We start from the raw sequence: 115,343 nt of genomic DNA, 5'->3' as shown, positions 1-115,343 counted from the left end.
TCGCTTCCGGCTTGATCTCCTTCTTTTTCACCAGCGCATTTGCCTCCAGATCCCATCCAGAGCCCTCTTTCAGGAATACAACTTCCACCGGCGCTCCTTTTTTCTTCTCCGTAATCCCACGATAACCAAAGGAAATCCCGATTGGATATTCCCCTTGCGCCGCCATTTTCGCTGGCTTGGAACCGGAATGCGTATATAGCGCAATATTTTCATGCAGCTTATCCATGTACTCCCATGCCTTTTGCTCCCCAAGCAATTGATGTAAACCTGAAACCGTCAGAAACCCTGTGCCGGAAGAAGACGGGTTCGGCATGACGATTAACCCTTTGTATTCTGGCTTAATTAAATCAGCATACGTTTGCGGAATCGGAAGCTTACGCTTTTCTAACTCTTTTGTATTTACAATTATCGCTGTTTCCCAAGCGTCAATTCCCACCCAATGCGCAGGCTCTGCTTTATCTTTAAACTGTGGAACAATACGTTCAATTCCTTTTGGTGAATAACCTTCCAGCATTTGATTTTGATCTAACACCAGCAGGCTTGTCGCTGCTGTCCCCCACACAACATCCGCTTGCGGATTTTCTTTTTCCGCGAGAAGCTTAGCAGTAATGACACCAGTCGAGTCGCGCACAATATTCAGTTTAATATCAGGATATTTTTTCTTGAATGATTCCAAATACGTTTGAATTTGGTCATCTTCTAGTGCCGTATAGATCGTTAACTCTTTTGCTTTTCCTTCCCCATTTCCCTGCGTTTTTTCTCCCGTCGTTGCCTTTCCACCGCCGCATCCTGTCAAGATAGCTAACAGCAATAGCGTCATCACCAGCAACAGCTTGCTCCATCGCTTCATCTTTTTCTCCCTCGCTTCGTTTTATCAAATTTGTAATTGCTTGACACCTCTCACTATAAAGAAGAAATGTTAATCTAATATTAATTCCACATTAATTTTTGTTTGTTTCGTTGTTTTTACCTGTTTTTAATTTGTTTTTCTCTTTTCCTTTCACCTTGGTGTGTTACCATTCGTGTTAATTAAATGTAAAAAAACTCGCAGACATGCAAAAAAAGTTTTTGGCACGCACTGCGAGTTTTTGTCTGATGTGAAAATATTCATAGAAAAAAGAGTGTCTCTTTGCAGCTTGTAGACCTGTCTGAAAGTTAGACTTTGTCTACAATCAAAGAGTGACTTCTTTAATTGTTTACCTTTATTTCCTGTTATCGTAACCTCAGTTTTGGAACAGGAAGTTGAATGATAAAGCCTTCTGGAGCCATGTTAATAGCGTTTTGAATAGCAGCGGTATCATCTTGTACTCCATCAAAATTCGCCTCATAATCAGAACCATTAATTACGGTTTTAGCTTGGACTTTCTCTTGAAAAAGACATGCATTCAACACAAAAATCATTAGCCCAAGAGTGATAAAAAAGTATTTATTCATCATTGAGCCATCGCAAAAGAAACGGGGCATTGCTTCCAGACTGTACGAAAGTACGCAAACAAAGTGAGAGATGAATTTCGGAAGAATGTTAAAAGCTGTGCTATCGATCAGCTAAAGCCAGTGTGCTTTCAAACGGCATTTTCTGTCATGAAAAAGCGCAGAAATCATGAGCCGGTTTGTACGGGAACGTCCGGATGATCTATAACTGTCAGCAAATTCTCGGCCGCCGTTCTTGGATGTGCAGGCGGAATTTGCTCCGGATAACCGATTTGTAGCAAACCGACGATGCGCTCGTCCCTTCCTACACCCAGCTTTTCTTTCACATCCTCTTCCTGCAAAAATGGATTCGTTCGCCATAAAACGCCAATCCCTATTTCCCATGCCGCTAACTGCAAATTTTGAATCAAAGCACTGGCAGCGGCAAAGTCCTCGTCTCTCTCATGTTCGTTCGGATGAAGAGGCATGACGACAAGCAGAAGCAACGGAATACTTTTAAAATAATCCATTCGCTTATTAACGGTCTCCACATCCATCTTCAAAGGACCATGAATTAAAAACTCGCTGATCGCATTTGTTAATACAGTCTTTCCACTATCCTTAAAAACAATGAAGCGCCACGGTTCCCGTAGTCCATGATTGGGCGCCCATACCGCCACATTAAGCAGCTCATTCAGAATCTCAAGGGACACCGAATCAGATTTGAATTTTTTTATCGTTCTTCGCTCCTGAATGACAGTTGCTACTTTTCCTTTCGCTATTGAATGATTCATACATCCACACCTCTAATCAATAATAATTATCATTATCATATAAAACATTAGTCTCTCAGTCAAGCTTAGAGTGTATAGCACACGTTCTAATATCCGGAGACAGTCGTTTTTGGGCTTCTGACAGAAAACGATCATAACGAGCGAGCCAGTATTTTGCTTCTCCTCAGCTGTCACATGGTCACCGTTAAAGGATTGTTATTCTCGTCAACGGTATACAAATCTTTTATCAAGATATAGATGTCAATGCAAACCGTACACCGCGGCTGATCAAGACCGGCAGCACCGATATATGGCCCTCCTCCTCGAACTCTTTGAACTCTACGTGCACTCCACAGTCTGCGAAGGCAGATAGACGTTCTGAAAGCTCCTTCGCGTTTTCGTTCATGCGACTCTTATGTGATTTTTCTAGCTCTCCCGCCGCGATCATGAGGCTAACATTTATACTTTCCTGCTCCAGAAAGGAAACGAATTGCCGCTCCGCTTCAAAAATGAACGACTTGTTCCAATGAATGGAGGGGCTGCCCGCGACATACGTTTGAAAAGCATGCGGATGAGTAAAAAGCACTTGCAACACAAAGAGACCACCAAGTGAATGGCCAAAGATAGTTTGTCTACTTTTATCAATTTTGAACGTGCGCTCGATCTCGGGTTTCAGATCCTCTTCGATGAATCGCAAAAATAATTCTGCTCCTCCGAGCTCCGGCCATGCTCTTCCGTCAGGGCTTTTGGGCAGATCTTCAGCTGGAGTCGGCAGAGTAAAATCGTAATAACGTGCGGAATCAAACGGGGCTTCGGTCTGATAGCCAATCCCAACGATAACTGCCGGAACAACTCCGGTCTTCTCGTGCGCACGCGCCTGTACGCGCACAGTCTCTACCATCGTTCCAAATACAGAGTTGGCATCCAGCAAATAGATCACCGGATATCCCGAGGGTGGCGGAGCCTCATTGGGCTTAGCGACAAAGATTCGATATTTACGGTTGTGGACGCTAGAATGCAGCTCCCACTGTTCTGTATGCGGTATTGTAACCTCACTGCCTGCAGTATGTTTGACCGGCGTTTCAATCTGCTTGATTATCTTGCGAGCCATTGTTAGCATTTCCTCCCCTAATCCTAATAGAATCCTTTAAACTTTTCTCAATTAGCTCCGCCCCTTTTTCCTGTAAAGCAAAAAAATAAAATACGGAACGCCAATGATTGCAGTGACGATACCTACGGGCAATTCTGCCGGGGCAAAGACCGTCTTGCTGATATAATCAGAGATCATCACTAACAGTGCCCCGACAACTCCGCATACTGGAATGATTCGTCTATGTGCATTGCCGACAAGATACTTCGCGATGTGAGGGGCCATCAGACCAATAAATCCGATCCCCCCCGATACGGATACACATGCGCTCACAATGCCGATACTGCTTAATAAGAGCACCGCTTTTTCTTTTTGCGAGGCTACACCCACGCTTATGACGCTGTCTTCATCCAATTGAAATAAATCCAGAATATATGACTTGCTCACAATGACAGGAACAAGAAGTACAAACCATGGAAGAATAGAAATGATATATTTCCAATTGGCATTGTAAATGCTGCCCGAATTCCATACCACTGCCATCTCAAAGTCGTTAGGATTCATTTTCAATGTCAGATAAAGCGAAACAGCCCCTAAGCCTGATGCTATTGCAATACCGGTCAGCAAGAGACGTTGCGATTCCAGCTTTCCATTCTTCCAAGAAAACAGGTAGATAAGGAACGCTGCGAGAAGCCCGCCTATCAAGCCAAATAGCGGCATCGCCAGAATAGACGTCCATTCGTCTCCTTTACTTTGTCCTTGATAAAAAAACAAAAAAATGACCATAGCTGCACCTGCGCCCGAGTTAATTCCCAGAATCCCCGGATCAGCCAATCCGTTTCTCGTAATGCTCTGAATGACAGCCCCTGCGATGGCCAACCCCATTCCAACCAGCATGGCGATGATGATTCTTGGCAGACGAAATTCAAAAATGACCAAGTCCTGATCAGGCTGCGAATCCATTCGCAATAATGTCCGAATAATATCCATGACCTTAATATCAAAAGCGCCGCTCGTCAAACTCATATACATAGTAACTAACATCATGGCAATACCGATAACTAACGCGATGACATAGCGACTTCTAGAAACATTATTCACGCGTCCCGCCTCCCCTCGTTCTGATTAAATAAAGAAAAAAAGGAACGCCAAGGAGAGACGTGACCACACCAATCGGCATCTCGAACGGATAATTAAGGAATCGGCTGAGCACATCACACAGTGCAAGAAAGAGTCCTCCAAGCACCCCGGAGCATGGAATTATCCATTTATAATCGGCACCTGTCAAAAAACGGGCGATATGAGGTACGATAAGCCCTACAAATCCAATCTTCCCTACAAGCGCCACCGAGATGCCCGTCAAAATGACAACGCTGAATGTAGCAGCAAACTTGATCAGCGTCGTTTTTTGCCCCAAGCTAACGGCAATCTCTTCACCAAGAGATAGAACAGAAATGGATTTGGAAAGCTGGATTGCCATCACAATGCCGACCACGGCAAAAGGGATCGCGAGCTTAATCAGTTCTGGATCCATCTGGTGCAGCCGCGCATTGTACCAAAAGCTGATGTTTTGCGAGACTTGGAAATAGGTCGATAACGCTGCGGAAATGCTGCTTAGAAACGTACCGATGATCGTACCTAAAATCGCCATCCGAACCGGCGAGAGCCCTCCGGGAAGCAGAATTGCCATCCCGAACACGAGGACGATGCTAAGCGCCGATCCCATAAAAGAGTACAGAATCATTTCTATAGACGAAGAATTCGGCATAAAGATCATACAGATCGTAATCGCAAAAACCGAGCCGTCAGAAACCCCCATAATAGAGGGAGATGCAAGATAATTTCTTGTCATACCCTGCATAAGCGCTCCTGAAATGGCCAGAAAAGCTCCAATTAACAGAGCCCCGACCACCCTTGGGAATCTGGAATGCATAATAATCTGGTGATTCACATTTCCTGGATCAAAAGAGAACAACGCATCACGAATCGTGCTTATCTCTATGTTCTTGGCTCCATATAGAATCGACAAAAGAATCGTAAGTACAATGAGAAATGGTGAACTCCATAGGATCAGGGCAGATGGAGAAATCCTTGATCGCATAGCGCTCTACTCACTTTGTTTGAACTAATTTGCTGCTTTTAATGGCTTCCAAGAAGGCAATTTTACTGTAAACCGTACCGCCCTGAAGAGTCGGATCGACCAAATTGACAAACACGTTGTCATTTTTTACTGCATTGATGCTTTTCCAAATCGGATTTTTTTGCAAATCTTCAAGCACCTTAGGTGTGTCTTTATTCTCAGCTTCCGAGAATTGAACAAAAAGGTAATCCGGGTTCATCTCAGACAGCTTTTCAAGAGAAATCACTTGTTGAGCCTTCGCTTGCTTCACTTCTTTCGGAACCATAGCCCCCAGATCGGAATATACTGATGGATTAAAGAACACATTTTCAGGATAGATCATGATGCTGCCTGCCCGCACCCTCATAACCAGAACGTTCTTGTCTTTAAAAACAACTCCGATCTTTTCTTTAAGCCCATGAACCTCCTCATTGTACTTTTGCAATGCCTGTCTGGCTTGCTCCTGCTTCCCTGTAAGCTCAGCCAACAAGTTTAGGTTAGATTCCCAATTAGTGGAAATGTGTGAGACGGGGATCGTTGTGGCTATCTTGTTCAGTTTTTCCACTGTTTCGGCAGGAAACTTAGTGCTGGCCAGAATAACATCCGGCTTAAGCTTCAGGATGGTTTCCATATTGGGCTGAGTCTTCTCCCCGACCCCTTCCGCACCTTCGATAATCTTGGCAAACAGTGGCGCGAACCTGCCGCCGGTTGTCATAGCTCCCACAGGTTTAACGTCAAGTACCAGCGCATCTTCCATTGATTCCACCGACCCGGTAATGACAATTTTTTCTGCTTTCACTGGAACGCTGTACTCTTTGCCTAAGTAATGAATGGTTCTCATTTCGTTTGTAGCGTTCACCGTATTCTTGGAAGAATTGTTTTCAGACATGCCTTTGCTTTGCGAACTCGTCGTTGCAGCGGTTGCTGGCTTGGCCTCCTCTTTCGCTCCGCAAGCTGCCACCCCAAACATCATCATACCTGCCAAACCTAATGCCCATACTTTCTTATTCATTCTACTGCTCCCTCTCTACTGTCATATCATTAGAAGCATCCCTGTAGGAGCTTCCGTAAATTATGTGTTAAAACCTTGTCATTTGCATGCTGCACTGTACTCTCCGTAATGAAGACATTCCACCTCCAGACGGACAATCCTGAAAGCCTATGTACTCTTTCTTAATAAGCAAACAGGTGTTATGACATTCCTCCTAAATAATGAACTCCGACTCTTTTTTAAGAATCATTATCATTTCAATGATAATGATTCTCATTAAAATTATAAACTACGACTTTCACAATCGAACATGGACAATATCCAGAATTAATTTGGACAATCTCCATAAAACGCGGCATCAGAAAAGGGCTCTCTAAACGGCCTGAAATAGTTGCTTCAACAGGTCATCCACTATTCGTTCACAGGCATACGCAGAATATTCCCGCCATGGATCGGAGGAAATTAAATATACATGGTTCCTGCGGACGGCTTTCAAGTCTTGCCACAGCCGGGAAGTTTGCAGCAATTGCCATTGGTTCAATGATTGCGGTTCCTGGCATATATTCAGTAGAATCCGATCAGCATCCATTTCCGCTAATTGCTCCAAGGTGACAGCTTGTTTGTATTCAGCATCATTGAATCGAGGCACCATATTCAGCTGTAAATCATCGTATAACACATCTTTCATCCCGCGGGCGGGGCAAAGATAATAACTTTTCTTATGAATACTCATAATGAGCATGGTGTCGTTTCCTAATTCCCGATTCAGTCGTTCTCTGGCAGACTTCACCTTATGCTCATAGTTATCCAGCCAGTAATCTGCTTCTCGCGCAGCTCCAAGGAATTGCGCCGTCAGCTGAAATTGCTCCCGCCAATTCTTTTCTTTCCAGGGAATGTAAAATACTGGTGCAATTTTTTCCAGCTGTTTCTTCTCATTGGGATGCAGATTGTCCTTGTCGCATATCACAACATCCGGTTGAGCAACGTTCAGCGCCTCAATATTGGATTCCCAGTCTTGATTGAACCGGTATGCGCTGAGATGCAGCGGAATATCTGTCCGATACATTTTGTGGTAGTAAGCCGTCCATTTCGGGTGAAGCGGAGCGGCATAGGGAATGATGTTGAGCGCAAGCATTTGGCCGAGAATCGCAGACGTATAAGCTACGATTTTGCGACGACGATTCTTCATATAGACTGTAGGAGATACCCCTACCTCTTTTTTAAATTTGCGGCTAAAATAAAATTCATCATTATAGCCCACTTGATGAGCGATATCGCGCAGCCGGGCATCCGATTGTATCATCATCTTCTTGGCATTGTTGAGCCTCACTTCCGTTATATAATCGATCGCGCTTTTACCGTACGTTTTTTTAAATAAGTCGACGTAATATTTAGGGCTAATATCCGCCATGCGAGCCAAGAACTCAATCGTCAGGCTTTCGTTGTAATGGCTGTCGATATAGGCCTTGGTGCGATCCAGCGCTGTTCGCTGGTCTGACTCAGGAAAAAGCCGAATATTTTTCAGCAGCCAATACAGCAATTCCTGAAATGCGGACTGCCCACGAAACCGTTCCAATGAGTGTTCACTGCGGCAACTCCTGTACATCAACTCGCATAACATAACCATCTGGGTATCTTGATAAATCGGAAGCTCTCTTTGCAGTGGGAACGCTTCTCTCGAATCCGAATCCCAAGATACATCAAATCTGATGACATATAGCTCCCCCCTCTCCCCTTCCTCTGTAGATATTCCAATGGTTTGTCCGGGTAAAGCGAAATGAACGGCATCCTGTCTCAATCGGTAATCCGTATAATCGATCGTCAAACGTCCCTCGCCGTTCTTTACTATAATCAAGACATGCGACTCAATGAGCTGTTGCTCTATCTGTCCGACACGCACTAATTCGATGCTTCGCAATTTACACCAAAGATCGTCCAAAAAAATAGACGTATGTTCTTTATCAATACGTGGATTTAGCAATATGGACACCTCTATCCAATACGAAAATGATAATCATTATCATATTGATAAATTAACATAGAGTACGAACAACGATCAAACAGATTCAAGATACAAAAATAGATCTGTCTCTCTGCGAGACCGATCTATTATGCTCAGTGGCTTAATCTGTGTCCTTTTCTCCTATCTTGGCCTCCCCTGCAACAGCAGATTATTGGCTTGCATCGCGAGGTGGAGGCTTCTCCAACGAGAGTCATTTTACCAAGCTATCAAGCTTGTTCTATGCTCTATATCGGAAGCATGTTAAAATTCTTCTCGCCATAGTTTTCGAGGTATGATGTGGAGAAGGTAACTCATTTGTGACTGAGTAGCCCTCTCCAAAAAAGAAACCTTGAAAGGCATAAAGCCTATCAAGGCTGAAAATAGTAATCATCTAATCAACTAATATAGATATGAATGTCGAAATTAATACGTTCATTAATAGGATGACCCACAATCGGAAACAAATCCGACAATGCGGCGCGGTAGAAAGCTAATGATTGCCGTCCCTTTGAAATAAAATCGTTACAAGGTAAATGATAATATGTAACGAAGCAACGCCATTACCACGATCCCTGTCATGACCGTGGCAAGCAAACTTCGAGTAAAATAAGCGACAGCAAACGCTGGCAGGGCGGCAATGAGCCCAGTGGGCGACGGCGAGAAAGATCCGTTCGAAATAAGCAGCTCTTGGGCCAGCAAGGCGGACATAACGGCAATCGGAATATGATTAAGCCAGCGAAGCACCCAATCCGGCAAACGAATCCGGCTCAGCACAACGAGCGGTAAAACCCTTGGTATGAAAGTAACAAGTGAGGCTCCCAGAAGCATCCATAGAAAACTCCATCTCACTTCCATTTCTCGATCCACACCCCTATATTTGCAGCGATAATGATAGCGATCAATACTCCAGCGTTTTCGGATACGAAAACAGTTCCAGCGATCGCTATAACGACTGCACTGATCGCAACGACCAGATCAACGCCAAACTTTGAACGTTCTATCAATTGTAGCATGAATAAGCCGACAAACATGGCAGGTAAAGCGAAATCCAGACCGAACTTCTCCGGCGAAGTGAGCCATTGGCCAAAAATCCCTCCAGCCATATTGGCTAGCAACCAGTTGAGATAACCGGTAAAATTTAAACCGAACATCCATCGGTCACTTCCCCTTGCCTTTCCAGACAGCCGAGTAGCGGCAACGCCAAACGTTTCGTCCGTTAATTGAGATCCGATCAAGACGTTTTTCCATACAGGCAGATGACGATAATAAGGGGCGATCGCCGCACTCATTAGAAGATGGCGCAAATTGACAAAAAACACGGTGAAAATAATAGCTGTAGCCGGGTTACCTGCTGCCATCATCCCGGCAGCGATGAACTGAGCCGAACCAGCATACAACAGTAAAGACATTAGAGCAATTTCAGCCAAGGACATACCGGCCGTTTTCTCCACCACGCCAGCAGCAAATCCGATGCTCAAATAACCTAATACCGTGGGCAAGCAATCCTTCACACCTTGAATAAAACTTTCGTCGTTACTTGTCGGGTAATCCAAGTAAACTTCTTTCTCGCTCATGATTCCTCCATTGAGAACTTTTCTATATAAGAAGTTATTGTTATAAACACTAACATGCATGTGTTAAAAAACGGTTCTCTGCTAGTCGAACCGTTTTCCCCTCACGACATAAACCAAATCGGGGTTATTTCGCCAAAGTGCATCCAACCTTTCTGAACCAAACTCAGCGGTAATTTCTTCGATCATAATGTCGTGTCGAATATATTCTGTCGCAACTAATACGAGCACCGGATCGTGTGTCTTAACTGCCCAAGAGGTGGATTCATCCGAAAAATTGGCGATTAACACTTCTTGGCCGTCTCGGGCTACAATCGTCAAATGGCCGTTCGTCCGCTCTTTTACGACTTCAGGCGTCATGTAATCATGGTGAAAGGTTGCCCCGATTTTTATGTCCGGCGCCCCGAAAAGAACGGAGAAGACATGAACCCCTTCCCGAAGATGTCGTTCTACCGCCTCTTGAATCATCGGAACTTGCGGTTCCCAGACGGAAAGCCATAACTCCTTTTCGGCCCTGCCGATCATCTCTGTCATTTCATTCAAGACCAGTTCGTCGCTGCGAATATGCCATATCACGTCCATTTCCCGTTCCTGCTGCAGCATGGTCAGTTTTTTCTCTAAATAGGAAAATGAGCGATCGAATTGTTTCCTCAACCGGTCGATTAACTTATCAGCGGGTACCGGGGAGTATTTTACCGGTTCGGAAGGGACAAGATGGACAGCGCCTTTGTCCATCAGTTTCCCCAACACCTCGTAAATCATTGATCGAGGCACGCCTGAACGCTTGCTGATTTCATATCCTGTTACCGGATGAACCTTGAGCAGACTAACGTAAGCTTTGCACTCATACAGCGAAAAACCAAACTTTTGCAGTTCCTTAAAGATTTCCTCCATATATCACACACCCAATCATTACGTTCGTGTTCATGACCGTACCTCCTGTGGAGCATGAATAATTCTCACTTCCAGGCGCTTGTTGTTTTTTCCTTTGCTTTTTACATTGGTAATCTCCATTTGACCAATTTCTCTGGTACGTTTCACATGCGTACCTCCGCATGCTTGTTCATCGACAGAATCAATAGAGACAAGACGGACATGGGTAACAGAGGGCGGAAGCAGGCTGACCATCGTCTTGATCATGCCGGGAATATTTTCTGCTTCCTCCCTGCTTACCGTGCGGTACGAAATCGGATAATCCGAATCAATTATGCGATTTGTTTCTTCCATGACGTCGTTAAGCTGCTCCGGTGTCAAATCGTGAAGCTGGTTAAAATCAATGCGGGCTCGGTCAGGATAAATTTGATTACCGGTACACAACGCGCCGTACTTTTTGTAAACGACCGCGCTGAGTACGTGCAAAAGTGTGTGGTGCCGCATCAGTCCGTAGCGGCGCTCCCAGTCAACTCGAGCAAAGACAGGGCCCTTTTCCAATTTCTCCGCATTTCTCACATAGTGAACAATTCGCCCCCCTTCCCGTTTCACCCGGTAGACCTCAAACATCTGCTCGCCTTGTACGAGCATGCCAGTGTCATGCTCCTGCCCTCCCCCTGTAGGATAAAAAACGGTTTGATCCAAAATTACCTTGTCCTCCGCGATTTCTAAAACGGAGGCTTCACATTCCCTTCGATAGCTGTCGGTCAAAAATAATTCCTTCGTCAAGGGTCATCTCCCTTTCTCTTTCGGAGTTATTATACTAACTACTTAAAATGAACGGAAGAAAAACGGCTCAACACGAAGTGAACCGTTTTTCGGGCGACTCTATGTATATCACATAGCTACACTTGTCAAATGCCACCCACTTATTTTTTTATTTCCTGTATCAAAAATAAACCGTCCAAATATAAGTAGTTATATTATTACCCACTATAATTCAGACACTTCCAAAATGTCAAGCATTTCAATCAAAGCGACGAGGGGAATCGAATCGTTCCCTATCCATGTTCTTTCACGATTCCTGGGATAAAAAGAACGATGTATTCACTTCTATCTTCTGAACTCCCATGGCAATTTTATCCCTCATTTTCTTAAAGAGGGAAGTACGCCGCGCCACGGGTGCGACCGTACGACGCAATCCGAGAAAGGTCGGATTTTTTATTGCAATCAAGCGGGCCTGCATCGCTTGAATTCTTTGAATTTCCGCCACCGCCGGTTTGCGGTATAGCTCGTAATTTTTTAAAAAGGATTCTTGCAAAACACCAGATCCTTGAGTAGTCATCGCTTTCATGATAGAGTCGTGAGCTATGACCGCATCTTGAATCGCCAAACTGTTTCCTTGTCCCGAAAACGGCGAAGCGATGTGAGCCGCATCTCCAAGCAATAGCAGTCCATCCCGCACCCATGTATCTGTCATCCCTACCTGAATGTCCAAGACAGAACACTGCTTGAAACTTTTAAGATGATAAGGCAACACGCCTTGCAAATCCGGCTCGATGACAATCAATGTGCGAATAAAATCATCGATTCCTTTTTTTACAAGCTCGGGATATGTTTTTTTCTTAATCACCCAACCGACCTGTACCTGATCCTCTCCTTTCGGAATATAGATCAGCATACCTTCGTCCTCAATCTTTATTTGCAACGGATAGTCTTTTCCCAAGGCTTTGGGCATATCGAACCAGACAAAGTCAAACTCAAATTTGTCCATCGTTTGGCTTATGTCCGCCAGTTTCCGAATCGTGGAATAGCGTCCGTCGGCGCCGACCACTAACCGGCTGTGCAGTTCGATCTCCTCCTCTTGGTTTATCGCCAAAATTCCATGTACGGAATCACCTTGTTTGATTAAATTCTTTGCTGTCGTTCCGCCAAAATAGGTGAAATTCGAGAATCGAGAAGATTGTTGTATGAAATATTCCAACAACGGAGGCTGCGAAATATTTAACCCGTAATTGTAAGGAGGCTCAAGTTCGTCAAAACGAACTTCAAACAACGTTTTTCCGTGATCCACAAACTTAAACATATCAACGCGCTCATGTGGGATGCGTAAAATGTCTTCCAGCAATCCAAGCTGATCAAATAGCTTTAACACTAAAGGTTGAAAAAAATAGCCTCGAAATTCACGGTCCAAACTATTGTGCCGTTCCAAAAGTGCGGTTTTCACCCCACTCCGGGCAAGCAAATAACTGAGCATGCAGCCACCCGGTCCAGCTCCGACGACGACTACATCAACATCAAATCTGTTCAGTGGGGTTGACTTACTCATCTCTGTACTTTTCATTTGGACAACCTCCATTTAATTAATTAAATACTTAGTAAATAAATATTGTAAAAAAATTATTGTAAAACTTTTAAAAACTGGCGAACGGATGTCTCAATATATTTATTACGATCCGTTTCATTATTGGCGAACCGATCGGTCATCAGAAAATAAAGAACCATGGCGGTCTGTATATTACGGATGGCGATCAGCAGATCATGCGTTGCCACTCGAACACGGGGTGCAAGATAAGCATGTAACAGTTCCACACCTTGTCGAATAACCCCCTCAAGCCGTTTGCGAACGTCAGAATTATGTTGTGCCTCGCCAAAACACATAACAATCAGATCTTGCTGCTCGTGCAAGCTGCGAAACAATGAGTGGAAATAAACCGTCAGATTATGCTCAAGCGATGCCTGATTGTCCATCTTATTCAACACTTCTTGCAAAGAATGAAGGAGCGTGTACTTATCTAAGATCGCCCAAAGCAGATCTTCCTTCGACTGAAAATAGTGATAAATTAAACCGTCAGTAACCCCCGCTTCTTTAGCAATATCTTTAGTCGTACTTTGACTGAAGCCCTTGCGTGAAAACGTTCTGAGTGCGGCATCGATCAGCCTGTTTTTCGTTTCTAAAGCCTTTAGTTGGCGGTTGGTTCTCATCTTCATTGCGATTCATCCTTTGCAGAAACTAAGATTCAATTAATTAAGCACTTACTTAATAATATTGTGTATTTTCTATTTTGTCAATTATATCCTCCATCCATGAATGAATTCACCAAACACTTGACAGGGTTCTGTTTAAGAAAAGCTTATATTCTGATCCCCGACCCGTTCTACACGATCAAATTATTGTTTTCTACATTTCACGAGCAAAAAAAGCGGTCTCCTTCCATGTTCGGCCAACTCCGGTCTTTCAACCACCGCTTCAGATATCGCCTCCGACTCTTCCACCAAGTTACTTTTGATTGGTAGGAAAAATGAAAATTGGCTTATCATCACGTTTATATAACCAGTGATTATCTATGTTACTATTACCTAAATAAATATCGAGAAAAAAGACACCAACGAATGTGTTGGTGTCAGATTGAAGACAGGGTTCTGCAAGGAACAGGATTTACAGGCTGAATCATTTTTCATTTTTCCGTTCGCCATTGCCTGTTTGAATTCATGTGAAGAATATCGTATAAATTCTTATCAGACAACGTTCAGAACAAGGATTACATCAAATTATTTGACAACCTTCTTTTCTGATAAAACCTCCAGCAAAGCCTGAACGAATTTTAGTCCATCCTGAACTGTAGGATCTTTTAACAATTTCAACAGGCCAAATATGGATATATTCGTTTGATTCTGTGCTGCCCTTTCCTTTGCTTCCTTCACGATCGATACGCCCTCTTGAACACGTTCCGTCACTGGCGTGGTGACCAGTTTAACCGTATCTGCCAGGTATGCCAAGGATTCCTTATCTGTGATGAGAGGTTCAATGGTCGAAAATAATCGGTCAAGCAACGTTACGCATTTTGCAATTCTCGGGAGACTTTCAATCATAACCGCAAGGGCTTCCATATTTTCCTTGTTAAGAGCAAGTTTTGAGAACCTATCCACGCGTTCAGCCAAATAATTAATAGAATCGGTATCACTGGCAAAAGCTGAAACCACTTCTACGCCTTGTTCCACTTTTACGATTGCTTCTTTCACTTGAGGGAGCTTCTGAATAAGCATAGCCAATGCTTCTTGAACTTCCGGGTTGGACAGCTCGTTTATCCATAGAGCTGAATCTTGCTTCAAATTTTGCTGTTTAATTTCTGTGTCCATTTATTCTCTTCCTTTCGTCAAAAACATTTTGCGTGAACCTTTTCACCATTCGATTCTGCTGCATAAGGAGTGTATCCTTAGTGATTAGTTTCACAATCTCTAAGATACATGCCGATACATGCCTGCTCATACGTAACAATCGCTCCCGCATATGGCGAAACGGAAAAGGCTCACAAGGAGACCGGTTACATAAAATCCAACTAGCCCAAGTTTATTATACTCCTGTTGCAAACAGCCAGAAAGTATAACTATACGCAAACCGTATTATGGAGGATTCCATTATGTGCCAAACAGCCCTTCTTAAATATGTAAGCTAATTACTACAATCCCCTATTTAAATAATATATTAGAATAATGCTTACATTGCAAATAGGAGCTTTGAAAAGGAGAAAGCATCATTCACACAATGTCAACATAACTTTTGAAAAGTTGCCATACCTTCCCCGCAATTTTTTCCCGTTTTTTCTGTACAATACAGGTAAACACCCCGGGGCATACAAGGAGGATACCTTATGATTAGAAAACAGGAAAGATATCTACTAATGGTTTCCATAACTGTGGCAATGGTTATGCTCCTGTCGATGCTTGGTCGACTGTTTCGCTAATAAGGGGGATTGTCATGTTTGCATACGATGCAACATTATACAGCCGAATTTTGACCGAGGTGACGTTGGCGTTTCATATTCTGTTTGCCACCATTGGTGTCGGCATTCCATTAATGATTGCGCTGGCCCAATGGATCGGCATTAAACAAAACGATCCGCATTTTATCCTGCTGGCGCGCCGCTGGACAAGGGGTTTCGTCATTACCGTAGCTGTCGGCGTCGTAACCGGAACGGCCATTGGTTTGCAATTGAGCCTGCTGTGGCCGAAATTTATGGAACTGGCAGGTCAGGTGATCAGTTTACCTTTGTTCATGGAAACATTCGCCTTCTTCTTTGAAGCGATTTTTCTTGGCATTTACTTATATACATGGGATCGCTTTAAAAAACCAATGAAGCATTTTCTTTTGCTGATCCCGGTCGCGATCGGCTCCTCGCTGTCTGCCTTTTTCATCACTGTTGTGAATGCATTTATGAACACGCCGCAAGGTTTTGAACTCAAAAACGGGGTCATTACGAATATTCAACCGCTCGTGGCCATGTTTAATCCAGCAATGCCTACGAAAGTGGCTCACGTACTGGCTTCGGCCTATATGACATCGGCCTTCGTGCTGGCGTCCATTGCGGCCTATCATCTGTTACGCAACAAAAAAACGCATGTGTACCATAAGAAGGCATTGCATTTGACGCTCGTTGCTGGTTTTGTGTTTTCCTTAGCTACAATCGTAGTCGGTGACTTCTCTGGAAAATTTCTGGCCGAATATCAGCCAGAAAAACTAGCGGCTGCCGAATGGCATTTTGAGACAAAACCAGAAGCTCCGCTGATCTTATTCGGTACATTGGATGAGAACAACGAAATCAAAAACGGGATCGAGATTCCGTACGGGTTAAGCATTTTGGCGCATAACCGCCCTTCCGCTGAAGTAACCGGCCTGAATGAATTTTCAGTGGATGAACGCCCCCCGCTCTATATACATTATTTGTTTGACCTAATGGTCGTCATCGGGATTTTGCTGACAATCGTTGCTTTCACCTATCTTGTACTGTGGAAACAAAAACAGAAACGTAGCAACATCAATCTGTATCATAAAGCGCTCATGTTTCTTGTGCTATTGTCGGGCCCGCTTGCGCTCCTGGCCATTGAACTCGGCTGGATTTTTGCTGAAGTAGGACGACAGCCGTGGATTTTGCGCGGGTACATGAAAACAGTAGCTGGCGCAACAACCGCCGATTATGTGGATGTGCTGCTCATCTTCTTTATTATCCTTTATGTTCTACTCGCCATTGCAAGTACATTCATTTTACGGAAAATATTTAAAAACAATCCGGTAGAACATGAACTCAAAACAATGAACGCCTCACAGGAGGTGAACGTATGACGCTCGAATTGGTTGGAATTTCGGTTCTTTGGCTGTTCTTGTTCGGCTATGTCATCATCGGCTCGATCGACTTTGGTGCCGGGTTTTTCAGCACATACAGCGACTGGTCTGGCAAAAAGCATATTATTCACAAAGTCATTCAACGCTACCTATCGCCAGTATGGGAAGTAACAAATGTATTCCTTGTGTTTTTCTTTGTTGGAATCGTGGGCTTTTTCCCGAAAACCGCCTACTATTATGGCACGGCACTGCTGGTTCCGGCCAGCATTTCAATTATGTTGCTTGCCATTCGCGGCTCCTATTATGCGTTCGGCACATACGGGGCCAAAGACAATAAACTCTATACCTTTCTGTATGGTGTAACCGGTATTCTCATTCCCGCCTCATTTACAACCGTACTGACGATATCCGAAGGAGGTTTCATCGAAGTAACAGACCAAAGCGTACGCTTGCTATACAGCAAACTGTTTGCCAGTCCTTATTCGTGGAGTGTGGTATTGTTAGCCATTGTTAGCGTACTGTTTATCTCGGCCAGTTTTTTGACCTATTATGCTCATGCTGCCGGGGACGAAAAAGCAACAGCACTGCTCCGCATCTATACATTGCTCTGGAGTTTGCCATCAATTTTAGCCGCGTTTGTCGTACTATTTACACTCAAGCAGCACAATTCCATGCACTTTGCGCGGATGCTCGACATCGCCTGGGTATTTGTGTTATCCGTTCTGTGTTTCGCGGCCGCAGTGTATCTTTTCTATAAGAAAAAGCGGTACGGCACCGCGTTTGGTCTTGTGACATTACAATACGGGTTTGCTTTCTTCGGCTACGGATTCTCCCATTACCCGTACCTATTGTATCCTTACTTAACCATTTATGATGGATTTACGAATCAAACGATGGCTATCGCGCTCATCGTCGCCTTTATCGCCGGATTGTGCTTGCTTCTGCCTTCTTTATATTTGTTGTTGCGACTGTTTCTGTTCGATAAAAAATACGTCCAAGGTCAACGATAAGGAGGAAGATACGATGCAACAATTTCTGATTACGTATGCGCCCATTCTCGTAGTAGCCCTCTCTGTTATTGGCATGTTTATATGGGGAGCCAAAGGAAAGTTTTTAAAGCATATCAAATAAAACAAAAATCAACTGGCAATCGATCGAACATGATATCTGTTCCCAAATCGAGGGGCTACCCGCTGAACCAATGCAAATAAAGCAGTCCTCAGCAGGATATTCAAATCTGACTTATTTGATTCAGTTAAGCATTAGATTTAACGTAATAAGCCAAGACGACTCCCGCTTCAAGCGTTAGCTAAGCGGTGAGTCGTTCACTATCATCTGAACACAATGAATCCAGATACTAGTAATCCCGTACCTACAATTGCTGCTAATAATTGTGCGAAAATCATGTTTTTACGGGCTATCCAGACAATGGTAAGATTAAACAAGCTATGCACAATAAGAAGAATCAAGGTTAGCAAGGGGATTTTCGCTATAAGCAGGGTCGCTCCAATATGAAAGGCAGTAGCAAAGATCCGTTCAACCACACCCCACCATGGATTTAAATAAAGCGTTCCTTGTGATTCTAAAAACTCTTTTGCCTGAATCGCCTTTTCGTCATTTTGCTGAAGAACATAGATCAAAGCCAATCCATTGATAATGGTAAACAATACTTCAATCGCAGCCCATCCTTGCCCAACTGAGAGAGCCCAAGAAAAAGAAGATCCAGTCAGCAACAAAAGGATCAAACGAACCCCTTCCTCTAAAGGTCCAGAAGATAAACCAATGTAAAGCATGGCTCTCTCTTTAGGCAATCCTTTCATAAGTACAGTGACTGGTCCGCGCAACATAAGCGCAACCACCCAGCCAAGAGCACCCAAACCAAATGCTTTCCAATGAATGTAGCCAAACACATAGTGAAAAAAAATCCCGATTGATAGAGGAACAGCTAGATAAAAAGGGATAACAAAGAGAAACTTGCGAGCAATGTTTTGAAGTGATTGATCAGATAAAGCATTTTCATTTTTAGGCATAAATTAATCCCCTTCTCTATTATCATTTGAAGACGTTTGTTCCGGCTGAGGAATGATGATCGTTGAAAGTGTCCGGGGACGTCGACCCGGGGCAGGATGGTTTTTAAAAAATGGTTCAACAACGGAACGAAGCGCTTTTATCAATTGAGAAAACTCCTCATCATTTACGTACAATGTAGCCTTTCGATAGCTAACCCCATCTGCTTCCAAATCAAACTGTTCCTGCTGAAGATACCTTTGAAAATCAGATTGAAGAGAAGCTAAAAAAGTTAAAAAATATAACATATGCTCATCACGGCTACAGTCTGCTAAGTCATCCTTTGTCAAATTTGCTCCTTGTTCCATCAGTGCATAAACTTTCTCTGTTGTTCCACGCACTTGACGTTGATCGATTACATAAATAATATCTCCTTCAAAAAGCTTATTAAGGTGTCGATACAAGCTAGCCTGCGGGACATCTGGTAACAACTCTATTAATTGCTGAGCCGTTAGATGTCGACCACCGATGAGAGCTTGAACGATACGCAGTCGGATTGGATGAAGGAGTAAGTCTGCCTTTGACTGTTTCATTATTGTTCACCTCTTTTTTATTATTATTAATAATGATAATAAAAATTGACTAGTATTGTCAATCCTTAAAGTAAATCACAATCAGCAGCAACTTCTACACCAAAGCAAGAAAAACAGTCAGACCATTCACCATATAATACCGGATAAAAATCTGATCATTACAAAAAAACACCCAATAGCTATCAAAGATCCTCTTTCGCCTGTTTAACCTCCTACAAAAAAACAGGCGAACCCCCCACCGATATGAGAAAAAAACGATCTTTGATATATTGGGTGTTACTAGAGTTTAATGATTTATTGTATTTCAGACGAAGTCGGTGTTTGGAGCATTTGATAATAAATTCTTAGAATATCTTCTCCATACCCCTTTCCCGGAACAGCCCAGCGACCATTTAAATCTTGCCAGCTTGGCGCTATCCCTCTGGCTACATACTTAAAACGCGGATCTACCAACTTTTCACCTTGGGGAAGGTTTTGTTTTGTAGCATATGCATACAAATGCTGAATATGTGCCAGCACTCCTTGTTCCGGGCTTTGGAATGAGTTTCCCTTATTCGTTTTACTATTCCCAGTGGCACCGATTCCGGCATAATTATACTGGTTGGCCTCAACAATTCCTCCAAATCGATGATATCCCGTCTCTTTTATCATCTGACAAAAGGCGATATCGCCCCGTATACCGTATTTTTTACCAATTTCGAGATACAGCTTAGGCAATTCCGCAGGAAAGCTGGGGTTTACAGCACGAGCGAATGCAAGCATTTGTTCTTCTGTAGCTATTGATTCTCCGATAATCGGCTGTTTCTCTTCCAGTAATTGAGATAAAGGTACAGAAGTGACAGAGTACAAAGACCCTTTATTGCTCTGCGCATATGTAATATGTTTACTAGAAACCGGGAGCATTCCTCCTGTATATACCATACTCGTAGCAACCGCAACAAATACGACTTTTCTTACCATATATTTATTGTACAATCCCTTTCTCTTAACGTATAAAACAGTACGAAAGGTTTGCACTCACATCCTCCTTTTCATTTTTTGCTGAAAATATATGTAACCTATGTAAGAGAATAGAGTCTATTAAATACTCCTATCATTTTTTATTAGACTTCATTTCTTCCATTTAGTTTTGCTTTTTCATTTTTTATTTTTCATTTTTTCGACTCAAAACCAAAGAATAGAGTTAAATGAGAAAAACTCGCGGGCATTGCCGCTCGTCTTCGCCTTTTTCCTATACGTTAAAAAACCTCCTGCTTTGGCGCAGGAGGAAACAGAAACAATGCAACCTAAACTTATTTCTTTAAAGGTTATACAACGTTTTAACGTCCTGAATTTGCAAGTACATTCCTTTTTCCACATCAAACTGCGGATCATACTGTAGCATATTTTTTGCTTTGGTAATATCTGCCCATGTATGTTTCGGATCGCCCGGCTGCTCCGGCAAATATTGTCGTTTGGCCTTCTGTCCCGTTTGCTTTTCAATAATATCAATGATTTCGTTGATCCGCAACCGCGAAATACCTCCAACATTAAATACCTCACCTATATAGGGCGATTGCATGGCTAAAATGTTGGCCGTCACCGCATCCTTAATAAAGGTAAAATCTCGTGACTGCTCTCCGTCGCCAAAAATCGTAACAGGCGCATCTTGCAAAATGGAATAAATCATTTTGTGAAAAGCCATGTCCGGACGTTGTCTTGGGCCAAATACGGTAAAGTACCGAAGCGAAATGACGGGGACGTGAAAATTGCGCGCATACAATTGGCACAAGTGTTCAGCCGCTAGTTTTGTCACGCCGTAAGGGGAAATTGGATGCGGAGTTCGCTGTTCATCCGTAGACCCCATCATCCCCCCGTATACGGAAGACGAAGAGGCGTATATCATTTTTTTAATCGAAGAATGTTTTACTGCTTCTAGCAACAGCTGCGTAGCTAAAACATTGTTCTTCGCATATTTTGCAAAGTGTTCCCCCCAACTCGTGCGCACGCCCGGAATCGCCGCCAAATGGAAAACGTAGTCCACCTTGTCAAGAAGCGATGCAAGCGGAAAGGCGGCAAGATCAACTTCCATAAAGCGAAAGCGGCTAAACTGTTTTAACGACTCCAGATTGCGTTCTTTTATCCAGCGTTCGTAATTAGATGTAAATATGTCGATACCTGTTACATAATATCCGTCCTGTAACAGCGCATAGCAAAGACTTGAGCCGATAAAGCCGCCGCATCCGGTAACCAGTACCTTTCCCATTAGTTTGCCTTCTTTCTAATGACAACTTTTGCTTCCCAAACATCAAGAATTTCATGTGCCACACGGTTCCAACTATAGCGTTCAAGAGCCAAGCGGCGATTTTTGCTTCCCATTTGTTCCATAAGTTTCGGATTGGAAAACAAAGTAGTAATTGCTTCGGCAAATGCTTTTGGGTTTTCCGGCTCGCTGATAATAAGCCCGGTCTCATTGTGAACAACGACTTCTGCGTTTCCGCCACGCGCTGTCGTGATAATCGGCAATCCGGCGGCCATCGCTTCGTAATGGACACGAGCCAGCGGCTCTTCCCACTGGGAAGGACAGACGAATATATCACCGGCCCAGAACCATTTATGAACTTGATCCGCTGGCACAAATCCTGTTGTAACAATCGGAATGGGAGAGCGTGCGGCAAGCGCACGAACGTACGCTACATAGTCGCTAATTTCATCGTCGCTATACCACTTGCTTCCTACCAAAACGAGGGCCACATCTTTGTACCTGTCGGCTACATCGGTCATGGCTCGCACAAGGATGTCCGCACCTTTCTTTGGTGACAGGCGACCCACAAAGAGAATGACTTTTTTGGAGCTGAGTTCATATAGGGTTCTTAGACCTTCCCGCTCTTTTTTTGCCGTACCAGGACTATCCGGAATGTATCGCTTAAGATCCACGCCGGAGTAGATCGTTCGTAATTTATCAGCTGCCTGCGGGTACAATCCGGCAATCGTTCGGCCCACATAGTCGCTGACAGTGATAATACGATCTACTTCCTCAATCGCTGTCTCTGCTTCGGAAGAACTAATTTTCTCCGGAAGAAACATGTCATTGTGCATGCTTAGCACAATACGTGCGTGCGGAGCCACTTTGCGCACAGGAGCGACCAAGCGAGGGCGATTGAAAATATGAATCAAATCAAAAGTATGCTGACTCAGGTAAGAAACGACTTCTTCCATATAAATATCAAATACTTTACCAGGAACCCGTACATAGTTTACATTCCCAATTTTCTGCTGTGTGGGAAGCTCCGGATCAGCAATACCAAGGATGGTAACATGATGATGTTCACCGAGTATGGGAGCAACCCCATCAATGTACGTTTGAATGGCTCCGCCGCGCACAGGCGGAACCGGAAGTTTTTCCGTACAAATCATCAAAATTCTGGCCGGTTTAGGCAATTCGTATATTTCAGGAGAAAGCAGTATGGTATCACCAGATTCGGTAACTTCTTGTGTCTCCAATATTTGTACTGTTTCATCACTTTCAGTGATTTCGATTTTCCCTACATCTTTTGGACGCGGCCGCTTCCATACCGTACCCTGTTTGACCCTCAATTGTTTTATGTTCGTATTGGCCTTTTTCAGCACAGGAAATGACCAGGATACTTTCTTTGGCGTATTCACAGAAACCACGAACTGTTTCACGCGTCTGTCCGATGCCTCATTTTTTCGGCTGTAGCTCAAAACGTTTTCCTCCTTTATGCTTTTTCTGCAATGCCTTTTCATAAACGGCAAGCGTACGCTTCATCATCATCTCCAGAGACCATTGTTTCTGTCCCCATTCTTTCGCGTTATCTGCAATTTGATGGCGCAACGTTTCTTCTTCCATCACTCTTTTTAAGTTAAGGTATAAAGGCTCTTCTTGGCCGGGAGGTGAAAGAAGGCCCGTTATTTCGTGCTGCACCATTTCCGTGATACCACCAACTGCGGATGCTACAATGGGCTTTCCTGCCACTTGTGCCTCCATGACAGAATAAGGGCAATTCTCTTGTAGAGAGGGAAGGGTGCAGATATCCACCTTTTTCAGCAAGGCGGCGACATCATTACGGGCACCTAAAAACATGACATGCTCTTCCAACTGCAAATCTTGACTCTGGCGCTCTAAGTCTTTCTGTAAACTGCCAGCTCCGATAATCCAACATACCCAATCCGTTCTTTCGTTTTTTAGTCTAGCAAGTGCCTCAAGTAGGTGATGGTGACCTTTTAGTTTATGAAGCCGGGCAACACAAGCGATTATTTTTTTATCCAAAGGCGACACAAATTCGTCAGCGCTTTCCATCTCTTTTAGGAACCGCTCAATGTCCATTCCATTTGGAATCACTTTCATATAATGGGAAGGTACGTTGAACTGTTGAACAAGGAGATTTTTCATCCATTGCGAAGGAACAATCGTCACGTCGCTTGCTGTAACTCCGTAATATTCAAGCAGTGAGCTATATGTCCAATGAGGGGAATCTTTCGATGAGATAACTCCATTCTCTAGTATCTCCACCGTATAGCATCCGTGAATGGTTGCAATCAAAGGGGTTTCCTTTCGCTTCACCCGTGCAATTGCCATAGTAGAAATAATGTCTTGTGTATGGATGATGTCATACTCTGTTACCCCAAGATGAAGCGCGGCTGCTTCGTAAATGCACCGCTGTAGTTCCATATCTGCAATCTTTGGATCAGATAGTGAATCAACCTGGTAATAAGCCGGTGAAAAAACAGGAGAAACCTGTGTTTTAGCTTTTTTAATGTCAAAGTCATTCGTCTGGTGGAACATATAGTAGCTTCGCTTTTCTGGATGATGAGCGAATACATCGACATCATGCCCCATTCGTTCCAAATATTGCTTTAGTTGCTGAACGTATGTCCATAATCCTCCTATACTAGGAAGGGCAAAAAATGAGGCTAATAAAATCTTCATTTTTTCCTCCTTTCCGGCCGGATTTCATTGTGTTCAAAGAAGTCGACTGCTGAACTCCATATAAGGAAATACGGCTTTAATTGCTCGATGGCCTCGCGCACGTGCGATTGCCGCTGGATTAAGTGTTCAATTAACACATGCAATTCATCCTGGGAAACTTCCCACTCCTCAGGTATATCGATGACTGCTTCTTCGATTTGTGTTCTGCTTAATGATTCAAGCAAGGCAAGCGCCTCATCAAACGGGCGGGGACCATCAATGAAGGGCACGAATCTTTCATACACTTCGCCCCAATATGCTTCAATATGACAGTTGTTTTGCCTTAGTATGTCACTGGTCCATCCAGCACCGTAGAAGCAACTTCCGTGATCAATCAGACGCAGGGTCCATACATCTTCCCGAGTAACAATGAAATTGGCGCTGCTCCCGGCCCGGTCATTGTTATTAATCCAATAATCAAATACAATGATTAATGGCACTTGACAAAGATTTGCACACTTAGAGATAGAGTCATTCGTAGCGTGTATTGCGTTTGGGTAAAAGACGCTGCCGAAGTGCGGTCCGGGCGTCAGGTGAAAAGGAGAAAGGTCAGGCGTTGTGACGATGAGTTGTTCCGGAATATAAATGATTTTTCCCTCAACAACAGGAAGATGTAAAAGCTTTCCCAAGCGATACGCGATCAGCTCATTCGGCAAAATCCGGATTCCTTGGGGATTGGACATGAACTTAATTACATACTGATTCCCGTCATCGCATTCAAATAACTGCGGCCGACAAAATCCGGTACGCATCGGCCTTATATAACGAGCCGCTGTTATTGTTGTCACAGTAGATGCCTCCTATATAGAACATCTCATATCTTCATCGCCTTTATATCCCCTTCTTTTGATGCTCGCGGCATGTAGGCTGTGATTCATCGTTGCTCTCAATCCATAAGGCGTGCCTGCCGGTTCACTTCATAAGGAAGAAGTAAATGTCCAATTGTTGCTTAGTTCTTGCAGGGCAGGCCATTTCGTTGCATCCGATGCTTCCAGCCGCTGCAGAAGGCTACTTAATTCATCATTTAGAAACGTTGTTGGACTGTATACCATTTCTTTAACATGCTTATAAAATTCATTCGGTAGTGACATATCAATAATCAGCACTTGATACAACTCAGGTTCAATAGGATTTGCTTCATGGTATGCTTCAATCATGCCCCGCATCCATGTCACATCCCAGTTCCCCATATCATCCATGGTACTTGTGATTAACTTGCGTAAATCGCGGATGGGTAAATCATATGCGACTCCATCCAAATCGATAATCCAGATGCCACCCGGCCCTTGCTGTCCGTTGGACCAACCGTAATCTTGATGGGCAATGCCCCAATACTCTTCACCTCTGGCTACTAGATCGGCATAAGGAGAACGATTTAATTTTTCAAACGCTTCGCGCGCCTGTTGCTCATACACATCGACCATAGAAAGGATATGCTTGCTGGCGGACATATCGGAATAAGTAGTAGCCAATACTCTAAACCACCCGATTTTCGTAATAATTTTTTGATACAATTTTGGATAGCGATAAAGACGAGTTGCACGCTGCGCACCTTTTGGCGGCACATAACCTCGCGAATGACGATGAAATTCACCAAGCCCGTAACAAAGTACTTTCGCCCCTTCCAAATCAATTTTGCTGGCTTGTGTTAATGGTTCGATCCATTCGGTGACAATCCAGAGCTTTCCGCCGCGTTCCACATAGTTCTGGCCTTCCTTCGTCTGAATTAGCTTTGGCACTCGTGCCCCCTGCCCTACTAGATATTCCTGTGCGCCAATGCTGAAAAGGCTGCGCTGCGGAGAACGATGTAACACTTTTAAGCTGCGCGGCCCTTTATCCGTTTCAATTCGCCAGATGGCTCCTCCTTTATCTGGCTTAGATGTAATAAGTGTCATGCCTGTTACTTCCATTTCATAATGTGTAGCCACTTGTTTTGCCATATCTTCGATTTCTGGAGGTACGGTGGCCAAGTCTTCCTCTACGGTTCCCCATGGCTGAATGAGATAATCCGTCATTTCTTTCCTCCTTCTTTGGCTTAAAATGTCTATGACAAGATATGCTAAGACAAGGATTATAGTATAGGCTGACGTCTTAAATTTCAAAAATTTATCTTGTGAATGCGAAAACTAGGCGCTGAAATATAGGTGTTTCACCGTTTCACTCGTCCTGCTTGCTTCGTAAACTGTATAAATCATAAAGAGATAAGGAGCGGGGTGAGCCTTATGAAAGTGGCGGTCATTGGATGTGGATATGTAGGGACTTCAACGAGCATTGCTTTTGCTATGTATGATCATACGGTTGTTGCTATCGATAATGATATGGGAAAAATAAAGAAGTTAAAGCAAGCGGTTCTGCCTTTTTATGAAGCAGGCATGGAAGAGACGCTACAAAAACTTGTAAAAGACGGAACCCTTTCTTTTACAACCGATATGAAAGAAGCAATCACACAATGCGATGTTTTATTCATTGCTGTGGGTACCCCCTCTTCGTCAGATGGCTCAGCAGATTTATCGCATGTGGAAGAAGTAGCACAGCAAATTGGAAAAACAATGGAAAGTTACAAAGTAGTTGTAATCAAAAGTACCGTACCGATAGGTACATGTGACAAAATAAAAAAAATCATTAAAAATGAGCTGGAAAAAAGGCGTCTGGCTCTCTCTTTCGATCTAGTTTCCAACCCTGAATTTCTGCGGGAGGGAAAAGCGTTATATGATGCGCTGCATCCGGAAAGAATTGTTATCGGTTGTGACACAAAGAAAGCGCAGAAAATCATGCAAGAATTGTATAAAGATATAAAGACGAACATACTCTTTGTTAGCAACAAAGATGCGGAAATGATTAAGTACGCCTCCAATGCATTTCTGGCAACTAAGATTTCATTTATCAATGAATTAGCGCGGATATGCGAAAAAATAGGCGCAAATATTATCCAAGTAGCAAAAGGCATGGGAATGGACAGTCGGATTGGGTCCCAATTTCTCCAGGCAGGAATCGGATATGGTGGCTCTTGCTTCCCGAAGGATATAAAGGCTTTGCTTACCTTAGCCTCCGAAAACGGAAATCCTCTGCATATTTTACAAGCTGTAGCTTCCGTTAATCAAACACAAACAGATTGGTTTATGGAGAAAGTACAAAAAGCAATAGGCCCACTCTCCGGAAAACGGATCGCTGTCCTGGGTCTTACGTTCAAACCAGAAACCGACGACATTCGTGAAGCGCCTTCTTTGAAAATCATTGATTATCTTATAAAGGAAAAAGCTTTCATTACGGCTTATGATCCAAAAGGTGTCGAACACGTCAAAAAATTGTATCCCGCGATTCACTACACGTTTACTCCACTGGAGGCGCTACAAAAAGCGGACGCTGCTTTGCTCGTAACGGAATGGAAAGAAATCGTGAATATAGATTGGCAAAACGCTAAACATATCATGTCTCAACCGTTTGTGTTCGATGGAAGAAATGCGCTTAATTCCTCGGAAATGTTAACATTCGGCTACCATTATGTAGGGGTAGGCACACCCCATGCTTAATTAAAAGGAGAAATATATGAAAGGCGTTATTTTATGTGCAGGCAAGGGGACGCGCATGCAGCCATTTTCTTCTACGGTTCCAAAAACTCTTTTGCCCATTTTAAATCAGCCTATTCTTTATCATTGTATAAATAAAATGAAAGAGGTAGGAATCCGGGAAATCGGAATCGTGATCCATCCTCGGCAAAAAATGATTATTGATTATGTTTCCGCATACAAAGGAGAGGTAACGATAAAGTACATGTACCAAGCGAAACCGTTGGGCATTGCGCATGCGCTTATTCAGGTGCAATCGTTTGTTGGTGATGATTCTTTCGTACTGATGTTAGGAGATAATTTAATTATGGAACCTCTGCACACATTAATACAAGCGTATCAAGGACATAAAGGCTCTATTCTTCTCTCCCAAGTAGAAAATGCGAGCGATTACGGAATTGCTGAGATTAAGAATGAACGTATTATAAAGGTAGAAGAAAAACCTGAGAAGCCAAAAAGCAATCTTGCGATTATCGGTACTTATATGCTTGATTCTTCTATTTTCGAAGCAATTCAACATATTACGCCTTCAAAAAGAGGAGAGTATGAAATTACTGATGCAATTCAGTGGATGATCGAGCAAGGGTACTCTATTTCTTATTCGATTACTGAAAAACCATATACAGATGTCGGCACAATTGAAAGATGGCTGGATGCCAATCAATGGACGTTAACAGAACAACTCGGGCACAAAGTACAAGTAGGAAAAAATACCACCCTGGAAAATTGTATTTTGCAAGGACCTGTTCTTATTGGAAATAATTGTACAATTAAAAATGCCGTTATTGGACCGTATGTTTCCATTCAAGATGACTCCATGCTCACAGATTGCATGGTAGAAAATAGCATCTGTCTTCAAAACACGAAAATTGCGAATGTACAGTCGCTAATTTGCCGCAGCATTTTTGGACAAAAAACCATCGTACAGGGAATCCCCAATGAAACAGAACATGTACATTCTATCATAGGAGATCATTCACAGATCTCCATTCTTACCAAACCAAATGAACGATAACTTGTGTTTGATCATATGCTGCTGAAACCGAGGCCATGTCGTAATATTGTTCACTGCATGGCCTGCTTCTGTGATCTATCCGTGTTCCTTCAAAAGCTCGGCCAATCTCGTCAGCTTTTTCTTTCTCTCGAGCCGCACCTGCATGGCCTGATCTACGGTAATAGCCAAAAAACGGCACTTCGACATTGGCCTGGATTGAGCAACAATGTCCAAATCCGTGCTGATTACGGTGCCGATTGTGACAAATCCCCCACCCGACGTGGCATCGTTGAGTAAAATAATCAACTCCTCTTCGTTTGGAACCATAAGCGCCCCGATCGGATAGGCAAAATCGACGACATTTGAGAAACCATCACCGGCTCCGAACGGGGGCTCATGCTCCTTGAAAGCGATTTTCGCTCCGGTATAGCGATATGCCACCTGATTCGATTCCGTCGATACTGTCCATTCCGAGTTCAAAAAGGCTTTGATTCCCTCATCGCTCACCCGGTGTCCGGACAACCCCATAACCACACGAAGGTCTTGAAAATTCTTGTATTCAGGAATAAATTCAGAAGGGGGCCGTTTTCCGACCTGTTTAAAGGCTCCTGGGAGCGGTTCGCCGATCTCCAATTCATCTCCAACATCCAATTTTCTCCCTTGAAAACCTCCAAGCCTGCTCAGGGTATAAGTAGAACGACTTCCAAGAACCTCTGGAACTTGAATCCCTCCAGAAACACAAAGATAGCTTTTTACCCCTTGTTTACAAAACTTGAAAGAAAGAATATCTCCCTCGTTTACTTGAACGGGTTCCCATAGGGGAATCGGCTGCTGGTTAAGATACGCCTCCATCGGAGCTCCCGTTATAGCAATGACCGTTTTTTTCAAAAACTCAACCTTTGGGCCAAGCAAGGTCATCTCCAGCCCGGCAAATTCCAACGGATTACCAAGCAGCAAGTTACCCACCATAAAAGAGTACTTGTCTGCGGCTCCTGAAGGAGGAAGCCCAAAATGATAATAACCTTGGCGTCCTATGTCCTGTACAGTGGTCCATAAACCGGGTTCCAATATGCGTAGCATTCAGAATCCCTCCATCAATTCCAGAATATATACCTTCCCCTTTGTCACATATTCCTGCGGCGAAAACTCGATGTATTTCATTCGATAGCGATACGTTCCCTGCTTCACTTCCTCTACGATCCGGCTATATTCCCGCTCATCAACGGAGCGATACTTCCAAATATCTCCCGGTCGCGCCAAAAAATAAGTATCCTCCAAATCTACCAGACGTTTTTCGTTATCGTAGACAGGAACTGCTGATATGCCGATTAACTGATAGCTCCCCGGGCCATTGACAGGATAAACTACAGTAAAAGCTCCGCCAACTCCTACAGCTTGTCTGGGAGTGTCCGTTCGAGGACTTAGATATTTCGGAACCTGAATAATTTCTTGCGGATGCAAACCCAGTGGAAACCCCCAAGCCGTCCCAGGCAGAAAGCCAACCATCGTAATTAAATAGGGCATGCGTGTATGCGCCTCGATAAACGCTTCTTTTTCTCTGAATCCGTTTACCTTCATAGCAAACTCGAAATTAGAAATATCAGGTTCTTGATGACGGCTTTTAAACCGCCTAGAATATTCCCGCGTAATCGGATCATCATACCAGACAGGGATTTCTACCATACGAACCGATAAATTCAACTCTGCCGGATTGCTTTTCGTAATATCGATGTCCTTCAAATAATCAAGCAAATCCCTAGCTGGTATAATCTCCGGATTATAACGGACCAAATACGAAGCGTTGGAAGGAACGATTTCGATAATACCCGGGATATTGCGCTTCCTTAATTCATTGACGATAGCCAATGCTTTAAAATTGCTTTCTGCGCTCATATCACGGGAAATTTCCGCGTAAATGTATTCATCTCCACCAAAATCAAACCGCGTTTCCGGCAATGTAAACAAATGGCTACCTCCCTTTATTTAAACAACTTATTCATTCGTCTGCTAATGGTGGCCGGACTTACTCCCAGCACTTCCGATACTTTAGCCGCTGTTCCATATTTCTTGAGCCCAAGCTGAATCAATTGACTTTCCAGTTCGGCTACGGCCTCCTTAAGCGGCATCAGCTCAAACACCATCGTTTTCTTGCGCTTCCCCCCTGCTTCACCGTACAGCACCCTCAGTACATCTTCACGCTGGATGAATTCCTCGCGGCTCGTTACAATCAACCGTTCAACAATATTCTGCAACTCCCTAACATTCCCCGGCCAATCATAGTTTTCCAACACTTCAAGCGCCCCCGGAGAAAATCCTTTTTCCATCTGGTACGTTCGGTTAAACTGTTGAGAGAAATAAAGAACCAGGGAAAAAATATCTTCCGTACGTTCCCTTAAGGGAGGAATATGAATCGGAATAACATTCAGCCGATAGTAAAGATCTTCTCGAAATTCCCCCTGCTCCATCATATCCTTTATATTTTTGTTGGTTGCCGCAATCACCCTGACATCCACAGGAATGGTCTGTACACCGCCTATCCGTGTCACTTCCTTCTCCTGCAGAACCCGAAGCAACTTGACCTGCATGTTTAATGATAACTCGCTGATTTCATCAAGGAAAATCGTCCCCCGATGGGCCATTTCGAAAAGACCTGGCTTTCCTTTCTGATCCGCGCCGGTAAAGGCTCCCTTCTCATAACCAAACAATTCGCTCTCGATCAGATTCTCAGGAATCGCCCCACAATTAACCCGAATGAGGGGATAATCCTTGCGGCGACTCGCTGCGTGAAGGGTACGGGCAAACACTTCTTTCCCCACCCCTGATTCTCCCTCGAGCAGAACGGTGGAGTCGACCTGAGCGATCCGCTTCACTTCCTCGACTAAGTCCTCCATAATACGAGAGCGATAAATTAAAGGTTTATCAGCACTGTATCGGTTCATCAGCTGGTCCAATTCCTGTTTGTATGTATTCGATTTCTTAGTAACTCGCTTCAATTCCTCTTGCAGTTGATTCGTTTTCGTAATATCGCGCGAAAGAACGACGACTTTTTCCAGTTTCCCTTCATGATAAACAGGAGTTGCGACAGACCAAACTTTCCGTCCATGAACAGTGTCCTGAATCATGGTTAGCTTCTTTTTTTTCTTTATGCATAGATCGACGATATTAGGCCGGAATACTCCCTTGCGTTCGAATTCAGCAACATTTCTACCAATGACCTTCTCAGGCTGATCCAAACCCCAAAACTCCTGCAAAAATGTACCTGCCAACCGAATCACTTCACCTTTTGGATTGACGACAAGAATTTGCTCATGGGAGGAAGAATAAACCGCCTGCAAATCAGAGTACAAATTACGCACAAATTCCAATTCTTGAACAGCTTCCTCAAACGCTTCACGAAGAAAAAAAACATGTACCAAACCTGTAATCCGACCGTCGATTCGGAGCGGAGAGAAATTCCCGCTGATTTGCTTGAAGTTAATTGAACTGTTCACGCTGATAAATGTCTCTCCTTGAATCACTCGATCCAAATCCTTATCCATAGTAAGTAGCGTTTTGTAATTACGAGACAAAAGAAACGAGCGAGACAGCCCCAGAATATTCTCTGCTGTTTCATTAATGAATTCAATTTCAAAACGAGTGTTTGTTCTGATGATTCCTACCCCGGCCCCGTCTAAAATTTGATTCATGTGTCTAAGTTGCAGTTCATTCATCTGGTGGCGCGCTTGCTGCACCAAACTGTAACCGATGATTTCTCCACCCGGATTTACCCCTAGTACAACAGAAATATTGTGATAGTACTCAACAGGGTGCATGTAAGGAACTTTGAGAATATCTTTTCGATACTGGATGGGTTGCTGAAGGTCTGGTGTATGTCGCAATTGTTCCAACAGAGAATCCGTATGGATGAAGCCAACAATATTTCCCTTATCCATGACAAAAGCAATATCGGCTCCCCGCTCGTGCATTTCACGCAGAACATCCTGAATCGTACTTTCCCGGTTCACCACCGCCGAAATCGGCCGCAGAATTTGTTTCCAGGTAATCACGTCATACACCTCCTATTAACAAACGAAATCATTTCCTCTAAATTATAACAAATAATCTTTCAAAATTGAAATTAATTTCATAAATGAAATTATATTAGAAATAAATAGGCTGTTGATCATCAACAGCCCACATTCAAAACTTCTCTAATAGGAGCAATCTGAACCCCGTTTTCACGAAGAGCCTCTACAATGGTTTTGGCCAGTTGTGAGGCTCCTGGCGTGTCCCCATGAATGCAGATCGTATCCGCTTGAATGGCTATCTCTTCACCATCATGTGTCATAACTTTTCCTTCTTTGACCATCCTAACCACACGCTGGGCCATCTCATGATAATCCTTAATCTGTGACCCTTTTCTCGTTAAAATAATCGAACCGGTCGTCGTATGCTCGCGATCTGCATAAGCTTCCCGTGCGACCGGAATCCCCATTTTTTTTGCTTCCTCTAGTACAGCGGAATTGTTCAAGGCAAAGATAACGGTTTGCGGATCAACTTCCGCAATCGCTTCTAGAATCGCCCGGGCCAGCGCCTTATCTTCCATAGCTTTCATATATAATGCGCCATGGGGTTTACAATGCTGAATTTTTATGTTTGCCGCCACGGCAAATTCGCGCAGGGCTCCTAATTGATAGGTAACATAATCCTTAACTTCTGCCGCTGTACATGTCATATAGCGGCGACCAAACCCTAGCAAATCCGGAAAAGCAGGATGCGCCCCGATGCCGACTCCGTATCGTTTGGCCAGCTCCACCGTTTTCCGCATTACATGCGGATCCCCTCCATGAAAGCCACAGGCAATATTGGCGGATGTAATGTACTGCATCATTTCTTCATCATTACCCAACTCATACAAACCGAAACTTTCTCCCATATCACAATTCAAATCCACTTTATGCAACTCGTACCACCTCTTTTCAGGAATAGTCAGACAAGCAATTTCTCAAGGAAACGTGTCGTATAATGTCCGTCCCGGAAATCTTTGTCCTGAACAATCTTTTGAAGCAGGGAAACGTTCGTCGTCAGACCTTCCACCGCGATTTGTTCCAGGGCCTTTTCCATCTTGTGGATGGCATCGGAACGATCGCGTCCATGCGTAATGATTTTCCCAATCATCGGGTCATAAAATGGTGTGACTGTACTGCCTTCGATCACGCCAAAGTCCAGGCGCACCTCCTCCTTCGGCAAAGCTAACCGCTTCAAAACGCCCGGCGAAGGAAAGAAAGTTTTCGGGTCCTCGGCATATAGTCTGCATTCGATAGCATGACCTGTTTTTCGGATTTCTTCTTGCTGAAATGGCAACTTTTCTTTGGCAGCAAGACGGATTTGCAATTCTACCAAATCAAGACCGGTGATTTCCTCCGTCACCGGATGCTCAACTTGCAGGCGTGTATTCATCTCCAAGAAGTAAAAATTTCGATTTTCATCGAAAATGAATTCCATCGTCCCCACATTGGAATATCCAATGTGTCTTGCTCCCCGCAAGGCGGTCTCTAACAGCTTAGCTCTGGTTTCTTCATCCAGAAAAGGAGACGGGCTTTCTTCAACGACTTTCTGGTTTCTTCGCTGTACCGAGCATTCCCGCTCAAATAAGTGTACCGCATGGCCATAGGCATCACAGGCCACCTGTACTTCAATATGACGTGGGCCAGAAATCCATTTCTCCAAAAATAAGGTCCCATCACCGAAATACGACTGAGCCCGTTGCATGGTAGACGCAAACGCTTTTTGCAGTTCATCGGGATTATGGATCACCTGCATCCCAATCCCTCCACCACCAGCGCTCGCTTTTAGCATAAGCGGGTACCCTAACTGGTCGGCGATAGACAACGCTTCTGTAACAGAATCAATTTTTCCATCCCATCCAGGAACCACTGGCACCCCCGCCTGCTGCATCTGACGGCGCGCCTCAATCTTACTGCCCATCAACTCGATCGTCCTAGCATCCGGACCGATGAACACAATTCCCTCTTCTTCACAGCGACGAACAAAACGCGGGTTTTCCGACAGAAACCCGTATCCGGGATGAATCGCGTTTGCCTCTGTTTCTTTGGCAACCTGGATCACCTTCTCAATGTCCAGATAGCTCTTTTTGACCTGAGCTGGACCGATGCAAACAGCCTCATCCGCCTCCTCGACAAAAGGCGCGTCCATATCCGCTTCTGAATAAACAGCTACAGTTCGAATCTTCAACCGCTTACAGGTTCGGATAATCCGTCTGGCAATCTCTCCTCTGTTGGCAATTAAAATTTTGTCAAAATAACTCATACTCTACCCCCATGTTACGTGTTGGAATAGGGATTCAAACAAACTTGAATCCCTATCAGCATCACTGTTACCTTTTGATCACGGCTATTTCCTGTCCGGCATCCACGATTTCTTCGTTTTCCACACAAAAACGTTCAAGGACGCCGTCTGATTCCGCTTTGATTTCATAAAAATTCTTCATAACTTCGATTAAGCCGATAGTATCCCCGACTTTCACGGTGTCTCCTTCCTTTACATATACATCCTGGTCCGGAGCGGGTCTGCGGTAAAACACGCCAGGAATCGGGGATAGGATGGATTTGCTTTCTGCCACAGTTCTTACCTCCCATTCTCTGAAATTACTTGTTTTATTTGCGCAATCTTGTCCTTCATTTCCCGCCTCGCCCGCAGAGCTTCTTCGAGGCTGACAGACACGAAACGCACCTTTTCATTCGTCTTAATTTGTGCCATCCGATTGAGATCGGCGCTAATAATCGTAGCAATAGTAGCATAGCCGCCGCCCGTTACCGCGTCATTCAACAAAGCGATTGGTTCCACTCCATCCGGAACTTGGATGGAGCCAATGGGATAGCCTAAATCAACAACATTCGAAGGATTGCTTCCGGCACCGAAAGGCTGCTCCCGGGGGACAAAATTCAAGCGTTCACCCTTGAAGCGGTACCCGACACGGTTCGCTTCCGGCGTTACAGTCCAATCCAGGGACAGGAAGCGCTCCTTGCTTTCCTCTGTTAAGCGGTAACTGCAAAGCCCCATAAGCACGCGGATTTCATAAGACTTGGAGAATCTTGGGATAAAAGTCTCCGGAATGCGGGTTCCCGCACTGATCTTCCGGCGGATGTCGCTGCCGATGCAGAGTCCATCCCCGGCTTGCAGGGCGCGCCCCTCAAAACCGCCAATTCCACACAGCGTATAGGTTGAACGAGAGTCCATAATAACTGGAACATTAATTCCACCAGCTACAGCAAGGTAAGCCCTCGCCCCCTGCCTGATAAAATCAAAAGATAGCTGGTCACCGGCTTTAACAGCGATTGTCTCCCACATCGGGGCCGGCTGTCCATTAATCTTCGGGGGGATTTCGCCGCCCGTCACCGCAATAACAGAATCGCGCTGGAATTCGAGCGTCGGACCCATATATGTAATCTCCAAAGCCGCCGCATTCTCGTCATTTCCTACAAGTAAATTGGCAATAACGTAAGAATATTTGTCCATCGCGCCAGAAGGCGGCATTCCAATTTCGTAGTAGCCGATTCGGCCCTGATCCTGAACCGTCGTTTGAAGCCCGGGGGTTATCACTTTAATCATACATATAACCTCCCTAACACGTTTTCAGAAAACTGTTTCGGATTCTCGATAACATCATGGGGCGTAAAAGTAATTTCCGTCGTTAAATAACGGAAAGTACCTGCTTCCACCTGTTCCCGGATCGATTCGAACTCTTCCTTTGTCACACTGCGATAACGGAAAATATCTCCCTGCCTGGGAAAAGTCATAGAATCTGCAAAATCCGGCAACCGCTGCTCCTTGTCGTAAATAGGAGCGGCCGCTATGCCAAACAACTGATATCCGCCTGCTCCCTGCACCGGGTAGATAACGGCAAAGGCTCCGCCAAAGCCAAAAGCTCTCTCCGGCGTATATGTACGCGGACGAACATATTTCGGCACCTCGATTTGCTGCTCCCGGGGCACCATCTGATAGCACCAAGGCAGTCCAGGGACAAACCCGACCATAGACACTAGATAGGGATAATCGGTGATAGCCTGGATCAACTCTTCCTTGGATGCGAACCCATTAATGCGAGCAGCATATTCCAGATCGGTAGAATTCGGGTCTTGGTGACGGTCTCTGAAGCGCATCAATGCTTCGTGTGTCCACGGATCTTCAAACAAGATCGGGACGTCAACAATGCGCGCGGATATTTCAAAGTCATCGATCGAAACAGAGTGTTCCAAGTCCTTCAATTCCTTAATAAGCACATCCGGATGCAACTGGTCGGGATCAACCCGAATCATATAGGAAGCATTGGAAGGACAAATATCCAGGATACCCGGAAGCTGTTTTTCTCTCAATTTTCGAGTGATGGCCATGGCTTGGAAATTCACTTCAAGGCTCATTTCTTCCGCCAGTTCCACAAAGACAAATTCATCTCCGCCATACTCATAACGTACCATCGTTCGTTTCACCTCACTCAAGAAATGGCATAGCTTCTTTTTGACTTACTCCATAAAAATTCAATAGCAAAAACGATACCAAATAGACAAAATATAATAAATAAATTTTATATACAGTTAATTCAAAGCATTGGCTGGCCTATCCTATTCGAAACGAACCAAACACCCAAGCATAATCTTTCAAAATTGAAAAATATCTTTCAAATTTGAAATTTATCATTTCACACCTTCACAACCAACTTTTAAATGTCGTTATAAAGTCATTACACATCAAAAGCCCGGAATTCGGTTGAATTCCGGGCTTTTGCCTTATTTGGTATTCAATGAAACGGTTACTTTGAATAAGTCACCATCTACTTCAATGTCTAAACTGCCTTCGTGAAGGTCTATAATCGATTTAGCAATAGCAAGCCCAAGTCCTGAGCCTTCTGTATGACGAGATGTATCACCGCGTTTAAATCGTTCAAACAGTTCGTCTATATCTTCACTAAGCTCGTATTTAGTAATATTTTTAAAAGCAATTACCGCTTTGTCATTTGCTTTTTTCACTGAAATATATACTCTCGTATTTTCTAATGAATATTTGAGGATGTTTCCAATTAAGTTGTCAAACACCCGCCACAGTTTTTGTCCATCGACAACAGCATAAACAGGTGTATCAGGGGTAGTGATCCGAAATTGCAATGTTGACTCTTCGATTGTTTCATTGTATTCAGCTAATGCCTGCTGTAAAAGCTGGACAAGATCTACTTTTTCTTTTTCAAGCTCAATGTTCCCGCTTGCCATTTTGGATGCTTCAAATAAGTCATCAATGAGCACTTTTAATCGTTTAGACTTACGGTCAATAATCTCAATGTATGCGTCACGCTCTTCATCTGTTACATCTGATGTCTTCAAAAGCTCTGTGTATGTAATGATAGAAGTTAACGGTGTTCGCAAGTCATGACTTACATTTGTAATTAGTTCCGTTTTTAATCGTTCACTTTTCGCCTGTTCCTTTTGTGATACTTTTATACCATGCTTTAATGCATTAATATTGGCTGCAAGAACGGCTAACGCCGATTTCCCTATCACAGGTATATCCTGCTCGAAATTTCCATGTACTAACTCGTCCGTGTTGGTAACAATACGATTAAAATAACCGCTACGCTTTATAATTATGATGAAAATTGGAACGCAGATCACAATAAATAAAGGGATATAAATCCATATATATATGGGCTCTATAAGAACAATTGCCGCACCAACGCCAAAAGCAAACACAACCGATAACAGAATAAATAGTTGCATACCAATACTTCGGATGAGAAACGCTTCCTTTATGCCTTGGTATGCTCTGTGTAGCAGGGCCTTTTGCCAATCTGCTTTTAGGTTCGCCGGGGCCTTTGCTCTCTCTAACAAAAATTTTCCTTGAATAAGTGTTAGTGCAACAAAAAGGGTTGTAACGATTAAACGAAAGAGTGTATCTCTAATATAGATATATAAATTTTGATGTAAGGATAGGGTATTATCCATTATGAATAGCAAAAGCGTGAGAAGTCCCGTAAATACTAAAGCCATTACTGTTACGTCTATCGGAATACAGTTGTAGTAAGGCTGCCATTTCCCTGTAGGAATGCATTGAATGACCCTTGTTTTTTTGTTTAAATAAAAACTCAGCAGAAAAGCGAGAATACCGCTAATGGTGTAGATAAAAAAGATTTTTTGTTTTTGTTGAAAATCATAATAATCTGCCAGAATAGGGTTTTCTGAAGACGCTGCTTTCGGTAACGCAATCTTCCCCTCAAACGTGCTCGTTTCCTTTTCTATTAACGGAGTGACCACATCATTATCACCAACAAAGCGATATTGTCCGCCAGTTGAAAGGTAAGCATATTTTGACGAAGGATAGCTTTGAATAAATATCATATTTTTATTGTTTATAAACGTATCTATTGAATCGCCACTGCTTATATTTACATTCGTATAAACTTCTCCCGTTGCGGTGTTCTTTAAATAATACGTAAAAAGCGCTTTGTATCTCATAAAATCCGAACGGTAATTTTCTATCTCACGAAAATATTCGTCAATCTTTTGTTCTTTTTCTTTAACGATTTTTGCCCGGACATGTTCGTCGCTTTTAAAATTGTTTGTAATATCCTCTATTTTCTTATCTCTTTCAGCAATATAGGCATCAGCTACTTCTTTGTTGCCTGCTAACAGTGCATCCTGAATTTTATGCTCATATTGACCTTTTATATTTGAGACTTGTGTCGATAAATCTCCATAGCGATAGCGGTGTTCTTCAATTTCCTCAGCTGTAACGGTAATCTTCTTTTTGAGTTCTTCTTTATTTATATTATTTAATTCAAACATCTTTAGATAATCAACAAATTGATTTAGTTCATCTTCAAACTGTTGAGTCTGAAAATAATCTTTTTTTATATAGTCTTTTCCGTTAAATAACCCTGAGATAATACCGCTTAATCCGAAAGTAAATAATAAAATCCAAATCACGAATATCATCTTACTTTTCGATTTTGTATCCAATTCCCCATACCACCTTTAAATATTTTGGTTGTTTTGGATTGATTTCGATTTTTTCACGAATCTTACGGATGTGAACGGCTACAGTATTTTCAGCATTAAAACCTGGTTCCTTCCATACCCGTTCATAAATTTCGTTAATAGAAAACACACGTCCGGCATTTGTCATAAGCAATTCAACGATTTTATATTCAGTCGGCGTTAATTTCACAACTTCACCGTCAACCGTTACTTCTTTTGCCGACTGATCTAATGTAAGACCATTGAGATGAATCACTTTTTCTATTCCTTCGTAAGTGCCCAGAGTCACGTATCTTCTTAGCTGTGACTTCACTCGAGCAATAAGCTCTAAGGGATTAAACGGCTTCGTGACATAGTCATCAGCACCAACCTGAAGACCTAGAATTTTATCCATATCCTCGCTTTTGGCACTAAGAATAATAATCGGAATGTTTTTTTCTTCACGTATTTTAAATGTAGTTGCGATACCGTCAAGGCGCGGCATCATGATGTCTAAAATAATGAGGTGAATAACATGCTCGTTCAATTTTTCAATCGCTTCGATGCCGTCTTTTGCTTTTATAACCGTCATCCCTTCATTTTTTAAATATATTTCGATACCATCCCTGATCTCTTTTTCATCATCGACAACTAATATGGAATAATGATTCATATTTTTTCACGCTCCCTTCAAAAGCATATCATGGTCAGTTCCCGGGACTTTCTATATTGTAAGATGTATTTCTTAACATTAAATTAAGGGAATCCTTAAGACTTTCTTAAGATTTACATTTATTTTACTGTATTTGTAGAGTTGAAATATAGATTTAACGCCTGTTTTAAATATCACACAAAAAATAACTTTATTTTTAATACGATATTTTAATTTGGTTTTGGTGGGGAATTTGGGGGAATTGTTTTTTTGAGTTGGGGTACAATGGGGTACTAATAATACATCGGGTGGGTGAATGTATATTAAAAATACCAGGTCAACTACAGACCTGGTGTTTATATTGCCTCACCAATTTGACGTAAAAATAAAGGTGATAGTTGTATAAGTACGTATCCTAGCCCTGCATTCATAATCATAGACCACTGCAATTGGTAGCAAACAAAAACCCGGCCACACCGGGTTATTTTTGTTCTAGCATCCATGTAAATACGTAGTCAAGTTTCCGGCTCTTTAGGACATGCTGGCTCATCCAGTTACTTCTTGGAATTCCTTCCCAAATTTATTTTAGATATTAAAGGATTCTCTTATACAAACAAAAAGCCGCTACTATAAGCAGCGACCTTCTTCCCACTACGTTCAGATAATTACTACAAAGTACAACTGTTAAAATTTATATCCCACTACGTTCAAATAAATCTAATGATGATTAATGATACCATTTAAGTCTCTATAAATCAGTTTCAATTCCTCATAGGTAAGCTACAAACCCGGCTTCGTCGGTGCTGTACCGCCTACTATTTCGGGTTTCAATTCCTCATAGGTAAGCTACAAACTATCTGTTTTTTCTGGCTCAGGTTGATAATTGCCAAGTTTCAATTCCTTATAGGTAAGCTACAAACATTATAATGTGGGCGGGAATATATTTCAAGTGGTATTCGTTTCAATTCCTTATAGGTAAGCTACAAACTGAAGAATATAGGATCTTCATTAGTGTATTGCCGCAGTTTCAATTCCTTATAGGTAAGCTACAAACGACATGCCCGCGACATTGTGGGGCAGTACGCTAAGTTTCAATTCCTTATAGGTAAGCTACAAACAGACCAAAGACCAAACTAAACCAGACCGGAAAAACTTGGTTTCAATTCCTTATAGGTAAGCTACAAACCAGCGACATGGGGAATTCGGAAGGCGATCCGCTTTTTGTTTCAATTCCTTATAGGTAAGCTACAAACTCAAGACCCCGCCCGCTCATTCAATCATGATTTAAGTTTCAATTCCTTATAGGTAAGCTACAAACTGCGTCCACTATGGCGTTCATTCACGCCAATCCTGAGTTTCAATTCCTTATAGGTAAGCTACAAACTCCCGACAATCACGATTGAAGACATTATCTACTTTGGTTTCAATTCCTTATAGGTAAGCTACAAACTTTTGTAGTGATTGAAAATACTGTTGTAGAACGCCTGTTTCAATTCCTTATAGGTAAGCTACAAACATGCCATGACGTTTTCCGCCAACGGCGTACATTCCGGTTTCAATTCCTTATAGGTAAGCTACAAACGGAGAAGGCAGCGATGGCGAAGATATTGCTATTTGGTTTCAATTCCTTATAGGTAAGCTACAAACCGATACCTATATCATAGACATAGACGCGGATTCGATGTTTCAATTCCTTATAGGTAAGCTACAAACACAAGAAGAGACTATTTTAAAACTTCAAACAGAAATGTTTCAATTCCTTATAGGTAAGCTACAAACGTGAAGCAAATCCCATCTTGTACATGTTTGTATTCCTGTTTCAATTCCTTATAGGTAAGCTACAAACAACTCTGGCTCCTTTTCGTAAGCATCTATAGCCGCAGTTTCAATTCCTTATAGGTAAGCTACAAACGGCAATGCCAACGCTTCAGCCTTTGCACTATTTGAGTTTCAATTCCTTATAGGTAAGCTACAAACTTCTTTCAATAGAGGGCACGTACAGCTTCCACGAATGAGTTTCAATTCCTTATAGGTAAGCTACAAACTCAAGACCCCGCCCGTTCATTCAGACATGATCTGAGTTTCAATTCCTTATAGGTAAGCTACAAACCCATTTTACATGAAAACATACATAATGAGAATCCTTGCGACATAACGTTTTTTTAGTTCTCACACCAAAATATAAACATACGCCATATGATAAGCTATTTTTTACGTCCTATCGCCAACCTCAATGTTTATACATATTTAAACCAAAATCAAATGTCGTCGATCCCCCGCCTTTTTTGCAGGATTAGAGGTCGACGACATCGACAACAATCGTTATTTATTTTGACCTATATAGTTAGTTATTCGCCGCTCGTCTACCTGACGCCTTTCTCACTTCGTCAGCCAGCTCACCAAGCTCTTTCTTATCCTTACGCAACGCTTCGGCTGCTCTGTGATACTCGTCCAACTTTTGCTGACACTTGTCCGGCTTCGCGTTTTCTTCTTGCCACATTTTCTGATACTGCTTAATTTGTTCGTCCTTCTCTTTCCACTCTGCTTGGATGAGTGCGATGATTTTGTCCGCTTTTGAAACGGGAATCATGTATTCTTCCTCCTTTTTGTCAGTAACCGATGCAACAACTTTCTTCAGCTCTGGAACCTGTACCACCATAGCTGGACGTGATGGACGTTTTCCCGCTTTTAATTGTGCAATAGAAAAACCGAAGGTCATTTGAACGTGTGGGTAGTCCTTGAAACTTCTCCAATCACCACCCCATTCAAATCCTCTGGCTTTGAACATTTGTACGACTTCCATCCAGTCTTTTTTGTGATTCTTATTAAAATCTGTGTTCATGTCCCAAACGACTTGTTTGCCATCCGGTGTATATAAAGCGAAGTCCAGCGCCAAACCGTAGTTATGGTAGCTGGTGCCGCCTTTGGCGTTCGTCACGATTTTTCCCGGTTTTGTTCGACCTTGTGCGTATAATTCATTCTGTTCCGCGATTGAACGATACCCTTGCGTAATCAGCACATAGATACCGCGTTGCCAGGCTTCAAATACAACTTCCCAGCCACGCTGGGCAACGACTGGATGTAAATTCGGGTCGTTCAACCGAAAGTTCTTTTGTTTCAACCAGTCCCATGCAATGGCCATGTCCATCCCTCCTGCTTTAGATCATGAAAAGGCATAGATGCCCGTTTGTTGACTCCGTTTCTCTTCAAAATTTTGCTTCCTTGTCGTTATCGTTTTTCATTTGTTCAAAACGTTGACGCAAAAACGCGGGGACTGGAACCCCAAGCCTCCCCATGTTTTCCACAAGTGAAATCCCCTCCACTGCGATTAAAAACATAATCATTGCATTTCGCATGAATTGCGAATCTGTACTGCCAGCTACTACATCCAACTGATGGGAAACAATGACCAGTAGAATCATGGCCCCTTTTTTAAGCAGTCCGTGAAATGCTCGTTCTGAGCTTATCTTTTTTTCTCTAAAAAACCCGACTAAAACGCCAGATAGATAGTCTGCTGCCATACAAATAGCAAGGGCAACCACTAAACGGTCAAATCCTCCAAGTAAAAAGGCAGCGCTCGCTGCGCCGCCCCCAACTACAAAAGTATAAAATGTATCTGTTTCCTGTCTCATCTACATCCTCCTCATCCCCTTTCCGGGGAAAAAATAAAAACGCCTCTTCCTTTATTGGAAAAGACGTTTGTTATGTTGTTGTTTGCTGTTCGACTGTATAACCATATTCGTTCTGTAAAACTGCAATTGTAGCTTCTTTTTTGCACGCTGGCACTTGTTCAATCGTCATTTTTCCGTAGTAAATTCGATAAGCGTAAATGTATTCCATATTATACTGTCCCTCCATTTTTCAAAGCTTCTATTTGTACATATAAATCTGCCATTCCTGCCATAAGCGTGTTCATCACTTGGGTTTGTTGTGCATACATTTCGGCAATACCTGCTATTATCGCGTCAGTTGCAGCTTCTTGAGGCTCGGGCTTCCTCATTTCCGGCTCATCCGTTTTTGAGGGTATTCTCTCAGCTAAAAAACTTTCCCATTCTGCTTGTGTTAATTCACTTTCGAATCTTTCTAACTCTTCGTTAGTAGATACAACCGCTGTTTCTCCATCATAAACAATACGGTTGATCTTCATAAAACTTACATCTGGTTTCCCCTCAATCAATGCTATTCTGTAATATCGCATAGATTGACCTCCTTTATGCCTGCTCGTAAACAATTATAGCTTCTTCAAAGCTAATACTGCCTGTAATGAGATACTTTATTTCGATTCGATTATTCCACGGTAAATGCAGGAGTATATTAGGATGGAAAGTACCACTAGCATATGAAAAGCTTTCAAGGCCTCCATGTGGTCCACCATAATGATGAAATGCATAACCGCCGCCACCACCTGTGTCATATCCAGCTGCTATAGTTAAGATTTCCGGTGTTGAGAAACCAATCGCATTCGGATAGTTGCTATCTCCTGATAGCTTAACATGAGAAATTAAATAACCATCCACCCATATTTGAAAATCGATACGGTCTGAGCTTTTAAATGATGATAAAAGGAATCTAAACGTTTGTAATTTCCCTTTTGTACCAACTCCAGAATCAAATAGCCATTGCCAAACCCCTGCCGTATCTGCCGGGTTAACATGTAACCTTTTTGTTGTTGGCCATTTTGCAACTGATGTATCCAGTACATTGCGGATATCGACAACTTTAGATTGCAGAGAGCCATTTCTATTTGCTAAATCAGTTATATTACCTAAATGATACTTTAAATCAGCTACTTTTGTTTCTAGTGTGTCCACGTAATCATTAATTTGTTTTAAGTAGGCAAACAATGTAGTGTTACCAGCAGCATCCGTATTCTTGCCGGTTCTTTTTAATTGCTCAAGTACCTGACTAAGCGTTACTGCATCCATTAAACCACGCTCCTTGTTACTGATTGTAAATTGCCGCTTTCATCATAATTAAGCGTCTGTGTAATCGTCTTACCCCCGACTGTTTCCACGACTTGTGTTAGCTTTCCGCTAGAATAAGTAAGATCAGTAGTTTTTACGACAGTTGTTCCATCTTTTTCTTCTACTTTTGTTAAGTCTCCATTTGTGTAAGTTAAAAAGACAGACCGCGTATCTGTCTGCTGGATAATTGATTTAGAAAAAGTAACATCTTGATTTGTAGAGCCAGCCTGTAAATATCGAGCATCTGCCGTATCCTGATTAATTGACCCTTCTTGCATATTAGCAAGCTTTTGTTTATCCGCATCTGTATAGTCATTAGTAGAAAGACCCTTGCCTTCTTCCTTCAGTACAACTTTTTCATCGATCTTACGCCAGTTTTCATTGAGCATGGTTTCGATGTTAAACGTGTGATTTCCGTCTGTAACAGGGTCTTTCATATAAAGACCAAGATTAGGTGTGTTACTAGCCAATGATTTCACCCCCTGCAAATTTATCTAAAGTTAACGTCTCCATCTCATTCAATGTCAGTACGTTGTGTATCTCCCTGATAAGTAAATATCTGAATTTGTACGTTATCCCTAAGTGTGCTGGTATTAATTCACGTAATGTTTTCTTGATGTCATCCAAGTTCTTTGGTACACCGATTTTTCCGATAAACGTGACGATGATTGCGAAGTTTTGATAATCCTCTTCAACATCTACTTCTCCACCAAGCCAAGCAGAGGCAACGTTCTTAATAGTGGCTACTGTTACCGTCTCAGAGAATCGCATTTTCGCAATTACCAGTTCCCGACGCTCCTGCAGCGGCTTATTCTCGTCAATAGGGATGCCGAAGATTTTCTCCCAGTTCGCAATGCCCCAGGTGGCCGTCTCGGGGTCAAACTGCGCAAACACATCCTGACGCTTTGCTGCAATCCGATCTAGCTCGATAGCCTCAGCATTCTTGATTTCATTCGTCAATGGATCTTTATGATATCGAGGTGGCATTCGAGCAAGCATTTGCTCTTTTCTACTCATAGAAGTTCACCGTCCCAAGCACCGCAACTGAACCATCCGGAATCTCGATATTTGCCGTACCACTGTTAATAGTCAGGTCAGAATAATCGATAACATCCGGAATGTCACCTAGAATGTTAGCGATGCGCGTCCAGCGCACCAACGGGTCCTTAAAAGAAAGTTGTTTAAGGTAATCGGCTGCCGCCGGAATAAACTGTTGCTTGATTGTATCCACATCAGAGTACGAGGTCGGCACAACTTTCGCAGAAATATCAATCGCAACCTCTGTCACGCCGACTACCGTAATAATTGGACCGGCTGGCTTCACTGTTTCGATGTACTGCGCTACATCATCGATAATATTTTGTGCTGGTGCCTTCCCATTCTCATCAAGCAGAACGACTTTCACGCTGTTATTCCCATCCCATACCGGATACACCTTCGCGTCTGCCACTCCTACCCTCGACATGGCCCACTGCCGGTAGTGTGCAGCATTACCGGAAATACCCGGATTTCTTGCCTTCTCAAGCGTCCGTTTTAGCAGCGATTCTTTTGATTCTTCATCCACTCCGTTTGTGAATGCTGTATGCTCAATACTAGTAATGCCTTCGATTCGCTCCGCTAATTGGAGTGAGTTTGCAGGTATATTCCCGACTACTCCTCCGACAGAGCATTTAACAAGAATATCAACCTGGCCGTCTGTTATCGTTCCATCTTCTAGCGAAACGAACTCAAGGACATCATCTTCAATGAATTGAAGAACAGTACCAGCAGGGATGAGTACGCCGTCCGCGCCTTTGAATGTTACGAGATTCTGTGACTCTACCGCTGGCTTCCAGTCTACACCGACTCTTCTTGCCCATAATTTCATGTAGAGAAGATCCATCGATGCATTGAGGAAGCCGTTATAATACATGTTTTGTGTTGCAATCTGCTCTTTTTGTATGTCGATTGCAGTTGCTCTTGTAACATCAAATGGGATATTTCCTTCTGTCTTGTCGTATCGATCGTTGATATTGCTCAGCATCCGATTGTGAATATCGTCAATCTCTTCGACTTCAAAATCCGGAATCAACACCAAATCATCCATTTCCACCGAGCGGCACCCCCATTTCAAACGATTGACCGTCCACCAAATTCACACGGAAATAGACTGTCAATTTGTCCTCATCTTTCTCAAACTTCCATTCTGATAAAAAAGCCACCCTGGGATGCCGGGTGGCTGAAGCTTCGATATTCTCCTGTAGTTGTACGCGCATATCATCAGTCAGTACCCGACCAATACAAAACTCCGTCAGTGTGCCGTATTCATATTCCGGGGTATCCGGATAATTCGCATAGATCTCGTATTGATACTTCTCAGTTCGTAAGATATGAATAATCCACATCTTTACAGCCTCAATATCCGTCAGTTCAACCAGGCGTCCATTCCGAATGACAAACTCTCCTTTTTCGTAGTCGAACAGGAATCCGACTCCTAAATCAATGTCCAATTGCTGCTCCTGCTCGACCTCTTGCAAAAAATCATCCGGATTCGGCATTTCAGGTATCATTCAAGTCTCACCGCCTTATCGAGTACATAATATAGTTGCTGGTCCTGTGCTGGCAAAAGAATGACCTCATCACCAGGTCTAAGTTCGTCAACAAACTCAATTTCTGATTCAGATATTGAAAACTGACCATTTGAGACGGAAATATCATGTGCATGTTTATATGCGCCGCTTAACTCTTGCGATGTCGCACCCTCATCTTTGCTAAGTGAAAGTGATGTCGTAGATGACTTTATGTTTATAGTTCGCTTATGCCGCAATACATCACGCCCAAAGATTAACTGGCTTTTGTCCAGTACAATCGCCTCGCCCAGCTTAATTTCAATGTCTGGAAACGGCTTGGAGACTATACCAATTTGAACACCAATGAAAACCGGATTATCCCTTTTCTTCACTTCATCAGCCATCCAAACCGCGAACCGTTCCGGTGTCATTCCTTGCATATCCTCACCTCTCTCAATACCGCTTGAGTGTAATGTTCATCTTGTGAATACCATTCGCCAGCGTATGATTGGTACTCGTGATGATAAACTGACCGATGATGCCTGTTTTTGGTTCGTTTACCTGTAGCACCCGGCCAGAACGAACGTAATCATGCCCGAGCAAATCAAAACTTGCTTCTTCGTTCACCCGATTCAGTTCCTGTAAAGCCGACAGCGCTTGACGCTTTGCATCAGCAAGCGTGTTTCCGTCAAAAGAAATTGTCTCTTGCAGCAAGCCGTATTTTCCAATACTTCCGGTGTCAGCAATATGCGTATATACCTGGTCGTCCTTCGTGATAACAATGCTGTTTCGAAGCTCTGTAATGGATACCCGGCGCTGTGGATTACTGATGAATTCAAGTAGGTCAAATTTGCCGCTACCCTGGAACAATTCAAGCGACGTATTGATAAGAAAGGCATATTGTCGGTCAATTAGCAACTTTCCATTTTCCATCTGAAAACGGTAGTCTTCTCCGATTTCTCGCTTTGCCTGGTAAAGAATGTCACGCAGGATCTCGCTGTACGTCTGCTCGTTGTATATTTTCTTAATTTTTGTCTTCATTTCAGCGATGTGCTGAGTCGGTATCTTGAATGGGGCCAGCAGCTCCTTAATACACGCTGTAGCTGTTTTGTCCCCTTTGAATTGTTTAGTTGTTTTCGACTTGTTCAAATAAAAAAGAGGATCGTAACAGGTCACGCTCCTCGTCTTTTCGGTGTATACAATATCTGTTATGGTGCCTTGCACAATGATTTTCCCGTTGTTCACCAGCGTAATCGTATCGGCAAGTGTCATGTCAAACCTCGGCATATACGGCGTGCTGGCCGTTGACGGAAGAACGAAGTCCAGCTTCTGGCCGAGTTCTTCGAGCGAATCTGACCAGGTTATCTGCCCGACAATTGGTGTGAGTTCAGTTCGTTTGCCGTTGTTCGTCAAGAATAGCTGATGCGGCACGCCGATCACCTCTTCTTCCAATCAATGTGAAGGTGGTCCGTATGCCCCTTCACACGCCATAGCACGTAATAGCCATTTGCCCGGCCCCACGTCGCCAGCTCGTCCAGCTTTTTCGGGTTCCCTACCACGTCATAGGCTTCATTTGTGAGATGGGCTGACGTTTTTGAACCACCAACCTCAGCATTATGCCGTGCCGACCGCCCAGCCGAGCTGATACGTAAACCAAGTTTCTTCACTTTATCGCGCACAGCTTTTGCCTGGGGCGAGTCATACCCTTTGCCTGGTCTTGATTTGTTTGAAGATGCTTTGCTTTTGCTGTCATCTTTTGGTGGAGGCACATACTTTTCAAATTTAGGGACGGTTGGTTTCACGCGCCCGGTGGCTTTCTGCACCTTCAACTGCGGAAACACGAACTCGGTCATTTCTAACGTATAATAGATGTCTCTGCTACCGTCTTTTACTTTTGGGGTGAAAGAATCAATTGTTACAGCCATGTTGATGTCGTAGTACGGAACCCGCAATCGAATTGGAACCCGGCGCTCAATCCATTGCTCCAGCTCTTTTACGCGTTTTCGAGCGGCTTGCCCGGTACCTCCCCATGCTTCAAAGCCAGCCAAACCAGTTTTATCAAACGAATATGGATTGTCTGGAAAAAAGGCTGTCAATGTAATTTTGCGAAGTGTTCGCGTACCAATCAGCCGTATCTCTCCGTTCACCGTCTGAAAAGTCTCGTTTGCCATTGTCGCCTGTGGGATTTCCAGTTCACTCGGCAGGACCGGAAGCTGCATGGTCTTCTCACCGTTATTGATAGACAAGAATATTGAAATCGGATTCTCCAATGTTTCACCTCCAAACTAAAAGAGGATAGCAGTCATGCTATCCCTTCAAAATCTTACTTTATGCCAACAGATTGTTTGACTTCTTTTAGATCACTCTTAACAAGTCCTATCTCTTCCTCGAATTTTTTGGAATTTAACTCCATTGTTTTTAGTTCCTTGCTATCACCATTTTCTAGGTATGTAGCTAGATGCCCAGCTACTTTTGCTTTTTGAAAATACGCATACGCCATCCTGTCTTTAATGTCGCTTAATTTATCTTTAATATCAGAAGGCAAAGTATCATCGACTTTCGTGGCGTGCATTTTATCTGTTATACGACTCATATCCTTTTTTAAGTCTTTTAGGCGATTAACAGCTTCTTCTTTGCTGATCTTTTGGTTTTTAATATTGTCAGCTATAACAGAGAACTCGGTAGCCGTCTCATCCGCTTGTTTCACAGCCTTCATCAACTCTTGTTCAAAAGCTAAAACTTGCGCTTGATGCTTTTTGTTATCTTCACCACAACCTATCAAAAATAAAAAAATACTCAAAACAACAAATGCTATTTTTCTTCTAGTATTTTTCATATTCCCCCTCCTTTTTACCACATTTTATCATATATTCTGCATCGCTGATTGAAAACGTGTCATGAAGCGCTGGAACTCGCTGTCTCCACCTGCAACAGCATGGTAATGAACAACAACGCTCGCTTGTTTTGTCGTTGTAGTCGTATTTGACACATTGTTTGTTGTTACAATGCCACGCGAGTATTCCCTGTTTTCTTCTGCTGTCAGAATACGTTCTCCTTTATGGATTACAGCTATCCCATCCTCCGGAACATAATCAAGACCTTTTGAGAACCAACCGAGAAAAGGTAAGTCCCCACTATCTTTGCTCTCTGATGATTTTTCTTCCCCTCCACCACTTATCCAATCAGGCAACTTAAATTCTGGAAGCTTAAAATTTTCAATTGATTTTTTGAAGTTCTCCCATTTCTCGGATATTTTTTCAATCAACTTTATAATCGGATCAAGGAACTTTTTAGCTTTCTTCTTAGCATTATCCCATGCGTCCACAATGGATGTTTTTATCTTTTCGAAAGTAGTTGATGTATTAGTTTTAAGTTTATCCCACGCATCGGTGATCTTCTTCCATAACTCAGCAGTCTTTTCTTTGATTTTGTCCCAGTTTTCATAGACAGCGAATCCTACTGCAACGACTGCGGAAATTATTAGCCCCCAAGGCCCTGCCAATCGACCGATCCATGGGCCTAGATTTTTGATATAACCACCAATGTTCTTCAATGAAGACATGATTTTTCCTAATCCGCCAGCACCTACAAAAGCACCAATTGCCGGTAGGGCTGCGCCAACCATTTCGCCTAATCCGCTAACGATTCCATTTGTGCCACTATCAATATCGCCTATAACTTCTTTCCATTTTGTTTTCAGTTTATTTAGAAAGCCTTCGTTTCTTTGCTCAAGCGGTTGAATTTTTTCTCCAAGTTGATCATATCCATTTAACATTTTTTCAAGTATAGGGAGCATCGCTTCGCCTTGTTCCTCGAAAAGAGTTGCCATTAAACCGGCTCCTATTTCAGCTTTTGCTGTTTCATCATCCAAATTTGTAAGAGTGCTAAGAATTTCACTAATGGCTTTTTCCCCGTCTTTGCCACCTTTAACTATTGCTTCGCGCCATGCTTCTGATTTTTTGGTTAACTCATCATATTCTTTTAGTGCTTTACGATCTATTCCGAATTTCTCCATTTCTTTTTGTGCCTGCTTCGCGGCTTTTCCGCCTTCTTTAAGCGCTTTTTCCCAATCACCTGATTTATCATGGAGTTTTTCTATCATTTCGGAGTCAAATCCTTTTTTCGTTTGTATACTCCACAAATAATCAAGTGCATTCATAACACCTTTATCGCCTTTTTTGATGTTTGCAATGAGTTCATTAGAAATCGCGTCACCAAGACGATCCATGACATGGTGCCCTTTTTGTCCACCTTCTATCATTGCTCCCAAGAAGTTATTTCCTGATATACCTGCTTTTGCAAAGTTTGTGCTATATTCGTCTATCTGATCAAGCATTTCGTTGAACATCTCAACCGGCATCTTTTGTCTTGCTTCAATCAACATATTCAGTGCTTGCTGCGGACCATTAATATCCGCAAACTTATCATCCAATGCACGTACTGCTGAATTTAACTCAGTTAGATTATCAACACCTGTTTTGTTTAAATTCGCTACATCCATAGCGTACTTTTTTGCCTCTTCACCTTGAAGATGAAAATATTCTTGTGTGACACGAACAACTTCAAAAACTTCCTCCTTCGTAGCACCTTGTATATTTGCCCAAACATCTTTAGTTATATCAGTTAATTGTTTTGCCTGTGCTTCAGTCACATTAAGTGCCGCCTGAAACTCCCGATCCATCTGACCAAACGATATCAGGTCTTGTCCTAACGTATCGCCGATGTTAAAACCAACTAAGCCATTTAATGTATCTCGTAACGAGCGAGCTTGCTGTTCTGCTTCTTTTAGTTCTTGCTTCGCTTGTGAAGCGTCAACTTTTGGATCGGCGATATCTTGAATTGTATTACTCACTTGGTCGGCTGTATCTTCTAATTTCCTCATCTCATTACGTGCACTTGCTGTCTCTATACTATCAAGAGAATCGGCTGCTATATTAATGTAATCAATAGCATCGCTAGCGTTGTCTGCTCCTTTAGTTAGTTCTTGTAAAGCTCGAACGATATTACGCAAAGGGCTTGTTAAATTATCACGTAATGTTAATTGTGTATTTATCACGAAGTCAGCCATCTATAATAACCCCACTTTAATCATGCGCTTTCTTTCTTCTATCATACTCGCCATGAGCAGTTCCTTCTCAAAGTAGGATAGAGCATCAATTTCAGCTATCTTCCATCCTTTTTGAATATAATGATGATAAAGGAGGAACACTTCGTCCTCCTGAATTAGTTTTTTATTTCATCCACCAATCGCACTGATTCTCCTCTTTTCCTTCCAGCCAAATTCATCATGATTGCACAAATTTCCACAACCTCACTCGGATCAAATAATTCTTGCACAACAGCATCCGGCTTTGTTTTACATCCCACGGCTTCAATCAATTCTGGGTCTTTCAAGTTTGGCTCAACTACATTGCGCAACACAATTTTCTCCGTTATTTTTTTCAACACTTCAGGATCGCGTGTTCGTGAAAATTGATATACAAGCACTTCGTCGTACTCTTGTAAATCATCTCTGCTCGGTGTTTTAATTACGATTTCTCCATCCAGCGACGGAACGTACACGGTCGCCGTCTTTTCCTGTAATGTGCCTTGTTTCTTCGCAATGATATCCTGAATTTTTACTGTTGCCATATCAATCACTCCATTTCATAGCTTATGAATAAGAGAAAGCAGGCGCGATGCCTGCTTGTATTACTCTTCCCATTCTACTTGCGACGGACGGAACAGGAAGTCAAGTTTATCTGTCATAAGTTTTTTAGGTTCAAAAGTCAACAAATCCAAATCACCGTCAATTTTGCACTCGGAAATAATGACAGTTTGTTGTAAGCCGGTCTCTGGATTCTTCGCCTCCCCGATAATCGTAAATGTCGGGTCTTTTCGTTGCTTCAATTGCTCAATAAACCGCTTATAGACGAATCCATCTGTTTTCAATACTTCAATATTTCCTTTACCGCTCCAACCGACTGCTTTAGAGAACTCGTCCCATTCACCTACGACATCGAAGTTCTCGCGTTTTACTGAAATTTTTGCCTCGAACTTCTGCACATAAAACATCTCTTCACCATCAAAATAAGCTTTGGCATCCGAACCGACAAACACTTTTTCCTCTCTGCTACCCAATGTTTACACCTCCTTACAATCCGATTACAAACTTCAAATCTTCCATAGCGTCTAGTACGGAAATAATTCCTGCTAGGAAAACATTACTGCCTGTATTCGCGCGTAAAATCTGACCGTCACTCATCTCGCTTGTGTCCTTGCCAATTGATTTGAGATAAAGTTTTTGTGCTTCAGTGTCGATGCGCGCCTTGTTCTCGCCTTCTCGTTCTAACACGTTTTCAATGACAAGACCCTGAAAATATGCGTTGATCGCCGAAATAAACATGAGCTTGTTCTGGAAACTGTTCGGATACTTGCCCACATAGCTATCCTCGAACGTCGTCCGAATATCTTCCAGAATCATGTCCAGAATCTCAACGATGCGGATTTTGCTGAATGACTTCGATTTTTCCGGCGTGAATGTGACGAGCGAGTTAACAGCCCGACCGATTTTCACCTTCTTGCCATCGTTGATAAGAATGAGCTCGCCATTGTCGATCGCTTCGTCCGGATCGTCGATTTCGTCAATAGAAGCAACATCCGGGAATACGTAGTATGTTGCCGAGCGTGTAAATGGCAAGCCAGCGAATACAGATGCCAGGCGCACGCAGAACTCTTCTGTTGTCTTTTCGCTGCCGTCCTTCATCTTGATGCCGGTCGTTGTGAAGTTGATGATACCCTCATGATCGGGACCGGACGCATTCGGCACCACTGCTTTGAAGATTTTCTTTTTCAACGTGCGTTGCCCTTTGATGAAGGCGACAATATCGGAAACATCCGTAGTATCAGCCTCCGGCATCGCAAGATAGTTCCAGTACATGCCTTTCAGCACTGTCAGTGCATCGGATACAGGCGCTTCCGCTGTGATCGGCACCGCAATTACCTTGGATGGCGTACCGTAGAATGCCTCCTTAATGTGCTTGATATTGGTCGCGCTGAAATCGGCATCTTTCACTTCTTCAATGCCCTTATATATTTTCATTTGCGTGGCTGCATCACGCAGAATAAGAGCCACAATACCACGCGCAGAACGTGTAATCGCACTGGCTGCCAGCGTCTTAAAAAGAATCTCAATTTTAGGCAGTCCCACGATTATCCCTCCTTCTCCAAATTAATGTGTAACTCGCCCATCATGTCGTACTGCGTAAAGTAGTCGTCCTGGAATACTAGACTGTATGCACTCACATCAAACGAGAAATGCAGCGCGTCACCTATCGTTTGAGTTGTCTTGTCGAAGATGCTCAGCACACGATTTCCGACCGGGAAATTCAGCTTGAAAGCATCGTTCAGGTCGTCCGTCATGTCCCGGTATTCGGCATTGGTGTGCTTTTCCGTCATGTATACGATCTTGACTGTTACACGCTGATAACGTCGGTGTTCCGTTTCGTTCGAGTCGACGATAGGTAAAAGGTACACAAAAAAAGCAGGAAACTTCATCCCCTGCTTAACTTCTTCCCCGTATCGATTTTTCACCGCTGGGAAGTCGTTTTTCAGTTTTAAGAGAACAGCGTCAAACAACTCTGATAGCCTCATACACGCCCCTCCACGATGTCCTGTAGCCATCGCTTGATGTCCTGGTCTATCCACTCTTCCATTTGCTTCAGTGGAATCTCAAACATGTGGAAGCCTTGTACAAAACCCACATATTCTGCACCACGCTTTATACGGTGACCGTATTCAACATGGGGAGCATAGTGAACAGGCGTGCCGACAACGATAACAAATTCATCGCCAATTCGCTTTACACTGTCAACAAATATGCTATTTCTCAAATTCCCGGTGTCCACTGGTGTCAAACGCTTCACATCGGCCAGGTACCGATAAGCCAGCTCCGTCAGCTTACGCTCGACCTTCTCCGGCATTTCTCTTATGACACGCTGCAAAAGCATGCGCTCAAAGATATCCAGTCCTTCCAATTCAAAGCCCATCAAGCCTTCTCCTTTCGCGTCACAGGGATTTCCCAGTGCGAAGGGTAGTATATGGGTTCCCCGGCTGTAAAAGTCCGCTGTAGGCCGTTTTCTAGCGTCACAGTAAGCGTATCTCCGGCACGTACATCCACTTCTGGCCGACAGAAAATCAGACTGTCATATAAAATCTCGTTTGCTCCATCCGTCTGATTCGCATTCCTTGCCACACTCACAGACAGCCTACAAGGCACCGCCACGGCTTTCTGACGCTCTTCGTTGACTGTTTCCCCATTCGGCTTCTCGTACTCCACCCAGCCCCATATGTCCATGCTGTGGGTGTATCGAGTTGCTAAGATATCTGCTGGAGTCATCGAAAGCACACCACCCGGAAACGATTCAGCAATCGGGTCATGTCGCCTGTTATAAGACTGTATCCGGGCAATTTCTGTTCACCATAGGTGATAGTAGTATTACCCTCGGTAATGCTCTTCACAGGGGCATTCTGTGCGTCTGGCGCTGTGTTCTTCTTGTACAGCATGACAACATGGTCAATCAGTGCCGATTCAAGACCAGGAGGAAACTCTGTCCGGTTCGTGTAGGCCAGCATTTCCTGTTCAGTGGCCGAAATCCAGTAGTTCAGTTTAGCGTCGTATGTTGTGTCTTCCTCCGGAATGTCAGCCAGCATCTTTACGGTGGCCAATCTGTCCATTTCCTTCCCTCCTCAAATGAGAAGAGAGCGCCCGTTGCGCTCCCTATTTCTCCCCATCTTCTTTTTTCTTCCTTGTCTTACGCACTATTTCTTCTGCTTCTTTCTTCGAAAGAGTTAAATCACCTTCATGTAATTCCGCCGTATATTCATCAGGCAGCTTTTGAGCCTCTTGCTCGGCCTTTAAACGGCGCATCCGGTTAAAAGCAGCCATTCCCATGCACATTCACCCCTTACGCAAGTTTGTGCTTGAATTGCACTACTCGGATTTTCTTTGGATCGTACACACGATTCCAGTTTGCAGCCAGTGCGATTTCACTATCAGAAGGAGAAGATCCCGCCATTGTGTTTTTCGTGAAAGCTACACCACGAATATGCAGGATGAACGTCTTACGGTTGATGAGATAATCATCACCAACCAAGCTGTCACGGTCTGTTTCTGTCGGCACAAATCGTACCGGACTACCATTTCCTAACGCAATTGCACCCTCACCGAAAATGTAAGACGTGTATATGCCGTTCTCAACCGGGCAGGCATCATCCACAATGACACGCTTACCCATGTATGTTTTGACACTCGGAGAACCGTCAGCTGGTTGTACGTTCTGAATCAGGTTCTGTTTGGCAAGTGAAGCTTCTGTTGCAGAGTGCATGACTATGGCCGTCAGCTTTTCCTTCGCATCGCCGAGCTTTTGTACCGCATCAATGAACGTTGTTCCGGTAAAGTTCGCTGCATCTCCGGTTTGCGCGGAAATGTCGTGTACGTTATTTTCCATGCTTGGAGAGGAGAATACGCCTTTCAGCATCAACATTGTAATGCGCTGCATTTCACGCGACCAATAAGATGCTACCAAATCACCGATGGCTTTTGCCGGGTCACTGCCAGCTAATGCACCAGCAAGGTCATTGGATGCCCACGCACGACCACGTCGGAAGATAACAGCCTCGTCTTGGCCGGATGTGATTTTACCCGGCACTAACGGGTTTGTGTCAGAAAGCACCTCGGAAACACCGTCTAAATCGTTCCAGAATGGCAAGTGAATCGTTTGAGTTGCTTGGCTTGCCAGCGAATCAAACTCTGGACTCGTAGCAACAATACCGGACTGATAAAGTGCCGACAGTTGAGTTGTGCGATTAACAACATACGGATTAAAAACCTCTGGAATAATTACGTCTGCAATACGTGTAGTCATGTACATCTACCTCCTAATTAGCTGATTCCTGTAATTGTTTTGCGAGCTCAGGGTTTTCTCGCAAGAGTCTCCCTTGCTCAGTCAGGTTGAACGTCTCTTTCTTCCATGGATTCACAACCGTTTGTTTGGATTCTGTTGTTGTAACCGGCGTGCGCCCACTCAATCCTGGCGACTCAAATAAATAAGGTTTAGATTCACGCAATCCTTTCAGCGCTTCATCTAAACCTTTGACGGTACCATCTTCATTCAGTTCAAGGCCTTCCCTGTTTACGAACGCTAGCACGTCTGCCGGGTCCTTCGCATCTTTCGCAGCCAGTTTAATAGCTGTGTCGATCTGCGACTGTTTGTACTTTGATTCCCACTCTTCATTTTGCTTCTGAAGATCAGCAATCGTCTGTTCAAGCTTTTCGTTGCCTTTCACAGCCTTTTTCAGTTGCTCAACCTGTTCGTCACGCTCTTTGATTTGGCTCTGTAACTGCTTAATCTCCTCGTTTTTTTCGTTGAGACGAGAACGAGGAACATAATCTTTCTTGTCGTTGTCTATAGCAGCTAACACCTCATCAACCGTGATTTCGCCTTTTGCTAGTTTCTCAAGTAACTCTTTCATAATTACCTCCTATACGTTTTTAACGTGGAACGCCCACGTAGGTATTCGCCCAGTTTTATGCCGTATGGCAGGGCAGAATTGTTTGTTACTGAACTGCATTATGCTGAATGCAAAATTTCTCTCCGCATTTCTTGCAAGACTTTATTGCGACAAACTCTGAGCGCTCCATCTCTATCAAATCGCCTCCACACTCTTCACAATACTTTTCTGGGATTTCCCGTAGTTTTGCAGCTACATCTTGCAATCCAGCAGCAATAACTTCGAGTTGGTGGACTAAGTGCCCTGTTTTCATTCCGACTACAACATCGAATTGTCCTTTTTTAGACATTGCTATCAACTCCTTTTAGGCAATAAAAAAGCACTCATCTGAGCGCTACTTTTTCCCTAAATTTAATATCAAATTGTACTTTTCTTCGGTTATTTTTCTTACTTGTTTTTCGTTTAAATACATTTCATCTTCTGCTCTTATGTCATCATTAGGCTCATAGTTGCAACACGCTTCGGATATATCACCAACTGCATCAACAATTTCTTCAGGAACATCATCATGTTTCCAATCATAAACCAATGAAGGGAAATCATACGAAAATGATTCAATGTCTATTTCGTTATTCAAATATTTCTGGATTAGCTTTTTCATTTCCTCATTCATCTATCTCCCTCCATTCTTTCTTAGGATTCGGCCTTGTTACGATACTTACAATTTCATTCGTATCATTCGCTCTAACAACAGCAATTCCATCTTTGAAGAAGACTGTTTTATCCCCTTCTTCTTGGAAGTATTTTTTCCCGTTTTTCAATACATCTAAGACGTCTTCCTTGGTAAAACTTCTCTTATCTTTACCCTTCTTCTGTCCAAGCACCCTATTAAGCGCATGTTCTTTAAAAATATGACCATGTTCTTTAAAATAGTCAAAAGTATCATAAAGCTTTTTTGTGTATTCTTTTGAGTATCGAGATGGGTCTGCTAACTTTAAGGTATTGCCATCTATAACCTTATTATACCATTCCTTATAATCCATCGTTGCAGGAACTTTAATGGCATTTCCCTTCGCATCCCTAGCAAGTCGCTCACTTACCTTGCTGCCAGTTACAACCGGTACTGTCGTACTTCTACAGTGAGGATGCAACGGCGGATAATTTACGCCCACTACAGCATCCGAAAGCTTGTACCTCTTGCCATCCTGCTGCTGGCATACCTTTGAAGTCTTGCGATCCAGCGTTGCTAAAAACTCATACTCCTCTATGAAACCTGTGTTTTCGTATGCCTTCATGGTCGCCTGATTTACCACATACGAGCTTTCTGTGCGTACAAGGCGTACTGCATTGGCATAGCTGGCTTCCATGCGCTCAGCAACGGCCTTTGAGGTCTGCCGAATGTCCTTGGCTTGGATAAAGTGCTGTACCAACTCTTCTTCCAACACCTGTGTCAGACGTTGCCTGTCCTTCCATATACGCTCGGAATAGTTGGCTCCTGACCATGGCATTGTCAGAATCATTTGGATTGCCTGCGTGTCCAAAACGGCCACTGTAGTAGCCATTCCGATTCCTTGTTGTACAGCAAACGTTGTCTGATAGTACGTTTCGGCTGCACTCTCAATGAAATGTTCCTCAAGCACTTCCTCCTGCTCTTGTTTCAGTTCGGCAAGCTGCACGTTAATCTGCATGAGCAGTTGTTCCAGGCGTGTGATACGCGAACGTGCTGACAGAGTGTTCAGTTCGAGTAGCAGGAGTTGGTCCCCTGTCTTTTCGATGCGCTCCACAAATTCTTCGATGTTCATACGCCACTGGCGAAACTCGTCTCTATTGAGATACACAATCGCCTGCTGATACGTCATGCCGTTTTCGCTGGCATACCGAGCAACAAAAGCTTCGATTTGCTTGATAATCTCACGCTGCGCCTTTTGGTACGCCTTAGCTATTTTCTTTTCGACTTCGGCTGTGCGCGTCATATCGGCTTCGGTGATTTCTTCCATGCGCTTAGCCCAGTATTCAGGCGATGGCAGAGTTACTTTCTCTTCGCTCATGCTGAACCAGCTCCTGTACCTCCACTCTGATCATTAGGAAGCGGGTATGGGTCCTGCATCTGCGTCATCTTCTCTTCTCGCTCTTCTTTCTTGCGCTTTTCTTCCTCTTCCGGATTTGTAACCCACGGATGATTAGCAAGAATCGTCCTTTCAGAAATGATGCCAGTGCTGTTTTGGGCAATCTGAGAGGCTTCCAGATCATTCATCAGAATGTTTTTGTTGAACGTAAACTTGATATCCTTGTAATTGAATTGCCCCTCACCCTTTATGCTTAAATATTCAGCTACAAACCATATCACCCACTCAAGCCCTTTGCGGAATTTACGTTCAAGCATACTAGCCTTCAAATCTAATAGTGAGAACAGGAATTTTAAAGCAACCCCAGAAGGAGCACTGCCGAATTTGTCTGTCGAAACGTCCACACCCTGACCAAAGGTAAAGATACTCTCTCTCAGACGGTCTAGGTGGCTATTTACGGACTGAATAGGCAACTCGGCACTCAATGTATCCACGCCTGCTCCCGGGTCTGCATCAAGGCTTATAGCCTTGTAATAACGTAGATTCTCCATGAACTCGGAAAGTGACTGTCCTTCGTATCCTTTCAGCACATAAATCAGCGCCTGCAACTCTTCTAGGTTGTTTGAGTTGTCGCTTACTCGACGATCATAATCGTCGATGAGCTCCTTATAAAACGTAAGGTCCGATACCTTGAATTGATTGTTGGCGAATTCGATAAACGGAACCTCGCCCCATCCATAGCCCACATCACCATAAGTAAAGTGCGGCGCAGGGTTTACAGGTTCGGTGGTATCAGGTTCATAGTCACCTGTGCCAATCGCGATGTAATACGTTACATCCTGTTTCGTCCACCATTCAGCCCGAATCGCATCCTGACCATTCACAGACATCGGATAATAGCGAATGACAGCCTCCAAGTTCTTCTGCTTGCTCGTATCATAGATCGGGATTACCTGCTCGGCAGGAACGACAATCATGTCAAAATTGCCTTCCTCGTCAATATACGGATGTAGCCATTCCAAACCTTTGTTGGAAGCGCCAAGCCCAAGCTCAACCATGTAATCGTGGAAGTCCTCTGTCAGCACCTCATTAACCTTCTTCACAAAGCTATCTGGTCCGGTGAACGTCACTGGCTTACCAACGATGTATGATACCTTTTGATCTACGAGCAACTTGTGCCAACCGTGCGGAATCTTGTTATTCGGTTTCGTCTGATCCTCTACCTTTTGACCGTCACGCCAGAAATAGTGTTTGCGGCTTTTAATGTCGTTCTCGTTGAAGTAATATCGAACACCCTTCATCATCTCGATGGTGTTATGCGAACTAATTAGGTCTTTCAGTATTTTTGCGTTTGTATTCGTTGTTTCAGCAGCCATTTTTGCGCTGATCTGTTGCTCAAATGTCGGGATATTCGGGTACATAAATCTTCACCTCCTTACGTCAGTACGCCGATGCCGTTCCGTCTTAGCGGCTCTGTGCCATATCGGGTAGCATCGATTGTGTGGTTGTCCTTATCCTCCAGCCGTGGTTTCTGGTTACCGTCTGCATCAACTTGATAGTCAATATTCTCAAACTCTTTCGCTACGTTCGGCGTGCGTTTGGGATCGATCACGATCTCTTCCAAGTCATCCAACCACTTCTCACCAAACTCCACGCTTCCCGGTCCTTTCTTTGCGCCTTTAATGCGTATACCGTAGCTTTTGAGCTCGGATATACTCTTCGGCTCTGCACTGTCAGCTATCGTCATAACATCGTGATACTGTTTTTTAAGTATCCATTCCGCAGCTTCCCGATTGCTAATCTTAGGGCCATAATGTTCATCTAAAAAATAAAGCTTTCGGCGCGTCTTATCGTAATGCATACGCACGAAAGCATATGGATCTGGCCCATATCCCCAGTCAATGCCCTGGTAGATGTTATCAAATGTCCTTAACTCTTTATCCGGTATTTCTCTGAATACAAGATTCGTAAATGGCACAACACCACTCCCTATGGCTTTTCCAAGGTATTCCCATTCGTATTTTTGCGGTTTCTTCCGCTTGACCTCTTCTGCCTCTTCAATGAATGCCTTTGAAACGTATGGATTGTCCAAATAGGTTGAATGATGAACATAAACGTTGTCAGGGAGAAAATGACTTTCAAACTTCTTATTCACCCAGTTTTGTTTTCTTTTTGGTGGGTTGTACGAATAATAGATTTTATATTTCAGTCCATTCGGCAACTCTGCACGGACAACAGAATTGACGATAGTAGAGACTTCATCTTCTGTCTTGAATTCCGCTAATTCTTCTACCCATAGGCGAGCAATAGGGAACTTCGATGATTTTATGGACTTAATCTTTTCTGGCTTATCCGCCCCACGAAAGATAATGTAATTCCCGCGTGGAATATAAGTGATTTTTAACGGGCTATATTTGACCTGGAACAAATGAGAAACGCCTACATGCTCAATCGCCCACAATAGTTGTTCAAATACGCTCTCCTGCAACGTATTTCCGACTTTACGAATACATAGCGCGTTGATCGGATAGCGTATGATGTCATAAATAAGGTCAATGCTAATATGCGTTGATTTAGAAGAGTTCCGGCCACCCTTCAAAACGTAGTAAAGATGCTCGTTTTTTCTTGATGCTCTCCAAAAGCCATAAAAGGCTGGCAGGAGTTTTTCCGACATCTTAATCTTCATCGTCATCCCTTATATCGTCGATGAACTGTATATTCAAATCAGCATTGACGCTCACATTATCTTTGAACATGCCCAAATGCTTCCCAAGCAACTCCAAGGCTTTTAGCTTGTCATTTAACTTGATTTCTTTCTTAACGCCACCTTTAGGTAATACGGTTTCTGTTATTGACTGGATAACAGAACCATCAACCTCATCACTATCTTTCAAGGCAATACTCTCTTTATCCCACTCTACATAATCCTTAAGGTCAGCAAAAGCGATCTTGGCTAATTGCTCGACAATGCGATCTTGGGAAACACTCGTCCGTTTTGAGCGTTCAGCCATAGCCTTTGCAATTGCTTCTGAAACTGAAGTTTTCTGAAGGAGTTGATATCCTTGTTGTTCAGCTGTCTTAACACTGTATCCAGCACGTATGGCCGCTTGTGTCGCGTTTAAATCAATAAGATATTCTTCAACAAAACGTCGTTGTTTCGCATTTAACTTTGCCATCTACATCACCACCCACCTCCAAGGCAAAATAAAAAGCACCACGCGGGTGCTTTTGACTATCCATCTAAATTATACAGGTAATAATATTTGTTCTAGTTTAGATTTATTTCTCCCATGGTTAACAATCTTAGTAATATTATAGTGAGTTTTAAAGATATTCCGGAATAGTTCTCCGGCCATTGACTCAATAGATTGTTGAGTATTCAAAATATATGCAGGAATAAGCTTATACGGAGAATTTCTCCTACTATAAACTCTGTGGTTACCATCTATAACGAAACTTAAATTTAAAGGGTCATATTCAACTATTATAATAGGGTTCTCATTGCTAGCAGCCTTAGCTAATCTTGGCCATTCAATGCCGCTTATATCAACGTACTGAAGCGCTAAGCCTAGAGGAATTTTTTTAGGTTTTATCTTATCCCTTTTAATAATTAAATTAGCTTGTGATATATCCCATATAATCTTATAAAAATCGTTTTGAAATTCAGGAAAATCTATATTTCTTCGATAATATTCTTTGAAGTGCCAAGCTATTTCTGGTTCCTCGGAAGATTTGATTGCTATCTTGTAGGAATCTATTACCGATTCAAAATGAGACAGTCCGTTTGATTTTAAGTAAAAAATTAAACTTTCAAAGAAATTATCAAGTTTATAAAAATTCTTTTCCATCTTCATCCCTCCCACCAATCCATTCTCCGCTAGGAAGGTTTTTCCTCTCATTTGTCGAAGAATGTAGCAGGAGGTGATACTTTGGCTACGTATATCGTGAATGTCTACAAAAGAGAGGTTCATGTCAGCGCAAATATTACATCCAGATGCAACATCGAGAAAATGCGAGACAATCACCGCGTTGATACGGACGTGGATGATTGGTCAATCGGGTTTAACCCATTCAAACGTTGTCCGCATTGCTACATAGAAACGAATATCGCGAAGGAAGCATAGGGGTGGCAGCCCCTCTTTTTTATGCAAAACAAAAAGACCGCTCCCCTCGGAACGACCCCTTCGCTTATCTTCTATCCAGGCCGCAGGAATCGAACCTGCACTATACCAATGCCTGTACAATAATATGTCGTCTCCACGTTCACCTGGGCAGATATGGTCTATGTACGAGAGAACGACGCCAACGACACGACAAACAATTTTTATTGCATGCGTAGCGGATTCGGCGCTCGCAATCCCTAGCGATGAAAATACATCGCTTTACTCCACAGTGCCCGCCGCTCATAACTAACACACCTCTCCCACTTCAATAGACTTATCTATCAGTGGTTATAACGAAATGTGTGCATGCATCGTGTTCATTCACGTCATGCGTGCTTAGGACTCCAGCTGCTCTGCCCGTTAGACCACAGCTTTCATCGCCCATTCAGTACACCCGAGTTGCGCCATTGATACAGGAGTTGACGCCATCTCCCAAGGAAAGTGGAGCATATTTTCCTTGGCATTAGCGTACAATTTTCTCGTTTTTAAAAATTCCAGCAAAATATCCTGTTTTTTGTCCTACTTTTTATCCTGTATTTTGTCGGGTTTTTGTCGGCAAAATATAGTTGCAATGGAATTTGAAATGCTCAATAGTAAATATCAGGATAATAGACTAATGAGAGAGGCAGGAATCAAATTATGGATTTGCATACTGTTCGTACCTATTGCTTGGAGAAAAAAGGAGCTATCGAAGATTTCCCGTTTGGTGGGGATATACATGTATTCAAGATAGGTGGAAAAATGTTCGCTCTTCTTTCAAACCGGGATGGAATCCTACATATCAGTCTAAAATGTGAGCCAGAAGTCTGTGAGATTTTACGCGAACAGTACCTTGCTATTAAGCCTGGCTACCATCTAAATAAACGCCACTGGAACACTATCGAAGAGGACGGCAGTATTCCAACCGAAGAGATTTTCGGTATGATTGACCGTTCCTATCAGTTGGTTTTTAAGGGGTTAAAAAAGGCTGAAAGAGAGCGAATTACCAATTCGTTAAGAATAAAATAAAAAGCGCTCATATGATTCCGAGCGCCGTGGCAATTTGGGAGATAGCCTCCTTCTTTTTTGCATAATATTGATCCTTTGTCAGTCCCATATCAAGATAAAGCGTAATGTCCTTTACTCGCGTCGTTCCCAGGTACTTCTCTTCTATGATACGACGCTCTATTTCGTCCAGTGTGTATTGTAAGGCGCGTTCAATCTGGCGCACTTTCATTTCTTTCTGCTTATCCGATTCACATAACGCAGGAAACAGTCCGCTCACCCCTTGCTCCTCCTGCTCCTTCCGGTTCTGTACAGCTACCCGGAGAGCCTTGTACTTTTTCAGTTCTTTAGCAACAACCTTGCGCACTTCTTTCTCATTAACTGCTGGTAAAAAGGATAATTGCTCAGCAACCATTTTCGACTCCCCCTGCTCTATGGTAAAATATTCTTGTCGATACAGAGCAGGAAGCCCCTCGCCGGTTGGCAGACCGACAAGGGGTGTTTTTTATTTCTGATTAGCGACCACTATTCTCAATCGACGATTCGCTTCGCTAAACTTATCAACCAGCTTTTGAAGCTCTTCATTGTCCTTCCGCAACCGTTTAATCTCATCCAATAGTCGGCGTATGTCTGTCGGCGCGCGAACAATAAACTGTGCACTTTTGCTCCGTCCAATTTCCTTCACAATAATTTCCCCGTTAGATCAACTAAATCAGTAAATTTATTTTCAATATGCCACGGCCCCGGCGTAGCAGCTGCCAACCGTGCCTCAATCTCTTTCAGTTCCTGGTCAGTCATTGCTCGTCCCTCCTATCCCATTTCGTATCCGACACAATTGACGGATATAATCTTATCTTCTGGATGAACCCCGATAGCTTTCTTTGCTCTTTCAATAGCTTCTTCTTCCGTCCAAGCACCGTTGATATTTACAACGCCCCTATTTCCGTTCGGCCTTTCAAACCAAACATCATATGTTTTGCGACCTGTAGGCTTTCTCCACGCTCCTGGGTAAGCCCAGTCTACTTTTATACCAGCTTCTTCTAGCGCACGCATTTTAGCTGCACCAATAATGCCTACTGCTTTTTCACGTACATTCACTTCTCCTCATCCTCCCTCGCTTCCAGTGGCTCTTTCCACGGATCGCCTACATAATCTTGGCATGGTTCTGGCCTGCCACATAAATCGGCGAACAAGCATGCTTCGCACATTTTCATCACTTCGTGGTATACTGGTGACAGCCCCCGAAGGGGCTATCGGATATATTTCATACATTTTCCATTGGGTTGCCGGCCTGTGCCGGCTTTTTTATATCTCAAGCATTTGAAACCTTTATCTTCTATTTCCGTATAATAATTGAAAATTACATTACCAATTGTAAAGTGGTGAGTTGTTTACTTATGAATTTCAACCTTTTCGGACTTATTGTTTTATCTATAATGTTAGCTTTGTTTGTACTACATATAGTTTCAGTAGTTTGGGCTTATAATGATGCTCTTCGTAATGGAAGAGACAGCATTTTTGCTATAATTGTCGCTATAGGTATTCTATTTTTTCCTGTAGCTGGTTTTATTGTTTATCTGTTTATCCGCAAAGCATAACGGTGCTTTTTTATTGCCTAAACAGGACCTATGTCATGAGGCCACCCACCGAACTCCCGGCGGGCGACCGATTCTATGCAATCACTTTCCATCCGCGCCGCTGCCACTTATGCAACTCGTTCCAACGAATTAATTCATAGCGATAAACAACGTGAGCAGAGCCAAACCCTTTCTCTTTGCGACGAAGCAAATAGTAGCGTGCTTTCTTCATTACGCCACCAGCCTCGGCCGCCATACTTGGATAAACAGCAATAACTGATTGAACTCTGAGCGCCGCACATCACGGTAACTCGGAACAGCAAAACAATCTTTGATAGCTCGATGAATTTCACTGAATAACTTCCGGCGCTCTTTCTCCAAGTCCGGCATAATCTCTTCTGTTCCATCGAAACAAAGCTGCTTGTATGCTATCTGCTCGGCCAACTCATACACACGCTTGGCAATTTCTTTCTGCGCTTTACGCTGCTCGTGACTGTTTAAGGTAATCTGCTCCTCGACTTTCCGATCCACTTCTGCCAGCTTCATTTCAAGCTGCTGTTGTCCTTGCCGCAACTCTTCCTGTCCCTCCAATAAGTCTGCTGTAGTTCTCAGAACCGTAACAATCGCCTGGTCTTTCGATAGAGGAACAACATTGTTTTGTTGTACACTGTAACTTCCTGTTTTACGAATAGCAGGAAGAACTTCATGCGTAACCCAACGCTTAAACTTTTTCGCTTCCGATTTTCGACTGGTCATGACTAGCGAATAGATACCGTATTCGTTTACTGCCACCATTTCCTGCTTTCCGCCAGGGGTGTCCACTAATACCGACCCCCTTTCGTCATCATCAAGACGAGATACTGCATCGCGATGCTTGCTAATTTCGAGCACTTCACAAACATCTTTGGCAACGAACCACGGCTCATTATTTACCATCACGACTCGTACTTCCCGATCCTCGAAATTGAAAATCGTTGGCATAGTACTCATGCTTTTTTCACCTCGTAAATTTCAATTTCCGAACGTTGCTCCTTCGCTGTATCCACCTTCACCTTTTCGATTGTTAACTTGCGCACCTGCCGATCATCTACCCAAGCGATGCCGTTTAGCGCATCTAAATATGCTTTCGCCAGATTATCCGCATCCGGTTCCCGAAGGCCGTGTAGATAGGCAACAGCCTTCACCTCCACAGGCCCCTCTGCCCTCCTAACTCTTTCTGCTTTAGCTATCCACCCAACGTAATTTTTGTACTCAAGATACCGCTTCGCTTGCTTGCTGACGAATTTACTCCGTTGCGTCATGCGTACCGCCGGAACTGGTCGACCGGGTACAACCAACCGAATCATGCTTTCTTCCTCCGTTGTGGTAAGTTCACTGGTCGTTTTTGCTTCATCACCGGCAGCTTACGGTACTTCTCTAACTCTTTTGGTGAAAGATAGTAGGTGATCACTTCTCCCGGTCCGTATACTTCACGCTTTTCTCTGGGAACCAGCGTCCGGCCACGTCCGCGGTCATAAAAGCTTCTCATCTGACTTCCCCCCCGTTTCGATTTCCCAGCTCCGATCTGCTTTTATCCGAAATCCTGTAATCCGCTTGTCCAACGCTTCCGGCCCAAGTTTGTGTAACTGCTCCTTCATGCTGTCCAGGCAGCAAATCATGGCCCGAACCGTGGCTTTTTCTGGAATCAACACTCGGCATTTCCTCATTTCACCTCACCCATAGCCCTCAGTAATTCTTGCATCTTAGCTTTTTTCTCCTCGTAACTAAGCTGCTCTGCTGGTTTTTGCTGTTCTATTCCTGCTCTCTTCTGTCGTTCTAACTGTTCCAGGATTAGAGAAGGAACCTTCTCTCTTCGCACCTGTTCCCTTTCCATCAGCAAAGGAGCAACTTTTTTATCCTTGCTTTGACGGTTCAACATCCGCATTAGTTTTCTATAAGCCTCATCATCCCTTGTGTTTCTAAGAATCCCTAGCGTGTACTGCTCGCGTTTATCGTCGTGTTTTTCAAAGTGATGCCATACAGCGAAGTTAATTTGATTCGCAGAGTATTTTTTCATCTTCGCAAAAACCTGGAGCAAAACGTTTTTGGAAATCTTGCATATACTTCTCGTTAGCCGCAGCATGTCACAATAACGAATTAAGAGTTTTCGGTTTACACCGGACGGCAAAACGTCGATGTTCTCATCGACAAAGGTTTCGATGTCTTTTTCCGAAGCGAGCGACGTATTAGGTTTATTGTTTATATTGCTGTTCTTATTGCTGTTTATAATGCTGTTATTAAATAAAAGATGTGGTTTCTCTTGTGTGTCCTCTTGTGGTTTTTCTTGTGAATTCTCTTGTGGAAGTAAATTTTTGTTAGTGACTGAATCCCTTATACCGCAAGGCTTTTCACTTTCATCCTCTTGTGTTTTCCGTTGTGAAATCTGTTGTGAATCCTGTTGTGGTTTCTCTTGTGGATTTTTTTCGCCTTTTTTGTAGTGTGAAAGTGACTGAAAATCCCCATATTTTACGATTTTGACAAGGGTTCCGCGCTTCTGGCGCAAGGTTTCGCAAGTGATTAATCCAGCTTCCGTTAATCGATCAAGCGCTCCTTTTATCTCCCAGCGCGTCCATCCCGTTTCTCGTTCCAACTCAGAAACGGTTACTTTTACTTCCCCTGTATTCCAATCCGCTTGTTCAAGCAAATGATAGAAAAGAAGCTTGTCCCTCAAGTTTTTGATAGAGAGTCGGGGCAGGACAACAAACCCCGACGCCTGTATTTCTGTGTTTATTTGCTCTTCCATACCCCGACATCCCCTTTACTAGATTAATAGAGCCGGGCGCAGAGAGCGCCCACTCTTCTATTCAAATTTCATTTCCATTGCCTGCTGTAATTGTTCATCCTGCTGCCAATCTTTTTGCTTCTCCACCTGCTCCTGTGGCTGTTCTGTAGCTTCCGACGTAGGCTCGTCCACCGGGATATCCTCTACTGTCACCCCTTCGGCTTCTATCGTGTCGGCGTGTGACTCGCTAGTAACGTCCTTTAGCTCACGCTCATCCTTATCTTCTACAACAGCCTTCTGCATTTCGACAGATAAGATGCCCCACTTAGACAAAAGGGATTTAAGCACAGTTTTCATGGCCATAGCATCCCAATCGTTTTTCCACCCAAAATCCGATTTACTGAATCTTTTCCTATGCTTTTCAACCTGTTCTTTCGTCCAGTAGACGGTTTTTCTAAATCCGTTTAACAGTTCGAAATAAGCTGCATATCCGATTACGACATCCGAGGCTCGTGATTCAAAATCAATGTCGATTTCTTCAGTAAGAGGATTCCACTTTTTAAGTTCACCTTCGTAGATGGGAGTCACATTGATATACCGATATTGAGCAGACCGCAAGGCCAATTGAATGTATCCTTTGTACCCCAGCTGAAATTGTGCTTTGTTTCCGTAAGGGACAATCCAGGCATACCCTAGATTTTTGTCAATCGGCAAATCCAATGTAGCAGCAACGATTGCAGAAGAAACAATGCTCATCGGTTCGCATTTTTGCAATGATGTTTCACTGTTATATAAGTTGATAATGGATGTGATGTATTGAGGAGCCCGATCGTTCATCAGCTCTTCAAATTTCTTCTTCATAGTTGGTGTGCCCAGTAAATCTTTTAATGACAAACTACTTACTTGGACTTGATTTGAGTTATTTTTAGCTGTTAATTGTTTCTTTAACGAGGCGTTGGTTGCCACCGTTCTCCCTCCTAATTAACTAATTTCCTTAATGTCAAAACGACGATAAATCGTTGGTTTCATCACCTGTTTATAGATGTCCGGGAACTGTTCTTTCAGCTTTTTGCTATCTACCCGGTTAGAATGTATGGTTTTCCATTCAGCTTGAAAGTTTTGAACAAAGGCTAGTTCCGCATCCTTCATTTCATGTTTAATCTGGTTTTCAATCTCTTTCATCCGAGTTTCCAAAGACTTTATGGAATCCTTAAGCATTAAGTACTCATCAATCTTCTCTTTGTACTCAGAAGTGAGATCAACAGCCTTCCCCTTTTCAGCGTGGGTGTATTTTTTCTTTAGATATTCTTCTGCCGCACTGGTTCCATCAAGTGCCGGGGCTACATTGGCGAGAACGTGATGATTCCAAAATTCAATTTCCTTCTGGAAGATGATTTCGATTAACTCATCATCCCGGTCAATTTCCTTCCAGACGAATTTCTGATTCCCGATTAATACAGCGAAGTACGCCTTTTTGTATTCAGGTCCCAATACACCAAGATAGTGCTGAACCTGAACGATATAGCTTTCCGGAACCTCTTCACTTTCCCACTCTTTGATGTTGTAAGCAGAGGTGGTTTTGCATTCTAAAATGGCTTTTTCCCCTACAAGCATCCGGTCTATGTTCGCGATAATAAATTCATGTTCAGGATGCTGTAAGGTGGCGTTTTTCCGACGGACTTTTTTGCCGCTGCGTCTTTCAAATTCTTTAGCTACGATGTCTTCCAATAGGCTTCCGAAGTATGCAGCATCACTTTGGCTCTCCTGTGGTATTACTTGTCCGGTTTTTTCAAGCCACAGCTCAAATGGTGTTTTCCATTTGTTGATACCGAGAACAACCGAAGCATCCGAGCCGCCGATACCCTGATTGCGAAGTTTCAGCCATGTTTCCCGGTCCATGTTCAGCGTGCGTGCGAGTACGTTTGCTCGCATTCCTTTCGCCTCCTGTTCAGTTTTCAAGGTTCGACTTGCGGCCACCGCGCCTGACGTGGTACAATGACCGCAAATGATATTTGTCAATGAGTGACCTGTTGCAGCAGGTCATTTTTTATTTACCCTGCAACCTTCTCAGTTGCAAAATTAGCAATGTACCCTCGAATACAATCATGTTCATCATGGAGATATCCCTCGTCTGTTTCCCAGACTTCTTCACCTTCATAGACCTCCCCACCACAACAAAGGCATTCTCCAACAACACGCGCTTCTTGTGGATCTGCAAGACCTTGTGAGAATCTGTCTAAGCTGAGCATATTCTTTTCACCACCTTTCTTCAGAGTTGCCAGCGCCCCTACCCCTACGCTGGCTGTACAGCCCCGATGGCTGCGCCTATGTAGTTCTTGTTGTGGTGGCCCTGTCGGACTTGCACCGACTGTAGGCTTGTCCAATCGGGCCAAAAAGTCAGGGCATCGCCCTGTAAGATAGTAAAGGTTGGAAGACAGAGGGCTTATGTCTTTACTTCATAGCCCATCCCTCCTTTCGGAAGTGCTGTAGGAGCCAGGCAGAGAGAAAAGATGTGATTAGGAGGTGGAATTCCCGGCCCCTACAGCAAGCCCGAATAGGACTTGCAAAGACATAAGTTTTCACATATGATTAATTTATAATTGAAGTTATGCCGTCACGTGTTCGCGCACATGGCGGCTGTTTTTGTGTAGTAGTGAGACAGATCATGATAATGTTTCATACTCAATTTGTGATAGGCCCATGCTGCTTGGTAGCCTTTTTCTTCGCCTGCTGCTTTGTATGCATCAGCCAGCTTCAAGAATTCATCAGCTTCTTGCTTTGCTTCTTCCATCTCGAGCAAGATTCGATTCAGTTCAAGACGTTGTTGATAGGCTTGGTTTTGTTCAGAGTCCATCAAGCTCATGTCGTACTCTGCCGTCTGTTCTAACACTTCCTGCAATCGCATGTTCCAACTCACTTCACGACAGCCCTCTTTCAAATGAACATCCCTCCTATAAATGCTGGTATCATTTGAAGTAACTGCAACGCGTTACTTAGTACATCAACACCAAACATCATTGCAGCAGCGTGCACTTCGCAGTTCGTAACTTGCACCCATTTCATGAAGGTTTGTAAATCGATAATATGTTTTCCGCTTTCTAACTTACTTACAGTTGATTGCGTCATATTTAACTCGTAAGCAATCTCTTCTTGCGTCATTTTGGCTTTTTTACGAAAAAACTTGAGCAGTTTGTGATATTCCTGGGTTATTTGCAACATTTTCACTCCTAAATATTCCGATTCGGAATATATTCCATCTCGGAATACCAAGTTATTTTGCGTAAGATTACTATATTAGTAGAGGTTTTGCCCGACCTCTATACCCGCCCTATTTTGTGTAGTTTTTTAAATTTCCCATTCATTCATAATGATTTCTTCAATTACTTTTAAAGTTGGCTCACAAAGCCAAACCCTTTTGCTATGTGGCCCTCTACGTCGTTGATATTTTCTGACACGAGGATCACATAAAATATGTTTTTCTAAGAAATCCCGTTCGAATGGGAGGATTTCTTTCAGTTGGTCTAAGTCAATGAATAGCACTTTCAGTCTTAATGCTTCACAGATGTATTCATCAATCCGTTCACTAATTTGTTGAGTTATTTTTTCTTCGGTGATTCCTGAAGCATTAAGAATCGCTTTAATCACAACACTTTCAGATGGTTGTTGTTGAATCTGTTGAATCATCAAAAGCCCTCCTGCTCAACAGCCTTTTTTATTTAACTAATTTCAATTGTGTTTGCTTGTTGTAACTTTCAATTTCAATTTCCAATGAAGTGCTTGGTCGCCATTTGCTAATGAAGTAAACAGCTTCATCAAATTTTGCTTTTGGTAATTCGCTGTAACGTGGTATGTTGAAATGGCGTTTAAAATCACGCCATAATTCGGCGAACGCTTTTCGCGCAACAGCGTTATAAGCTGGCGATTCGTACCCACCAAGCACTTCAAGCACTTTAGCTTTACCTTGGGAATTTAAAGCGTATTCTTGCGCGCCATCGATTCGCATGTGTTCTTTTAAATAAGCTACATCGCCTTTTAAAGCTTTGATTTCTTGATAATTCTTTAATGATGTTTCAAGTGCTAGTTCAATTGGATCTTGTGGAAGCTGTTTCTCTTGGGTAACTCGATAGTATTCATCCACTAACATTTCGTAAGCTTCCCATGCTCTATCTGTATTTAATGATTTCGCGTGAAGCCAAGCTCCTTTTTCTGTCCAAAGATAAAGCTTGTTGGCTGTTGGAGCGACTACGGAATTTCCGTATTCGTTTTTAAATCGTTTTAATTCTTCACCTTCAAGTAAGATGAAGTGTTTGTTTTGCTTATAACGACTTTTATTCGCATTGAAATTTTCTTGAATACGTCTGCTATCAGTCCCATAACTTTCAGCAAGTTGAGCAGTAGTTAAAGCACGTTGTCCTTTGTATTCGATGATTTGTAATTCGTTCATTTCGATACCTCCTAATAGTTTTGAAGGATTCCTTCCTTTTCTGTACAATGTTGACAGCGGAAGGAGGTGTAGATTTTGAATAAATTTGAAATTGAATTAATAAAATTAGCTTTCGAAAACTATCAAAAAACTGGCAATGCAACAGGAGTATTTTTTGCAAAAAACAGTGATGAATGGTTTCATTACACAAACGCTTTAGAATATTTGATAGAGGATGGTTACGCTGAATCCTCTGAAAATACTAATTCTTGGCGTTGTAATTCTAATGGACTACAAATTTCCTATGAATTAACAGAAATAGGACTTAATTATGCAAAAACTAAGTTAAATCTTTGAATTTTAATGGAAATGAAAATGTAATTTTAAGCGCCAATTCACTTTTAACAAGTATTGCGTCTTCAAAATAATCTACTAATTCGTCAATAGGTATTCGGTTAATTTCTTCTCGAATGAGCTCGCAATTACGTTTTTTTATCTCTGCGGGCTCTATTCCGCTATTTGCATTTGCTATACACGCATCTGCTATTTTGTTACCAATCGCCTTAGCGTTGTCCAATTTTGATCACCTCCTATGCGGTTTTATCACCTTTTTGTAAATCATGTATAACATCATTCGTAAAAAAAATATCATACGGATCTCGTTTTAATGCTTTAGCGATTTTTAAAGCTAGCGTTACAGAAGGTTCTTGACCATGTAGCTCAATATTAGTAATTGTTTGTCTAGTTGTTTTGCTTCGTCTAGCAAGTTCAGAAACAGGCATACCTACTTCTAGACGAATTTCTCTTAATTTATTTTTGTAAGTCATGTATAACACCTCCTTGACTGTATTGTATTACATGTATTACAAAGTTGTCAACAATGATTTACAACTTTTTTCTATTATTTTTTGATTTCGTGGTGTAAAGTGTGTATTACAGGGGGTGATTATTTTGGGAACTTTGGGTGACTATTTAAAAAAACTCAGGGGAAAAGAGTCTTTACGTGATGCTAGCAAACGTATCGGTATAAGCCATACATATTTAGATACAATCGAAAAAGGTTTTGACAAACGTTCCGGAAAGCCTGTAAAGCCTACTCCTGAAACTCTCAAACTTATAGCAGAAGCCTATAATACAAGTTACGAAGAGTTAATGATATTAGCTGGTTATTTAGAAGAAAAAGAAGAAAAAAAAGAATTATCGGATAAAGACGAAAAAGACATCGCCAAGCGTTTACAAAAATTCAAAGAGGAAATTGAAAACTCTGACGGTCTAGCCTTTTCTGGTGAACCTCTATCAGAAGAAGCAAAAGAATCGCTTATTGAATCTATGGAGTACATTTTCCGACAAACGCAGAAAATTAATAAGAAGTATATTCCGAAGAAGTATCGAGATGAGGAGTAAGTGTGAAGGGGGATGTAAAATGAAAGAAATTATTTATTTAGATACTGACTTTTTACATTCATTTTTAGCACAACAAAATAATGGTTTACCAACAGAAATAACAAAAGAAAATTTCGAGGAAATTACAGATGAATTGCAACAACAATTTGGCTACAACAGTAGAAGTCAAATCGAAGCAACTTTGGATACAGGAAGGTTTGAAATACCGTTGATTTTTAATTCTCCAAAAGGAGCTATTAAGGGAGTATTTCAACCTGGAACATATTCAGGTGAAAAAGTTATATCTACACAAACGGAAGCGGGTAAAGAAATTATTTCAACTAGATTACACGATAATGCACTTGAACTATTTCAAAAACAATTAAAAGAAGAAAAAAGGTTATTTACAATCGATTCTGCCAATGTTGGTGATTATATAATTTTAAAAGCTCAATTTAATATTATTGACTTCAATTATTTATTAAAGATGATTCAACCTGAAATATTAGGGAAAATAATGGTTTACAAAGAAAAATCTACAATAGAATCTCAATTAAAAATATTAGAAATGAATTATCAAACTAACAAATCCCCAGAAATTAAACAGCAAATCAGAAAATCGCAAGATAACATCAAAAAATTGGAAAAACAAGCAAATGTTAATACTACAAATTTAAAGGAAGTGGAAAAGGCATTAAAATATTTAGCAGAAGTTTTACCTTATTCTTCATTTTTAAAAATAAAAAATGCAGTTTCTCCATTAAAAGAAAAATATTTGAGAGAATCTGCATCCGAATTAGCTTTTAAATATACCGTAGATGAAAACTCACTAGAAATTACTTTATTAGGGAAAATAACATCTAGAGTTAAAAAAGTTACAACAGAGGAATTCGCACAAGATGACATAATTAATGGTTTATCTGGGCTATTTTACGATATTCTAATACCTTTCGGAATTATTGAAGAAGGTGATTTAATTATTTCTCCAGTAGCTATTTATTTCGAATAAGTAAGAAATTTTTCCTTCTATCCTCCATTCGCTTCTTGTGTTCTGATATTTCTTGACGAACTATTTTGGAGTGTTGAGATGCATGTTTTTGTTCTTCAATAACCTGCTCCGCAATTTTTCTAATTAATTTTTTATGTTCATTAAACAGGATTTTCATCATCTCACACCCTTCAAAAAGACATTCTTACGCTTATTATATACAACATTTTAGCTTTTAGTATAGGTATTATTAACGAAGTGAAGTGATTTTATGTGGTTGAAAGAAAAAGTAAAGACTTTAATTAATAAACACAAAACTTCCAACCCATTCGAAATCGCAGCAAGAATGAACATACATATTATCAAATGGGATTTACATAAACAAATAAATGGTTATTACAAATACGATCGTCGGAATCGGTATATAGTCATTAATTGTAACTTGGATAATAATTTTCAACGTGTAGTATGTGCCCATGAACTTGGGCACGCAATACTACATACCAGAGTTAACACGCCTTTCATGACGATGAATACATTTTTCTCTGTAAATAAAATCGAACGTGAAGCTAATACTTTCGCTGCCGAATTATTAATACCTGATGACAACTTTGAAAATCTATCAATCTACGAAATAGCTTCCATATATCAAGTACCAGTCGAATTGGTCAAATTGAAATGTGAGAAGCTATTTTAATATACAAAAACTAAAAGGGCAGATAGATAATGCTGTACAGTGTTTATAAAAAATACAGTAATTAATAATCATTTTTTCATTATTTTGTTAAATAGTTATATTGTACTTAAATAGTGGGGTTATAAAATAATAACACAAACAGATTCAGTAATTCTCATTTAACTATATTTTTTTACAGATTAATAGAACGTACGTTCTTTATTTAAAGGAGGTGATGCAATAGGTCTGCCCGCATCTCTAAACACCCGCCCGGTGAATAAATGAGGTGAAAAAATGGCTAGACAACAACTATATAAGACAAAAAAAGAACATATCTATTGGTACAAAGATGGGAAAGAAAAGAAATACGCTTTTCGTTACCGTTTTTATGATCAAGATGGAAAAAGGAGAGAAAAAAGCAGACAAGGCTTTAACTCAGAAAAAGATGCAGAATTAGCTTTAATCGAATTAAAAGCAGAGATTTTAAAAGGGAATTTACAGCAAGTTCAAAATCAAAATATTACAATAGAGCAATGGGTTAATACTTGGTATTCTCGAAATAAACCTAAATGGAAACCAAGCACATTAGATCAATACATCTATGCTATTGAAAAACACATCATTCCTGAACTCGGAAAGATTAAGTTATCGAAATTGACAAAATCTAGATATCAAGAATTTATCAATAAACTTTCTATAAGATATTCAGCAGCGACAGTAAGAGCAATACATCATGTATTTAATCATGCGATATACGCTGCTGTAGATGATGAAATTCTTGATAAAAACAGAATCAGGAATGTAAATCTACCACAACTCAGATCGAATTATCATGAAATTCAAGAAAAAGATATTTTAAGTGAAGAAGAAATCAAAAGATTGCTGGATTATTTAAAAAAATACGAGGGAATTACTCATTACACCCTTGCTTTATTGCTAACTTCTACAGGAATGCGAAAAGGTGAGGCGTTAGCACTAAAATGGAAAAATATTGATTTTAAGGAAAATGTGATTCACATCACTGGCACCCGAGACCATCTCGGTGAACGAACTACAAAAACCAAAAGAAGTACCAGAACAATCGATGTTAGCCCATCATTAATCTCACATTTTAAAAAATATAGACGGTGGGCCATCGAAAGAAAACTTGTTTTTGGTATGAAATTAAAAGATGATGATTATATACTAATTAACCCTCAAACAGCCGAACCTATTTCTCGTGAATATCCTAAATATATGCTGGAAAGAGCGTTTGAAGCAGGTGTTATAAAAAGAGTTACACCCCATGCGTTACGCCATTCCTTCGTTTCCATTTTAATATCTAAGGGGATACCAGTAACGACAGTGGCAAAAATAATCGGAGATTCGGTTGAGATGGTCTTAAAAACATACGCACATTCCCTTAGAATAAAAGAAATGGAAGCTGTCAAAGTTGTTGAAAATGTCATCAATTATGACTGAGTTTTTCGTTTTTCCTTATTTTTGGGGTACAAAATGGGGTACAAATTTCTTGTACCCCTTTAAAAGATTGATATGATGCTATTCTGGTAATCTATAATCCTTAAGACTTTCTTAAGATTTATACTCTTTCTTAAGGATATACCATTGTATAACCCTTTTTCATAAATTCTCATGTAGGTATATGGCATACTTGTGAAGGAAACCACAAGCAACATAAACCAAGTTATCGGCCCGTTTTCTTTTTTGTTTTATATTTACTTTCACAGATTCATGTTGACTAATTAACTTAGGGTGTTCCAAAAGTGTAAGTGAGGAAGTTTTCTATCGCTCGAAACAATATATTTAGATTTTTTGCACAAATGAATATTTATATGTAGGTATCGTTTCATACCAAAGGGGCTGGCTCATGACTTTTGAGACAGCCCCCAGTTTCCGTGTAATTAAAGAAAGTGGCGTCAATTTTCCCCTCTTCTATAACTAACATTAGTTGCCTGCCTGAAATGTCGAAACGTTAAGCACCTATATCGTTTAAAGATTTTAAGAAGAGCAGAAATAATAACATTTAGTTTCTCTATTCTACTCCTTCTTATTTGATAATCCCAGTGGAATGATCAGATACATAGCATAGGCACATACCATCCAGATCGTGAACGCAATGACTTGATCTTCTGAAAGTTTTGGAAAAACAATCGAATGATTCCATACTGAAAAAGTGTCAATAAACAAACCGATCGCAGAACCCCAAATTCCAAGTTTAATACTTGCATACGGTGATTTGTCAAGTTTTTTATAAATAAGTAACACAACATATAAAACAATAGCTGTCGCAGCTTCTAGAAGTAAGAAAGTTCCCAAAAAGTTATCTTTACTAGGATCCACTAGGACTAAGTCTCCAAAAAGTACAAAGAACATCGTTGCACCTAACCAAACAAGAAAAGAAAAAAGAAATGTAAGACCTAATTTGTGTGTAAACATGTTCATCCTCTTTGCCCTTCCTTTATTTAAAAGACACTATCGTATAAAGTTATTTTCACCCAGGTAATTTAACAAGATAAGAGCAACTAAATCAATGCTTTTGCGTCTTTTCTGTTAGTTTCAGCAGAATAACTTCCAATTCCTTGTAGACCTCTTCAGATGAAAAGTTAGATGAAATTAAAGATTGTAATGCAAGACCATCAACTAATGCGTTCAATAAAATCCCCCAAGTTTTTAAAGATACTCCTTCAATAGGAGAACAACTCCATATATTAGAGAGTTGATCTGTTAAAAACGCATTTTCATCGTCCAAAAGTTGACTCAATTGATTTTTTATCATTTCATTCTGGAATCCAAATACAATTAACGTTAAAAATAACTGATGGTAACAGGAATCTTCCTTTGTTCGTGATTGGGCAGAAATGAGTCCTTCTTTAATCTTTTCAATTGCTGGCTTCGGATCGGTTTTTAAATTGGCCCATGAAGTGTAGCAAACATCTCGAACGACTTCAAAAATAAGCTGTTCTTTTGTACGAAAGTGATAATATACGGTTCCCTGTGTCACATTTGCTTTTTCTGCTACCGCTTTTAACGTCAGCTTTTCTATTCCATGCTCCACAATACATCTCTTAGCCGAATCAATTAACGTTCCTTTCGAAGTGACATTTGGTCTGGCCATTTCCTTCTCTCCTCTTAGTTAGTTAAATAACTAATTTATATAAATGACTGTAATATGAATAGTTTGGAATGTCAATATTAAAACACGCTCAACTCCCACTCTTTCGATATATGCTCAAGGAGCTTAACGCCTGCGACGCTGTTGCCGGCCTTATCGATCGCCGGACCGTAGATGCCGATGCCACAGCCGTTGTGAAACGGCGTAGCTTTGTGGATCCGCGATGGAACCGCCGTCATAATTCCACCAGAAACTCCGCTTTTGGAAGGGGCTCCTACAAAAGCAGCGAATTTTCCGGAAGCGTTGTACATGCCACACGTTAGCATAATCGCTTTTGTCAGACGGGCAAGTTCCGGATGAATCATCTGTTTCTCTTTCAACGGATGGTAGCCATCACAGGCAAGAATCAACCCGATGCGCGCCAAATCTTCGGTGGTCACTTCAATGGCGCATTGCCGTAAATATACGTACAGCGCCTCTTCCACTTCACATTCGAGGAATCCTTCAGCTTTTAGAAAGTGGGCAAGCGCAAAATTATAATGGGCGGTGTTCCACTCGGACATAAATACTGTTTCATCCACCTTGGGATGACGCCCTAACAACTTCGCAAGCAATTCTAACAAAGAATCAAACTTTTCTTCTTTTGTCGTTCCCGGAAGCAAAGATGCGATCGTAATAGCGCCCGCATTAATCATCGGATTAAACGGTTTGCTGGGCTTTTTTAATTCCAAGCGCATAATCGAATTGTACGGGTCTCCTGTCGGCTCTACATCAACCCGTTCCAGAGCGTAGGAAACTCCTTTATCGAGACAAACGGCCATAAAACTGATAACTTTCGAGATGCTTTGCATGGTAAACGTAACATCCGCTTCACCTGCCTTGATTACTTCTCCGTTATGACCAATAATGCAAATGCCGAGCTGGCTCTGGTTGACATGCTGAAGCGCGGGAATATACGACGCGCATGCGCCTTCAAGGGTATACTTACGGTACTGTCGAACCCAACAACGAAGCTGTTCGGCGCACTTGTCTTCCGTTTGGAAGCGATTATCATCCATAAATTTTTCCCTCTTCCCGTTCTCAAAAATCTGCTATGCCAATACATAAACATATTCTTTCCAAAATTGATGCAACTAACCCGCATTTCTACTACACATATCGATCGTATCTTCACAAATCCAGGCGCTTTTTTATTGTTTTTTGTCGTTTATTGCGCATAGAGAGTAGAATTTGACGAGCGATTCTTGTTTCATCTCCCTTGTTATCAGGATAAAATAATCAGTGAAAACCTCGTAGGATACCTCTTTTAAATCCCCGGTTATCCTTCCTTGCTCGGTGCGCCTCTTAGCACCCTCTTTTTTTTCAAAAATAAAAAGCGGAACGTATTTTCCGCTTTCTCTCGTTGCGCCTTGTATACAGGAACGCTGTCTTATTCAATGGTCACCGTTTGCGTGGACGGCATAGCAAGACCGCGGGCGTTCACAAGCACAGATACCTTATATTTTCCTTTTTCTTTAAAAACTTTCTCAATGCCGTACCGCCCTTCTCCAAGATGTTTACCCTGTATCCGCTCGCCAGTCTTCTGCCCGACCTTTCCTATTTCAAATTCGACGCTGGAAGCATCGTCCACTTTTTCTTTGCCCTGGGTGACTTCAACATAAATCGTAACCGTTTCGCCCGCTTTGCTAGATTCTGGTTTGATCACGAACTTCCCTTCTAACGGCATTTCGTGCGTGTCGGTTTCCCCAGTGCAGGCAGCAAGCGCAAGTATAAAACAAAGCAATAACCCGGCTATAAACTTCCATCTTCTCAAGCGGTCTCTCTCCCTTTCCGACAATTGATAAAAAAGTCTGGAGTGTTTCGGTTTCGTCTTTATTTTAGCACAACCAGGCTGTTCATCGGCCTTTCTTCGCGCTTATTCCGCGCCGAAGAAAATTGATTAGTCTATCGGAAACTCATGTTTATGTGGGAGCCGGTTAGCGCATCCGTTCCTGCATTCTGATTGATAGGATGAACATTTAAGGACTAAGACATTTATAGCGTCCAATTTATCAATAGACCCGCCTGCACAAGTCCTCCTCCGAATCCGTAGAGCATAACCTTATCTCCCGTATGTAGTTTCCCTTCTTTTTCCCCTTTGTCCAATGCCAGCGGAATGCTAGCGGATGATGTATTCCCATAATATTCTAGACTCCACAACGTCTTTGCCAGCGGAAAACCGCTGCGCTGGCAAATCGACTCAATCATGCGTAAGTTCGCGCTGTGTGGGACAAACCAGTCCACGTCCTCCAATTGGTATCCACTTTTTTCTATCAAACACCGCATTTCCAAAGGCACACTGGTAACGGCCCATTTATACACCTCTCGCCCGTTTTGGACAATGCAGCCGTTGCTTTTCAATTCTTGCCCTTCCATTTTCTGAGACAGTCCGGTTCGGTACAGGTACAGGCCACCTTCTCCGTTAGAAGTCATATGCGAAGCCAAAAAACCTGGATTCGTTTCGTCATATTCTACCAATACAGCGCCTGCTCCATCCCCGAACAGAATGCAAGTAGTACGGTCGCTGTAATCCACTGTTTTGGACATTGTTTCCGCACCAATAACCAGCACTTTTTTGTTTACGCCTGACGTTATCAGAGCGTTCGCCATCTGCAACGCATACACAAAGCCCGCACACGCCGCATTTAAATCAATTGCCCCTGCATTCTCTATTCCTAACCGAGCCTGCACTTGGCTGGCAACACTCGGAAAACCATAATCTGGCGTCGTCGTGGCAACTAAGATACAATCTACATCTCGTACGGACTTTTCATATCTTTGTATTAAATCTTTTACGGCCGCCACGCATAAATCTGTAGTAAACTCCTGCGGCCCAGCAATGCGCCGTTCCCGGATGCCGGTTCGGCTGAAAATCCATTCATGGCTCGTATCAACCATTTTTTCAAAATCAAAATTCGTAAGTACGCGCTCCGGAACATAAGTTCCAATAGCTGTAAGCTTGGCCTTAGATAAGAAACTCTGCATATCCATTCCCTCCTAAGATTTATAATACAACATTATAACACTAGCTATTAATATCAGGTGCTAATTTTTAAAGAAAAAGCCCCATGAAAAATATCGTAAAGAAAACTCCTTAAAACTATAGAATAACCAATAAAACGCTCCTTGAGACGATCATCTCAAAGAGCGTTTTATTTTTACCAGCTGCCGTTCACCGATGATATCACTGATTCCTCCGGCGCACCGACTGCTTTGCCGGATGCATTCCGCATCAACCGGTCGTAGTGCTTTTCCATGCTTTCAGCCTGTGCAAAAGCCGCTTTGATTGTCGTCAAATCCCCCGATTCGATGCCTTTCCGCATTAAAATTGCAAATCTCTCATACTGACGTATCATTTCCAAATAAGAATCATACAGCCTATTCAACTGCGGGTGCGGTTTCGGAATAGACATAGCTTTCTTTACTGCAGCCTCGTAAGCGTTAAGCTTCTCACCAAGTCCTTTGCTCCAATCTTCTAGCTTAAATTCACTTTGCATACTCCCCTGTAAGTCGGCACTAGTTATAATCAAATCATTCATGTATTCCGCAGCCTGCAACCCAAAATCCGCAGCATTTTGCGCAGACACCGTCAGCAGGGGCTCTGACATATCGAACGTGCCTTGAATTGCAGCATCTTCTCCTTGCGTCATTTGGGCATCAGGCACGTTGCTTGATACTTCTGCAGACATATTCCTAAAATCATGTTCGGAAAAATAAGTGCATGCCGACATAGATAGAGCAAAAACAAGCGCAACAACGAGACTGGTCAAAAAGTTTCGGATCAAGTTATCCCACCTCGTTTTCATATATATTTTTTTCAAGTTCAAACCATACCTTGTCTTCTGTACTTTCTTCGCTATCAAGAGGGCTCCATCATGTTGTCGATGATCTAACCGCTACAAAAAAGCGAAAGGACGCGCAGAAATAAAGAGTGGGATTTCTTTATCTTAAATCTTTTGTAATCCATATTTTTATTTTACATAATAAAAATATGGTAAATTAAAAACCAATCCCCGAATCAGACTGCTTTCCGCCTAATTCGGGGATTCATTCTTACGAAAAATCAATTTCCATTTTTCACATCTTACCGCTATAAGTGTTTTTTCAACACGCGCTTCAATGTGCTCACAATAAATGCTACATCTTCGTCTGTAACGGATAGTGGTGGGGAGAGGACAATTACATTATTAAAGCCCGCTACAGTATCGCCGTTTCTGCCAACGATCAGACCATTCGCTTTACAATCCGCGATAATCTGGCCTACTTTCGCCGGTGCGGCAGGCTCTTTCGTTTTCTTATCTTCTACCAGTTCAATGCCAAGCAGAAATCCAAAGCCGCGAATATCCCCGACCAAGGGATGATTCTCCATTTCCTTCATTTCTTCCTGCAAACGTTCACCGAGTACACGTGCACGTTCGATTAAATTTTCCTGCTCCATAATCTCCAGGTTTTTCAAAGCGAGCGCGCAAGCCGCCGGATTGCCGCCAAACGTATTAACATGACGCAGATAACCGTATTCGTCCGATGCTTTGAACACCTCATAAATATCCCTGCGAACCGCCGTCGCAGAAAGCGGAAGGTAACCGCTTGTCAAGCCTTTGGCCATTGTCACAATGTCCGGTTGTACACCAAAATGCATATGACCGAATTTCTTGCCTGTACGCCCGAATCCACAAATCACCTCATCAATAATTAGCAGCACACCGTATTTATTGCAAATCTCCTGCACTTTTTCCATGTAAACCGGATGCGGAACGATAATACCGCCACCTGTAATCGCGGGCTCCATAATCACGGCGGCCACTGTTTCCTTGCCTTCCCAAATTATCGTTTCTTCAATCGCTTGGGCGCATTGGATATTAAATTCTTCTATACTTTGCCCAGCAGGGCGACGGTAACTATCCGGGGGACGAACGTGAATGAAACCGGGTGCCAGGGGTTCATACTTATATTTCCGCACTGCCTGGCCCGTCGCCGCCAGAGCACCCATGGAGTTTCCGTGGTAAGCACGGTAGCGGGAAATAAACTTGTAGCGGCTCGGCTCGCCGTTTTGCTCATGATATTGTCTCGCAATTTTAAAGGCTATCTCGTTCGCTTCAGAACCGCTGTTAGAGAAAAAAATAACATATTCTCCTTCGAGCCATTCATTTAGTTTTTCAGCCAGTTGAATGGCGGGAAGATGGCTTTGTGTGAGCGGAAAATACGGCATCGCTTTTAATTGCTCATACGCTGCTTCCGCCAGCTCTTCCCTTCCATATCCGACATTCACGCACCATAATCCGGCCATTCCATCCAGATAACGGTTTCCATTGATATCCGTGATCCATGCCCCCTTCGCTTCTACAGCTACCGTAGGAGGAACCTTTTCATTATAAGGCGTGATATGGTGCCACAAATATTTTCGGTCGCTGGCAATTACATCCTCAACTTTGTTTTGCAACATAGACATATTTTCACCTCCTCAGTTAAAACGAATAGCGCGCGGTGACCATCTTTTTACGAGTATAGAATTCAACCCCATCGCGGCCGTTGGCATGAAGATCTCCATAGAACGAATTCTTATAACCTGAGAATGGGAAGAAAGCCATCGGCGCGGGCACTCCGAGATTGATGCCAATCATGCCCGGATCGATTTCATCACGGAGCTGACGTACCGCTTTCGCGCTGTTCGTATAAAGACATACACCATTGGCAAATTTAGACTTATTGGTAAGCTCAATCGCCTCATCCAAATCTTTTACGCGGACAACGGAAAGAACAGGGGCAAAAATCTCGTCTTTCCAGATGGACATCTCCGTTGTTACGTTATCAAAAATTGTAGGACCTATAAAATAGCCTTGACCATTTACCGCTGCATCTTTTCTTCCGTCACGGACAAGCAATGCGCCTTCCTTTTCGCCCGCTTCGATATAACCGATCGTGCGCGCTTTATGCGAATCGCGAATAACAGGTCCTAAGAAAACGCCTTTTTCAAGCCCGTTTCCAATCTTGATTTTATCCGCTTCCTCTTTCAGGCGGCTTACGAGTTCATCCGCGATCTCTCCGACAGCCACTACGACAGAGCAAGCCATGCACCGTTCACCGGCGGAACCGAAAGCGGCGCTGATGATATTTTTGGCGGCATAATCCAAATCAGCATCCGGCATAACGATCGAATGGTTCTTTGCGCCGGCAAGAGCCTGCACACGTTTTAAATTCGCGGCTGCTGTTTTATATACATATTCCGCTACAGGCTGTGAGCCGACAAACGATACTGCTTGAATGTCCGGGTGTTCCAAAATACCGTTTACCACATCATGCGCTCCATGCACAATATTTAACACTCCATCCGGAAGCCCGGCTTCCATAAGCAGTTCGGCAAGACGGTTCGCCAAAAGCGGCGTACGCTCCGACGGCTTTAGCACAAACGTATTTCCGCAAGCAATCGCCAGCGGGAACATCCAGCACGGAACCATCATCGGGAAATTAAACGGTGTAATACCGCCTACAACCCCGAGTGGATAACGGTACATACCGGACTCGATCCCAGCGGCAATATCAGGAAGCTGGGTGCCCATCATCAGCGTAGGAGCTCCCGCCGCAAACTCCACGCATTCAATGCCACGCTGCACTTCGCCATACGCTTCCTCGTAGCTTTTGCCATTCTCAATCGTAATGAGACGAGCCAATTCCTGCCAATGTTCAACAAGGAGCTGCTGATACTTGAAGAGAATCCGGGCGCGGCGCGGCACCGGTGTTTTCTTCCATGTTTTAAACGCTTCCTTCGCCGCTTGTACCGCTCTGTCTAAATCTTCCCGTGAGGATATCGGAACATAAGCAATAATTTCGCCTGTTGCTGGGTTAGGTACTTCCTCGTAACGAGAAGTAGCAGCTTCCACCCATTTACCACCTACAAAATTTTTCAATGTCATTACTTTATCTTTTGCAATTGTCATAAAACACACCCCCATTATTCTTACATCTGTTTACATGCTGTAGCGTTTCTTTCACTATAGCAAAGCTTATGAAACGCTTACACTAGACAAAATGTCAAAAATAATACCATTTATTTTAAACTTATAATAACATTAAAAATAAAAAATGAATGGAATGGGGATGAATCGCAGTGCATTCTGAATTTATACTCACAGTAAACGATGTATTAAAGCGCCCCCTATTTCAAGAAGCACGCATCATTGCCGGAAAACACGGGTTGCATCGCCGTATCCGCTGGGTTCATATTCTTGAAACCTCTCATTTTGACACCCTAATTCACGGAGAAGAAATGATTCTGGCAACCGGCATTGGTTTTCAATCGGATGGACAACGTTTCGCATCCTATCTGCAAAAATTAATAGACGCGAACGTCTCCTGCTTATGTTTAGAAATCGGGCAATACGTAGAGTCCGTTCCTGACGAGATGATTAAGCTTGCCAACAAGCATAACTTTCCGCTGATTATCTTTCTGAAAACGGTCCGCTTTGTGGATATCACGCAGGATTTGCACCCGTTAATCATTAATCGCCATTATCAAATGCTACAAAAGCTTGAAAGTGTTTCAAGGGAATTTCACCGTCTATCCCTTACTTCTCAAGGTGCTTTGAATGTTTTAAAATTGCTGCACGACAGTACGAAAACGCAAATCGTTTACCTCCCAACCCAAGGAAAGCCGGTTTTTATACCCACCTTGGAGCCGATTGCCCAAAATGATTGGCTGACTTTTCTTTATGGACATTTGCAAAAATTATGCCAGCATCCTTTCAATCTATCTTCTTATCGTTTAAAAAAGGAAGACAAAACCATGCTTCTACAGCCTGTAGGTGCCATGGGACAAGTCTGGGCATTAATCGCGATGGCGAGCAAACAAGAGCCGAGCGAATATCATGATTTGTTATTGGATTCGGCCTCTCTTTCTATCGCCCAGGATTTATTACGAAAGCGTTATATGGAAGAGCGAAAACTCCATGCCGAAAATTTGTGGGTGAATGATTTATTGCACAATCGACTCAACGAGGAAGAGCATATCAAAACACTTATTGGCCCGGATTACAACAAACTCAACAAAATGAACTACTGGGTTTGCTTATTTGAAATTGAGCACATTCCCAATGAGAAGGAAAGCATTTCAGAGGAATCGCTTGAATCGATAGGGTTCCATCTTTCTTTGCTATTGCGTTCCGCTTTTGAACAGCATGCCTTTCGTCCATTCATCACTCTTAAAAATAACCAGCTTGTAGTCATGGCCCTTGATTTGACATCATTCGGGCAATCAAAGAAAAAACTCCAAACCAAAGAAAGACTACAACAAGTATTAGACTATATCAAAGAGGCAAACGCAAACCAAAAAATCGGCCATTTTCATCTGCGCATCGGAGTCGGACAATCTTATCGCCAGTTTAAAAATGCGCATCTCAGTTACCAGGAAGCAACGCAGGCGCTTTTGCTGTACCCTTATTATCAAAAGCCGCTAATTTTTTATGATGAACTGGGCGTGTTTCAGTTGCTTATTCATCTTCAGGAAGGTAATATTCTTGAATCATTTGTGCATCGTTACCTCGGCCCATTAATTGAAGAAGATCGGCTTAAAGGAAGCGATCTCCTTTACACGTTGAAGGTATATCTAGAAAACAACGGCTCAAAAAAGCTTGCGTCCGAAAAACTTTATATCGTTAGACAGTCTCTCTATTATCGACTAGAAAAAATCAAAGAACTGCTTGGACAAGATTTTATGTCTCCAGAAAACCAGTTGGCGCTCCAATTGGCGCTGCGCGCATATAAGTTGCTATACCCGGATAATCAGGCGATATCACAACATAGTCGCCACATGAAGAAAAGGAACTGAATGCTTAAAACGTCAGTTCCTTCATCCCTTTTGTTCTCCTACGTATACGCATAATGGCCCAGCAATGCTTCCGCGATTCCAATAAAGTATTCGGACTCGCGACGAATATGATTCAAAACCGTGATTGCAGTCGGGTTATTTTTTAATGCACTACTTTCCGTTCCCAGTTGATTTAATAACTGAACAAACTGATGGCTCTGTCCGAGCGCACAGCATACGAGCTGCATGATTTCATTGTATACCATCGAATCTACACGATGACCTAATCTAACGACTCGTTCAATATATCTGACAAAAGCGGCTTGCGTTTGTGAAAAAGCCTGTTCCCAACCCTGGAGCGCCTGAACAAAAACGGGCTCCAGATTCGGTACCAAAGCGCGAATCACCTGTGTATGTTCTGCTTCCTGTAGTTTCCAAAATTCGCCTTCATCCAGAATCCGGAGCGGCATTTTTTCTCCATAATAAAATTGCATCGTGTCAACTCCTCCTGTATGAAAATGTGGCCCTGATTAACATATGTAGGCAAAACAGAAATGGTGAATATCTTCTCCAGAACGCACCCCGAATAGCCATCATCCTACACAAAAATCTTGAAAAATATGGATATCTGCATTCCTCCTCATTATTTTCTGTTCCATATAAAAAAATAAAGGTAGCCATAAATTTCGCAGGACAAATGAAGGAGGTACACAATGGCTGATACATGTTATTATTGCGGTCATGATATGCAAAATGCCCATTGCGTTACTTTTTATGATTCCAATACTGAACGCAATGAACTTCTGTGTGACGAATGTTATGCCGAATGGCTGGAATCCACAAAAGGTTGACGCTTCTCACAATCTAATGTTAGAAATTTCACAGTGCTGGATGATCAATTTTTTGCACGGAAGCATCAAGCAAAACATACAAACGGACTGCCTGATCGGACAGTCCGTTATCCTATCGTTTGAAAAAAAATGAAGCTTATATATACCAAATAGTAACAAATATGAATTCCGTTGTTTTTACTCTATAAAAAATAAATGTCATAACCAGGAGGTCTACAAATGCCAAAAGGTGGGGCTTTAACATAATCATCGACACCCCATGCTTAACCTTGAGAAATATGGAGCGACCAGGTGAAAATCCCCCATACGCTAATGCCAACTAACATGAACAAAAGAAATAAGTCTCTATATGTATGTACCGTTTCACACCAAAGAGGCTGGCTCATAACTTTTGAGACAGCTCTACTTGCTTTTATTCTAACGACTTTAACAAATCATCAATGTACGATAACACTTCCTCAGAGGCTTTAGAAAGTAAGCGCAAATGGTTTTCGGCTTGAAGAATATTTCCATTCTTATACGATTCCGCAGCTAATCGTGCCTGTTCATGTACCTGTTGATGTGGAACATCTAATAAATTAAAACTTTTATAACTCTCCAATCTTTCACGGGTCGTAGCATCAAAATACCATTTACCCAGTCTACAAACCTTATGAGAAGACACATCTTCCGGACGTACTATCTCATATCCAAGAATCATATTGTAAATACGCCATTTCCATAAAATATGGTCTGTCTTTGCTAGCTGTAATAATGCCCTGGTAGACAACTTAATATTATTATGGAACACTTCTGTTCGTAATAACTCTGTCATTTTACTAAGTTCATATACAGTTTTCCCTGTATCCTTTCCTAACTCTTCAATCTCTTCTGCGAGCTTGCTAATGGATACCATGCGTTGCGAAATTTCATCTACAGAAGCTGCTTGTTGTTGGGAAATCGCTGCCGTATGGCTGGTTGCCTCATTAATTTGCTGAATATCTTCCGTAATTTCCGTTAAAATAGGAAGAGCCAATTCAGCCTCATCAACTCCTTTTTTAATCGATTCAGCAGTTATCGCGACAGTATTCGATACATCTGAAGAAAACACTTTTAAATTTTCTACACTCACATGAACCTGATGTAAGGAATCAACCGTACTTTCTGCAAGTTTTCGTACCTCATCGGCCACTACCGCAAATCCACGTCCATACTCCCCTGCTCGGGCTGCTTCAATCGAAGCATTTAATGCAAGTAAATTGGTCTGATCGGCAATCCCTCGAATAATTTCAACAACATTGACGATAGAAGAAACATGATTTTGTAGGGAAGAAAATTTATCGACAATGCTTTCAAATGTTTCTCCTGTATGCACAATATCGTTAAGTGCCTTTTCAATTACCTGTTTTCCTTCTGTCGCTTTCGATACGGCCGTTTTGGTTTTTTCTGCTACAGATGCAGCATTATTTGCAACTTCTATAATTGAAGCCTTCATTTCTTCCGTTGCCGCAGTGACAGTTTGTATATCCGAATTTTGCAAATCAAGCTGCCTCACTAGCTCTTTAATTTGCATAACTTCGGAATTTTTATCCATCAATCGTGCAATTCCTTCGGCTACCTGTTCAATAATCTTTTCTGTATACACCTCAATTAATACTTGATGTTCGATATTAATAGCACGCTGCAAAGCTTCTGCTAATTGCAAATATGTTGATGGCAAAATTGTTTTTTTAGAGAATAAAGACATTTGCAAAAAGAAATGTAGTTGATTGAAAGCCACAATTAGCTTTCCTATATTATAACGTCTTATCCGCAGTTCATTAAAAAAAGGAATAATTTTATCTACGTACTCTTTATCCCTTTTTTCGTTAAAGAAAATATAGAGGTATCGTTTGATTTCCTCGCTATGAATCTCCTGTTCCCCTTCTTCCTTCAACTCGATAAGATATTTATGAAAAAGATCAGCGGCTTCTGAGATTGATTCCTGTACTATTTCCCTCACTTGAAACAGAGTATTTTCATCTTCTTCTGTAAAATGATTGTAGGCAAGTGTATCTTTAAATCTTCCCTTAAACTCGATGTTAGTTCCTCTTTCTATAAGTTTCAGCGCAGAAATTTGAGGGCGGATATGTTTAAACATAAAATTCCTCCTTTATACTGTTAACCTACACGAAACATTTTAGCAAGGATTACCAATTAGTTCAACCGTATCATTTTTTGTCTTTGTTTATAGTCATATTATACTAAAATAAATAGTTTATTATTCCTATTTATAAAATCATAAACATACTACACAGCCTAAATTGACTAAAATGATATGCATCACAAAACAAATAATAAAGATAAAAATCAGAGGAACGAATGAAATGTGTCCACTAAATAAAAAAAAGACCTGAATTGCATCAGATCTTCTTCACTGAATTGAAAACGAAATAATAGCTGGGCGGCTATGGCGGCAACTAGAAGTTTATTTTATAAATTGAGCGTGGTCTTCCTTTTTGATAAGGCTGTTCTTCACCAGATATTTCTGCATAATTCTTCTCTACAAGTATTTTTAACATTCTCTCCGCACTGCGCCTGCTTAACTGCAAGTAATCAGCCAGATCATTCGCGGAAAAACCATGATTGTGACGCAGATTGGTAAAATTCACTATTTTTGATATACTTGAAACACTAATACCGGTTTTTTTAGCTATTGCAAGAATACGCTCATCCTGACTCTGCAGCTCAAACATTTTTGTTATCTTTTTATTTAATGGCCCAATAACTTTCTTTTCTTCCGTCACAATAAAAACACTGTGTTCGTTCAGTTTTTTTGCATGATACAAGCCAATTTGCGCATGTTCCTCTGCTTCTGTCACCGTAATACCGAAACCAAAACCAAAGTTGATGTTCACATCTTTCATTTCTTTTACATGATTCAATAAAGGAAATACACGGTATCGATCCGTTAGCTGTTCAACACCGCCCCTTGTTCCATAAATCATAAACGTGCGTTCATCGACCGTTTTAACGGACGCATTCATCTTTCGAGCGAACTCTGTAAGAAATCCAAATATAGTAGCTTTTAATTCTTTTACATCATAATGATCCTGATCATGTTGATCAGCTATTTGAACGATTCCAACCGCAATTTGTGAAGATTTACTTAGTAAAAGCTCTCCTATTGTTACAGCTTGTTCAAGTGTAGCGATCATATTTTTTCGTGGAATCATCATACGAAGGCTTGGAATATTTAGTTTCTGCAGTTCATTGTAAACAGACTGCACGCTTGTCAAAACAAATGAAGTTTCACCTTTCTTCCAAAAATCGTAATGAAATTGAACGATCTCATCTGTATACCTATGTTGATTCATTTTGTCTTCAAACTCTTTAATAAAAATTGACGTAGTGTCTAGTCCCAATTCATGAAATATATTATAGACCACTTCTTTTTTTGGAATATCAATAGAAAGCTTTGACGGATAAATACCGAAAGCATGCTGTATATGATATAAAGACAAAGAAAAGGCCAGTTCGTCAAAGGGAATGTAAACAGCATGCAAATTGTACTCCTCAATTTTACCTTTTGCCATATAATAGGGAATGGGACCTGTGAAAAAAAGAACCGTACAGCCCTTTGCTTTTTCAACAAGTTTCAAACTTTCCTCAGGTTTTTCATAAATGAAAGGTTTAATACCGATACGTTCATTCTGATTTAAACGGATGATTTCATGAACCATTTTTTCAGAACCGATCACTGCAATATGAACAACCATTTTATCCTCCAACGGTAACAAAAATCATAAGAAATTGTTTAACATAAAATTCGCTTTTTCGATTCTGTACAAAAAACTTTATATTTAATATTAAACCGCTGAAAAATTACAAAATCAAATAAAAGTTTCCCTTTCCCTTTGGTTCTTATGCACGCAAGTAATGAAAAACAAGTTTTCCCACTTGAGCGATCACCCGTTGGCCAGAAGCATTATCAGACAGTTCTGTTGTTAAAACAGCTACATAAGCATACTTTCCATTAAAACAGAAAATGCCAGCATCATGTTCGGTTCCTGGAAGTTCTCCCGTTTTATGAGCAAGAGTAGCATGAAGGGAAAAACCGCCTGTAATCAAGGCAGGCAATTTTGTATGAAACTGTTGGTTTAAAAGAGTATCATAAACAGCTTTTTTGTTTTCTTCATTTAATATACTTCCTTCTACTATCTCCTTCAAAAAGCGAACGATATCACTGGCCGATGTCATATTATCCTTACCTCGTTTGACCGCCTCATGATCCATCATCATCCGTACCAAAACGGTTTGTCCACAGTTTAAATCAGCCGCTAACTGATTCACAGTATCCATGCCAACATTGCGAATGACCATGTTGGTTGCCGTATTATCAGAAATCATGATCATAAGCGAAATCAGATCTTTTAATGTTAAGCGGAGTTCAGGTGAAAGATGAGAAAGAACGCCCATCCCTCCTACCCTATCTTCGGGTAGGAAGGAATATTCACTGAACAAGTTCAATTTACCTTCTTGTGCTTGACGATATGCTGCAATCATGATTGGAATTTTAATCAAACTTGCAGACGGAAGCGGATCATTTGCATTAATCAAAATGTGGCCCTCATCTGTTTCAATGGCAACACTTACTTTTCCATCGACTTGTGACACTATTCTCTCTACATGTTAAAGCCGATGATAAAATCCCCAATATAGCCGGAATAAAATTCCCCAACCTACAATAAGAACCATAGACATCTGAGAGGAGCTATGGTTCATGATTACGAGAGGGGAATTTTTTATGATCAAGGAGTTATACCGGAAAGGAATGTCTATCTCTGACATTGCCCGGCAGTTGGGGATTGATCGAAAAACAGTTCGTAAGTATCTTGGGGAAAACTCCCCGCCTTTGAAAAAGAAACGAACGAGCCGAGGAAGTAAACTAGACCGCTATAAAGACTACTTGCATAAACGCATGATAGAAGATGGTGTGTTTAACAGCGAGAAACTGTATGGAGAAATCCAGAGCCTTGGTTATACAGGGGGAAGAACGATCCTGAAAGACTACATCAAGCCCTTTCGGGATACGCATAGAGCGAAGTATACCGTACGGTATGAAACGTTGCCTGGAGAACAGATGCAGGTAGACTGGAAAGAAATTGGCACCGTGATCCTACATGGCGAACCAGTCAAGCTGACAATGTTCGTTGCCGTATTAGGATACTCCAGAATGAAGTATGCAGAAGTGACAACGTCTCAAGACCAGGAGCACTTGATGCAGTGTCTCATTCATAGTTTCAAGTATTTTGGCGGTGTTCCGCAACATATCTTGTTTGACAACATGAAGACTGTGACAGATGGACGGGAACAAGGTGTGGTGAAGTGGAATGAACGATTTGCGGAGTTTGCCTCTTACTACTCCTTCACTCCGAAGGCTTGTAAGCCCTACAGGGCTCAAACAAAGGGCAAAGTAGAGCGAGCCATTCAGTACATTATAAATTCATTCTATGTAGGGACATCTTACGATTCGGTAGAGGATCTGAACCAACAGCTTCTTCGATGGCTGGATCGCGTTGGAAACCGCAAGAAAAACGATACGACAGGGGTTTCTCCGCAAGAGCGTTGGGCAGAAGAAAAGCTTCAGCCGATTCTCCAGAAAGCGGACTATGACACAAGTTATCGTTCCTATCGCAAGACGCATTTCGACGGGACGTTCTCCTATCGTGGCGTGAAATGGATTGTGGATCCAGAGTACTCACAAAAAGAGATACTGGTCAAAGAGTCCCTAGATGGACAAGTGACAGCCTACTATCAAGGAGTGCGCATCTCGTGCAAACAGCTTCACGAGAACGTGATTTTCCTTCCGCAAAAGCAAAATGAGAAACAGGACATTGGAGTTGGCCGCTCTCAACCCGCTTCTCATTTTGAGGTACATACTCGTTCGCTTTCTGAATATGACGAGCTCACCGGAGGTGAGATGTCATGATGGAGAAAATCGAAGAGTACTGTCAAAGATTAAATTTACCGACCATATGCGATATGTGGTCGGAAGCAGCAGAACAAGCTGCCAAGAATAATGTACCATACTCTGCGTTTTTATTCAGCCTTCTAGAAGCAGAAATTGCGCAGAAGCATCAACGTACAACGGAAACGTTACTCAAGTTGGCGAAACTACCGTTTCGCAAAACGTTGGACGAGTTTGACTTCTCTGTGCAGACTTCTGTAGATGAACGGCGTATTCGAGAATTGATGACCCTTTCATTCTTGAAACACAAAGAGAACCTCATCTTTCTTGGTCCTCCCGGCATTGGGAAAACACATCTTGCCGTTTCCATCGCTCTTGAGGCAATTGGACAAGGGCATAAGGTATATTTCATTACAGCACAGGAGCTAATCTCCCAGTTACGAAAAGCGGACCAAGAAGGAAAGTTGGAGAAAAAGCTTCGCACATTCGTAAAGCCAAGTTTACTCATTGTGGATGAGATGGGTTATATGCATCTAGAGCACGGAAGTGCCCACTATCTTTTTCAAGTCATCTCTCGCCGCTATGAACGTGGTTCTATCATCATGACCTCCAACAAGTCATTTGGTGAATGGGGAGAAGTATTGGGAGATCCAGTTATTGCGACAGCGATGTTGGATCGACTTCTGCATCATTCTCGTATCTTTAACATGAAAGGTGAAAGCTACAGATTACGGGAAAAGAAGGCTGCATCACGAAAACAGAAGGGTTCGTGAGGAGCCCTTCTGGGGAATTTTAAAACGGCGATTTTGGGGAAGTTATAGCCGGCCTTGACACTACATCTCTTCTAAGTTTCTGCCAGTCCATATTAAGCCACCTCTTTATCCGTCATAGTTTACAAAAATAACACACGTATAACAATAAATAAAACGACAATAATGGTTACAAACACCCCGAAGATAATTACATTCTTAAGATCTTTTGAGCGAGCAAGTCCCATTGCTCCTAAAGCATCTCCGGTCGGATACAAGAAGAACGGCATTTGTGAACCGACAAGTAGTGCCAACACCCAGACAGACATCGGAATATGCAAGTCCATGACAGTTGGAATGAACATCTTATGCATAAGAATGGAGTGTGCAACCGCTGCACCAGGAATACCCGCAATGTTTACGATCGTGCTTAATATCACCATTGTAGCTTGTCCGCCATTCTCTACATAAGGAAGAAGCAAGTTTTTAAGCGCTTCAAAACCTCCCATTTTTTCAGTAAAATAAATGAATGGCGTAAATAAAACAAATTGAATGAAGATCCACAGCAATGGTTTTGCACCTTCTACAAATGTATCAGCAATTTGATTCGGTGACATTCTGCCGGCAAGACCAGTTATAATGGCTGTTAATAAAATGACGACAATCGTATACGTTGATCCGCCTTTAATCATGATACCGTATACAATAGATGCGATGAGCGTTACTAAAAAGGCAACTGTTGCCTGAGTTGTAATTTTTTTTTGTTTCAGCTCCACTTCCAGTTCTTTCTGATTGAAACCGCTTAAATCTTCTTCCGGATAAGAATGCTCAATAAGAGACTTCTTCAGAATCATTTTTGAATAAACGAATGTGCATAACCATATAATGATGGCAACCGGAAGACCAGCATGCAAAAGCACTTGAGGATACGTTAATCCTGTCAATTCCATTAATGTAACTACTGGCGGAGTAAATGGTCCGATTAAAATCCCCGCCGCCGCTGCGCCGTGAAAAATAATTGCTACAACGCTCGATGATAATCCAGCCGCTGCCACTACCGGGATAAGTACGGGTGCAACAATGGCATTCGCACCTGCCAACGTTCCTAATAATGCAGCTAATAAAGATGATGCTATCATTGTGCTAATCATTGCTTTATTGGGCGTATTAATGCCGACTTTATTCATAATAAAATACACAATATTACGGGCAACTCCTGTTTTTTCCGCAATTTTTCCAAGTCCGCCGCCCGCCAAAATAACCAGACCAATATAAGCGATAAAATCTGTCAGCCCGTTTTTCCCAATGACCTTTGCAACATCCATTAAACTTGCACCGCTCATAACCGCTCCAACAATAATGGCACCGGAAATGGCAGCGATCGGATTCCACTTTCTGAATATTAGGATAATAAAAACGATAAGGGGGACAAGCCCCCAGAGCGAAGGGGAATGAATCATAAAAATCCTCCTTTTTTGTTTTAATCAAGTTGCTCATCTACGTTCAAAATAGCTTGAAGCATCACATTACTGGCAATTTCAATATCGTCCGGGGTACTATATTCTTGTGGACAATGGCTCTTTCCGTTGATACTTTTTACAAAAATCATCGCCGTTTTTGAAATATCAGCCATATGGCTTGCATCATGTCCGGCCATACTTGCCAATCTTACAATTGGCACATGACGTTCCTGTGCTGCCTTTTCAATACAAGCAACAATATCCATATCTAAATGAACAGGTTTTTGGTTAAGAATATTTTGCTCTTTAACGTCCACTTGACGTGCCTTTCTAATCTTTTTCCATTCCGCTTTAATATTGGCTACAAGCCGTTGAATATCTTCTTCCGTTTCTCCACGTACTTCGAGAATAAACTCTACTTTTCCCGGTATTATATTTGCTGCATTTGGAAAAACGTTAAACTTTCCAACCGTACAAACGGTATCTTTCGCATCCTCTCTTCCAAGCTTTTCTGCTATGAGCACCATTTCTGCCGCTGCTGTAAGCGCATCAAAGCGATGTTCCATCATCGTCGTTCCGGCATGATTTGCCTGGCCGATAACAGTCACTTGATCGCGGTAAATACCGACAATTTTATCAACGGAAGCAACTGAAATATTTTGTTGCTCCAAACGTTTACCTTGTTCGATATGAAGCTCAATAAAAGCTTTTTTGTCTTTCTTGGCTTGAGCCATTTCGGAAAAATACTCTAGGCCGCCGCCTGCTTTTTGAAAACAGTCGGCCAAACGTGTGCCTTTCGAATCTGTCACATCCATCAGGTGTTCAGGAAGTAATTTTCCAGTAAAACTGCGGCTGCCCATAGTAGACACATTAAAATCGTTTGGTTCCTCAGCGGTAAACGATACAATTTCAAGATCATGATTCAGCATGATATTATGGTCTTTTAATGTTCGAATGATTTCTTTTGCGACTAAGACACCTAAAGCACCATCATATTTTCCCCCGTTAGGTACGGTGTCAAGATGAGAACCAATGACAATCGTTCCCTTTTTTCGACCATTTCCCTTCATCAACCCCCATATGTTAGAGGCACCGTCCACTTTTACTTCAAGTCCGAGTTGTTTGAGTTCGTTAATAAATAAGTCCCTTACTTCAAAATCCGCTTCCGAAAAACTTGGTCTTGTTATGCCGTTGTTTGGATCTTTTCCATAACGTGCATACTTTTCTAAATCATTTTGCAGTCGTTCAATCGAGATGTTCATTTAGACTCTCTCCCAAGTAATGAGATGTTGACATCAATGCCTAATCCTGGCTTGTCCGAGACTTTCATCGCTCCGTTTTCCACTAGATCCATCATAGGCGTTTCAGTAATGTCATATTCATGCAAATAAGCTCCACATATAAAGTCGCTCGGATTTTTGACAACTGGGGTACTTGTAACAAATTGGGCACTTGCGGCAATGCCGATACCGAGCTCCAAGTTGCTTCCAACCGTACAGGACATTCCTGCCGCTTCCGCCAATGCAGCAATCTTTCGAGATTGATAAATTCCGCCTACTTTACAAACTTTCAAATTGATAATATCAGCGATGCCAAGTTTGATGGCATTCATCGCGTCTTCAGGGCTAAAGACCGTTTCATCGATCATGATTGGTGTTTTTACTTTTTCACGGATTTCTTTTATACCGAAAATGTTCCATTTTCGAACTGGCTGTTCAACCGACTCAATTTCGCCCGTCTCCTCAAGTTCCTTAATCACTTTAATTGCAGTCGGTACATCATATCCCTGGTTCGCATCCAGGCGAATCTTTGCCTCTTTTCCTGAATCGCTTATCGCTTTACGAATTAGATTCACTAAAGTGATATCTCTTTTCGGCTCATTTCCAACTTTAATTTTGATCACGTTGAATCCTTCATTCACTCGTCGTATGGCTTCTTCGTAAGCATCTTCATTATTCTTAATACCCACCACATATGTGAGTGGAACCGTTTTTCTAGCTTCTCCACCCATCAATTTATAGAGCGGCTGGTTCAACGTTTTTCCCCATGCATCATGAAGCGCGATGTCAATCGCTGATTTTGCTGCTGTTTGTGCGTAAATCACCTGATTCATTTTCGTATGTGCAACCGCTATTTCGTCAACAGGCAAGCCAATCAACGCCGGTGCTAAATAAAGGTCGTTTACCAGCTTAATTGTTTCTGCCGTCTCCCCCATGAAGGCCGGAGATGGAGCGGCTTCACCGAAGCCGTGAATGCCATTTTCCAAAATTACTTCTACAATAGCATGTTGTCTTATGTTTGCAGAATACAAAGAAATTTGCCACTTGTTTTTAAGCGGTACTTCTACAATGTGAGTGACTATTTTCTTTATTCTATTGGTCATTCTCTGTTACCTCCTGTTTTGTCGTTATATAGTCGTTAATAGGGTAAAAAATAACTTTTTATCATTTTCCGATATTTTAATTTTGTCGCTATAATTTCGTTAATTAGAATATACTCGTTTCTTTGTTTTTTGTCAATTAGAACTTTTTTTTCAATATCAAAATATGACTGATTCTTTTCTCTCTAAGACGGGTAACACTCGTTACCGCCTCCATCTGATATTGTTAATTGGAAACTCTGTTAGAGCAGTACACCTAGATTTCTAGCAACAAAAGATAGGTAATTTTACCAAAGACGTAAAGGCATCTGCCATTATAAATTTTGCAGATGCCTTCAAGCTTGCTTAGCTCTTGAACTCTTAATAATAAAGCGCCTCAGAGAATCCGCACTTTTTGCATGTCCGCACATACGCGTCTTCTTTAAAATCATGTTTACATGTATCCTGTATCGTCCGTAACTGCTTCTTTAACAAAAGAATCTCTCTCGATAGCACTGCGATCCGATTTTCAATTTCTTTTACTTGTTTCACCGATAAATTTCACTTCCACTTTCACGGAATTCCCTGGCCTTTTCTTTCATCCCTTCACTCAGTGCGTCTTGCATATCCAATCCTTTGCTTTCCGCATACGCCCGAATGTCCTGTGTAATGCGCATACTACAAAATTTTGGGCCGCACATGGAACAAAAATGAGCGTTCTTTGCTCCCTCCGCCGGCAGTGTTTCATCATGGTATTCCCTCGCCCTTTCCGGGTCAAGCGAAAGATTGAATTGATCGTACCAGCGAAACTCAAACCGCGCCTTTGAAAGAGCGTCGTCGCGCACCTGTGCTCCGGGATGTCCTTTGGCCAGATCCGCTGCGTGGGCCGCAATCTTATATGTGACGACTCCCTGGCGCACATCTTCCTTGTTCGGCAAACCAAGATGCTCTTTTGGCGTAACATAACACAGCATGGACGTTCCGTACCATCCGATCATCGCCGCACCAATCGCAGAAGTAATGTGGTCATACCCTGGGGCAATGTCTGTTGTCAACGGCCCCAACGTATAAAAAGGAGCCTCCTGGCAAATTTCGAGTTGCTTATCCATATTTTCCTTAATTTTATGCATGGGTACATGTCCAGGCCCTTCCACCATTACCTGTACATCATGCTCCCATGCGATTTTGGTAAGTTCTCCAAGCGTTTCCAGCTCAGCAAACTGCGCTTCATCGTTTGCATCAGCAATACTTCCAGGCCGCAGTCCATCCCCTAACGAAAATGCAACATCATACGTTTTCATAATCTCGCAGATCTCTTCAAAATGCGTATACAAAAAGTTTTCTTGGTGATGCGCCAAACACCATGCAGCCATAATAGACCCACCGCGTGAAACAATTCCTGTGACGCGTTTGGCTGTGAGCGGTATATAGCGTAATAATACCCCGGCGTGGATCGTAAAATAATCGACTCCCTGTTCAGCCTGCTCAATTAACGTATCCCGATAAATTTCCCATGTTAATTCTTCCGCTTTTCCTCCCACTTTCTCTAATGCTTGATAAATGGGAACCGTACCGACCGGAACCGGAGAATTTCGGATAATCCACTCGCGTATTGTATGAATATTTTTGCCGGTGGAAAGATCCATAATCGTATCGGCACCCCAGCGAATCGCCCATGTCATTTTTTCCACTTCCTCTTCAATGGAAGAAGTAACGACTGAATTCCCAATATTCGCATTAATTTTTACATGAAAATTTCTCCCGATAATCATCGGTTCGCTTTCTGGATGATTAATATTCGCTGGAATAATCGCCCGACCCGCCGCCACTTCCTGCCTTACAAATTCGGGGGCCATATTCTCGCGAATAGCGACAAACTCCATCTCTGGCGTAATGATACCACGCCGCGCGTAGTGAAGCTGTGTGACATTTTTTCCTTTCTTTGCACGAAGCGGACGGCGTGTGTATCCTGGAAATTCTTCCTGCACAGCCCGGTCGACACTCGAACGAAATCCATTATCTTCCGGCTTTACTTTTCTTCCTTCATACTCTTCTACATCGCCACGCTCCTCAATCCAAGTACGGCGAATTTTCGGCAATCCTTCCCTTATATTTACGCTATACGTCTCATCCGTATAAGGACCGCTCGTATCGTATACGCGAACCGGCTTATTTTCCTGCAACGCCTCTCCGCTTTTTGAAGGGCTTAAGGCAATTTCACGCACCGGCACCCGAATATCGGGCCTTGACCCTTCCACATACACTTTTTTGCTATTTGGGAATTTTTCGACAGTTAAATTTCTTACTTGTTCCATACTACCTTTATCCTCCTTTTCCAATTTGAATACATTGCAAAAGGACAAGACAAGGATCATAACCGTGCCGCGGATGAATATATCAAAAAAGCCGGATTCACAAGGACCCGGCTCTTCTTAACAAAACATCTGCACACCCGCAATAGATGGGAAGACGCAAACATTACGCATGCAAACTACTTTCCTACGCTGGTATGATCCAGATCAGGTCCCAAGGGTTTAGAAACGTACGCGTGTTTCATTCTCAGCCCGGACTCCCGGACACCCCTAGTAGTAAAATGATTCAGTTGTAAACTTCGCGCAGCCAAAAGACCCTGCGCTTAAGAAAATTATACCAATAAATTACTAGATTGTAAAATGGAAATTTTACAAGCAAATTTTGTCTTACCATCCCCTTGTAGGATAGTAAGACAAAAGATAATATAAGTATAGTAAGAACGTTTTTTCTTTGATACCGGAATCATACGGAGTTGTGGTAGGGAATTAGCTACTACGTAAAATGATTCCTGTACCAATAGGTAAAAATGGTGTACGACGAAAACTGTCGGAGGGTACGCTCATGAAGATATGGATGCTCGTTGGCGGTTCAACCCAGAAAGCTCTGTCGAGAGAACAGTCAGTTGTTCACTTATCCTTAAAATAAGAGAGGGGGAGATATCCATGCATTGGATTTATCTAATTCTTGCGATTGGTTTTGAAGTCGCCGGAACGACATGTATGAAACTTGCACAGGGATTTACTAAAATACTCCCATCCATAATGATGGGCATTTTTTATGTGGCCAGTCTTTCTTTTTTAACAATATCATTGAAAAAAATCGATGTAAGCTTAGCATATGCTATCTGGTCCGGTCTGGGAACAGCGATCATCGCCATTATCGGCGTTTTTCTCTTTAAAGAATCGCTGACGGCGGCAAAAATAACCGGCATTATTTTTATCATTCTGGGCGTTGTGCTGCTTAATCTGTATGGAGAAGCGCACTAATATACGACAAATAGAGACTGCTACCTTCGCCATGCGAGACTTTCACCCTACAGACAGCACCCATGCCAGGCATACAAAAAAAGCGCAAAAGTCTCCTACACTTCTGCGCTTTTTTGTTCATACCTATAGATATCGTTTCACACCAACCACCTTGTAGTGAGACAAATACCAGTCGATATCATTTATCTTCACCTCGCCCTGACCACTGGCTGCATGCGCCATTCGGCCCTGGCCCACATAGATACCTACATGCGATATTTTTCCGTCTCCAGTATCAAAGAAAAGCAAATCGCCTGGCTGCATGTTTTTTAAAGAAACAGACGTTCCTTTTTCGAATTGCTGGCTTGTGGTGCGTGGTAAATCAACACCAAGGGATTTGTATACATATTGTGTAAATCCGCTGCAATCAAATCCTTTAGGTGTTGTACCACCCCAACGATACGGCGTGCCAAGCAACGGCTCGACTTTGCGCATCACCAACTCATCAAGACGAGAATCCGTACGAGATGCTACCTGGCGTACCGGTTCTGTTTTTGGCACGGAACCGAACAATGCTTTCTGCAATATAACAGCCGCTTCAGCACGTGTTAATTCTTTCTGTGGATTGAAATAGCCATCGTCTCCTAAAAAAACTTGTCTTTGTGCAACTGCTTGTACGCTATCAATAGCCCAGTTACTCACTTTGGCTTTGTCCAAGTACGGCAACTGCCGATCGGAATGAGAATAGTTAAACGTGTGGGCGATAATTACAGCTGCTTCTTCCCGCGTAATCGGACGCTCTGGAGCGAAGCGGGTGTCTGATACACCTTTAACGATTCCCATTTGGTATGCTTTTTTGACTGGTTTATAGTACCAACTGCTTTCCGCTACATCTATAAATGGAAAGGTATGTATATTTTCTTCTTTTTCTATCGCCCTTGATAAAATCGCAGCAAATTCTGCGCGAGTTATCTTTTTGTTCGGCGAGAATGTGTTTGCGGTTGTTCCTTTTACTATCCCTTTTTCATAAAGATTATAAATGCTTGGTACTGCCCATGATACGTTGGATACATCCGTAAAATTCCTGCTTGCTTCCGCCGTTCCAGAAAAAAACGGGGCGAATCCACTTGTTAAAGACACCGAAAACAATCCTGTCATTACTAGCTGCTTAATCCCTGTTTTTTTCGTTTTCATAGCCTCTTTCCTTCATAGAATTGGTTGTTATCTGCTTTATTAAACACCACTCTTTGTTTCCGTTGGATCTTTCTACTTATCATATAAATATCGTAGAAGTTACCTTTCACATTATAAAAATGAATTGTTATCAAACTATGATCGTTTTGTGAAATTTTTAAACATCCCTTACCTCATTATCTTCCAGCATGCACCATAAACCATTGACAATTCGACTACGTTTTTGCTTATATTTTTTTCTCACAGGCACAATCGATCAATATGGAACTCGAAAACACCTGCATTAGTTTTTAGAATAAGGGTTGCGAAATAACTTGGAAATAAAAATGAACCTCCCTCCACTTATAGAAGTGGGAGAGGTTCATAAACGATTTATTCAGGCAATGGAGACCACTTTATTTCTTCTTCAATAGGCTGTGTTTCACCAGGTATGATTGAATAATATGGATTAGCATACAACAGCCTTGTTATAAACCATCCTTCTTTACCATCTACCGTAAGTTTTTCGATAATAAATTTTTCAGTACCTAGAGTCGAGCCAAAAGAAGTGATTTCTGGATAAGTCACTGTATATTCTACGGCTGTCTCGCTAAGTTTCTTTTCTTCTTTGACTGTGATGGGCCCAACCCAGGGACTTGATCCTCCAGTTGTCCAATTTTTTTCACGAACACGTTCTTCAGCCTTTTTCCGAAGCTCTGGTGATAATACAGCGTATTGAAGAGCTCCGCTCCGTGTCTGCTCGCCACGTCCCCATAGCTTCATTGCTTCTTCAGGTGTAGAAGCAACAAGAGCATCTTCGACCGCTGCTAGTTGCTGCTCAATCTCCGCTTTGTTTGGCGCTTGAATAAAAAGTTGATTTGTTTCTTTGTTATACTGAACATCTGCCCAAAATAATTGCTCCAGCCAATCCATAGGAATATAAAAATGCCCATTATGATTTTCCGCACTATTAACGGCATAAGAAACATATTCACGATTGACTGTAATTGAAATCACTCGTTTAAGAGATGAATCCGGAAGATTCAAAACCAATTCGTGATCGCGATGGAATAAGGGCTGGTTTTGAAGAAAAAGCCATGCCTTTTTTGCATTTTCTGTAAGAGGCCACATTTCTGCTTCTTTACTTGCCTCATATGTTTCCAATGCTCTATTATAGGAGGCTAATTTCGCTATCTTATCCGTAACGTCTTCTGTCTGAATGAATATATCACGTGTTTTAGGATCCCATTTGATAGAACGAGCACCTAACTGTTCGGCAGCCCACCGAATAGGAACCATAACTTGGCCATTTACTACGTGTATACCCGGTGGCGTAGCAACGGTAGAACCGTTGACTTGAATAGTGAGAGGAGAAGCGACAGATGCATACGCTTCTACTGATCCTAAAATTAACATTGTGACCAGAATTGATAGAATCGCCCAAGCTTTTTTCATTTTTTACTCAACCTTTCATCTGTTGTTTAAAAGCAATAATGGGAAATTTCTCATAGTAAAAAACGTGATCTAATGATAAGGAAGTACTGTATGTAAAAATCTCAATGGAACATCCCTAATCCAAAGTATGCAAAGCTAAAAATCACAAGTAAAGAAATAATATAATAATATGGCTGTTTTATAATCTTAAAACTGTATTTACCTAGAAGTCGAAAAACAGCATCCTCTGTTTTATAGCCGAAGAAAATCATAATCACAGAGAAGAGAAAAAATACTGTCCACCCATAATTTTTAGGAATGAACATGATTAAAAACATGACTAGAGGTAAAAAAGTGCAGGTATGGAGCAATCTCCCTAAAGTATTGACTCGGATTTTATCCTTTTCTTTTGTATTTTGATACCACTTTTTTATTGAAAACACCATTCAACACCTCTACCGCCTCTATTTTCTATATTTTACATCAATACCCTTTATTTTAATACTCTTTATTTTGTTGGAAAATGGTATTGTAAAACAAAAATGACTGCTAATACTATCAATCCAGATACATACTTCATTACGAACCACTTGTAGAAAGTTGAGGAATAACCTATGGATTTACAGGATTTACGTTAGCATTGCTTCAAACAAAAAGGGGCAGGGGAGGCTTTTCCATTCGAAGATGATGTACACGTTTGAAGCTTCGTTTCCTCATACACACCCAGAGCATACAGGCCATATGCCACGAGCGCACATCAGGCCCGAAAGGAAGGGCATGTGAACGTCTGTTATCCATATAAGCATAAAGAAGTATTTCAACACAAAGTGGGCAGTAGACGATTTTACGATTGACCCCAACAGACGCAAAAGTCGAAGCATTCACCGCCTGCGTAACAAGAAGCTCGCGGAGCTTCAGCGCAAGGAGAAAAAATCTTATATATCAAGCGTTTCCCTGAGCTCTTGTATGAGTCTAAACATTTCTGGCCAGAGAAAAAATCTTATATATCAAGCGTTTCCTCTCTCCGAAGCATTTTTTTGCTTTATGTTATAAGAATAAGGGTTGCGAAACAATTTGGAAAAACAAAGGTAAATAAAATTAAATATCTCTGTTTATCTCAAGTTTTTGCAAGAGGAGAGAGAATAAAAAGGAAAGAAATAAACTAAGTATGTGGTCAAAAATGTGATCAAACAAAAACCCGGCCTTGCGCCGGGTCTTCTCTTTCACTCGCTCGTACAAAAGCTAAACATCCCAAGCCCTCTTACGATAGGAATGAGGGAAATTTTTCTAAATAAAAAGCCGCTACTATAAGCAGCGACCTTCTTCCCACTACGTTCAGATAATTACTACAAAGTACAACTGTTAAACTTTATATCCCACTACGTTCAAATAAATCTAATGATGATTAATGATACCATTTAAGTCTCTATAAATCAGTTTCAATTCCTCATAGGTAAGCTACAAACCGGGGAGCGCGGTCGCGGAATTGGCGAAGTATACGAGTTTCAATTCCTCATAGGTAAGCTACAAACTTTTCGGGTTTTTCGTCTGCCGCAAGAAGAATCTGGTTTCAATTCCTCATAGGTAAGCTACAAACCCATTTTACATGAAAACATACATAATGAGAACCCTTGCGGCATAACGTTTTTTTAGTTCTCACACCAAAATATAAACATACGCCATATGATAAGCTATTTTTTACGTCCTATCGCCAACTTCCATGTTTATACGTATTTAAACCAAAACCACATGTCGTCGATCCCCCACCTTTTTTGCAGGATTAGATGTCGACGACATCGACAACAATCGTTATTTATTTTGACCTATATCGTTATATAAATTTGCTTTGAGATTTCGATGTTTCAAACAACCAATTCTGGATAATACTTTCTCAGGACACGAATGAATAAATTCAAAAAAATGAGAAACAGATAAGCGAATCTCCGATTCATCTTCTCGTACTCTTCATCTCCAGGCTACAGTTCAACACGTGGATTATACTGCGCTGGGTTAATGCTACTTACTGGTACTTTCCATATTTCCATGTTGCCATTCACCTCCAAAGCAAAATAAAAAGCACCGCGTGGGTGCCTATTCCTTGTCCATAAACTCTTGAATTTTCTTTTTCTCCCATTCTGAACCGAATAATCCTCCAAATCCCAGAACTGTTATGCCGTGAGCGAGTAGTCCAATCCCCCATCCGAACAAAGGAAAATAAAACCAAGTACTATCACGGGAAAATAGCAAATCAATAAAAAACAAACCGATGTTAACTAAAATAAAAACAACCAAATGAATATAAAACCCTTTTAGCGCTTTTACTCTTTTTTTTGCTCTAAGATACTTCTCGTTTTTTTCCATTTTCTTCACATCCTTTCCCTAATAAAATCAAACGTGAAAAAAAAGAAAAAGTTTCATAAATAAGACCGCTCCCCTCGGAACGGCCTCCTTCGCTTATCTTCTGACACTATCTTCTGTTCTTTAAAAAAGCGTTTCTGGCGGCGTAGCAATTCGCCATACACCATTTACTTTTTTTACTTTTATTGTTTTAATTTCCGGTTTTGATTGATTATCAGGATAAGGGATTGATAATTTATATTCCTTAGTTGTTGAAGAGCTTTTAGTCAGTTTTGCTGTTGCTTTATCAAATTCTAGAATGTTTCCTGTATCCGCATTTACCTGTGCCATTCTTCCTTTGTACTCAATGAAGCGCTTTTTTATATATGCTTCACTTGCTTCTTTTGTGAATGTCTTCATTAAATAATCAAGTAGCTTTTTTCTTGTGCCAATATCAGAAGAAAGATATCGATACTCAGAATTTTTTACATTGAAGACTTCCATTTTTCCCTTGCCACCACCATCAGCGTAAAAATATCGTTTTTTTGCTTCTACAATTAACGAAATGATATTCTTTTCGTTTATTGCTTTGATTTGTGTAGGATCTACAGCTCTTTGTTTTGTAACAGCTGCTGCAACAGGTTCTGCAATGACAGGATTAACAGAAAGTAAACCACAAGACACCACTAAGCAACCAATTAGCATTTGTTTTTTCATGTTTACATCCTCCTTTAGCTTTCTACTTTCTAAACGAAAGGTTGAAGGAAAATGTTGCTACTACCTTTCCGTAAAAAAGCCTTCACTGGATTTTTTATGCTGACACCGGCTCATCAGCCAATACTTCCAGATTCAACATGAATGCAAGCTAATATACGGCCTTTGCTTTCTGTCTTCCATACGTACTCTCTGACATTCCTAACTCTGTGCAGACAATATAATCAAAGACATCCTCATCTTCTAAATAGCGCTTCTCGATGATTTGACGCTGACGTTTCGGTAGACGCTTAACCGCTCTTTCAACGCGCACTGTAAGCCTTCGGACCCTTTCTTCCTCGTCCACATTCCATGTGGCAAACTCAGCCACCTGGTCACTTGTCTTATTGGTCGCACCGTGATACCGAGCTTCATAAGCAGGCGTCATCTCGATTTCACGACGAACAAAACCAATCTGACGATAAATACGTGCCGTCTTCAACGCTTCTTCTACGCGGCGCTGTGTAGCCCTCCGGTTAATCTTCGGCAAAAACGATAATTGCATACCTAATTCCCCCTGCTCATGGTAAATTATTTTTATAGGAAGTAAGCAGGGACCCCTACCCGGTTGGTGGCCGGGAGGGGATTTTTTTATTTATATATCCAAAAAATTGAAACTTTCTACCTTTTTATTCCGTTTATAATATGACTCCCTTTTTTTACTACCTCTATATAGAGGTAGCAGTGTATAAGGCACACCTCTTTTACTTCCCCTTCTGTAACTACACAGAAAGGGGCTTTTTTATTCCCTTTAAAAACTGCTCCAACCTTGTCCAGATTTCGAGGTAGTAGTTCTCTAACGACTTACCGCAATGCAAAATTCTATACACTTTATGCCACTCCTATTTTTAAAAACGATTTTGTATTTTTCATCCATTTTGTCCTTATTTAATTTGCCATTACTAACGACGCTTTTTCCTCTTCTTCAATCAAAAGACGCAACATATCGCCTCGATTCATTCCTGTTCCCATAAGTTGATGAATGACATATTGCTTTTCACCCAATAACTTCTCTAGGCTTTCATCGACCGTATTTTCTCCAATCAAAGAATATACTTTAAGGCATTATATAATTGAATTTGATGAGTACGTAAAGGGATTTTCGGCGAGTAACTTCCTGATAAACTGACAGATTCAACAGATAAATCATTACGATGATCAAGTAGTTTAAGTAATTCTTTGTCAATTACATGAACAGGCGTTTTTCTCGCCTTTTTCCTTCCAGGGACTTTAGGCAGTCGTTTCCTATATACTACTACTCCCGATTTATGCTCCATATCTGTAAGCGTTTGAGATTCATTTTCTTCCTTTTTATCGTTCGTAAGAGGTTCTGCCAATTCTTCAGTTTGTTCATCTTCCTGTTTCTTCTTTCCAAACAAGCTGAATATCTTTTTAATCCAACTCCACATATTCATAACTCCTGATGCAAAAAATAAAAATGATAGGATTACCAATATAACCAATAAAAGAAAAACCAGCTCAATGAAATAACTTTCAATCTTGCTCTCTTATTGCTTATTTAACAGGTTCTAGTTTTTCTTGTAGAATTTCTTTTAACAGTCCCAGCTCACTTTCTTCTTCCTGATTATTGGTACCGAGTTTACCGCGAAGGACCTTAACAAGATAAAAAATGTACTATGAAATTAAATAGAAACGTTTAAGATAGTTATTTTGAGCCACTTTTAAAAGACTAATTATTACTTTTTGGAAACGCTATAATGATAAAACATGTGATAAAAGCCACCATCGTCACTATAATACCAAATATTAAACCAATGGACTCCATAAAGGTATCCTCGACGGGATACGAAGGTTTTAATGTCATTAACCTGTAAACGAACACCAAACTCAAAATAATATAAAAACTACTTCCTACTAACCCCACCTTGAAACGATTAGCCTTACTCCCTTGCCATGATTTACTTATTATCATCCAAAAACAGACACTAACAATTACAGCAAGGAGCATGATAATTACATGGACAAAAGGAATGATGAAATAGGCAAGTAAATAAAGAATAAAACCAACTAAAAAAAATAGAACAGCATTAATAAAAAATAAAAATACTCCAGTTCTCCAATGACTTTGAAACCATGTAGCATGTTTCATTTTTTGAATCATTTTATAATCAACGTTGATTTTTTCCATCAATGAATTTTTAAAGAGTAAAAAAACAAAGATTGCAACAATGCCAATAAATAATATGGAAGACATAATATCCCTCCTTTTCTTTTACTTCAAAGCTAAATTTAAATGGCTCGTAGATGAACCATTCTCCCGGTGACACTTTGAGGAATAAACGTATCATACTGAATTCCTTTCGCATTGTGGTTCATCAGGGAGCTGGAGGTGACTCAAGTGATTCAAGTGATTCAATCGAACTTACCGGTTCTGATGGCGAAACATGGAGTGAGAACGTTAGCTGAAGTTGTAAGACAAACAGGTTTGTCCAGGACAATGTTAACTGCGGTCTGCTACAGCAGGGGAAAAGGGATTCCGTTCGATACGATGGATGCCCTGTGTGAGATGTTCGGGGTTGGCATTGGGGAACTGCCCGTTATTCGCTTCCATGATCTCCGGCATACACATGCAACCATTTTGCTACAACTTAGCGAAAATCCAAAGATTGTATCTGAGCGCCTAGGACATGTTAACATAACTATTACTCTGGATACTTATTCTCACATTCTGCCTGACATGCAAAAAAACCTTGCTCAAAACTTCGACGTTGCGATGAAAAATCCAGTCAAAAGGAATACAAAATCAGCTTTAGTAGACTAAAGGTGGTCAAAATGTGGTCAATTTCCTATTTTTAAGAAGAAAAAGAGTTAAAAACCCCTTATATATCAAGCGTTTCCTCTCTCCGGAGTATTTTTTTGCTTTATTTTATAAGAATAATATTGATTAATTAATTTATCCAGTTTTTTACTCATAGCTATTACCGCTGGGTCCGTTAATTTCCTAACGCTAGCTACTCTATTTAATTCTTCCCTCGCCTCTTCAATCGCACACAAAAGAAACTCTTCTTCGTTCAACTTTTTTCTCCTTTAACATCTGTAAATAGATTTATTAATGACAGTAAATGTAATGTCCCGATGGGATGTATACCCACAGTGACAACGGTAGTTGCGAGTAAATCCTTTCTTTCTGCGTTTGCAAACAGGACATGTTTGAATGCTATACGATTTGTCTACAAACAATACCTTAATGCCTTGTGCCTAGCATTTGTATTGAAGGATTTCCTTTGTTTGTAGGAATGCTTGGCGGTTCTGTCCCCTTTTTGCATCGCTTTATGCGTGACTTGTGGCACAACACCTGTATGTTTTGACTATGTAGACCCTACTTTCTATTGAGAAGAGCTTGCTGAACTCACCTCCTTTTATATGATTTTCTACTATATCATAGAAGGTAGGGATAGAAAAATAAAAAAGCGATTCCATCCCCCACCTAGATAGAAAGAGGACTTCTCGCTATTCATGTTAAAATATAATTAAAGAAGCAAAATCTCTTTTCCCTTCTTTGTTATGCTTTATGCTCTCTTTCAAGAATAAATCACCGCAGTAGACTATCAATAATAATATAAAAAAATTAGCATATAATCCATATTTATGTGTGTACAGGAGATATTGTATAATTTAAGGAGCGGCATAGCATGAATCTTTTAATGTTTTTCCTCTACTCTATACCGGAAGAGTTTCTCATTGTAGCCCTATGCATTACTTTAGCAGGTTATAATATATCTGCTTGTAAATTGAGATATATTATCGTTTCGCTTCTTCTCGCAATTAGTGTGAAAGCTTTACAACTGTTAGATCTTTCACTACCTTTACGCTCTTTTTTCCAATTTGTGATACTCATCATTTTAGTAAAGCAAGGAATGGGGATTCCATTGCTTCCGCTGATTACTTGTTCCGTCATCACTTTACTTGTGCTTCAAATGAATGAACTTCTTGTAATGAGTATATTTACAAACTTTTACGATAAAACGCTACAAGAAATTCAGATGGAGCCTTTATTATGGTTTGCAAGAACTTTACCCAATCTGCTCCTAATGTCTTTGTTTCTATACATAATTAAAAAATACAAAATATTCTTTTTCAAAGAAAATATTCCTTCCAACAAACTTACTTTTCGTTCATATTGGATATTTTCTGCGTTTTATACGTTTGGCATTATCGGAGCCATCACATTGGAACAAGGCGACATCGGCCCAGGATATATCCTTGTTTGTATCGTTATTTTTCAAGCTTTCTCGCTGTTAGTCATTCAGGAACTGGTCAAATCAAATCGGCATGAAACCCAACTAGCGGTTTATAAAGAATCGATTAAAAACATGACCTCTTTATTTACAACGATTCGCTCACAACGCCATGACTTTGCCAATCATATTCAAGTGCTATATATTCTGGCCAAACAAAAAGAACATGAAAAATTGTTACGTTATATCGAACAGCTGGTCGGTCAAATCACATCAATCAATGAAGTTTTACTTTCGGATAACCCTGAACTAAGCGCTTTGTTGCAAACAAAGATCGCGCAATTTGCACAAGAAAAAATTCGGTTGCGCTTACATCTCACCTCTTCATTGACTGAATTAGAGATACCTGTGATAGAATTGAATCAAATTATCGGAAATCTATTAGACAATGCGGCCGATGCTATAAAAGCAGCCGATTACCCAAGCGATGAAATTCTTTTAGAAACAATCAAAATAAACAACAAAGTGCAAATTAAAGTGAAAAATTATCGCCCTATTATTCCAATCTATTTACAAAAGAAAATATTTGAATACGGATTTTCTACAAAGCAAAACCATTCAGGTTTGGGACTGGCAATCGTAACAAGTCTAGTAGAGAAAAACAAAGGAACCCTGTGTCTCATCAGCAATGAAAAAGTCGGAACCGAATTTACCATTACATTTCCGGTTAAGGAGCTGAAAAAGATTGAGCAAAAAACTGGCTGATACCATCGCTTTAGCGCTCATCAAGCACAGCGATACCCGGCACCCACTTCCTGTTCTGTCCTATGGCCTGCAAATTTTAATCAATACCTTAATTAAAATTGTTATGATTACGATTATCGGCTGGGTCTTACATATCTTACTGGAACTTTACATAATGATTTTCTTTTTCGGCAGCTTTCGTATGATTACAGGTGGGGTTCATGCGCATACGTTCTTTAAATGTTTAACAATCAGTCTTGTTTCTTTTGTTTTATTAATCCTATTATCTTCTTACACTTTGCCCTTTTTTATAGAAAATAAATTCATTATCCTTCTTTCGCTCTTCCTCTTTGGCACAATGATTACATGG

Annotated in this window: 128 protein-coding genes, 1 CRISPR repeat array and 1 riboswitch (2 of these 130 only partly in view); of the genes, 20 read left to right on the top strand and 108 right to left on the bottom strand. The window is 41.8% G+C overall.

All coding sequences use genetic code 11. The features are described 5' to 3' along the window. The 15 genes from ACH33_RS08950 to ACH33_RS08880 form a co-directional block, all read right to left on the bottom strand. Window positions 1-850 carry the 5' portion of a putative 2-aminoethylphosphonate ABC transporter substrate-binding protein gene (locus ACH33_RS08950; RefSeq protein WP_057898710.1) on the bottom strand. Its footprint begins 227 nt before the window's first position, so the window shows 850 of its 1,077 coding nt (coding positions 1-850); it begins with the start codon at window positions 848-850; its stop codon lies off the left edge, out of view. 362 nt (window positions 851-1,212) lie between these two features. Continuing rightward, a complete protein-coding gene (locus ACH33_RS08945; protein ID WP_057898709.1) occupies window positions 1,213-1,437 on the bottom strand; it encodes a hypothetical protein in 225 nt (74 codons plus the stop codon). A gap of 161 nt (window positions 1,438-1,598) precedes the next feature. Beyond that, window positions 1,599-2,204 carry a nitroreductase family protein gene (locus tag ACH33_RS08940; protein ID WP_057898708.1) on the bottom strand — a complete coding sequence of 202 codons (606 nt, stop codon included), beginning with the start codon at window positions 2,202-2,204 and terminating at the stop codon, window positions 1,599-1,601. A gap of 226 nt (window positions 2,205-2,430) precedes the next feature. Next, complete coding sequence (locus tag ACH33_RS08935) at window positions 2,431-3,294, bottom strand: alpha/beta hydrolase (protein ID WP_057898707.1); 864 nt, start codon at window positions 3,292-3,294, stop codon at window positions 2,431-2,433. 51 nt (window positions 3,295-3,345) lie between these two features. After that, the gene (locus ACH33_RS08930; RefSeq protein ID WP_057900306.1) at window positions 3,346-4,320 is read right to left on the bottom strand and encodes a FecCD family ABC transporter permease; all 975 of its coding nucleotides are present in this window, start codon (window positions 4,318-4,320) and stop codon (window positions 3,346-3,348) included. Window positions 4,321-4,366: 46 nt separating this feature from the next. Beyond that, window positions 4,367-5,374, bottom strand: a complete 1,008-nt coding sequence (locus ACH33_RS08925; protein WP_057898706.1) for a FecCD family ABC transporter permease — start codon at window positions 5,372-5,374, stop codon at window positions 4,367-4,369. 10 nt (window positions 5,375-5,384) lie between these two features. Beyond that, window positions 5,385-6,404, bottom strand: coding sequence for an ABC transporter substrate-binding protein (locus tag ACH33_RS08920; RefSeq protein ID WP_057898705.1), 1,020 nt, complete (start codon window positions 6,402-6,404; stop codon window positions 5,385-5,387). 352 nt (window positions 6,405-6,756) lie between these two features. Further along, on the bottom strand, window positions 6,757-8,373 hold the full coding sequence (locus ACH33_RS08915) for an AraC family transcriptional regulator (protein ID WP_335338945.1): 1,617 nt from the start codon (window positions 8,371-8,373) through the stop codon (window positions 6,757-6,759). Between the two features lie 534 nt (window positions 8,374-8,907). Beyond that, window positions 8,908-9,240 carry an AzlD domain-containing protein gene (locus tag ACH33_RS08910; protein WP_057898704.1) on the bottom strand — a complete coding sequence of 111 codons (333 nt, stop codon included), beginning with the start codon at window positions 9,238-9,240 and terminating at the stop codon, window positions 8,908-8,910. Further along, window positions 9,231-9,959 (bottom strand): AzlC family ABC transporter permease, encoded by a 729-nt coding sequence (locus ACH33_RS08905; protein ID WP_057898703.1) that lies wholly within the window; start codon window positions 9,957-9,959, stop codon window positions 9,231-9,233. The genes ACH33_RS08910 and ACH33_RS08905 overlap by 10 nt, the downstream gene beginning before the upstream one ends. A gap of 81 nt (window positions 9,960-10,040) precedes the next feature. Continuing rightward, window positions 10,041-10,850 (bottom strand): TrmB family transcriptional regulator, encoded by an 810-nt coding sequence (locus ACH33_RS08900; protein ID WP_057898702.1) that lies wholly within the window; start codon window positions 10,848-10,850, stop codon window positions 10,041-10,043. Between the two features lie 30 nt (window positions 10,851-10,880). Then, complete coding sequence (locus ACH33_RS08895) at window positions 10,881-11,615, bottom strand: alanyl-tRNA editing protein (protein ID WP_057898701.1); 735 nt, start codon at window positions 11,613-11,615, stop codon at window positions 10,881-10,883. Window positions 11,616-11,901: 286 nt separating this feature from the next. Continuing rightward, window positions 11,902-13,170 carry an FAD-dependent monooxygenase gene (locus ACH33_RS08890; RefSeq protein WP_236781991.1) on the bottom strand — a complete coding sequence of 423 codons (1,269 nt, stop codon included), beginning with the start codon at window positions 13,168-13,170 and terminating at the stop codon, window positions 11,902-11,904. A gap of 56 nt (window positions 13,171-13,226) precedes the next feature. Then, on the bottom strand, window positions 13,227-13,817 hold the full coding sequence (locus ACH33_RS08885) for a TetR/AcrR family transcriptional regulator (RefSeq protein WP_057898700.1): 591 nt from the start codon (window positions 13,815-13,817) through the stop codon (window positions 13,227-13,229). Between the two features lie 561 nt (window positions 13,818-14,378). Continuing rightward, window positions 14,379-14,966 (bottom strand): DUF1641 domain-containing protein, encoded by a 588-nt coding sequence (locus ACH33_RS08880; protein ID WP_057898699.1) that lies wholly within the window; start codon window positions 14,964-14,966, stop codon window positions 14,379-14,381. A 619-nt stretch (window positions 14,967-15,585) separates the two neighbouring features. Between ACH33_RS08880 and ACH33_RS08875 the strand changes: the two genes are divergently transcribed. Genes ACH33_RS08875 through cydS form a run of 3 tightly spaced genes read left to right on the top strand, consistent with a single transcriptional unit; the run spans window position 15,586 to window position 18,078 of the window. Next, entirely contained in the window at window positions 15,586-16,947 is a 1,362-nt protein-coding gene (locus ACH33_RS08875; protein WP_057898698.1) for a cytochrome ubiquinol oxidase subunit I, read from the top strand. Next, on the top strand, window positions 16,944-17,957 hold the full coding sequence (locus tag ACH33_RS08870; protein ID WP_057898697.1) for a cytochrome d ubiquinol oxidase subunit II: 1,014 nt from the start codon (window positions 16,944-16,946) through the stop codon (window positions 17,955-17,957). The genes ACH33_RS08875 and ACH33_RS08870 overlap by 4 nt, the downstream gene beginning before the upstream one ends. A gap of 13 nt (window positions 17,958-17,970) precedes the next feature. Next, window positions 17,971-18,078: a cytochrome bd oxidase small subunit CydS family protein gene (gene cydS / locus ACH33_RS20550; protein ID WP_408863232.1), complete on the top strand. Its 108-nt coding sequence runs from the start codon at window positions 17,971-17,973 to the stop codon at window positions 18,076-18,078. A 200-nt stretch (window positions 18,079-18,278) separates the two neighbouring features. On the opposite strand, the gene ACH33_RS08865 is transcribed toward cydS, so the two are convergent. From ACH33_RS08865 to ACH33_RS08830, 8 genes are all read right to left on the bottom strand, one after another. Beyond that, complete coding sequence (locus tag ACH33_RS08865) at window positions 18,279-18,977, bottom strand: YhfC family intramembrane metalloprotease (RefSeq protein ID WP_057898696.1); 699 nt, start codon at window positions 18,975-18,977, stop codon at window positions 18,279-18,281. Window positions 18,978-18,980: 3 nt separating this feature from the next. Further along, on the bottom strand, window positions 18,981-19,547 hold the full coding sequence (locus ACH33_RS08860) for a helix-turn-helix domain-containing protein (protein ID WP_057898695.1): 567 nt from the start codon (window positions 19,545-19,547) through the stop codon (window positions 18,981-18,983). A 294-nt stretch (window positions 19,548-19,841) separates the two neighbouring features. Then, a complete protein-coding gene (locus ACH33_RS08855; RefSeq protein WP_057898694.1) occupies window positions 19,842-20,564 on the bottom strand; it encodes a glucosaminidase domain-containing protein in 723 nt (240 codons plus the stop codon). A gap of 283 nt (window positions 20,565-20,847) precedes the next feature. Continuing rightward, window positions 20,848-21,792, bottom strand: coding sequence for an NAD-dependent epimerase/dehydratase family protein (locus ACH33_RS08850; protein ID WP_057898693.1), 945 nt, complete (start codon window positions 21,790-21,792; stop codon window positions 20,848-20,850). Further along, the gene (locus ACH33_RS08845; protein WP_236781990.1) at window positions 21,792-23,252 is read right to left on the bottom strand and encodes a glycosyltransferase family 4 protein; all 1,461 of its coding nucleotides are present in this window, start codon (window positions 23,250-23,252) and stop codon (window positions 21,792-21,794) included. Before ACH33_RS08845 ends, ACH33_RS08850 begins: the two co-directional genes overlap by 1 nt. After that, the gene (locus ACH33_RS08840) at window positions 23,230-24,477 is read right to left on the bottom strand and encodes a glycosyltransferase family 4 protein (RefSeq protein ID WP_057898692.1); all 1,248 of its coding nucleotides are present in this window, start codon (window positions 24,475-24,477) and stop codon (window positions 23,230-23,232) included. The genes ACH33_RS08845 and ACH33_RS08840 overlap by 23 nt, the downstream gene beginning before the upstream one ends. Then, on the bottom strand, window positions 24,474-25,304 hold the full coding sequence (locus tag ACH33_RS08835) for a HipA family kinase (protein ID WP_057898691.1): 831 nt from the start codon (window positions 25,302-25,304) through the stop codon (window positions 24,474-24,476). The genes ACH33_RS08840 and ACH33_RS08835 overlap by 4 nt, the downstream gene beginning before the upstream one ends. 129 nt (window positions 25,305-25,433) lie before the next feature. Then, the gene (locus tag ACH33_RS08830; protein WP_057898690.1) at window positions 25,434-26,531 is read right to left on the bottom strand and encodes a CotS family spore coat protein; all 1,098 of its coding nucleotides are present in this window, start codon (window positions 26,529-26,531) and stop codon (window positions 25,434-25,436) included. 207 nt (window positions 26,532-26,738) lie between these two features. Between ACH33_RS08830 and ACH33_RS08825 the strand changes: the two genes are divergently transcribed. Together ACH33_RS08825 and ACH33_RS08820 are read left to right on the top strand one after the other, a co-directional pair. Then, window positions 26,739-28,046 (top strand): UDP-glucose dehydrogenase family protein, encoded by a 1,308-nt coding sequence (locus tag ACH33_RS08825; protein WP_057898689.1) that lies wholly within the window; start codon window positions 26,739-26,741, stop codon window positions 28,044-28,046. Window positions 28,047-28,062: 16 nt separating this feature from the next. Next, window positions 28,063-29,097 (top strand): sugar phosphate nucleotidyltransferase, encoded by a 1,035-nt coding sequence (locus ACH33_RS08820; RefSeq protein ID WP_057898688.1) that lies wholly within the window; start codon window positions 28,063-28,065, stop codon window positions 29,095-29,097. Window positions 29,098-29,172: 75 nt separating this feature from the next. On the opposite strand, the gene ACH33_RS08815 is transcribed toward ACH33_RS08820, so the two are convergent. The 41 genes from ACH33_RS08815 to ACH33_RS08625 form a co-directional block, all read right to left on the bottom strand. Then, on the bottom strand, window positions 29,173-30,156 hold the full coding sequence (locus tag ACH33_RS08815) for a 5-oxoprolinase subunit C family protein (RefSeq protein ID WP_057898687.1): 984 nt from the start codon (window positions 30,154-30,156) through the stop codon (window positions 29,173-29,175). Further along, the gene (locus ACH33_RS08810) at window positions 30,157-31,041 is read right to left on the bottom strand and encodes a 5-oxoprolinase subunit B family protein (protein WP_057898686.1); all 885 of its coding nucleotides are present in this window, start codon (window positions 31,039-31,041) and stop codon (window positions 30,157-30,159) included. It lies immediately after the preceding gene. A 14-nt stretch (window positions 31,042-31,055) separates the two neighbouring features. Next, window positions 31,056-33,122 carry a sigma 54-interacting transcriptional regulator gene (locus ACH33_RS08805; protein ID WP_057898685.1) on the bottom strand — a complete coding sequence of 689 codons (2,067 nt, stop codon included), beginning with the start codon at window positions 33,120-33,122 and terminating at the stop codon, window positions 31,056-31,058. Between the two features lie 119 nt (window positions 33,123-33,241). Then, a complete protein-coding gene (locus ACH33_RS08800; protein ID WP_082705961.1) occupies window positions 33,242-34,018 on the bottom strand; it encodes a LamB/YcsF family protein in 777 nt (258 codons plus the stop codon). A 26-nt stretch (window positions 34,019-34,044) separates the two neighbouring features. After that, on the bottom strand, window positions 34,045-35,385 hold the full coding sequence (locus tag ACH33_RS08795) for an acetyl-CoA carboxylase biotin carboxylase subunit (RefSeq protein WP_057898684.1): 1,341 nt from the start codon (window positions 35,383-35,385) through the stop codon (window positions 34,045-34,047). Between the two features lie 67 nt (window positions 35,386-35,452). Next, window positions 35,453-35,698 carry an acetyl-CoA carboxylase gene (locus ACH33_RS08790; RefSeq protein ID WP_057898683.1) on the bottom strand — a complete coding sequence of 82 codons (246 nt, stop codon included), beginning with the start codon at window positions 35,696-35,698 and terminating at the stop codon, window positions 35,453-35,455. Window positions 35,699-35,703: 5 nt separating this feature from the next. Then, window positions 35,704-36,687: a 5-oxoprolinase subunit C family protein gene (locus ACH33_RS08785; protein WP_057898682.1), complete on the bottom strand. Its 984-nt coding sequence runs from the start codon at window positions 36,685-36,687 to the stop codon at window positions 35,704-35,706. Continuing rightward, complete coding sequence (locus tag ACH33_RS08780) at window positions 36,684-37,553, bottom strand: 5-oxoprolinase subunit B family protein (RefSeq protein WP_057898681.1); 870 nt, start codon at window positions 37,551-37,553, stop codon at window positions 36,684-36,686. Before ACH33_RS08780 ends, ACH33_RS08785 begins: the two co-directional genes overlap by 4 nt. Window positions 37,554-37,862: 309 nt before the next feature. Further along, on the bottom strand, window positions 37,863-40,082 hold the full coding sequence (locus tag ACH33_RS08775) for a sensor histidine kinase (RefSeq protein WP_057898680.1): 2,220 nt from the start codon (window positions 40,080-40,082) through the stop codon (window positions 37,863-37,865). Next, window positions 40,060-40,752 (bottom strand): response regulator transcription factor, encoded by a 693-nt coding sequence (locus tag ACH33_RS08770; protein WP_057898679.1) that lies wholly within the window; start codon window positions 40,750-40,752, stop codon window positions 40,060-40,062. The genes ACH33_RS08775 and ACH33_RS08770 overlap by 23 nt, the downstream gene beginning before the upstream one ends. A 737-nt stretch (window positions 40,753-41,489) precedes the next feature. Beyond that, window positions 41,490-42,841: direct repeats of the CRISPR family, unit length 30 nt; unit sequence GTTTCAATTCCTTATAGGTAAGCTACAAAC. A gap of 234 nt (window positions 42,842-43,075) precedes the next feature. Beyond that, complete coding sequence (locus tag ACH33_RS20450; RefSeq protein ID WP_057898678.1) at window positions 43,076-43,873, bottom strand: M15 family metallopeptidase; 798 nt, start codon at window positions 43,871-43,873, stop codon at window positions 43,076-43,078. 64 nt (window positions 43,874-43,937) lie between these two features. Beyond that, window positions 43,938-44,363: a phage holin family protein gene (locus ACH33_RS08760; protein ID WP_057898677.1), complete on the bottom strand. Its 426-nt coding sequence runs from the start codon at window positions 44,361-44,363 to the stop codon at window positions 43,938-43,940. 70 nt (window positions 44,364-44,433) lie between these two features. Beyond that, the gene (locus tag ACH33_RS19205; RefSeq protein ID WP_156424016.1) at window positions 44,434-44,571 is read right to left on the bottom strand and encodes a hypothetical protein; all 138 of its coding nucleotides are present in this window, start codon (window positions 44,569-44,571) and stop codon (window positions 44,434-44,436) included. 1 nt (window position 44,572) lies between these two features. Next, window positions 44,573-44,929 carry a hypothetical protein gene (locus tag ACH33_RS08755; RefSeq protein ID WP_057898676.1) on the bottom strand — a complete coding sequence of 119 codons (357 nt, stop codon included), beginning with the start codon at window positions 44,927-44,929 and terminating at the stop codon, window positions 44,573-44,575. Window positions 44,930-44,942: 13 nt separating this feature from the next. After that, window positions 44,943-45,656 carry a hypothetical protein gene (locus tag ACH33_RS08750; RefSeq protein WP_057898675.1) on the bottom strand — a complete coding sequence of 238 codons (714 nt, stop codon included), beginning with the start codon at window positions 45,654-45,656 and terminating at the stop codon, window positions 44,943-44,945. After that, entirely contained in the window at window positions 45,656-46,165 is a 510-nt protein-coding gene (locus ACH33_RS08745) for a hypothetical protein (protein WP_057898674.1), read from the bottom strand. Before ACH33_RS08745 ends, ACH33_RS08750 begins: the two co-directional genes overlap by 1 nt. Further along, the gene (locus tag ACH33_RS08740) at window positions 46,158-46,694 is read right to left on the bottom strand and encodes a YmfQ family protein (protein ID WP_257721602.1); all 537 of its coding nucleotides are present in this window, start codon (window positions 46,692-46,694) and stop codon (window positions 46,158-46,160) included. Before ACH33_RS08740 ends, ACH33_RS08745 begins: the two co-directional genes overlap by 8 nt. Window positions 46,695-46,704: 10 nt before the next feature. Continuing rightward, on the bottom strand, window positions 46,705-47,781 hold the full coding sequence (locus ACH33_RS08735) for a baseplate J/gp47 family protein (RefSeq protein ID WP_236782021.1): 1,077 nt from the start codon (window positions 47,779-47,781) through the stop codon (window positions 46,705-46,707). Next, window positions 47,774-48,244 (bottom strand): DUF2634 domain-containing protein, encoded by a 471-nt coding sequence (locus tag ACH33_RS08730; RefSeq protein WP_057898671.1) that lies wholly within the window; start codon window positions 48,242-48,244, stop codon window positions 47,774-47,776. The genes ACH33_RS08735 and ACH33_RS08730 overlap by 8 nt, the downstream gene beginning before the upstream one ends. Next, window positions 48,241-48,684: a DUF2577 family protein gene (locus ACH33_RS08725; protein ID WP_057898670.1), complete on the bottom strand. Its 444-nt coding sequence runs from the start codon at window positions 48,682-48,684 to the stop codon at window positions 48,241-48,243. Before ACH33_RS08725 ends, ACH33_RS08730 begins: the two co-directional genes overlap by 4 nt. A 13-nt stretch (window positions 48,685-48,697) precedes the next feature. Beyond that, window positions 48,698-49,696: an XkdQ/YqbQ family protein gene (locus ACH33_RS08720; RefSeq protein WP_156424028.1), complete on the bottom strand. Its 999-nt coding sequence runs from the start codon at window positions 49,694-49,696 to the stop codon at window positions 48,698-48,700. Next, entirely contained in the window at window positions 49,681-50,514 is an 834-nt protein-coding gene (locus tag ACH33_RS08715; RefSeq protein WP_057898668.1) for a D-Ala-D-Ala carboxypeptidase family metallohydrolase, read from the bottom strand. Before ACH33_RS08715 ends, ACH33_RS08720 begins: the two co-directional genes overlap by 16 nt. 53 nt (window positions 50,515-50,567) lie before the next feature. Then, window positions 50,568-51,080, bottom strand: coding sequence for a hypothetical protein (locus ACH33_RS08710; protein ID WP_057898667.1), 513 nt, complete (start codon window positions 51,078-51,080; stop codon window positions 50,568-50,570). Window positions 51,081-51,107: 27 nt separating this feature from the next. Further along, complete coding sequence (locus ACH33_RS08705; RefSeq protein WP_057898666.1) at window positions 51,108-53,312, bottom strand: phage tail tape measure protein; 2,205 nt, start codon at window positions 53,310-53,312, stop codon at window positions 51,108-51,110. 155 nt (window positions 53,313-53,467) lie between these two features. Further along, the gene (locus ACH33_RS08700) at window positions 53,468-53,875 is read right to left on the bottom strand and encodes a hypothetical protein (RefSeq protein ID WP_057898665.1); all 408 of its coding nucleotides are present in this window, start codon (window positions 53,873-53,875) and stop codon (window positions 53,468-53,470) included. 60 nt (window positions 53,876-53,935) lie between these two features. Beyond that, window positions 53,936-54,364: a phage tail tube protein gene (locus ACH33_RS08695; RefSeq protein ID WP_057898664.1), complete on the bottom strand. Its 429-nt coding sequence runs from the start codon at window positions 54,362-54,364 to the stop codon at window positions 53,936-53,938. Window positions 54,365-54,377: 13 nt separating this feature from the next. Further along, window positions 54,378-55,433 carry a phage tail sheath C-terminal domain-containing protein gene (locus tag ACH33_RS08690; RefSeq protein ID WP_057898663.1) on the bottom strand — a complete coding sequence of 352 codons (1,056 nt, stop codon included), beginning with the start codon at window positions 55,431-55,433 and terminating at the stop codon, window positions 54,378-54,380. Between the two features lie 2 nt (window positions 55,434-55,435). After that, on the bottom strand, window positions 55,436-55,876 hold the full coding sequence (locus ACH33_RS08685) for a phage tail terminator family protein (RefSeq protein WP_057898662.1): 441 nt from the start codon (window positions 55,874-55,876) through the stop codon (window positions 55,436-55,438). Further along, window positions 55,873-56,271 (bottom strand): HK97 gp10 family phage protein, encoded by a 399-nt coding sequence (locus tag ACH33_RS08680; RefSeq protein ID WP_057898661.1) that lies wholly within the window; start codon window positions 56,269-56,271, stop codon window positions 55,873-55,875. Before ACH33_RS08680 ends, ACH33_RS08685 begins: the two co-directional genes overlap by 4 nt. Continuing rightward, entirely contained in the window at window positions 56,271-56,621 is a 351-nt protein-coding gene (locus tag ACH33_RS08675) for a hypothetical protein (RefSeq protein ID WP_057898660.1), read from the bottom strand. The genes ACH33_RS08680 and ACH33_RS08675 overlap by 1 nt, the downstream gene beginning before the upstream one ends. Further along, the gene (locus ACH33_RS08670) at window positions 56,618-56,959 is read right to left on the bottom strand and encodes a head-tail connector protein (protein WP_057898659.1); all 342 of its coding nucleotides are present in this window, start codon (window positions 56,957-56,959) and stop codon (window positions 56,618-56,620) included. Before ACH33_RS08670 ends, ACH33_RS08675 begins: the two co-directional genes overlap by 4 nt. 43 nt (window positions 56,960-57,002) lie before the next feature. Beyond that, entirely contained in the window at window positions 57,003-57,176 is a 174-nt protein-coding gene (locus ACH33_RS19200) for a hypothetical protein (RefSeq protein ID WP_156424027.1), read from the bottom strand. A 13-nt stretch (window positions 57,177-57,189) separates the two neighbouring features. Beyond that, window positions 57,190-58,149, bottom strand: a complete 960-nt coding sequence (locus ACH33_RS08665) for a major capsid protein (protein ID WP_057898658.1) — start codon at window positions 58,147-58,149, stop codon at window positions 57,190-57,192. Between the two features lie 13 nt (window positions 58,150-58,162). Next, window positions 58,163-58,756 carry a phage scaffolding protein gene (locus ACH33_RS08660; protein ID WP_057898657.1) on the bottom strand — a complete coding sequence of 198 codons (594 nt, stop codon included), beginning with the start codon at window positions 58,754-58,756 and terminating at the stop codon, window positions 58,163-58,165. An 85-nt stretch (window positions 58,757-58,841) separates the two neighbouring features. Continuing rightward, window positions 58,842-59,084 carry a hypothetical protein gene (locus ACH33_RS08655; protein ID WP_057898656.1) on the bottom strand — a complete coding sequence of 81 codons (243 nt, stop codon included), beginning with the start codon at window positions 59,082-59,084 and terminating at the stop codon, window positions 58,842-58,844. Between the two features lie 45 nt (window positions 59,085-59,129). Continuing rightward, window positions 59,130-59,408, bottom strand: coding sequence for a hypothetical protein (locus ACH33_RS08650; RefSeq protein WP_057898655.1), 279 nt, complete (start codon window positions 59,406-59,408; stop codon window positions 59,130-59,132). Then, on the bottom strand, window positions 59,401-60,783 hold the full coding sequence (locus ACH33_RS08645) for a minor capsid protein (RefSeq protein ID WP_057898654.1): 1,383 nt from the start codon (window positions 60,781-60,783) through the stop codon (window positions 59,401-59,403). The genes ACH33_RS08650 and ACH33_RS08645 overlap by 8 nt, the downstream gene beginning before the upstream one ends. After that, window positions 60,780-62,222 (bottom strand): phage portal protein, encoded by a 1,443-nt coding sequence (locus ACH33_RS08640; RefSeq protein ID WP_057898653.1) that lies wholly within the window; start codon window positions 62,220-62,222, stop codon window positions 60,780-60,782. Before ACH33_RS08640 ends, ACH33_RS08645 begins: the two co-directional genes overlap by 4 nt. A 14-nt stretch (window positions 62,223-62,236) precedes the next feature. Continuing rightward, window positions 62,237-63,493, bottom strand: a complete 1,257-nt coding sequence (locus ACH33_RS08635) for a PBSX family phage terminase large subunit (RefSeq protein WP_057898652.1) — start codon at window positions 63,491-63,493, stop codon at window positions 62,237-62,239. Then, the gene (locus ACH33_RS08630; protein ID WP_057898651.1) at window positions 63,477-63,977 is read right to left on the bottom strand and encodes a terminase small subunit; all 501 of its coding nucleotides are present in this window, start codon (window positions 63,975-63,977) and stop codon (window positions 63,477-63,479) included. Before ACH33_RS08630 ends, ACH33_RS08635 begins: the two co-directional genes overlap by 17 nt. Window positions 63,978-64,046: 69 nt before the next feature. Continuing rightward, window positions 64,047-64,649 carry a hypothetical protein gene (locus ACH33_RS08625; RefSeq protein ID WP_057898650.1) on the bottom strand — a complete coding sequence of 201 codons (603 nt, stop codon included), beginning with the start codon at window positions 64,647-64,649 and terminating at the stop codon, window positions 64,047-64,049. An 81-nt stretch (window positions 64,650-64,730) separates the two neighbouring features. Between ACH33_RS08625 and ACH33_RS08620 the strand changes: the two genes are divergently transcribed. Together ACH33_RS08620 and ACH33_RS08615 are read left to right on the top strand one after the other, a co-directional pair. Further along, complete coding sequence (locus ACH33_RS08620) at window positions 64,731-64,925, top strand: hypothetical protein (RefSeq protein ID WP_057898649.1); 195 nt, start codon at window positions 64,731-64,733, stop codon at window positions 64,923-64,925. Window positions 64,926-65,603: 678 nt separating this feature from the next. Next, a complete protein-coding gene (locus ACH33_RS08615) occupies window positions 65,604-65,972 on the top strand; it encodes an MmcQ/YjbR family DNA-binding protein (RefSeq protein ID WP_057898648.1) in 369 nt (122 codons plus the stop codon). Window positions 65,973-65,979: 7 nt separating this feature from the next. Here ACH33_RS08615 and ACH33_RS08610 read toward each other — a convergent pair whose 3' ends face one another. The 16 genes from ACH33_RS08610 to ACH33_RS19665 all read right to left on the bottom strand — a co-directional run bounded on the left by ACH33_RS08610 (window position 65,980) and on the right by ACH33_RS19665 (window position 74,730). Next, the gene (locus ACH33_RS08610; protein ID WP_057898647.1) at window positions 65,980-66,363 is read right to left on the bottom strand and encodes an ArpU family phage packaging/lysis transcriptional regulator; all 384 of its coding nucleotides are present in this window, start codon (window positions 66,361-66,363) and stop codon (window positions 65,980-65,982) included. 90 nt (window positions 66,364-66,453) lie between these two features. Continuing rightward, window positions 66,454-66,633 (bottom strand): hypothetical protein, encoded by a 180-nt coding sequence (locus ACH33_RS08605; protein WP_057898646.1) that lies wholly within the window; start codon window positions 66,631-66,633, stop codon window positions 66,454-66,456. Window positions 66,634-66,758: 125 nt separating this feature from the next. Beyond that, window positions 66,759-67,046: a hypothetical protein gene (locus ACH33_RS08600; RefSeq protein ID WP_057898645.1), complete on the bottom strand. Its 288-nt coding sequence runs from the start codon at window positions 67,044-67,046 to the stop codon at window positions 66,759-66,761. A gap of 573 nt (window positions 67,047-67,619) precedes the next feature. Then, a complete protein-coding gene (locus ACH33_RS19195) occupies window positions 67,620-67,781 on the bottom strand; it encodes a hypothetical protein (RefSeq protein ID WP_162265016.1) in 162 nt (53 codons plus the stop codon). Then, window positions 67,757-68,515, bottom strand: coding sequence for a BRO family protein (locus ACH33_RS19670; RefSeq protein ID WP_091261651.1), 759 nt, complete (start codon window positions 68,513-68,515; stop codon window positions 67,757-67,759). The genes ACH33_RS19195 and ACH33_RS19670 overlap by 25 nt, the downstream gene beginning before the upstream one ends. Beyond that, a complete protein-coding gene (locus tag ACH33_RS08585) occupies window positions 68,512-68,871 on the bottom strand; it encodes a RusA family crossover junction endodeoxyribonuclease (RefSeq protein WP_057898643.1) in 360 nt (119 codons plus the stop codon). Before ACH33_RS08585 ends, ACH33_RS19670 begins: the two co-directional genes overlap by 4 nt. Further along, window positions 68,868-69,053, bottom strand: coding sequence for a hypothetical protein (locus tag ACH33_RS08580; RefSeq protein ID WP_057898642.1), 186 nt, complete (start codon window positions 69,051-69,053; stop codon window positions 68,868-68,870). Before ACH33_RS08580 ends, ACH33_RS08585 begins: the two co-directional genes overlap by 4 nt. Further along, window positions 69,037-69,231, bottom strand: a complete 195-nt coding sequence (locus ACH33_RS08575; RefSeq protein ID WP_156424025.1) for a hypothetical protein — start codon at window positions 69,229-69,231, stop codon at window positions 69,037-69,039. Before ACH33_RS08575 ends, ACH33_RS08580 begins: the two co-directional genes overlap by 17 nt. Then, window positions 69,228-70,307, bottom strand: coding sequence for a hypothetical protein (locus ACH33_RS08570; protein WP_057898640.1), 1,080 nt, complete (start codon window positions 70,305-70,307; stop codon window positions 69,228-69,230). The genes ACH33_RS08575 and ACH33_RS08570 overlap by 4 nt, the downstream gene beginning before the upstream one ends. Window positions 70,308-70,364: 57 nt before the next feature. Continuing rightward, window positions 70,365-71,252, bottom strand: a complete 888-nt coding sequence (locus ACH33_RS08565) for a recombinase RecT (RefSeq protein WP_082705959.1) — start codon at window positions 71,250-71,252, stop codon at window positions 70,365-70,367. A gap of 15 nt (window positions 71,253-71,267) precedes the next feature. Beyond that, a complete protein-coding gene (locus tag ACH33_RS08560) occupies window positions 71,268-72,218 on the bottom strand; it encodes a YqaJ viral recombinase family nuclease (RefSeq protein ID WP_057898639.1) in 951 nt (316 codons plus the stop codon). 119 nt (window positions 72,219-72,337) lie between these two features. Next, the gene (locus tag ACH33_RS08555; RefSeq protein ID WP_057898638.1) at window positions 72,338-72,535 is read right to left on the bottom strand and encodes a hypothetical protein; all 198 of its coding nucleotides are present in this window, start codon (window positions 72,533-72,535) and stop codon (window positions 72,338-72,340) included. A gap of 365 nt (window positions 72,536-72,900) precedes the next feature. Further along, window positions 72,901-73,224 (bottom strand): hypothetical protein, encoded by a 324-nt coding sequence (locus ACH33_RS08550; protein ID WP_057898637.1) that lies wholly within the window; start codon window positions 73,222-73,224, stop codon window positions 72,901-72,903. Continuing rightward, window positions 73,221-73,505 (bottom strand): helix-turn-helix domain-containing protein, encoded by a 285-nt coding sequence (locus tag ACH33_RS08545; RefSeq protein WP_057898636.1) that lies wholly within the window; start codon window positions 73,503-73,505, stop codon window positions 73,221-73,223. Before ACH33_RS08545 ends, ACH33_RS08550 begins: the two co-directional genes overlap by 4 nt. A 126-nt stretch (window positions 73,506-73,631) precedes the next feature. After that, the gene (locus tag ACH33_RS08540; protein WP_057898635.1) at window positions 73,632-73,970 is read right to left on the bottom strand and encodes a hypothetical protein; all 339 of its coding nucleotides are present in this window, start codon (window positions 73,968-73,970) and stop codon (window positions 73,632-73,634) included. A 28-nt stretch (window positions 73,971-73,998) separates the two neighbouring features. Next, complete coding sequence (locus ACH33_RS19665) at window positions 73,999-74,730, bottom strand: ORF6C domain-containing protein (RefSeq protein WP_162265015.1); 732 nt, start codon at window positions 74,728-74,730, stop codon at window positions 73,999-74,001. Window positions 74,731-74,805: 75 nt separating this feature from the next. Here ACH33_RS19665 and ACH33_RS08530 point away from each other — a divergent pair, with 75 nt between their 5' ends. Then, on the top strand, window positions 74,806-75,066 hold the full coding sequence (locus ACH33_RS08530; RefSeq protein WP_057898634.1) for a hypothetical protein: 261 nt from the start codon (window positions 74,806-74,808) through the stop codon (window positions 75,064-75,066). On the opposite strand, the gene ACH33_RS08525 is transcribed toward ACH33_RS08530, so the two are convergent. Both ACH33_RS08525 and ACH33_RS08520 read right to left on the bottom strand, forming a co-directional pair. Continuing rightward, complete coding sequence (locus ACH33_RS08525; RefSeq protein WP_057898633.1) at window positions 75,050-75,286, bottom strand: hypothetical protein; 237 nt, start codon at window positions 75,284-75,286, stop codon at window positions 75,050-75,052. The two genes, ACH33_RS08530 and ACH33_RS08525, sit on opposite strands and share 17 nt — an antisense overlap. Window positions 75,287-75,299: 13 nt before the next feature. Next, window positions 75,300-75,536 carry a helix-turn-helix transcriptional regulator gene (locus ACH33_RS08520; RefSeq protein WP_057898632.1) on the bottom strand — a complete coding sequence of 79 codons (237 nt, stop codon included), beginning with the start codon at window positions 75,534-75,536 and terminating at the stop codon, window positions 75,300-75,302. 115 nt (window positions 75,537-75,651) lie between these two features. On the opposite strand from ACH33_RS08520, the gene ACH33_RS08515 reads away from it, so the two are divergent. The 4 genes from ACH33_RS08515 to ACH33_RS08500 all read left to right on the top strand — a co-directional run bounded on the left by ACH33_RS08515 (window position 75,652) and on the right by ACH33_RS08500 (window position 79,217). Then, complete coding sequence (locus tag ACH33_RS08515) at window positions 75,652-76,113, top strand: helix-turn-helix domain-containing protein (RefSeq protein ID WP_442854480.1); 462 nt, start codon at window positions 75,652-75,654, stop codon at window positions 76,111-76,113. A 19-nt stretch (window positions 76,114-76,132) separates the two neighbouring features. Beyond that, window positions 76,133-77,101: a DUF6414 family protein gene (locus ACH33_RS08510; RefSeq protein ID WP_057898630.1), complete on the top strand. Its 969-nt coding sequence runs from the start codon at window positions 76,133-76,135 to the stop codon at window positions 77,099-77,101. A 250-nt stretch (window positions 77,102-77,351) separates the two neighbouring features. Further along, window positions 77,352-77,777: an ImmA/IrrE family metallo-endopeptidase gene (locus tag ACH33_RS08505; protein ID WP_057898629.1), complete on the top strand. Its 426-nt coding sequence runs from the start codon at window positions 77,352-77,354 to the stop codon at window positions 77,775-77,777. 273 nt (window positions 77,778-78,050) lie between these two features. Next, window positions 78,051-79,217 carry a site-specific integrase gene (locus ACH33_RS08500; protein WP_057898628.1) on the top strand — a complete coding sequence of 389 codons (1,167 nt, stop codon included), beginning with the start codon at window positions 78,051-78,053 and terminating at the stop codon, window positions 79,215-79,217. 576 nt (window positions 79,218-79,793) lie between these two features. Here ACH33_RS08500 and ACH33_RS08495 read toward each other — a convergent pair. The 8 genes from ACH33_RS08495 to ACH33_RS08460 all read right to left on the bottom strand — a co-directional run bounded on the left by ACH33_RS08495 (window position 79,794) and on the right by ACH33_RS08460 (window position 87,842). Continuing rightward, the gene (locus tag ACH33_RS08495) at window positions 79,794-80,192 is read right to left on the bottom strand and encodes a DUF5367 family protein (RefSeq protein ID WP_082706175.1); all 399 of its coding nucleotides are present in this window, start codon (window positions 80,190-80,192) and stop codon (window positions 79,794-79,796) included. Window positions 80,193-80,283: 91 nt separating this feature from the next. Then, a complete protein-coding gene (locus tag ACH33_RS08490) occupies window positions 80,284-80,871 on the bottom strand; it encodes a TetR/AcrR family transcriptional regulator (protein WP_057898626.1) in 588 nt (195 codons plus the stop codon). A gap of 77 nt (window positions 80,872-80,948) precedes the next feature. After that, on the bottom strand, window positions 80,949-81,926 hold the full coding sequence (locus ACH33_RS08485) for a glutaminase (RefSeq protein ID WP_057898625.1): 978 nt from the start codon (window positions 81,924-81,926) through the stop codon (window positions 80,949-80,951). 371 nt (window positions 81,927-82,297) lie between these two features. After that, window positions 82,298-82,681, bottom strand: a complete 384-nt coding sequence (locus ACH33_RS08480; RefSeq protein ID WP_057898624.1) for a FixH family protein — start codon at window positions 82,679-82,681, stop codon at window positions 82,298-82,300. Window positions 82,682-82,902: 221 nt separating this feature from the next. Beyond that, on the bottom strand, window positions 82,903-83,892 hold the full coding sequence (locus tag ACH33_RS08475; protein ID WP_412674785.1) for a ketoacyl-ACP synthase III: 990 nt from the start codon (window positions 83,890-83,892) through the stop codon (window positions 82,903-82,905). Window positions 83,893-84,065: 173 nt separating this feature from the next. Beyond that, window positions 84,066-84,713: a hypothetical protein gene (locus ACH33_RS08470; RefSeq protein WP_139184910.1), complete on the bottom strand. Its 648-nt coding sequence runs from the start codon at window positions 84,711-84,713 to the stop codon at window positions 84,066-84,068. A 284-nt stretch (window positions 84,714-84,997) separates the two neighbouring features. Then, window positions 84,998-86,356: an aspartate aminotransferase family protein gene (locus tag ACH33_RS08465; RefSeq protein WP_057898621.1), complete on the bottom strand. Its 1,359-nt coding sequence runs from the start codon at window positions 86,354-86,356 to the stop codon at window positions 84,998-85,000. Between the two features lie 16 nt (window positions 86,357-86,372). Continuing rightward, a complete protein-coding gene (locus tag ACH33_RS08460; RefSeq protein ID WP_057898620.1) occupies window positions 86,373-87,842 on the bottom strand; it encodes a CoA-acylating methylmalonate-semialdehyde dehydrogenase in 1,470 nt (489 codons plus the stop codon). A 170-nt stretch (window positions 87,843-88,012) separates the two neighbouring features. Here ACH33_RS08460 and ACH33_RS08455 point away from each other — a divergent pair, with 170 nt between their 5' ends. Beyond that, window positions 88,013-89,728 (top strand): PucR family transcriptional regulator, encoded by a 1,716-nt coding sequence (locus tag ACH33_RS08455; protein WP_057898619.1) that lies wholly within the window; start codon window positions 88,013-88,015, stop codon window positions 89,726-89,728. Window positions 89,729-89,766: 38 nt separating this feature from the next. Here the strand turns inward: ACH33_RS08455 and ACH33_RS08450 are convergent, their stop codons facing one another. Continuing rightward, a complete protein-coding gene (locus ACH33_RS08450) occupies window positions 89,767-90,201 on the bottom strand; it encodes a DUF2935 domain-containing protein (RefSeq protein ID WP_057898618.1) in 435 nt (144 codons plus the stop codon). Between the two features lie 280 nt (window positions 90,202-90,481). Between ACH33_RS08450 and ACH33_RS19190 the strand changes: the two genes are divergently transcribed. Further along, complete coding sequence (locus tag ACH33_RS19190) at window positions 90,482-90,691, top strand: hypothetical protein (protein ID WP_156424024.1); 210 nt, start codon at window positions 90,482-90,484, stop codon at window positions 90,689-90,691. Window positions 90,692-90,970: 279 nt separating this feature from the next. Here ACH33_RS19190 and ACH33_RS08440 read toward each other — a convergent pair whose 3' ends face one another. From ACH33_RS08440 to ACH33_RS08430, 3 genes are all read right to left on the bottom strand, one after another. Next, window positions 90,971-92,677, bottom strand: coding sequence for a globin-coupled sensor protein (locus ACH33_RS08440; RefSeq protein ID WP_057898616.1), 1,707 nt, complete (start codon window positions 92,675-92,677; stop codon window positions 90,971-90,973). A 319-nt stretch (window positions 92,678-92,996) separates the two neighbouring features. Beyond that, window positions 92,997-94,295: a hypothetical protein gene (locus ACH33_RS08435; protein WP_057898615.1), complete on the bottom strand. Its 1,299-nt coding sequence runs from the start codon at window positions 94,293-94,295 to the stop codon at window positions 92,997-92,999. A 145-nt stretch (window positions 94,296-94,440) separates the two neighbouring features. Continuing rightward, complete coding sequence (locus tag ACH33_RS08430; RefSeq protein WP_057898614.1) at window positions 94,441-95,193, bottom strand: serine hydrolase; 753 nt, start codon at window positions 95,191-95,193, stop codon at window positions 94,441-94,443. A 106-nt stretch (window positions 95,194-95,299) separates the two neighbouring features. Here ACH33_RS08430 and istA point away from each other — a divergent pair, with 106 nt between their 5' ends. Beyond that, on the top strand, window positions 95,300-96,508 hold the full coding sequence (gene istA / locus ACH33_RS08425) for an IS21 family transposase (RefSeq protein ID WP_057897356.1): 1,209 nt from the start codon (window positions 95,300-95,302) through the stop codon (window positions 96,506-96,508). Next, window positions 96,505-97,260 carry an IS21-like element helper ATPase IstB gene (gene istB, locus ACH33_RS08420; RefSeq protein ID WP_057897355.1) on the top strand — a complete coding sequence of 252 codons (756 nt, stop codon included), beginning with the start codon at window positions 96,505-96,507 and terminating at the stop codon, window positions 97,258-97,260. The genes istA and istB overlap by 4 nt, the downstream gene beginning before the upstream one ends. 119 nt (window positions 97,261-97,379) lie before the next feature. Here the strand turns inward: istB and ACH33_RS08415 are convergent, their stop codons facing one another. The 5 genes from ACH33_RS08415 to thiC form a co-directional block, all read right to left on the bottom strand. Next, a complete protein-coding gene (locus tag ACH33_RS08415; RefSeq protein ID WP_057898613.1) occupies window positions 97,380-98,696 on the bottom strand; it encodes a hypothetical protein in 1,317 nt (438 codons plus the stop codon). 20 nt (window positions 98,697-98,716) lie between these two features. Then, window positions 98,717-99,958 (bottom strand): Zn-dependent hydrolase, encoded by a 1,242-nt coding sequence (locus tag ACH33_RS08410; RefSeq protein WP_057898612.1) that lies wholly within the window; start codon window positions 99,956-99,958, stop codon window positions 98,717-98,719. After that, window positions 99,955-101,079 (bottom strand): mandelate racemase/muconate lactonizing enzyme family protein, encoded by a 1,125-nt coding sequence (locus ACH33_RS08405; RefSeq protein WP_057898611.1) that lies wholly within the window; start codon window positions 101,077-101,079, stop codon window positions 99,955-99,957. Before ACH33_RS08405 ends, ACH33_RS08410 begins: the two co-directional genes overlap by 4 nt. A gap of 357 nt (window positions 101,080-101,436) precedes the next feature. Then, a complete protein-coding gene (locus tag ACH33_RS19185) occupies window positions 101,437-101,607 on the bottom strand; it encodes a hypothetical protein (protein ID WP_156424022.1) in 171 nt (56 codons plus the stop codon). After that, on the bottom strand, window positions 101,604-103,370 hold the full coding sequence (gene thiC, locus ACH33_RS08400) for a phosphomethylpyrimidine synthase ThiC (RefSeq protein WP_057898610.1): 1,767 nt from the start codon (window positions 103,368-103,370) through the stop codon (window positions 101,604-101,606). Before thiC ends, ACH33_RS19185 begins: the two co-directional genes overlap by 4 nt. A gap of 164 nt (window positions 103,371-103,534) precedes the next feature. Then, window positions 103,535-103,649: riboswitch (TPP riboswitch) on the bottom strand. Window positions 103,650-104,030: 381 nt separating this feature from the next. On the opposite strand from thiC, the gene ACH33_RS08395 reads away from it, so the two are divergent. After that, entirely contained in the window at window positions 104,031-104,354 is a 324-nt protein-coding gene (locus tag ACH33_RS08395) for a DMT family transporter (RefSeq protein ID WP_057898609.1), read from the top strand. A gap of 123 nt (window positions 104,355-104,477) precedes the next feature. Here ACH33_RS08395 and ACH33_RS08390 read toward each other — a convergent pair whose 3' ends face one another. The 7 genes from ACH33_RS08390 to ACH33_RS08355 form a co-directional block, all read right to left on the bottom strand. Then, the gene (locus tag ACH33_RS08390; protein ID WP_057898608.1) at window positions 104,478-105,527 is read right to left on the bottom strand and encodes an S-layer homology domain-containing protein; all 1,050 of its coding nucleotides are present in this window, start codon (window positions 105,525-105,527) and stop codon (window positions 104,478-104,480) included. A 372-nt stretch (window positions 105,528-105,899) separates the two neighbouring features. After that, window positions 105,900-106,961: a stalk domain-containing protein gene (locus tag ACH33_RS08385; RefSeq protein ID WP_057898607.1), complete on the bottom strand. Its 1,062-nt coding sequence runs from the start codon at window positions 106,959-106,961 to the stop codon at window positions 105,900-105,902. Window positions 106,962-109,031: 2,070 nt separating this feature from the next. Beyond that, complete coding sequence (locus ACH33_RS08375) at window positions 109,032-109,301, bottom strand: 2TM domain-containing protein (RefSeq protein WP_057898605.1); 270 nt, start codon at window positions 109,299-109,301, stop codon at window positions 109,032-109,034. A gap of 120 nt (window positions 109,302-109,421) precedes the next feature. Then, entirely contained in the window at window positions 109,422-109,994 is a 573-nt protein-coding gene (locus ACH33_RS08370) for a DL-endopeptidase inhibitor IseA family protein (protein ID WP_057898604.1), read from the bottom strand. A gap of 148 nt (window positions 109,995-110,142) precedes the next feature. Then, window positions 110,143-110,535 carry an ArpU family phage packaging/lysis transcriptional regulator gene (locus ACH33_RS08365; RefSeq protein ID WP_057898603.1) on the bottom strand — a complete coding sequence of 131 codons (393 nt, stop codon included), beginning with the start codon at window positions 110,533-110,535 and terminating at the stop codon, window positions 110,143-110,145. A gap of 538 nt (window positions 110,536-111,073) precedes the next feature. Next, window positions 111,074-111,439 (bottom strand): hypothetical protein, encoded by a 366-nt coding sequence (locus tag ACH33_RS08360; RefSeq protein ID WP_057898602.1) that lies wholly within the window; start codon window positions 111,437-111,439, stop codon window positions 111,074-111,076. 281 nt (window positions 111,440-111,720) lie between these two features. Next, entirely contained in the window at window positions 111,721-112,245 is a 525-nt protein-coding gene (locus ACH33_RS08355) for a hypothetical protein (protein ID WP_057898601.1), read from the bottom strand. 153 nt (window positions 112,246-112,398) lie between these two features. Between ACH33_RS08355 and ACH33_RS20345 the strand changes: the two genes are divergently transcribed. Next, window positions 112,399-112,812: a helix-turn-helix domain-containing protein gene (locus ACH33_RS20345; protein WP_257721590.1), complete on the top strand. Its 414-nt coding sequence runs from the start codon at window positions 112,399-112,401 to the stop codon at window positions 112,810-112,812. Between the two features lie 65 nt (window positions 112,813-112,877). On the opposite strand, the gene ACH33_RS08345 is transcribed toward ACH33_RS20345, so the two are convergent. Next, a complete protein-coding gene (locus ACH33_RS08345) occupies window positions 112,878-113,066 on the bottom strand; it encodes an aspartyl-phosphate phosphatase Spo0E family protein (protein WP_057898600.1) in 189 nt (62 codons plus the stop codon). 12 nt (window positions 113,067-113,078) lie between these two features. Continuing rightward, window positions 113,079-113,240 (bottom strand): zinc ribbon domain-containing protein, encoded by a 162-nt coding sequence (locus ACH33_RS20545; protein ID WP_082705957.1) that lies wholly within the window; start codon window positions 113,238-113,240, stop codon window positions 113,079-113,081. 443 nt (window positions 113,241-113,683) lie between these two features. On the opposite strand from ACH33_RS20545, the gene ACH33_RS08340 reads away from it, so the two are divergent. Continuing rightward, window positions 113,684-114,994 (top strand): sensor histidine kinase, encoded by a 1,311-nt coding sequence (locus tag ACH33_RS08340; RefSeq protein WP_057898599.1) that lies wholly within the window; start codon window positions 113,684-113,686, stop codon window positions 114,992-114,994. After that, window positions 114,975-115,343, top strand: partial view of an accessory gene regulator ArgB-like protein gene (locus ACH33_RS08335; protein WP_057898598.1) — the 5' portion only. The gene runs 285 nt beyond the window's last position; the window shows 369 of its 654 coding nt (coding positions 1-369); it begins with the start codon at window positions 114,975-114,977; the stop codon falls past the right edge of the window. The genes ACH33_RS08340 and ACH33_RS08335 overlap by 20 nt, the downstream gene beginning before the upstream one ends.

This window comes from Aneurinibacillus sp. XH2 (genome assembly GCF_001439585.2).
In the GTDB taxonomy this organism is placed as follows: domain Bacteria; phylum Bacillota; class Bacilli; order Aneurinibacillales; family Aneurinibacillaceae; genus Aneurinibacillus; species Aneurinibacillus thermoaerophilus.
Note: the sequence above shows the minus strand (reverse complement) of the source record. Positions and strands in the feature narration are given on the sequence as shown.

Bases quoted from the DNA above. Each gene is read 5' to 3' on its own strand.
- ACH33_RS08945 (WP_057898709.1), bottom strand. From the start codon at position 1,437: ATGATGAATAAATACTTTTTTATCACTCTTGGGCTAATGATTTTTGTG.
- ACH33_RS08940 (WP_057898708.1), bottom strand. From the start codon at position 2,204: ATGAATCATTCAATAGCGAAAGGAAAAGTAGCAACTGTCATTCAGGAG.
- ACH33_RS08935 (WP_057898707.1), bottom strand. From the start codon at position 3,294: ATGGCTCGCAAGATAATCAAGCAGATTGAAACGCCGGTCAAACATACT.
- ACH33_RS08930 (WP_057900306.1), bottom strand. From the start codon at position 4,320: ATGATGTTAGTTACTATGTATATGAGTTTGACGAGCGGCGCTTTTGAT.
- ACH33_RS08925 (WP_057898706.1), bottom strand. From the start codon at position 5,374: ATGCGATCAAGGATTTCTCCATCTGCCCTGATCCTATGGAGTTCACCA.
- ACH33_RS08920 (WP_057898705.1), bottom strand. From the start codon at position 6,404: ATGAATAAGAAAGTATGGGCATTAGGTTTGGCAGGTATGATGATGTTT.
- ACH33_RS08910 (WP_057898704.1), bottom strand. From the start codon at position 9,240: ATGGAAGTGAGATGGAGTTTTCTATGGATGCTTCTGGGAGCCTCACTT.
- ACH33_RS08905 (WP_057898703.1), bottom strand. From the start codon at position 9,959: ATGAGCGAGAAAGAAGTTTACTTGGATTACCCGACAAGTAACGACGAA.
- ACH33_RS08900 (WP_057898702.1), bottom strand. From the start codon at position 10,850: ATGGAGGAAATCTTTAAGGAACTGCAAAAGTTTGGTTTTTCGCTGTAT.
- ACH33_RS08890 (WP_236781991.1), bottom strand. From the start codon at position 13,170: ATGAAAAGTACAGAGATGAGTAAGTCAACCCCACTGAACAGATTTGAT.
- ACH33_RS08885 (WP_057898700.1), bottom strand. From the start codon at position 13,817: ATGAAGATGAGAACCAACCGCCAACTAAAGGCTTTAGAAACGAAAAAC.
- ACH33_RS08880 (WP_057898699.1), bottom strand. From the start codon at position 14,966: ATGGACACAGAAATTAAACAGCAAAATTTGAAGCAAGATTCAGCTCTA.
- ACH33_RS08875 (WP_057898698.1), top strand. From the start codon at position 15,586: ATGTTTGCATACGATGCAACATTATACAGCCGAATTTTGACCGAGGTG.
- ACH33_RS08870 (WP_057898697.1), top strand. From the start codon at position 16,944: ATGACGCTCGAATTGGTTGGAATTTCGGTTCTTTGGCTGTTCTTGTTC.
- cydS (WP_408863232.1), top strand. From the start codon at position 17,971: ATGCAACAATTTCTGATTACGTATGCGCCCATTCTCGTAGTAGCCCTC.
- ACH33_RS08865 (WP_057898696.1), bottom strand. From the start codon at position 18,977: ATGCCTAAAAATGAAAATGCTTTATCTGATCAATCACTTCAAAACATT.
- ACH33_RS08860 (WP_057898695.1), bottom strand. From the start codon at position 19,547: ATGAAACAGTCAAAGGCAGACTTACTCCTTCATCCAATCCGACTGCGT.
- ACH33_RS08850 (WP_057898693.1), bottom strand. From the start codon at position 21,792: ATGGGAAAGGTACTGGTTACCGGATGCGGCGGCTTTATCGGCTCAAGT.
- ACH33_RS08840 (WP_057898692.1), bottom strand. From the start codon at position 24,477: ATGAAGATTTTATTAGCCTCATTTTTTGCCCTTCCTAGTATAGGAGGA.
- ACH33_RS08830 (WP_057898690.1), bottom strand. From the start codon at position 26,531: ATGACGGATTATCTCATTCAGCCATGGGGAACCGTAGAGGAAGACTTG.
- ACH33_RS08825 (WP_057898689.1), top strand. From the start codon at position 26,739: ATGAAAGTGGCGGTCATTGGATGTGGATATGTAGGGACTTCAACGAGC.
- ACH33_RS08820 (WP_057898688.1), top strand. From the start codon at position 28,063: ATGAAAGGCGTTATTTTATGTGCAGGCAAGGGGACGCGCATGCAGCCA.
- ACH33_RS08815 (WP_057898687.1), bottom strand. From the start codon at position 30,156: ATGCTACGCATATTGGAACCCGGTTTATGGACCACTGTACAGGACATA.
- ACH33_RS08795 (WP_057898684.1), bottom strand. From the start codon at position 35,385: ATGAGTTATTTTGACAAAATTTTAATTGCCAACAGAGGAGAGATTGCC.
- ACH33_RS08785 (WP_057898682.1), bottom strand. From the start codon at position 36,687: ATGATTAAAGTGATAACCCCCGGGCTTCAAACGACGGTTCAGGATCAG.
- ACH33_RS08780 (WP_057898681.1), bottom strand. From the start codon at position 37,553: ATGGTACGTTATGAGTATGGCGGAGATGAATTTGTCTTTGTGGAACTG.
- ACH33_RS08770 (WP_057898679.1), bottom strand. From the start codon at position 40,752: ATGAATCATTATTCCATATTAGTTGTCGATGATGAAAAAGAGATCAGG.
- ACH33_RS20450 (WP_057898678.1), bottom strand. From the start codon at position 43,873: ATGGCCATTGCATGGGACTGGTTGAAACAAAAGAACTTTCGGTTGAAC.
- ACH33_RS08760 (WP_057898677.1), bottom strand. From the start codon at position 44,363: ATGAGACAGGAAACAGATACATTTTATACTTTTGTAGTTGGGGGCGGC.
- ACH33_RS19205 (WP_156424016.1), bottom strand. From the start codon at position 44,571: ATGGAATACATTTACGCTTATCGAATTTACTACGGAAAAATGACGATT.
- ACH33_RS08755 (WP_057898676.1), bottom strand. From the start codon at position 44,929: ATGCGATATTACAGAATAGCATTGATTGAGGGGAAACCAGATGTAAGT.
- ACH33_RS08750 (WP_057898675.1), bottom strand. From the start codon at position 45,656: ATGGATGCAGTAACGCTTAGTCAGGTACTTGAGCAATTAAAAAGAACC.
- ACH33_RS08740 (WP_257721602.1), bottom strand. From the start codon at position 46,694: ATGCTTGCTCGAATGCCACCTCGATATCATAAAGATCCATTGACGAAT.
- ACH33_RS08735 (WP_236782021.1), bottom strand. From the start codon at position 47,781: ATGGATGATTTGGTGTTGATTCCGGATTTTGAAGTCGAAGAGATTGAC.
- ACH33_RS08730 (WP_057898671.1), bottom strand. From the start codon at position 48,244: ATGATACCTGAAATGCCGAATCCGGATGATTTTTTGCAAGAGGTCGAG.
- ACH33_RS08725 (WP_057898670.1), bottom strand. From the start codon at position 48,684: ATGCAAGGAATGACACCGGAACGGTTCGCGGTTTGGATGGCTGATGAA.
- ACH33_RS08710 (WP_057898667.1), bottom strand. From the start codon at position 51,080: ATGAAAAATACTAGAAGAAAAATAGCATTTGTTGTTTTGAGTATTTTT.
- ACH33_RS08705 (WP_057898666.1), bottom strand. From the start codon at position 53,312: ATGGCTGACTTCGTGATAAATACACAATTAACATTACGTGATAATTTA.
- ACH33_RS08700 (WP_057898665.1), bottom strand. From the start codon at position 53,875: ATGGCAACAGTAAAAATTCAGGATATCATTGCGAAGAAACAAGGCACA.
- ACH33_RS08685 (WP_057898662.1), bottom strand. From the start codon at position 55,876: ATGAGGCTATCAGAGTTGTTTGACGCTGTTCTCTTAAAACTGAAAAAC.
- ACH33_RS08680 (WP_057898661.1), bottom strand. From the start codon at position 56,271: ATGGGCTTTGAATTGGAAGGACTGGATATCTTTGAGCGCATGCTTTTG.
- ACH33_RS08675 (WP_057898660.1), bottom strand. From the start codon at position 56,621: ATGACTCCAGCAGATATCTTAGCAACTCGATACACCCACAGCATGGAC.
- ACH33_RS08670 (WP_057898659.1), bottom strand. From the start codon at position 56,959: ATGGACAGATTGGCCACCGTAAAGATGCTGGCTGACATTCCGGAGGAA.
- ACH33_RS19200 (WP_156424027.1), bottom strand. From the start codon at position 57,176: ATGGGAATGGCTGCTTTTAACCGGATGCGCCGTTTAAAGGCCGAGCAA.
- ACH33_RS08665 (WP_057898658.1), bottom strand. From the start codon at position 58,149: ATGACTACACGTATTGCAGACGTAATTATTCCAGAGGTTTTTAATCCG.
- ACH33_RS08660 (WP_057898657.1), bottom strand. From the start codon at position 58,756: ATGAAAGAGTTACTTGAGAAACTAGCAAAAGGCGAAATCACGGTTGAT.
- ACH33_RS08655 (WP_057898656.1), bottom strand. From the start codon at position 59,084: ATGTCTAAAAAAGGACAATTCGATGTTGTAGTCGGAATGAAAACAGGG.
- ACH33_RS08650 (WP_057898655.1), bottom strand. From the start codon at position 59,408: ATGAATGAGGAAATGAAAAAGCTAATCCAGAAATATTTGAATAACGAA.
- ACH33_RS08645 (WP_057898654.1), bottom strand. From the start codon at position 60,783: ATGAGCGAAGAGAAAGTAACTCTGCCATCGCCTGAATACTGGGCTAAG.
- ACH33_RS08640 (WP_057898653.1), bottom strand. From the start codon at position 62,222: ATGTACCCGAATATCCCGACATTTGAGCAACAGATCAGCGCAAAAATG.
- ACH33_RS08635 (WP_057898652.1), bottom strand. From the start codon at position 63,493: ATGACGATGAAGATTAAGATGTCGGAAAAACTCCTGCCAGCCTTTTAT.
- ACH33_RS08630 (WP_057898651.1), bottom strand. From the start codon at position 63,977: ATGGCAAAGTTAAATGCGAAACAACGACGTTTTGTTGAAGAATATCTT.
- ACH33_RS08625 (WP_057898650.1), bottom strand. From the start codon at position 64,649: ATGGAAAAGAATTTTTATAAACTTGATAATTTCTTTGAAAGTTTAATT.
- ACH33_RS08615 (WP_057898648.1), top strand. From the start codon at position 65,604: ATGGATTTGCATACTGTTCGTACCTATTGCTTGGAGAAAAAAGGAGCT.
- ACH33_RS08610 (WP_057898647.1), bottom strand. From the start codon at position 66,363: ATGGTTGCTGAGCAATTATCCTTTTTACCAGCAGTTAATGAGAAAGAA.
- ACH33_RS19195 (WP_162265016.1), bottom strand. From the start codon at position 67,781: ATGGCGGCCGAGGCTGGTGGCGTAATGAAGAAAGCACGCTACTATTTG.
- ACH33_RS19670 (WP_091261651.1), bottom strand. From the start codon at position 68,515: ATGAGTACTATGCCAACGATTTTCAATTTCGAGGATCGGGAAGTACGA.
- ACH33_RS08585 (WP_057898643.1), bottom strand. From the start codon at position 68,871: ATGATTCGGTTGGTTGTACCCGGTCGACCAGTTCCGGCGGTACGCATG.
- ACH33_RS08580 (WP_057898642.1), bottom strand. From the start codon at position 69,053: ATGAGAAGCTTTTATGACCGCGGACGTGGCCGGACGCTGGTTCCCAGA.
- ACH33_RS08575 (WP_156424025.1), bottom strand. From the start codon at position 69,231: ATGAGGAAATGCCGAGTGTTGATTCCAGAAAAAGCCACGGTTCGGGCC.
- ACH33_RS08570 (WP_057898640.1), bottom strand. From the start codon at position 70,307: ATGGAAGAGCAAATAAACACAGAAATACAGGCGTCGGGGTTTGTTGTC.
- ACH33_RS08560 (WP_057898639.1), bottom strand. From the start codon at position 72,218: ATGCGAGCAAACGTACTCGCACGCACGCTGAACATGGACCGGGAAACA.
- ACH33_RS08555 (WP_057898638.1), bottom strand. From the start codon at position 72,535: ATGCTCAGCTTAGACAGATTCTCACAAGGTCTTGCAGATCCACAAGAA.
- ACH33_RS08545 (WP_057898636.1), bottom strand. From the start codon at position 73,505: ATGTTGCAAATAACCCAGGAATATCACAAACTGCTCAAGTTTTTTCGT.
- ACH33_RS08540 (WP_057898635.1), bottom strand. From the start codon at position 73,970: ATGATTCAACAGATTCAACAACAACCATCTGAAAGTGTTGTGATTAAA.
- ACH33_RS19665 (WP_162265015.1), bottom strand. From the start codon at position 74,730: ATGAACGAATTACAAATCATCGAATACAAAGGACAACGTGCTTTAACT.
- ACH33_RS08520 (WP_057898632.1), bottom strand. From the start codon at position 75,536: ATGACTTACAAAAATAAATTAAGAGAAATTCGTCTAGAAGTAGGTATG.
- ACH33_RS08510 (WP_057898630.1), top strand. From the start codon at position 76,133: ATGAAAGAAATTATTTATTTAGATACTGACTTTTTACATTCATTTTTA.
- ACH33_RS08505 (WP_057898629.1), top strand. From the start codon at position 77,352: ATGTGGTTGAAAGAAAAAGTAAAGACTTTAATTAATAAACACAAAACT.
- ACH33_RS08500 (WP_057898628.1), top strand. From the start codon at position 78,051: ATGGCTAGACAACAACTATATAAGACAAAAAAAGAACATATCTATTGG.
- ACH33_RS08495 (WP_082706175.1), bottom strand. From the start codon at position 80,192: ATGTTTACACACAAATTAGGTCTTACATTTCTTTTTTCTTTTCTTGTT.
- ACH33_RS08490 (WP_057898626.1), bottom strand. From the start codon at position 80,871: ATGGCCAGACCAAATGTCACTTCGAAAGGAACGTTAATTGATTCGGCT.
- ACH33_RS08485 (WP_057898625.1), bottom strand. From the start codon at position 81,926: ATGGATGATAATCGCTTCCAAACGGAAGACAAGTGCGCCGAACAGCTT.
- ACH33_RS08475 (WP_412674785.1), bottom strand. From the start codon at position 83,892: ATGCAGAGTTTCTTATCTAAGGCCAAGCTTACAGCTATTGGAACTTAT.
- ACH33_RS08470 (WP_139184910.1), bottom strand. From the start codon at position 84,713: ATGAAAACGAGGTGGGATAACTTGATCCGAAACTTTTTGACCAGTCTC.
- ACH33_RS08465 (WP_057898621.1), bottom strand. From the start codon at position 86,356: ATGTCTATGTTGCAAAACAAAGTTGAGGATGTAATTGCCAGCGACCGA.
- ACH33_RS08460 (WP_057898620.1), bottom strand. From the start codon at position 87,842: ATGACAATTGCAAAAGATAAAGTAATGACATTGAAAAATTTTGTAGGT.
- ACH33_RS08450 (WP_057898618.1), bottom strand. From the start codon at position 90,201: ATGCAATTTTATTATGGAGAAAAAATGCCGCTCCGGATTCTGGATGAA.
- ACH33_RS19190 (WP_156424024.1), top strand. From the start codon at position 90,482: ATGATTCCAATACTGAACGCAATGAACTTCTGTGTGACGAATGTTATG.
- ACH33_RS08440 (WP_057898616.1), bottom strand. From the start codon at position 92,677: ATGTTTAAACATATCCGCCCTCAAATTTCTGCGCTGAAACTTATAGAA.
- ACH33_RS08435 (WP_057898615.1), bottom strand. From the start codon at position 94,295: ATGGTTGTTCATATTGCAGTGATCGGTTCTGAAAAAATGGTTCATGAA.
- istA (WP_057897356.1), top strand. From the start codon at position 95,300: ATGATTACGAGAGGGGAATTTTTTATGATCAAGGAGTTATACCGGAAA.
- istB (WP_057897355.1), top strand. From the start codon at position 96,505: ATGATGGAGAAAATCGAAGAGTACTGTCAAAGATTAAATTTACCGACC.
- ACH33_RS08415 (WP_057898613.1), bottom strand. From the start codon at position 98,696: ATGATTCATTCCCCTTCGCTCTGGGGGCTTGTCCCCCTTATCGTTTTT.
- ACH33_RS08410 (WP_057898612.1), bottom strand. From the start codon at position 99,958: ATGAACATCTCGATTGAACGACTGCAAAATGATTTAGAAAAGTATGCA.
- ACH33_RS08405 (WP_057898611.1), bottom strand. From the start codon at position 101,079: ATGACCAATAGAATAAAGAAAATAGTCACTCACATTGTAGAAGTACCG.
- thiC (WP_057898610.1), bottom strand. From the start codon at position 103,370: ATGGAACAAGTAAGAAATTTAACTGTCGAAAAATTCCCAAATAGCAAA.
- ACH33_RS08395 (WP_057898609.1), top strand. From the start codon at position 104,031: ATGCATTGGATTTATCTAATTCTTGCGATTGGTTTTGAAGTCGCCGGA.
- ACH33_RS08390 (WP_057898608.1), bottom strand. From the start codon at position 105,527: ATGAAAACGAAAAAAACAGGGATTAAGCAGCTAGTAATGACAGGATTG.
- ACH33_RS08385 (WP_057898607.1), bottom strand. From the start codon at position 106,961: ATGAAAAAAGCTTGGGCGATTCTATCAATTCTGGTCACAATGTTAATT.
- ACH33_RS08375 (WP_057898605.1), bottom strand. From the start codon at position 109,301: ATGGAAAAAAACGAGAAGTATCTTAGAGCAAAAAAAAGAGTAAAAGCG.
- ACH33_RS08370 (WP_057898604.1), bottom strand. From the start codon at position 109,994: ATGAAAAAACAAATGCTAATTGGTTGCTTAGTGGTGTCTTGTGGTTTA.
- ACH33_RS08365 (WP_057898603.1), bottom strand. From the start codon at position 110,535: ATGCAATTATCGTTTTTGCCGAAGATTAACCGGAGGGCTACACAGCGC.
- ACH33_RS08360 (WP_057898602.1), bottom strand. From the start codon at position 111,439: ATGTGGAGTTGGATTAAAAAGATATTCAGCTTGTTTGGAAAGAAGAAA.
- ACH33_RS08355 (WP_057898601.1), bottom strand. From the start codon at position 112,245: ATGTCTTCCATATTATTTATTGGCATTGTTGCAATCTTTGTTTTTTTA.
- ACH33_RS08340 (WP_057898599.1), top strand. From the start codon at position 113,684: ATGAATCTTTTAATGTTTTTCCTCTACTCTATACCGGAAGAGTTTCTC.